Below are 115,343 nucleotides of genomic sequence, written 5' to 3'. Positions count from 1 at the left end.
GGCCGGATCCCGGTGCAGGACAATCCGGACGGATCTCGTAGACCGGAGTCAGCGCCAGGGCCGGGGCGGCCCCGGGCCAGCCGGTTGCCGGCACTGGCCGGCCGGCCGGGGCTGCTCGCCGTACTGACCTGGCTGGTGGCCACACCGGTGGCGGTCGTGCTGCCGTCGGTGGCGCGCGCCGACCCCTTCACGGTGGCCGGTCGGGCGCTGCCGGTCGCCAGTGGCCTGCTCCTGGTCTGCCTCGGCGGACTGGCCGCTGCCGCCGTCCAGCGATGGCAGCCCACCGCGATGCCGGCGCTGGCCGGGGTCAGCGCCGGCCTGGCCTCGGCCTGGCTGGCGCTGATCCTGCGGGCCGCGCTGTACGGCACCCCGTTCGGCTTCGGTGGCCTGTCCGGGGACATGCTGCGGATGACCGCCACCGCCACCCGGTACACGGTCACCGTGGCCAGCGCGGACACCACGGTGCCCGGGCTGCCGTCGGAGTACCCGCCGCTGTACGCCTGGTTGGTCGGCCGGGCGGCGGTGCTGCTCGACCAGCCGGCCTGGCGGTTGCTCGGCGCCGCCGAGGTGCTGTTCGTCTCGGCGTCGGTGCTGGTCGGTTTCCTGCTGTGGCGCCGCCAGGTGGGTCCCTGGGCGGCGCTGGCGATCTCCTGCGTGGGGGTGCTGGCCTGGTCCGACCCGCGGAAGGCGTACGAGGTCCTCGCCTTGATGGTCTTCATCCCGTGGGTGCTGGAGACCTTCACCCGTCCGCCTCGCAGCCGGCTGCACTGGCTGGCCTGCGGGCTGCTCGGGGGTCTGCTGGTGGTGCTCTACCAGGCCTGGCTGGTCTACGGGGCGCTCGGCCTCGCGGTGATCGTCGGGTTGGCCTGGCGGGCCGAGCCGGACCGGTGGGCGTACCTGCGGCGGCTGCTGCTGGTCGCCGCGGTCGCCGCCGTCTCGTCGGCGTGGTACGTGCTGCCGTACCTGTGGGCGTTGACCACCGGCGGCGGCGGACAGCTGGTTTCCGACCTGTTCGTGTCGCCGTACTACCTCGACAATCTGCTGCCGTTTCTGGAGCGGGGCGACCTGCCGCTGCGTGGCCTGCAGCTGGCCGGCCTGGTGGGCTCGGTGTGGCTGATCCGGTCGACCTGGTGGGCCCGGCCGCTGCTGCTGATCGCCGCCGGTGCGTTCGCCTACCGGCTGCTGTCGCTGGTGCGGTTCGTGCTGACCGGGCACACCGCCTTCGCGCATTACACGGCCCGGCTGTACGGCGTCGTACTGGCTGTCGCCGGGGTGCTGACCCTGGTGCACGCGGTGCCGCTGCTGCTGCGCCGGCTGCGGATCAGTCCGCCGGTCGGGCTGGCCGGCGTGCCGCTGGCGGTGCTGCTGGCCTGGGCGGTGCCGGTCTACTCCACGAACTGGATGCCGGGCACCGACGGTTCCGGTTCGGGGTACGCGGCGGCGGCGCACGCCGAGCCGCTGCCCGGCGGCGGCTATCCCCGGTACGCGCCCGACACCGGCCGCGCTGACTGGTTCCCGGTCGAGCCGGTTCGTCGAGCGGTTGAGCAGGTCATCGGGCCGGACCCGGACCGGGTCACCCTCAGCGTCGACGAACGGCTTTTCTCGTACCTGCCGTGGCCCGGCTACCTGAGCAACGACCGGACCGCGGCGGGCACCCTGTCCCGGTGGGACGAACGCCGGGCCGAGCTGCGCGATCTGGCCGACCAGGAGGACCCGGCGGCGTTCGCCGCCGAGTCTGCGGCGACCGCGTTCGGGCCGATCGACATCTTCGTCCTGACCCGCGACGGCGACGAGCTGGTCTGGCGGGACCTGCAATTCCATCGCGACCAGTTCGACCCGCGCTACTGGGTGGTCCGCGACGACCTGCCGGGACAGGTCGTGGTCTCGATCCGTCGGTGACGGGTCGTCAGCGGTCCCTGATGGCGGGCGCTAGCCGGGGACGGGGCGGTCAGTACGACGTAGCGAGGTTGCGGTCCTCGTTTGGCATCACGATCCACAGCGCCAGGTAAATGATCACCTGGGTGCCGGGCAGCAGCAGGGAGAGCAGGAAGATCAACCGCACCATTCCCGCTGAGATGCCGAACCGTTGGCCGAGCCCGGCGCAGACGCCGGCAATCATCCTTCCGTTGCGGGGACGTACCAGTTTGCGGCTCATCGGACGCTCCTTCGGGTGTCGTTTGCTGGCCGGTCTGCCACGTTCCACGGTAGGTACGCCGGGAGGCGGCGACCTCGGTCCACGGACCGATTCGCGGCGTGGCCCCCGTACGGCGCTACCCTGACTGATTCAAGATCATTCAGGGAGCCATGCCGAGGTGGCGTCATCTCACGGACGTGCGAGCTACCCGCTTTGTTCACCGACTGCTAATCTTGCCGGCGTTGCCCACGCCGACGGTGCCCCTACTCGCGTCGGTGCGCTCGGGCGACGCCACCCCTCTGAGCGCCTCGCGCGCTCGTCTAGACGGAAGCGCGCGAATGTGACACTGGCGATCCTCATTTCGGCGGACCGGGCTTCTGCTACCCCGGCCAGCGTTGATTCCGGAGAGTTGCGTACGGTAAGTGGATCGTCGCTCAATGGGCATCTCCGGGAGCAGCTCGTGGCTGCCGGCGCCGACGAGGTGTGGCCGACGGAAGCAGCCGGCGTCGCCGACCTTGTTGAGCAGGCCATTGGACCGGTCCTGCTGTGCGCCACCGACGTGGTCGCCCACACCGAGGCGATTCGACTGCTCGCCGTGGCGCCGGCCGAGACGACCCGGGCGATGCTGCTGCCCGCTGTGGACGGCTCCGGCGGTGGTCGGGTCGCCGCAGCCAGCGCGCTGCGTGGTCGTATCGTCGCCGTCACCCCCGATCCGGCCACCACCGACCGGCTTCCGCTCTTCGGCGGCGTACTGCGGGTCGGCGTCGGTGACCTGCCCGCGTTGGCCACGGCGGCCCGGGCCGCCGCCACCCGGCGACTGCCTCCGGGTACCCACCCGCTGGACGCGATCCTCGCCGAGTTCGTTGCCGGCGGCGCCGCCGTCGGGGCGTACCCGCTGCGTCACCTGGTGGCCCGGCGGGTCGCCGATCAGGTCGAGCTGTCCAACGCCGAGGCCCGGATCCGTGCTGTCGACCCCGATCAAGCCCGACTGCGCCTCGCGGTCAAGGAACAGGACGACCTGTTCGCCACCTATTTCGTGAGCAGCTGGTCACCAAGGGTTGTGAAGCTTGCGGCGTGGATCGGGTTGAGCCCGACCGGGGTCACCGCCATCTCGGTCGCGTTCGCCGCCGCCGCCGCGCTGTTGTTCGCCGTCGGTGACCGGCCGCTGCTGCTGCTCGGTGCGGTTCTGCTCTATCTCGGCTTCGTGCTCGACTGCGTCGACGGCCAACTGGCCCGCTACACCGGCCGGTTCAGCGCGTTCGGCGGTTGGCTGGACACCATCGCCGACCGGGGCAAGGAGTACCTGGTCTACGCGGGGCTCGGCGTCGGTGTACACCAGGCGGGACTGGCCGGTGGGTGGGCGGCCGACGGATGGGTGCTGGCCACCGCAGCGATCGTGTTGCAGACCGTCCGGCACATGACCGACGCCTGGTACGGGGCGCTGCACGACGAAGCCGCCCACCGGACGCCGAGCCGACCGGCCACCGGCGCGTCGGCGGGCGGGGTCGGCGGTCGGCTCAGCCAGGTCTCCGATCGCGTGCTCGCCGGGCCGCGCTCGCCGATCTACTGGGCGAAACGGACCATCGTCTTTCCGATCGGCGAGCGGTGGGCACTGATCGCCGTCACCGTGGTGCTGTTCGGCCCGCTGGTCAGCCTGTGGGCCGTACTCGGCTGGGGGATGCTCGCGGCCATCTGGACGGCGGGCCTGCGGACCCTGCGGGCCCGGTCGATGCGGGTCCCGGTACTGGCGGCGGTGGACACCGCGAATCACCGTGACGACGGTTTCCTGGCCGGTCGGATCGCCAATCTGCGGACCGGCCGGTCCCCCGCCGGGCAGTTGCCCCTCGCGGTGGCCGCCGCCGGGACAGCCGCGATCCTGTTGGCCCTGACCACGACCGGTGTGCTGTCCGGTGCCGGCGCTGTCCTCGTCGGCGCGGCGGCCCTGCTGGCGGCCGGCTCGGCCAGCGCGGCCCGGCCGGCCACCGGCGCGCTCGACTGGCTGGTGCCGGCGGCGCTGCGGGCGGCCGAACTTCTCTTCGTCGTCGCGGCCGGCGTGGTCGCCGGCGTACCGGCCGCGGTCACCTACGGACTGCTGCTGATCCTCGCCCTGCACCACTACGATTTGACCGCCCGGCTGGAGAAACGGCTCGACGGACCACCGCTGCGCCGGTGGAGCCTCGGCTGGGACGGCCGAGTACTGCTGCTCGCCGTCGCCGCTGCCGGACCGGCGCTGGTCGCCGCCGGGCTGCCCACGACGGTCACCCCGGTCGCGGTGACCACCGGTGTGGTTGCCGCGTTCGCCGGCTACCTGATGCTGCACTTCCTCGTGACCGCGGTCGTCGACCACCGACCGTCGGCACCGGGTCGAGCAGCGGACCACCGCCCGCCGGGCGCCGTCGCCCGGGTCCCGGCACCCCGCCGGCCGCCGGCCATGCCGGCCGGTCCGGCTCCCTCCCTCCGCCCCGCCGGCCGCTCCGCCGGCACGATCGCAGGTGATGACCGATGACGTTGATCAGTATCGTTGTGCCGGTGTACAAGGTGCAGGGCTACCTGCGGGAGTGCCTTGACTCCATCCTCGGGCAGTCGTTCACCGACGTCGAGGTGATCGCGGTCGACGACTGCTCGCCGGACACCTCCGGGCAGATCCTCGCCGAGTACGCCGCCCGCGACCCCCGGCTGACCGTACTGTCGCTGCCGGCCAACGTCGGTTTGGGCAAGGCCCGAAACGCCGGCCTGGACGCGGCGACCGGCGAGTACGTCTGGTTCCTGGACAGCGACGACTGGCTGACCGACGGTGCGCTGCGGGCGGTCGCCAACCGGCTCCGCGACACCACGCCCGACGTGCTGATCGTCGACCACGTGCGGGTCTTCTGGAACAACTACCAGGCGGGTAGCGCGCTGCGCCAGGCGTTCCCGACCTCGCCCGGTGCCGAGGTGTTCAACGTACGGACCCGGCCAGAGACGCTCAAGGTCCTGCACACCGCCTGGAACAAGGTCACCCGTCGGGAATTCCTGGTCGATCTCGGGCTGCGGTTCGAGGCGGGCTGGTACGAGGACGTGTCGTTCACCTTCCCGCTGCTGGTCGCGGCCGAGCGGGTCACCATACTCGACCGGGCGTGCGTCAACTACCGGCAGCGCCGCACCGGGGCGATCACCCGGACCCGCAGCGCCCGGCACTTCGAGATGTTCGACCACTGGGGCAACACCTTCGACTGGTTGGATGCCCGCGGCCCGCAGGCCGACCCGGTCCGGCCCGAGCTGTTCGGTCTGATGATCTCCCACTATCTGATGGTGCTGGGACACGGCGGTCGGCTGCCCCGCGAGCTGCACCGGGAGTTCTTCGCCCGGGCCCACGCCGACTACCAGCGGCGGCTGCCGGCCGGCGGTTACCCCGAGCCGGACGGCGTGGAAGGGCTGAAGCGGCGGCTGCTGGCCGCCAACCGGTGGCGTACCTTCGCCGCGTTGCGGGCCGGCCAGCAGGTCCGCAAGAAGCTGCCCTCGGTCAGCCGACGGTTCGGCCGGCCGGTCAAACGGCGGCTGATCAACCTGGCCCGGGCCGGCCGGCGGGTGTTGCTGCGTGGCTACTACCGGCTGCAGCTGCGGCTGCCGATGGACCAGTCGCTGGCGCTGTACGCGGCGTACTGGTATCGGGGCTACAGCTGCAACCCGGCGGCGATCCACGCCAAGGCGGCGCAGATCGCCCCGCAGATCAAGAGCGTCTGGGTGGTCCGTCGGGACCGGGCCTCGAGCATGCCGCCCGGGGTGCCGTACGTCATCGCCGGCACCTGGCGCTACTACCGGGCCCTTGCCCGGTCGAAGTGGCTGATCAACAACGTGAACTTTCCCGACTACGTGCGCAAGCGGTCCGGTTCGGTGCACGTGCAGACCCACCACGGCACGCCGGTCAAGGTGATGGGCCTGGACCAGCAGCGGCACCCGATCGGTGCCACCTCGATGAACTTCTCCCTGCTGCTGCGCCGGGTGGACCGGTGGGACTACAGCGTCAGCGCCAACCACTTCTCCACCCAGATGTGGGAGCGCGCCTACCCGGCCGGCTTCGAGTCGCTCGACACCGGCTATCCGCGCAACGACCGGCTGGCACTGGCCACCGACGCGGAGGTGGCCGCGGCCCGGGAGGCGCTCGGCATCGCTCCCGGTGAGCGGGTGGTGCTCTACCTGCCGACCCACCGCGAACACCAGCCCGGCTGGCGGCCCGACTTCGACGCCGACGCGTTCGCCGAGGTCCTCGGCCCGGACGCCTGGTTGCTGATCCGCAGCCACTACTTCCACGACCGGCAGCGGACCGGCCAGGCACCCAACGCGCCGGCCAGCGGTCGGGTCCGGGACGTGTCGGCGCACCCGGTGGTCGAGGACCTGTACCTCGCCGCCGACGTGCTGATCACGGACTACTCGTCGGCGATGTTCGACTACGCGATCCTGGACCGCCCGATTGTGATCTACGCGCCGGACGCCGCGGCGTACGCGATGACGCGGGGCGTCTACTTCGACATCACCGCGGAACCCCCGGGAGCGGTCGCCACCACCTTCGGGCACCTGCTGGACGTGTTCCGTACCGGGGCGGTCGACGACGACGCCGCGGCCAAGGCCCGGACCCAGTTCCGGGGGCGGTTCTGCCACCTCGACGACGGGCACGCCGCCGAGCGGGTGGTCCGCCGCGCGCTGCTCGGCGAACCGGCACCGCCGGCGGCCAGCTGATGCCGGGTGGGGGCGGGCGACCGGCGGTGCCGGTTAACTGTCGGTGCGGCGGGAGGTCAGCCGCCGCTGCCCGGTCCGTGCCGTCTGCCATGCCCGGCGGAGCAGGTTCCGGCTCTGCCGGGCACCCATCTCGGACAGCCACTGCGGGCTGCGGGCCAGGGTGCCGGTGGTTCCGTCGGTGACGACAAGCGTCGGCCCGGCGGCGCCCGGCGTCAGCCAGAGCACCCGGGTGCCGACCCGGGTCGGTCGGGTGCCGAGGGTGCCTCGGCCGCCGCGCTCCGGCCCCGGCGGTACGGCGTACTCGCGGCCGCTGTCCCGGACGACCAGCCGGACCGGGTACCGGCCGGAGGCCAGTTCGCCGACAGTCAGCCGGCAGGACCAGCGCAGGTCGTTGCCCTTGCGGTACTCGACGGTGACCGGTTGGCGGAGCAGCCCGTCCCCGATCTCCAGCAGCAGGTCGGAGCGGACCTGACCGGGTTCGCCGTCGATGCCGGCACAGCGCACCGTGCCCTGAACGGTGACCGTCGGACCGGTACCCGGCCCGCTGCCGCGCAGGCCCTGCACACTGACCGTCACCTCAGAGACCCGCAGCAGGTCGCGGTAGGTGTCGAAGTCGGGGTGCCCGAGGTACGGCTGGCCGGCGTGCACCCGCAGCGGTCGGCTGGAACGCGGCCGGCGTACTGTCGCGGCGTCCTGCTCGTAGATCGCGACGGCGCGCAACCCGGCCCCGGCGTTGCCGACGAACTCGCTGGCCACATCGATCGGGAGGTCCTTGAAGAGGCTGTGCATCCGGGCGGTGAACTCGGCGAGCTGATCGTCGTCGCAGCCGGCCGCCGCCCGCCACGCGTAGTGCAGCTGCATGTAGGCGATCCACCGGTACACCGCTTCGCGGTCGTCGGAGCGCAGGTCACGCACCTCGTCGGCGAGCCGCTCGATGATGGTCAGATGCTGCATGATCCGGGCCGGCTGGCTGCGGGAATCCATCAGCGAGGAATTGTCCCCCCGCTGCCGGTAGAGGTAGCTCAGCCGGGGAGTGAGGATCGTCCGGGGCGACCTGGCCAGCAACGGAATGGTGAACAGCACGTCCTCGAACGCGGTGCCCTCGGTGAACTTGACGCCGACCGCGTCGACCAGATCCCGGCGGAAGATCTTGTTGCAGGCCGACGGGTTGCCGACCAGGTCCGGGGCGTGCGCGATGTGCTCGACGACCCGTTCACCGATGAGCAGTTCACGACGCCAGGCGGGGTTCGGCCGGGGCGGCAGCCCTTGCATGTCGCCGACGGCGATCGCCGCCTCGTGGTGGTCGGCGAGCCCGGTCAGGTGACTGAGCGCGCCGTCCGGGTAGATGTCGTCCGAGTCGAGAAATGCCAGGTAGCGGCCGGTGGCGAGGCGCACGCCATGATTGCGGGCCGCGCCGAGCCCGGCGTTGTCCTGCCGGACGTAGCGCACCGCGGTGGCCTGACCGGCGTACCGCTGGGCGATCTCGGCTGATCCGTCAGTCGAGCCGTCGTCGACCACGACGACCTCGATCAGGTCCCGACCAGGCTGGCGTTCGATGGATCCGAGCGCTTCCGCGAGCCATTTCTCTGTGTTGTAGACCGGCACGACGATGCTGACCGTCGGGGATGGCACCGCGTTCACCTCACGTCACGACTGGGTAATCTGGATCGGTGACCCTGATTCGTAGAGTACGTCGCGTGCTGCGCCCGGCACGGCGGATGGTTGGTCGGCTACAGCGCATGGCCGGCCGGCCAGCGGCGCAACTCTACAGCCCGAACGTTACCGCGAGCGACGTTCGTCTTCTCGTCGGCGTCGCCGAGCGCAAGGGTGATCGTCAGGGCGTAACGGCGGCCCTGCTCCGGCTGGTGCAGCGCGGGGCGGCGAACGAGACCGAGCAGCGGCGGGTCCGGTCCGTCGGCGTCGGCGCTCCGGCCCCGGTCGCCGACCCGCCGCCCGCGGGTCGACCGGGCGGCGACGCCGTCCGGCTCACCCTGCACCGACCCGATCCGGCAGCCCCGATCGAGGCCACCGTCACCGGCCGAGCCGCACCGCTTTCGTACTGGCGTCCTGCCTGGGCAGGGCTGCCGTCCGACCTGCGAGACCAGCTCACCGCCAGTGTCCTCACCCGACTCGCCGCGACCGGCGGCGTCACCGAGGTGCGCGCCGACGACCCGGCCAGCACATCCGTCGCCCGAGCGGTCGCCGCCGGCACCGGCGCACGATACGGTGGGCAGCCGTGATCGTTCCCTGGCGCCGTGGCACCTCGGCCGGACACCTGCTTGACGACGCGCTGAGCGCGCTGGCCGCCGCCGACTGGTCCGACACCGACCGCCCCCCGGTCGCCTGGCTGCACTGGCCGGTCGACACGGCCAATCCGTACCAATCGTTGCTGTACAGCCGGTTCTCCCAGCACAACCTGACGCCGATGCGGGTCCGCCGGCTCGACCAGCTGGACAAGCTGCTGCCCGCACTGCCCGACGGCATCGGCCGGGTGCTGCATGTGCACTGGCTCTACGACGTCACCTCCGGTTGCACCACCACCGGCCAGGCCGAAGCTGCGGTCGATGCCTTCGCCAAGCGGCTGGACACCCTGCGCGACCAGGGCGTACGGCTGGTCTGGACGGTGCACAACCTGCTTCCGCACGAGACCGTGCACCGGGCGACCGAAACCCGGCTGCGCCAGGTGATGCTCGCCGCCGCCGACGTGGTGCACCTGATGCACGACAGCCACCTCGACATCCTGCGGGACACTTTCGGAGCCGAGCCCCGACGCGTGGTGTTCGCCCCGCACCCCACCTTCGCCGGCGCCTATCCGGACTGGGTGGACCGGCCCGCCGCCCGCAGCCATCTCGGCATTCCGCTCGGCGCCCGGGTGCTGGTTACCTTCGGGCAGGTCCGGCCGTACAAGGGGCACGGCGACTTCCTTGACGCGCTCGACGTCGCGGTCCGGCACGACCCGCGGCTGCGCTGGCTGGTCGCCGGCAAGGTACGCGAGGAGGCCGGCGGCCCCGAGTTCATGCGCCGGGCCGCCGAGCACCCGGCGGTGATCTTCCATCCCGGCTTCGCGCCCGACACCGACGTGCAGTACTTCCTGCGGGCGGCCGACGCCGCCGTCTACCCGTACCGGTCGTCGCTGAACTCCGGCGCGCTGGCGCTGACCGCCGGATTCGGCCTGCCGGCGTACGTGTCGACCGGCACTACCGTCGGTGGTCTGCTGCCGGACGCCGCGCTGCGCCGGTTCGACCTGTCCGACCCGGACAAGACCGCCGAGACGATCACCGAGTCCGGTGGGGCCTGGGACCGTGCCGAGCCGGTCCGCGCGGCGGTCCGTGACCACGTCGAAGCCCTGTCTCCGGCGAAGGTCAGCGCCCGGTTCGCGGCCGAGTTGCGGCGGCACCTCGACCCGCTGGCGTGACAGGGCGCCCAGTGACCGGCGACCCTGCCGACTGGTCGCGCCGCCGGACTCAGCCGGCGCTGTACGCGTACCGGGCGGCCCGTTCGGCCAACCACAGCCACCGGCGCTGCACCGCCCCGCTGGTAGCGGCGACCATGCCGAGCGCGTCGGTGCGCACCCGGTCCAGCGCGACGGCGTCAGCCGCCGGGGCGTCGAGCAGCCCGGCGCCGTCGCGAAACGCCTCCGCCTCGGCCTCGCCACCGAAGCGGGGAGCGACCTCGTCGCGCCAGAAGTCCGCCCAGTCCAGCTCCGGGTTCCAGCTGAACCGGGCGTACGCCAGATAGCCGATCTCGTTCGTCGGGTGGTAGGCACCCGCCTCGCCGAAGATGGTCAGCCCCCGCATGCCGGCCACGCCGACCCGGGCCGCCATGTCGGCGTACAGCTGCGGCACCCAGGAGTGCCGCTGCCGGTTCCACTGCGATCCGGCGTGGGTACGCAGCACGTTCGTCGAGTGCGGTAGCGCTTCGACGTGCGCGGCGGTCAGCCGGTCCCGGTTGTCGTACCAGAATCCCCGGTTGACGCAGTACTGGTAGGCCACGTCGTCGGGCAGGTCGGCCAGCGGACGCTGTGCCGGCAGGTCGAAGATGTTGTCCCAGTAGACCTCGACCAGGTGCCGCAGCGGCACCCCGGCGGGCCCGGTACGCCGGGCCGTGTCCAGCAGCGTCGGGTAGACCGACCGCATCGCCTCGTACGACCAGGAGGTGCGTTCACCGCCGGTGCGCCGGGTGCACCGAGCGCAGGCGCAACTGCCGTAGTCGCCGGTCTCGAAGTTGATCCCGCCCACCGGGATCGTCTCCAGCAGCCAGTCGACGGCGTCGCGATTCCAGGCCAGATTGTCCGGCTGCGACGGGCAGGCGGCCATCATGTACTCGCTGGCCGGGAAGTGCAGATCGCCGAACTCATCGATGTCAAAGCCAACCTTCTTCGGCAGCTCGGCGGCCAGCTCGGGGCGTTGCCGCAGCCAGGTCGCCAGGTTGTAGCGGTGCCGGCCGTCGAAGTAGATGCCGCCGTAGGCGTTGACCCCGATCCCGGCGATGATCCGCACGCCCCGCTCGTTGGCGTACCCGCACAGGTCGCGGGCCGCGTCGACACCGCCGTGCGCGTCGCGCAGCAGCCCGTACACGACGATCCCGCCGATCCGTTCCCGGCTGCAGAAGTCGACCAGTCGCCGGTAGTCGGCGCCGAACGCGTCGGCTGACTTGGCGTACGGGTTGAGCGCGCCGATCTCCTGTAGGCCGAGCTGGCGCAGATCCCAGTTGGTCGAGTGGTCCCAGGTCCACAGGGTGCGCAGTGCCAGCCCGGGTGCCTGCTCCCGTACCCCCACCGGGACCTGGCGTTCGGTGGCCAGCTCGGTCAGCTCCCGGGCGGCGTAGATCAGGCCGGCGAACGGGTCGCCGGTCAGCCGGACTCCACCGTCACCGGTCGCGTCCGCACCCGGCCCGCCACCGGCCGGAACTTCGATCCGGTAGGTGCCCTCCGGCAGCGCCGGGTCGGCGTCGAGGTGCACCGGCACCCCGTCGGTGGAGCTGCCGAAGGTCTCGGCGAGCAGCCGGGCGGCGTACGGCGCGGATTCGGCACCGCGTACCTGGACTCCGGCGATCCGGCGTAACTGCGACATGTCTACCTCCCGAGGGATTGCGGTGTGGCGGCCAGGTACTCGGCCACCTCGATGGCCGTCCACACCCCGTGCCGCCAGTACGGATCGGCCTCGCACACCGCGCGGGCGGCGTCAGCGTCGGCGGCCCGCACGATGAGCACCGACGCGCTCAGATCGGCGTACGCGCCGGCGACCAGCGCGGTGCCGTCGGCGAGCAGGGTGGCGACCCGGTCCAGGTGGGCGGATCGGTGCGGCCCGCGCCGCTGCGCCGCGTCGGCGGCGTACCTGACGGTGACCAGGTAGGTCGGCTCGAATCTCACGCGTCACCGCCGATCGCTTCGAACAGCCGCTGCATCGCCACCCGGTAGACCGTCTGCGGGCGACCGGCTCCGGTGCTGACGTGCACTCCGACCTCGTCGGCGTAGCCGGCGGCGCGCAGCGAGTTGAGCAGCCGGCGTGCCGAGCGGGCCTCCACCCCGTACGCATCGGCCAGGCTGCGGGCGGTGACCTCGTTGGGGTCCAGCTGATGCAGCGCCTCCAGCAGGCGTCGGGTGGACAGCGGGCCGAGTTTGAGCTGCTCGGAGACGCGCAGGATGCCGGGCGCGGTCTCCCGCAGGCGCTGCTTGACCGGGCTCACCCGGGTGGAGTGGATCTCCCCGTCAGGGAAGACGACGTGGGTGTCGCCGCTGCCCCGGCTCAACGCGAGGGCCTTGCGGGCGTTGTCCTCGGCGGCGGCGATCGTCGTGCCGGCACCGAAGCCGACGGTGTGGCCGCCGTCGACGCCGCGCAGGGTGAGCAGGGAGGCGTGGCCGGCCCGGTGACGGGCGAGGGCGCTGTCCACGGTGCCCCGGGTGGTGGTGATCACCATCGTCCGGTCGTCGATCATGCTGAGCCGCCCGCGCATCCGTTCGGCGTGTTCCAGCAGCGCCTCGCGCAGCCGCAGCCGCTGCCGTTCCACCTCGTACGGGTCGTGCCGGCGGCTGGCCGGCTCGGCGAACTCGATCATCATCACGGCGATCTGGGTGGCCCGGGACTGCCGGATCTCGGCGGCCAGCCAGGCGCGGCGCAGCGCGTCGCGCACCGACGCGCGGGTGTGCTCGACCCGCCAGACCGGCACGCCCGCCTCGCGCAGGTCGCGGTGCACCGCACCGAGGCAGGTCAGGCAGGCTTCGACGGCACCGGTGGCGTACCGGTCGCGGTGGTAGGCGGTGACGTCGTCGAGGGTGGCGTAGAGCAGTCCGGTCGAGTCGGCGATCGGCAGGATCTCGGTCGGTGCGGGCACCTCGATGTCGTGGTACGTCTCCCGTACCACCCCGGCCTCGATGGTGTCGACGCTGACCGTCGGCAGCTGCCCGCCGGTCGCCAGCAGCATCCGGGACAGGGTGCGGTAAAGGTCGATGCCGCCATGGCGGATGTAGTCGACCTCGGCGCGCAGGTCACCGGCGGCGGTGGCGAGCGCGTGCGGGATCCGGCCGGTGAACAGCAGTACCTGGCAGAGCTCGTCGAGCTCGCGGGCCAGTTCCGGGGCCTGCTCCGGCCGGGCGTACGCGCGGCTGGTGAGTTCGCCGGCCCGCCCTTCGCCGGCGGCGACCTCCTGGACCAGCCGGATGGAGTCCTCCGGCCCGATGATGCCGATCATGTGTTGCTTGCCTCCACGTCGTCGCCGGCTTGCGGGCGGGCTGCTCAGCCAGGCCGTTCAACCGGTGTAGACGGTGCCGGTGATGCTGGCCGACAGTGGTGCCGCGAGCAGCACCAACGCCGACGCCACATCTTCCGGCCGGCCCAGGTCGGCTTCGATGTCGGCGACCCGGCCGGCATCGACCCCGTTGGTCCGCGCCTCGTCCAGCGAGCGGCGCATCAACGGCGTGTCGATGTCGCCGGGGCAGAGCGCATGCACTCTGACCCCCCGTGGGCGAAGCTGGCGGTCCAGGGTCAGTGCCAGGCCGTGCAACCCTCCCTTGCTCGCGCCGTAGGCTACCGACCCGGAGCCGGTGAGCACGCCCGCCTTGGAGCCGACCAGCACCAGCACCCCGGTGCCGGCGGCCAGGTGCGGGACGGCGTGCTTGGCGACCAGGAACGGCCCGGTCAGGTTGACCGAGAGCACCCGGTGCCACAGCTCGATCGGCACACCGGTCACATCCAGGCCCTGGCCCTGCATGATCCCGGCGACATGCAGCACCGCGTCGATGCCGCCCCAGGCGGCGGCGACGCCGCCGAACGCGTCGGCCACCTCAATCTCGACCGTGACGTCGACCTGACGGGAGTAGGCCGTGACACCGAGGTGGCGAACCTGTTCGGCGGCGCGGGCCGCGCCGGCTCCGTCCGCGTCGATGACGGCGACCGCGGCGGCGCCGGCCGTGGCGGCGGCCCGGACGGTGGCCAGCCCAATGCCGGAGGCGCCGCCGAGCACCACGACCCGCCGTCCGGCCAGCACGGGCGCCGTACCGCTGGCCGGTGTGGCCGCCGCCGGATCCTCCGCCGGCGGGGTGTCCCGGGCGTCGCTGGTCACGCGCCGACCGTCCGGCGCACGGCGGCGGCCACGTCGGCGGCCTCCGGCACGACGGCGGCCTGCAACGCCGGTGCGGCCGGCATCGGCACATCCGGGCAGGCGACCCGGGCGATGGGGGCACGCAGGTCGGCGAAGCACTCGGCGGCGGCACGGGCGGCGATCTCCGCGCCGAAGCCGCCAGTCAGGTTGGCCTCGTGGGCCACGACGAGCCGGCCGGTACGGGCCACCGACGCCGCGACGGTGTCGAAGTCGAGCGGATTGAGCCAGCGCAGGTCGATCACCTCGGCGTCGATGCCGTCGTCGGCGTGCAGCTGCCCGGCGGCGTCCAGCGACGCGGACACCATTCGGGACCAGGCGACCACGGTGACGTCCGCGCCGGGGCGGACCACCCGCGCGCCGCCGACCGGCTCCACCGCCGCGTCGGTGCGGACCTCGCCCCGAGTCGGGTACAGCATCCGGGCCTCGCCGACGACCACCGGGTCGTCGCTGGCCACGGCGGTACGCAGCATCTGGAACGCGTCGTCCGGAGTGGCCGGTAGAGCCAGCCGCAGCCCGGGGGTGTGCGCGAAGTACGCCTCCGGGGAGTGCGAGTGCTGGGCGCAGGCACCGGGGGAGTAGCCCTGCTGCATCCGGATCACCAACGGCACCCGCCACCGGCCGTTGCTGGCGTAGTGGATCGTCGGGATCTGGTTGACGAACTGGTCCATCGCGACGAACGAGAAGTCGGCGTACATGATCTCGGCGATCGGCCGCAGGCCGGTCATGGCCGCGCCGAGCGCCATGCCGAGGAAGCCGGACTCGGAAATCGGGGTGTCGAAGATCCGTGCCGAGCCGAACCGCTTGTGCAGCCCCTTCGTCGCGCCGAACGGTCCGCCGGGCAGGGCGACGTCCTCGCCGAAGTAGATGGTGTCGTCCCGGCTGTCCAACGCCCAGGTGAGGGCGGCGTTGACAGCCTGGATGTAGCGCAGGGACTCAGGCATGGACATGCTCCTTGACGGTCGCCGGGTCGGGCAGCGGCGTGGTGCGGGCGGCGGCGACGGCGGCTTCGATCTCGGCGTCCACCTCGGCGTCGATCGCGTCCAGGGCGGCGGTCAGCGCCGCGTCGGCGGCCTGCCGGATACGGGCGAGGGGTTCACGCTGACGGGCGGCGGCGATCTCGCCGGCCGGCCGGTAGTGCTGGGCGTCGCCGCTGTAGTGCCCGACCAGGCGTTCGGTCATCGTCTCCACGATGGATGGGCCGGAGCCCTCGCGGGCGCGGGCCACCGCCTCGTCGACGGCGGCCGCGACCGCGTCCGGGTCGTTGCCGTCGACGACCCGACCGGGTACGCCGTAGCCGGGTGCCCGCTCGGTGAGCTGGCGTACTCGCACCATGTCGGAGATGCGCGACATCTCCGAGTAGACGTTGTTCTCCACGACGACGACCAGCGGCAGGTCCAGCACGGCGGCCATGTTGATCGCCTCGTGCACGTTGCCCTGGTTCATGGCGCCGTCGCCGATGCTCACCACCGACACCGCGCCGGAGCCAGTGCGCTGCGCGGTCAGCGCCGCCCCGGTGGCCACCGGCACCCCGGCGCCGACGATGGAGTTCTCGCCGACGAACCAGCGGCTCGGGTCCGACAGGTACGGCGAGGCGGCCCGGCCGCCGCACAGCGCGCTGTCGCGGCCCATCATCTCGGCGAACAGTCCGGCGAGGTCGACGCCGCGAGCAATCGCCCAGCCGTGGCCACGGTAGGTGGCAGTCACGTAGTCGCCGTCACGCAGCGTACGGCAGGCACCGACCGGGATCGCCTCCTGGCCGTCGCACAGGTGGATCGACCCCGGGATCTCGCCGCCGTCCTTGAGGGCGGTCAGTCGCTCCTCGAACCGGCGGATCCGGGTCATCGACCGGTAGTCGTCCGGCAGCCCCATCACACCCCCAACGCTCATTAGTCCCTTATTGAGGCTCGTTGAGAATGGAGCCTAGACCAGGGGCATCATGCTATGGAAGAGTGAGGTGGCAAGTTTCTGGCCGTTATAGGTCTCAAATTTTCTGGGGGCAGCTATGGAGATCGTCGCCGTCGACTCGGTGGTGCTCGGCGACGCGCACTTCGTCCAGGTGCACACCGCCGACGGGCTGACCGGCGTCGGCCAGTCCGCCTGCTGGGGCTACCCCGCGGCGGTGCACGCCGTGGTCGAAGCCTTCCGCCCGTACCTGCTCGGCGCCGACCCGCGGCGGATCGAGCACCACTGGCACCACCTGTACCGGATGGGGCCGTTCCGCGGCTCGGTGCTCACCGCCGCCGTCTCCGCGATCGACATCGCGCTGTGGGACGTGCTCGGCAAGCAACTCGGCGTGCCCGTCTGGCAGCTGCTCGGCGGCCAGGTCCGGGACCGGATCCGGCTGCACCTGCTGCTGGGCGGCACCGGTGCCGACGACCTGGCCGCCCAGGCGGCGGCCGCCGTCGCCGACGGGTTCACCGCCGTCAAGTTCGACCCGCTGCCGGCCGACTACGCGAACCTGTCGGTGGCCCGGCTGGTCGCGCAGACCGACGCCACCACCGCAGCCGTGCGCGACACCGTCGGGCCCGACGTCGACCTGCTGATCGAACTGCACCGCAAACTCACCCCGCTACAGGCCGAATCGGTCGTACCCGTACTGGCCCGGCACCTGCCGCTGCTGGTCGAGGACCCGATCCAGATCGACAGCGTCAGCAGCCAGGCCGACGTGGCGCGTCGGGCGGCCGGCGTACCGATGGCCAACGGCGAACGACTGCACACCATCTGGGAGTTCAAGGAGTTGCTCGCCCAGGGCGGTGCCCAGTACGTGCGCCCCGACGTCGGCCTGGCCGGCGGACTCAGTCACGCCCGTAAGATCGCCGCCCTGGCCGAGGCGCACCACGCCGCCGTGGTCACCCACAACTGCCTCGGCCCGCTGCTGACCATGGCGTCGGTGCACCTCGACGCGGCGATCCCGAACTTCGTCGTGCAGGAGTACTCGCCACTGGACGACACCCTCGCCGCCGGCCCCGCCCGCCCGGCGGTCCGCCGTGACGGCGGCTTCCTGCCGGTGCCCGACCAACCGGGCCTCGGCGTCACCCTCGACCTGACCGACGCCGCACCACTGGACCTCACCGGCCGGCCACTGACCCGGATTCCGCGCCGCGCCGACGGCTCCGTCGCCTACGCCGTCTGAGCCGGATCCTTCCGGCCTGCCCGACCCCTCCGGCGTACTGTGTCACTCCAATTCCGACAGGTCGGACGAGCGAGGGGTCGATACGCTTGTCGGCATGTCGCAACCGACGCCCGAGACCCGTTCGGACCGGCAACTGGTCTTCGCCTCCGACGAGGTGATGGGCCGGATCGCGCAGCAGGTCCAGCCGCAGATCCAACAACCTGCGTCGCGCCGTCGGCGACCAGCGGGGCCAGCGTCGCGGCGACCGCGCTGTGGGCCCTGCAGTTCGCCACGCTGATCGCGATCTTGGCGGTCGTCACCACCCTGGTCCGGCGGCGCGCCACCCCGGCTGAGCAGGGTGGTGACACCCCGCCCAGCCAAATCCTGTTGCGTGCCGTGCGCGGCGCGCTGTTCACCGTCGTCTGCGCGGCACTGGTGCTGGCGTGGCAAGGGCTGTCGGTCGGTCAGATCGCGGTGCTCGCCGGGACGATCGCCGCCCTCCTGCATCTGGCACCGATGTTCATCGCCCGGCTACTACTGCGCCGCCGACAGCGCGGCGACGCAGCAGCCCGGTGACTCGCCCCGTGACCCGGTGACCTCAGGCCGGTTCGACCGGTAGCCACAACTCACAGGTCGCGGTGCTGAAATCGGCAGCGCGGTCGAGCACCGCGACCATCGACGGACCTGGCCGCAGCCGCCACGGATTCGACGGGAACCAGTCGGCCGCCGTCGCCGCCCAAGCCGACTGCAGGGCCTGCGGGTACGGCCCGGCGACGCGGAAGACCGCCCACCTGCCGGCCGGTGCCGTCACGGCGTCCAGGTCGGCGGGCGTGGCCGTCTCCGCCGCGACCGCGACCCCGTGCAGGTAGGTCAGCTCGCTGCCTTCGGTGGCGTCCGGGTCGAGGTCGGCGAAGACCTGCAACAGGCCGGCCGGATCGGTGCCACACAGGTCTTTCAGCCGCCCATGCTCCTGGGCCGGCAGCGCGGCGATGTGCTGCTGGATGTGCGGGTTGACGCCGTGGTGGATCAGCGGGACCCGGGTCGCGTGTCCAACGAGCCGAAACTCGGGCCGGTCGACGATACGGGTGTCCATCGGGATGCTCCCTTCGACGGTCAGGCGGAACCTGAGCTGTAACTGGCTGCGAAGGGGGCCTCCATCGCGGCGCACGTCACTCGGGCCGACACCGTGGACCGCCCGGAACGCCCGCCCGAACGCCTCGGTCGAGCCGTACCCGTGCCGGACGGCGATGCTCAGCAGATCGTCGTCGCCGCGCACCAGCTCGGCGGCGGCAACCGTCATCCGGCGTCGGCGCACGTACTCCGACAGCGGCATCCCGGCCAGCGACGAGAACATCCGCCGCAGGTGGTACTGGGTCGTGCCGAGCGTCCTGGCCAGCGCGTCCATGTCGAGCTCCTCGGTCAGGTGCTCTTCGACGAGGTGGACCAGCCGGTTGAGTGCCGAGATCACGTAGGCCTCCCTTCGACGTCCAGCCTGGCCGAGCGCACCCTGGCGGTGCCCGACCGTCGTGGCCCGATCCGATCATCCGGCCGCCCGACCCGGTTTGGGCGCCGATCAGACGTCAGTCGACGATCGGGCTGCGGCGCTCGAGCAGCACCACGTCGCGCCAGCGGCCGTGATGGCAGCCGACGCGCTCACGGGTGCCGATGGTGCGGAAACCACAGCTGTGGTGCAGGACGAGGCTGGCGGTGTTCTCGGGGAACACCCCGGCCTGGATCGTCCAGATGCCGGCCTGCTCGGTCGAGGCGATCAACTGCCGGAGCAGCAGCCGGCCCACGGCGCGCCCACGGGCGTCCGGGTGGACGTAGACGGAATGCTCGACGACTCCGGCGTAGACGCACCGGTCGGAGACCGGGGTGCACGCGGTCCAGCCGAGGACGGTGAGGTGAGCGGCATCGGCGTCAACGGCGACCCAGCGGTGGTCCGGCAATCGGGTGGCCGTGAAGCTGTCCCAGCCGGGCGGTTCGGTCTCGAAGGTGGCGTTGCCGGTGGCGATGCCGAGCCGGTAGATGTCGAGCACGACGTCGCGGTGCACGTCGGTCATCGGGATGAGCGTCACCGGCGGTGCCGCGCCGGTGTCGGTCACCGCGCGGCTCCGGCGGTGGTGGCGACGTCGAGGAGCCGGGACAGGGCGGCGAGCCGGGTCGGGACGATCCAGTAGTACACCCAGGTGCCCCGGCGCTCGCAGTCGATCAGGCCGGCTTCGCGCAGCACCTTCAGGTGGTGGGAGATGGTCGGCCCGGTCAGGGTGAACGCCTCGGTCAGGTCGCAGACGCACACCTCGCCGTCGGCCTGGGACGCGATCAGCGACAGCAGCCGCAGGCGTACCGGGTCGCCGAGGGCCTTGAAGCCGGGGGCCAGGCCCGTCGCCGCCCCGTCGGTGAGCGCCTGGTCGGTCAACGGGGCGCAGCAGGTCGACGGGTCCGGCACGACCGGCAACTCTTGTCTTGACACACGTCTAGTTTGACAATCATCAAGTCGGTGCGCAAGCTTGCTGTATAGATATCCGTCTAAGCGGTGATCGAGGTGCGGGACGTTCCGTTGCCAAAAGCGGTCCGCTGTCAGGCGGGCGGCGGTGGGTGGCCCGGATGGTCGAAGACCGGGTACGCCCAGAGCGGCTCGCCGTCGGCGTCGGCGACCTCGGCGAACAGGTGTGCCAGCGAACGGGTCCACCGGGCCTGCACCTGCGACGCGGCGGTGACCCGGCTGGCGTTACCGAAGCCGTTGCGGGTCCGCAGCACGCAGATCAGCATTAGCCCGTACCGGTAGATGCGGTAGTCGTAGATGCCGGCCTCGTCGATCAGCGCTGACAACTCCGGCCAGACCTCGGCGTGCCGCCGCTCGTACTCCTGCTCGGCGCCGGGGCGCAGCCGGTACACGTGACACAGCTGCGCGCCCGGCGTCTCGCTGTCGGCGGGTGCGCTCACTTGCCGGAGCCCGCGAGCGCGCCGGAGACCAGTTGCCGCTGGAACACCAGGTAGACGATCAGCACCGGCAGCAGCGCCACGATCAGGCCGGCGCTGACCAGCGGCACCGACACGTCGTACTGGCCGGACAGCAGCGACACCCCGACCATCAGGGTCTTGGAGTCCGACCCGCCCATGATGACCAGCGGCAGCAGCAGGTCGTTCCACATCCACACGAAGTTGAAGATGGCCAGCGCGGCCAGAGCCGGGGTGGCGATCGGCACCAGGAGCCGGAACAGGATGGTGAAGTGCCCGGCACCGTCCATCCGGGCGGCTTCGATCAGCTCGTCGGGCACCTGCTGGAAGTAGCCGGCCAGCTGGTAGGTGCCCAGCGGCAGGCCGAACGCCGCGTACGCCAGGATCAGCCCCTGGTATTCGCCGGACATGCCCAGGTCGAGCACGGTCTGGTAGAGCGGGTAGATGATCGCCTGGCTGGGGATGGTCAGCGTGATGATGATCAGCAGGAAGACGGCCTTGCCGCCGCGGAAACGCAGCTTCGTCACCGCGTACGCGACGAGCAGCGCGGCCAGCACCGACAGCACCAGCCCGCCCGCGGTGGTGATCAGCGAGTTGAGCAGCAGCCGGGGCATGTCCATCCGGCGGAACGCCTCGGCGTAGTTTTCCAGGGTCACCCCGGTGGTCGGCAGCCCGAGCGGGTCCTCGGCGAAGCCGTACTGCGTCTTCAGTGAGCTGATCACGGTGAACAGCAGCGGGTAGATCGCCGCGACCGCGACGACGACCAGCGCGAACGTCAGCAGGTAGCGCCCGAGTCGGGCGGTGGTCCGTCGGCTCATCGCGGCTTGCGGGTCCCCTCTTTGAACATGTGCCGCACGGAGAAGATCGACAGCACGGCGACGAAGACGAACAGGGCGATGCCGATCGCGGACCCGTAACCGCGGTCGAGGAAGGTGAAGGTGGTCAGGAAGACCAGGTACTCCGGCAGCATGGTGGCGTCACCGGGGCCGCCCTGGGTCAGCGCGTAGATCAGCGGGAACAGCCAGATCAGCACCCCGGAGGCGCACAGCACACTCCAGTACGCCACGGTCGGGCGCAGCATCGGCACCACGATCGAGAACAGCCGTCGCCAGAAACCGGCCCCGTCGAGGTACGCCGCTTCGAGCATCTCGTCGGGAATGGTGGCCAGCCCGGCCAGGTAGGTCATCACCCCGAGCCCGAAGAAGCTCCACAACGCGACGGCGACCAGCGAGAAGAGCGCGCTGTAGCGGCCGTTGAGCCAGGCGACCGCCAACGGGTCGAGCCCGATCGTGCGCAGGCCGGCGTTGATCGGGCCGTCGGGCGCGAGGATCTGGCGGAACATGATGCCGACGACGATCGGCGCGATCGTGTACGGGACGAAGTAGACGGCCCGGAAGAACTTCCAGCCGGGGGCCCGCTGGTGGATCAGCACCGCCAGCACCAGCGGCAGCACCACCCACACCGGCAGGGTGGCGACCACCATCAGCGCGTTGCGGAAGCTGGTGATGACCATCGGGTCGTCGAGCATCCGCAGGTAGTTGTCGGCGCCGGCGAACGTGGCGCCGCCGAAGCCGGCCGACGACTCCATGCTGGTGATCACACCCCGTACCAGCGGCACCAGTTTGAACGCCACGGCCAGCGCCAACGCCGGGGTCACCAGCAGCGCGGCCAGCCACCACTCGCGGGCGTGCCGGTGGCGGCGGGCCGGCCGGCGGGCGGATACGGGCGTCCGGTCGGCGGACGTCGGCTCCGGTGCCGGCGCGGTGGAGATCGTCATCGCGGTGTCCTTAGCCTGGCAGGGGTGCCGTCGATGGGCAGGCGGTGCCATGCCTGCCCACCGACGCGGCGGTCAGTTCTGCTGCTTGGTCGGGCTGCGTTCCAGGGCCTGCTGCATCTGTTCGGCCCACGCGTCAACGGTGAGCTGGCCGAGCGTGACCTGCTGCCAGCCGCGGGCCAGCGCGTCGGCCTCCGGGCCGGAGAGCATCACGCCGGCGTGCAGGGTCGGGTCGGCGACCAGTTCCTGGATCTTGAGGAACGCCGGTGAGTCGGGCAGCAGTGCGGAGTCCACGTTCCTGTTCAGCGGCTGCCCCTTCGCGTACTCCACCCACAGCTCGCCGTTCTCCTTGCTGGCCAGCCAGGAGATAAAGGTCAGACCGGCGTCCTTCTTGTCGCTCCACTGGGTGACGCCGTAGACGGCGCCTTCGATGCCGGAGAACTTCTGCGCCAGCGGCGCGTCCGGGTTGATCACCGGCCATCGGGTGACGCCGAGGGTCTCGTCGCCGAGGGCCTCGCCGAACGCCTGCCAGTTGACCGCGTCGGAGATGATCGTGCCGGCGAAGGCGGCGTCACCGCGCTGGAAGATGTCCGCGCCATCGGGCAGCATGGTGATCGACGGAGCGTTGTCGTTGGCCCAACCGCTGGTGGTGATCTCCGCTAGCTTTTCCAGCGTGGACACCAGCTTCGGGTCGGTCCAGGAGATGGTGCCGGCCAGCAGGGCGCGGATGTCGTCCTCGGTCAGGTAGTTGCGGGCAATCTCCGGGAAGTCCCAGTACGCCGGGAAGGTGCCGGACAGCCCGAGCGCCAGGCAGGTCTTGCCGGTGGCGGCGACCGCCTCGCAGGCCGCGCCGAACTCGTCCCAGGTGGCCGGCGGCTGTTCCGGGTCGAGCCCGGCGGCGGCCAGCACGTCCTTGTTGTAGTAGAGGACGTTGCCCTGGTAGGAGAACGGCACGCCGTAGCAGTTCTTGCTGGTGTCGAAGTCCTCGCAGGTGCCGCTGTAGGACACCAGGTCCTTGTTGATCTCGGCCGCCTGCTCGCCGAGCGGCACGTACGCGTTGCGCCGATCGAACAGCTCCAGCCCGGCGTTGTTGGCCATCACGTCCGGCCCGGACTGGGAGGTGATGTACGGTCCCTGTACCTCGGGGTACTTGTCGAACGGGACCGATTCCATCTCCAGCTTGATGTCCGGGTGGCTGGCCTCAAAACGGCTCTTGACCTGCTGCCAGTATTCGGCACCACCCGGCTCCCAGGTCAGCACCTTGAGGGTGACCGGTCCGTCGGCGGTGCCGTCGTCACCGCCGCAGCCGGTGAGCAGCACGGCGGCTGCCGTCCCAGCGGCGGCGAGGCCGGCAAGGGTACGTCGTCGATTCATCCGGTGAAGCTCCTAATCAGCGAGAGGTGTGGCGGATCCGGTGGGTAGCGCCACCGGCGGCGGCGCTGTCGGCGATGGCGGCGGCGACCTCGACCACGTGCAGGCCGTCGGCAAGCGGTACGACCGGACTGTGGTCGCTGCCGTCGACGCGGTGCAGGAAGTGCCGCAGTTCGGTGGCGAGCGCACCGCCGCCGTCGGCGGGCGACACCTGCCAGTCCGGCGCTTCGGTCTGTTCGGCCTGCACCAGCAGGGTGGGGTGGGCGAGGTCGACGTGACCGACCCCGTCGGTGCCGTACACCTCGACGAGGTCGCTGGTGTGGTTGGGCGAGTGTTCGGGCAGCAGGTAGCTGTTGCGGATCGACGACACGACGTCGTTGGCGTGTCGCAGCTCCGCCCAGACCAGGACCGGCGTGGCCGATCCGGGTCGGGTCCGGGCCGTGGCGCGCACCTCGACCACCGGCGCCTGCGCGTACCACAGGGCGAGGTCGATGTCGTGCACCGCGGTGAGCAGCGCGGGATGCTCGTGCGGGAAGAGTCGGCTCAACGTGCGCGGCCGGTCCCGGCGCGACGAGACGGCCAGCACCCGGCCGAGTCGGCCGGCGCGTACGGCGTCGTACAGTGCCCGGTGCGCAGGACTGAACCGCAGGATGTGGCCGGGCTGGCAGAGCACGTCGTGCGCCTGGGCGGCCGCGACGATGGCAGCGGCGTCGTCGACCGTCGTGGCCAGCGGCTTTTCCAGCAGTACGGGTACACCGGCGGCGAGCAGCGCGACGGCGACCGCCCGGTGGACCGGGCCGGGTACGCAGACCGAGGCGGCGTCGGGCCGGGCCACGGCGAGCAGTTCGGTGACGGTGCTGAAGGTGCGGCCGATGCCGTACTGCCGGGCGACGTGTTCCCGGGCGACCGGGTCGGGGTCGACGACGGCGTCGACGGTGACACCGAGTGATCGGTAGGCGGCCACATGCCGGGTGCCGAACGCGCCGGCTCCGAGCACGGCGACCCGCGGTTCGGAGTTCATCGGTCCGCCGCCCCGGTGACCCGTCCCGGTTCGGCTCGTGCGGACGGCTGTGCCGGGATCGTGGTGCCGGGCTGGGCGAGCCCGCCGGCGAGGACGGCCCGGGTCAGCCGTTCCAGCACCGTCACCCCGACGCCGATGCACCGTTCGTCGACGTCGAACGAGCCGGAGTGCAGTGGCGCACCGCCGACTGTGCCGTTCGACACGCCGAGTTTGACGTACAGGCTGGGGCCGAGAGCGCCGAGCAGTGCGAAGTCGTCGGTGGTCAGCGGTGGGACCGACAAGGGGTGCAGGTCGACCAGACCGGGCAGTACGGCGTCGGCAAGGGCGACGAGCTGGTCCGCGTTGCGTACCGGGGGCATCTCGTTGGCCCAGGTGAAGCGTAGGTCGAGGTCGAGAGCGTCGGCCTGCCCGACGGCGACCCGTTCGATCGCCTGTTTGAGCCGGGCCCGGGCGGCCGGATCGTGGGTGCGCAGCGTGCCGGTCGCTTCGGCGCGTTCGGCGACCTGGCTCTGGCTGGCGCCGCCGGTGATCGTGCCGATGTTGAAGGCGACCAGATCGTCGGGGTTCTGTGCGCGGGCGACGGCGGCGTGCAGGGCGGTCACGGTGGTGGCGAGACCGAGGATGGCGTCGCGGCCGCTGGCCGGGGTGGCGGCGTGTGCGGCCCGGCCGACCAACTCGACGCGGAAGGCGTCCTTGGCGGCCATCGCGGTGGTCCGGTCGACACCGAGGGCTCCGGCGGGTAGTCCTGGCCAGCAGTGCAGCCCGAGTACGGCGTCGAAGCGCCGGTCGGCGAGTGCCGGGTCGGCGAGCACGGCGGCGGCCCCTGAGTCGGCGCCGAACGGGATCTCCTCTGCGGGCTGGAAGAGCACGGTGACGCTGCCGGCCGGTGGCGGGTCGCCGGCGATCCGGGCGGCGACCCCGTACGCGACGGTCATGTGTACGTCGTGCCCGCAGGCGTGGCAGACGCCCGGGGTACGGGAGGCGTAAGGCACCTCCTTGGCATCCGACACCGGGTACGCATCCATATCGGCCCGAATAAGTACGGCTGGTCCAGGAGCGGCGGAGTTGAGCTCCAGAAGCAGTCCGGTGCCGGCTATGCCAGTGTGTAGCCGGCCCAGTGGTCCCAGCAGTCTCTGCAGTGTCGCTGCCGTCTGCTGCTCCTCGAAACGCAGCTCAGGGTGCTGGTGAAGTTGGCGCCGCAACTGCGTCAGCGCTTCGACCTCGCTGCCTGCCAGCGTCACCTAGCTTCACCTCACGTGTGACATAAATCCGGACCTAATAGAGACAGAACTTAGGTCAGCGGGTGCGTCGCGTCAATGGGCTGGTCGGATCCGGGTTAGGGTCCGGCCATGGAACGGGCCGACGCACACCTGCACCTGTTCGCCGACGGCTATCCGGGCCGGTACGGCAGATCCCCGTCAGGCGGGCAAGAAATATCTATATACCAGGACATACGGCGAGAACACGTGATCAGCCGTGCTCTCGTCGTCGGCTACGAGGGCGAGCCCCGCTTCGCCGGCAACAACCACTACCTGGCGAGCCTCGCCGCCGTACACGACTGGCTGGCCCCGGTCGCCTACCTGCACCCCGGCGGAACGAAACCCGGCGACGAGAACGGCGGTCGGCGGAGCCAGACCGGCGACACCGCACCCGGCCACTGGCTGGCCGCCGGGTTCGTCGGCTTCGCCGCCTACCTGGGCGACCGGGACAGCGCCGACTGGTTCGCCGACTGGTTGACTCGGCACACCGCCACCGTCAACCGGGCGCACTGCCTACTCAGCTTGAACGCCGTACCGGCCGCTGTCGCCCGGCTCGGCCCGGCGCTCGCCGCGGTCGGCGACTGCACCGTGCTGTTCAGCCACCTCGGTCTGCCTGGCCGGCAACCCGCACCGCCGGCACCGTCGACGGCAGCCACCATCCTCGCCCCGCTGGGTGGGCTGGCCAGGCTGCCCCACGTCGGGGTGAAGGTCTCCGGTCTGTACGCGGTCAGCGACCCCCCGTACGACCACCCGCACGCGGCCGCCCGGCCCTTCGTCGAGCAGCTGATCGAGTGGTACGGGCCACAACGGCTCTACTGGGGCTCCGATTTCCCGCCCTGTCTGGACCACGTCTCGTTCGCCCAGACACTCGATCCGGTCGGCCTGGTCGGCCTGAGTGCCGACGAATATGCGGACGTGGCCGGCCGGAACCTGCTAAGGACTCTCGGCGACAACAGGTAGCGGATGGTCAACGATCGTTCACCCGGGGTCGGGGCTCGCGCCACATCGGCCAGATCGGCGGGCCGTCGGGCAGCCGGACCGGTCCGTGCGGTCGGTAGCCGTGCCGGAGGTAGAGATCCCGGTTGCGGGGCGTGGTCGCCTCCAGGTAGCCGGGGGTGCCGTAGCCGTCCAGATGCCGGTGGTGGTGCCGCAGCAGCGCACTGCCCAATCCACTGCCCTGCCGCCATGGCACCACCGCCAGGTAGGCCAGATGCCAGTGCGGCTGCCACGGATGGTGCGCCGCCAGGATCCGGCCCAACGCGGCGAAGCGGGGTTGCCACCGTCCGGTCGCGGTTAGCAGTTGCAGCTCGTGGTCGCTGACCGCCTCCGGCTCGGTGGGCGTACGTCGCCCGCGCGGGTGCCAGACCGCGACCCCGCTGAACTGGCCGGCGACGTGCACCGTACCGCCGGCCCGGATGGCGTGATCGAGCTCGATGGTGAACAGCGTCCGGAAGATCTCCGCCCGTGCCTCCAGGTCACTGATCAGCCACTGCGACACCGGCGCGATCAGAAACGCCTCGGTGAGCAGGGTGGCGGCCTGCGGGAGGTCGTCCACTCCGGCGGTACGGATCGTCACTGCGGCTGGGTGGATCGCGGTCATCAGCGGCCTCCTGCCGGTCGGCGTATCTGCGCGACGGGTTGGCCCAGCCGGTGGGCCGGGCAATGCAGGTGACGCCCGTGGTGCCGGGCCGGATGGCGTAGCGGCAGGTCAGATGCCCGACACTCGTACTGTCGGTGGTGGATGCTGCAATACCCCGACCGGCGTCGGTGTGACGACCGGTGTCGCGGCAGAAGCGGAGGCTCGGTGGCGACGTTCGTGCTGATCCCCGGCGGTGGGACCGATCCGTGGTACTGGCACCGGCTGGTCGACGAGTTGCGGGTCCGTGGGCATGAGGCGATCCCGGTCGACCTGCCGTGCGAGGACGACGCCGCAGGGCTCGACGAGTACGCCGACACCGTGGTCGCCGCGATCGGCGGTCGGGCGGACGCCGTACTGGTCGCGCACTCGCTCGGCGGCTTCACCGGGCCACTGGTGGCCGCCCGGGTGCCGGTGCGGATGCTGGTGCTGCTCAGCGCGATGATTCCGGTGCCGGGCGAGACCGCCGGGGACTGGTGGGCGAACACCGGTCACGCGGCCGCCCTGGCCGGGCAGCCCGAGTCGGACGTGCTCGCGCTGTTCACCCACGGGATGCCGGACGACCTTGCGGCGGAGGTGCTGCGGCACGACCGAGACCAGTCCGGCACGCCGTTCGGACAGCCCTGGCCGCTGCCGGCCTGGCCGGATGTGCCGACCCGGTTCGTCGTCTGCCGCGACGACCGCTTCTTTCCCGCCGACTTCATCCGCGGCCTGGTCGCGCAGCGGCTCGGCTTCACGCCTGACGAGATCGGCGGCGGCCATCTGGCGGCGCTCACCCACCAACGGGAGTTGGCCGACCAGTTGGAGGCGTACCTCCTCGACTGACGCGACCAGGTGCCCGCCGCGCGTGCAACCGGCGCGCACCGGACCGGGGGGCGCCGCAGGTCCGCGGCGCCCCCCGGGCTCGGTGCACTGTCTCGCCGGGCCCGGTCAGGGTCGACCCGACCGGGCCCGGGACAGGATCACAGCTCGAGCGACCAGGTGTTGATGTAGCCGGTGTCGCCGCTGAAGATGTCGCGGACCCGCAGCTGCCAGGTCCCGTTGGCGGTCTCCGACGACAGGTTCACCGGGTACGTCTCGATCACGTTGTCGGCTCCGTCGAAGAACGCCCAGCTCTTCAACCGGTAGGAGGAGCCGTCCGGGGCGATCAGGTCGACGATCAGGTCACCCCGGTAGGTGTGCTGGATGTTGACGTCCACCGTCGACGACGACGAGGGGGTGCTGCTGCAGCCGCTGATCGAGATGCTGCTGCTCACCCACGATCCGCTGTCCGGGATCGCCACGTCGGTGCCGTTGGTGCCGGTGCAGCTGCCGCCCGGACCGATCACCGTCAGGGTGAACGTCGCGGTACGGGTCGCCGAGCTGCCGGTGCCGGTGACGGTGACCGGGTAGCTGCCGCCCGGAGTGCTCGCCGAGGTGCTGACGGTCAGGGCGGCCGAGCCGCCCGAGGTGACGCTCGACGGGCTGAAGCTGGCGGTCGCGCCACTCGGCAGACCGCTGGCCGAGAAGCTGACCGACTGGGCCGATCCGGACGTGGTGGCGGTGGAGACGGTCGCCGTCACCGAACCACCCGGGGTGGTCGAGCCGGACGTCGGGCTGACCGACATGGAGAAGTTGTCCGCCGGCGGGGTGCCGTCGTTGACTACGTACAGCAGGCGGTTGGGCGAGCCGCTGCCCGGGTTGCCCACCGCGCCCACCGTCGCGTTGTCGTACAGGTAGTCGCGGACCTCCTGCGGGCTCCAGCCGGGGTTGGTCGAGGCGACCAGGGCAGCCGCGCCGGCCACGTGCGGCGCGGCCATCGAGGTGCCGCTGATGGTGTTCGTCGCGGTGTCGCTGGTGTGCCAGGCCGAAGTGATCGACGACCCGGGGGCGAACACGTCAAGGCAGGTGCCGTAGTTGGAGAAGCTGGACCGGCCGTCGTTGCTGGTGGTGGAGCCGACGGTGATGGCTTCGGTGACCCGGGCCGGGGAGGTGTTGCAGGCGTTGGCGTTGCTGTTGCCCGCCGCCAGGCTGTAGGTCACACCGGCCGCGATCGAGTTGCGCACCGCGGTGTCCAGCGAGGTGTTGGCGCCGCCGCCGAGGCTCATGTTGGCCACCGCCGGCAGTTCGGCGTTGTCGGTCACCCAGTCCACCCCGGCGATGACCCCGGCGGTGGTGCCGCTGCCGGAGCAGTTCAGCACCCGGACGCCGACCAGGGTGACGTCCTTGGCGACGCCGTACGCGGTGCCGCCGACGGTGCCGGCGACGTGCGTACCGTGGCCGTTGCAGTCGTCTGCGGACCCGCCGTCGACGGCGTCGAAGCCGCTGACTGCCCGGCCGCCGAAGTCGTTGTGACCGAACCGGATCCCGGTGTCGATGATGTACGCGTGCACGTTGGACGCGGTGTTCGGGTAGGTGTACGAGTCGTCCAGCGGCAGATCGCGCTGGTCGATCCGGTCCAGCCCCCATGACGGCGGGTTCGGCTGCGTGCCGCTGATCCGTACGGTGTGGTTCTGCTCGACGTACTCGACCGCTGGGTGGGCGGCGATCCGGGCCGCCTGCTTGGCGTTGGCGGAGATCTCGAAGCCGCGCAGCGCGGCGGCGTAGGTGCGGGCGACCGTCCGACCGTGCTGGCTGGCCAGGTTGCGGGCGGTCGCGGCGACCTGTCCCCGGGTGACCGCGCTCTTCTTGAAGACCACGATGTAGCTGTCCGGTACGGCGGTCGGTCCACCAGCGTGCCGGATCGTCCCCTCCGGTTCGGCGGCGGTGACCGGTCCGGTGACTGCCGCCACCATGGCCAGTGCGGTGGCACCGACGATGATGATCCTGCGGGGGAGATTCATCTCCCGTCCTCCCATCAGATCGGCAGGGCGTCAGTCCGCTGACGGTGACAGCGGATCAGTGAACGCCGATCTTGCTGAGAGTAATCTGAGCGGACACTGGCAAGTTATATTCCGGAACGTCTATACCACTGGTGCGATGGAACCGACGGGATCATCGCCCACCTGCAATGCCGTGCCCGAACAGCGGGTAGTGCCGGGTGGTCCGAAACAAGGAATTTTCGTGATCGCCCCTTGGTGGGGGGCGGGTGATCGAGGCTCAGCGGGAGACCAGCCGACGGCGTACCCCGCGGGCGTACTTGCGGGCGACGAAAACGGTCGCCCGGCCGAGGCTGCGTGCTCCACCGACGGTGACCGTCTGCCCGGCCCGTCGGCCGCCGCGCGGTCCGGCCGTAGCCGAGCCGCCCGCCGCGCCCGACCCGGCTGGGGTCAGGTCGACCACGTCGTACTCGCTGCCGGTCTCCCACCGTTGCCCGTGGCTGGCGGCAACCGCCTCGACCAGCGCGCCGTCGGCGGTACCGGCGTGCAGCGCCCGGCTGCGGGCCGCGGTGGACCACAACTCGACGGCGTGGGTCGGGGCACCGGCACCGGCCGGCAGCACCCGGAGCAGCCCGCACCGCCACTTCTCCATCGCCTCGACCAGCGAGCGGACGGTCCGCGGACCGACGCCCAGCCGGGCCGGCACCCGGAGCAGGTACGGCGCGGGGAAAGCGGTCACCGGAGCGCTGCTGACCATGCGTACCCGTGGTTCGCTGCGGTACTCGGCGGCCAGCAGCCGCAGGTCGGCTCGGCTGCTGTCGGTCCCGCTGCTGTCGGTCCCGGCCACGGCCCAGTCGCCGACCAGGGCCACGTGCAGGTCGCGCTCGTCTCCGCCGAGCAGCCGGTCGACGCAGGACCGGACCACCTGGTACGGCTGGTCGACCGGTATCACGACGGTCACCAGTGGCACCTGCCAGACCCGGCCGGGCCGGTTGCGACGCTCGCGGGGGAACGGCACCAGGTCGGTCAGCTCGGCATCGGCCCGCTCCCCGGCGGTGACCGAATCCGCCGGGGCGGCCGTCCACAGCGTCGCCGCCGGCTCCGGCACGAACACCGCCCCAGCCTGCGCCAGCCGGTAGGCGACCTCGACGTCAGCGCCCTGGAACCGGTCGGAGCCGGCCTGGTAACGGTCCCGCTGGAAGGCGTAACCGGTGCCGGCGGCGGCCAGGAAAACGAGATGGTCGGCGGTGCGGAGCTGATGCGTGGTGTCGATCAGCCGGGCCAGCCCGGGTTCGACCGTACTGCCCGGGAAGAGCTGGCCGAGGGTGCCGGCGCTGGCATGGGCCACGATCACGTCCGGGTCCGGGGCCCGGCCGGAGAAGATCATCGGTACGGCGACACTGACCGCCGCCGGACTGGCCTGCTGCCAGCGGGTGAGCGCCGAGACCAGGTCCGGTGCCGGGACCGCACCGGCCGGAATCCGGACGATGATCTCGCCCTTCGCGGTACCGACCTGGTCGGCGAAGTCGCTGTCGGCGGTGACGGTGACGATCTGCAACAGCCGGTCCGGGTACCGCTGCTGGCGCAGTGCGGCGACGGTACGGGCGGCGCCCGCCGGGTCGCCACCGTCGCCGACCACCAGCACGCTCACCTGGGCGGTGGGCGCCGGGTGACCGGGCTCCACGGGGGCGATCAGGGTCCAGTCGTTGTGTGGTGACGGAGCGGCGGACACGGCACCAGGCAGGGACACGCGTGCAGCGTACCGGAAGCCTGGCCGGTAGCCTCTGCCGTGATGTGGGTCGGTGTCGCGTGCCTCGACCCGACGTGGTGCTCCGAGCCGGAACGACAAGGTGGCGCAGGGTGGCGGAGAATGCGGTGGGCGGCGTCGTGCGCGGCGGGAGCCCCGAGCACCGGCGCTGGTGGTGGCGGGTCCGATTGCCTGATCGACCGGACGGCCGTCCAGTGTCCGGGCCGACCACCGGGGCGGCCCGCCGCGCGCTGGTGGACGCCGACTCGGTGGCGGCGCTGCGCCGCCTGCTGGCTGAGCCGGCCGCGGCTACGCCGACCCGCCAGCTGGTGGTCCGGGTACGCCGTTGGCGTCCGCCGACCGCCGGCTGGTCCGGCCGGCTGGGCCCGGTACCGGGCCTGCGGCGGCACCGGGTGCGGCTGCCGCGCGGTGGCGGCAACGCACGGCTGAGCGTGGACCTGGCCGAGCCGGTCCCGCTGCACGATCTGCTCACCGCCGCGCTGGCGGTGCTGGCGCCGGTCCGGCCGTTGCCGCGACCGGCCAGCGCCGACGTCGCGGCGGTCGGGGTGGCGCCCGGCTGGCTGCCGGTCGACGCCAACCACTCGGTGACCGGGGGGCTGACGACGAACCCCGAGATTCGCGGGTACGACGTGGTGCTCGCCCCGGACGCGGCGACGCTGGCCGCGCCGTCGGACCTGGTCGGGGTGGCGGTGACCGCCGGTGGCACCGGCGCCCGGGTGGCCAACCGGCAGCCGCTGGTGCTGATCGATTCGGCGGTGGCGAACCCGGTCGGCCGGGGTCGCTGGTACGGGCCGACGGAGCCGACCGGAGTGTTGGAGTTCCTGCCCGGCGACCCGGTGTCGGGCTGGCAGGTGCGGCCGGCTGAGTCCGATCCGGCACCGGCGAATTCGGCACCGGTCGGGGTGGATTCCCCAGCAGCCGATGCGATGCCGGTGGCACGCGGCGGGTTGGTCGGCGCGCCGCTGTCCGGCGACCAGCTGGCGGCGATCCGCCGGTTCACCCACCTGACCTGCCCCGACGTGCCGGCGGTCGCGCCGGCGGCGGAGGCGACGCTGCTCGCCCAGCTGGCGGCGACCGGTGCCGTGCTGCGGGTGCCGCAACTGCCGCCGGCGGTAGCGGACCGGCTGGCCGAGCCGTTGCTGGCGGTGCTGCGCACCGACCTGCCCGGGGTCGGCGCGGATCCGTTGGAGTGGGAGATCCGCAGCGTACGGCAGCGGTCGGCGGCGTTGCGTGGGCACGCCGCCGCGTTCGCCGCCGGTGACGTCACCGGCGACACCTTTCCGGCGCTGGCGGCACCGCCGTCGGTGAGCGCGGTGCTGGTCACTCGGCGTCCCGAGTACCTGCCGGATGTGGTCCGGCAGCTGGCCGGGCAAACCTACCCCGAACTGGAGATCGTGCTCTGCCTGCACGGTATCGAGTTGACGGCGGACCTGCGGGCGCGGCTCGGTGAGTGTGGCCGGCCGATCCAGATCTTCACCGCGCCGGCCGGGTTCAGCTTCGGGGAGGTGATGGGCGCGGCGACCGCTCGGGCGCGGGGCAGCCTGGTCACCAAGGTCGACGACGACGACCTGTACGGCCCGGAACACATCTGGGACCTGGTACTGGCCCGGGAGTACTCGGGCGCGATGCTGGTGGGCAAGGCGGCCGAGTTCGTGGTGCTGCAGATGCTCGGGGTCACGGTCCGTCGGGCGGCGGTGCCGCCGGAGGCGTACGGCGCCCCGGTGGCCGGCGGCACGATGTTGATGGCGCGCGGGGACCTGGAGGCGGTCGGTGGTTGGCGGCCGGTGCCCCGGTCGGTGGACCGTGGCCTGATGGACCGGGTGCTGCGCGCCGGCGGGCTGATCTACCGCACCCATCCGCTCGGCTACCTGTACGAACGACGGGCGGCCGGGCACACCTGGGACGCCGGTCTCGACTACTTCCTGCGTCGAGGTGGCCAGCAGTGGGACGGGGTACCCCGGCACCCGGAGTTTGGTACATCGTTGGCCGGGTTACCCGAAGTAACCGCTCGGTAGCTAGCTCGACCCTCCCGGTAATCGGGCTGTCACAGTATGAACATGGCACGTTTACCCGATGTGCCAGGGCGATGGCGCTCGTCACAGTCATTCGGGGGCCGGCAACCGATGGCTGGGGAGGTGGCGGTGACCACCGTCGCGCTCAAGGATGTATCCAAGGTCTTTGTTGACGGAACCGTCGCCGTCGACAAGGTCAACCTCGACGTCAACGACGGTGAGTTCATGGTGCTCCTCGGCCCGTCCGGCTGCGGCAAGTCGACCGTGCTGCGGATGATCGCCGGGCTGGAGGATCCGAGCAGCGGTGCGGTGCTGCTCGACGGCGAGCTGGCCAACGACATTCCGCCCCGGGACCGCCGGGTCGCGATGGTCTTCCAGGACTTCGCCCTCTACCCGCACATGTCGGTGGGGGACAACATCGCCTTCCCGCTGCGCCTGTCCGGAGTGGAGACGGCGTCCCGGCAGGAGCGGGTGGCGGACGTCGCCAGCGCGTTGGGCATCGGCGACGTGCTCGCCCGCAAGCCCAGTCAGCTATCCGGTGGCCAGCGGCAACGGGTGGCGATGGGGCGGGCCATCGTCCGCCGTCCCGGCTTGTTCCTGATGGACGAGCCACTGTCTAACCTGGACAGCGGGCTGCGGGCCGAGCTGCGGGCGGAGATCTCCGGGCTGGTCCGCGAGCTCGGCGTCAGCACCGTCTACGTCACCCACGACCAGGCCGAGGCGCTCACCATGGCCGACCGGGTGGCAATCATGCGCAAGGGCGTGCTGCAGGACGTCGGCACCCCGACCGAGGTGTACGGCCGGCCGGCCACCCTCTACGTCGCCGCGTTCCTCGGCAGCCCCCGGATGAACCTGCTGGAGGCCTCGGTCTACGTCCATCTCGACCGCTACGTCGCGCTCAACCTGGGCGAACAGACCCTCTACCTGCCCTGGACCGATCTGCGCGCCCGGGCCGTGTCGCACTACCACGGGGAACGCATCGTGGTCGGCCTGCGGGCCGAGGCCCTGACCCCGGTGGCCCCCGGCAGCTCGGACGACGTGCTGCAGGGCCGGATCCGGTTCCTCGAACACCACGGCCACGAGTCGTTGGCCTACCTCGACATCGGGGCCACCGCGATCGTGGTCGACGACCTCGCCGGCACGGCGGTGGAGCCGGCCGGCACCGGCAGCCGGCTGCGCCGGTTCGGCGGCGTGATGCAGCGCCTCACCGGTCGGTCCGTCGGGCGGGCGGGCGTCGCCGACCAATCGGCCGAGTCCGGCCCGGACCGGGAGAGCGTGCTCAGCGACCCGGGGCGGCACCACCGCCGGCCGGCCGAGCTGGCCGTGCGACTGGCTCCGTACCCGGCGGTCACCACCGGCCATCCACTGGCCGTCTCGGTCCGGATGGACGCCCTGCACTTCTTCGACGAACGGGGTGACCGGATCGACGTCGGCTGGCGATGAGTGGGCAGATGGCGATGAGTGACTAACCGGTCACCATGGGCTGGCGCGCTGGTGGAAACCGAGCCGGCCGACCGGAGATCAGGTTAGATTGGCTGCGTGCTCGGTCTACCCGCTCATGTGACCGCCTGCCTGTTCGACCTCGATGGGGTGTTGACTCAGACCGCGAAAGTACACAACGCGGCGTGGGAAGAAACTTTCAACAACTTCCTCCGCGCCCGAGCCGACGAGACCGGCCATCCGTTCCAGCCATTCGATCCGGGCGCCGACTACAGCCGGTACGTCGACGGTCGGCCACGGTCCGACGGGGTGCGTTCCTTCCTCGCCTCGCGAGGCGTTGAGCTTCCCGAGGGGTCGGCGGACGACCCCCCGGAGGCCGACACCGTGTACGGCATCGGCACCCGGAAGAACGAGGTGCTGCTGCGACGCATCGCCGAGGACGGGGTGCAGGTCTACGACGGTTCGCTGGCCTACCTTCATGCTGCCCGCTGGGTCGGGCTGCACCGGGCCGTCGTCTCGGCCAGCGCCAACTGCCGGGACATGCTGATCGCGGCGGGGATTGAGGAGTTGGTCGAGGTGCGGGTAGACGGGGTGATCGCGCGCGAAAAGGGCCTGCGGGGCAAGCCGGAACCGGACACGTTCCTGGCCGCTGCCGCGCAGCTCGGCGTCGAGCCGGGCAACGCTGCGGTGTTCGAGGACGCGCTGGCCGGCGTGACGGCGGCGCGTGCGGGGGAGTTCGGCTGTGTCATCGGTGTCGACCGAGTCGGCATCGGTGACGAACTGCTCGCCAACGGTGCCGACATCGTAGTGAGCGATCTGGGGGAGTTGCTGGTCGGAGCCGAACGGTGATCCGCGAGCGGGCCTACCCCGTGGAGCCGTGGCACGTGCGGGAGATTCGGCTCGACTTCGACATCCTGGCCCAGTCGGAGTCGGTCTTCGCCCTCGCGAACGGGCACGTCGGATTCCGCGGCAACCTGGACGAGGGCGAACCGCACGGCCTGCCCGGCACCTACCTGAACTCGTTCTACGAGTTGCGGCCGCTGCCGTACGCCGAAGCCGGCTACGGCTTCCCCGAGTCCGGCCAGACGCTGGTCAACGTCACCAACGGCAAACCGATCCGGCTGCTGATCGACGACGAGCCGTTCGACGTGCGCTACGGCGACCTGCTCTCCCACGAGCGGGTGCTCGACCTGCGGGCCGGTCTGCTGGACCGCCGGCTGGAGTGGCGCTCGCCGGCCGGGCGTACCGCCCGGGTCCGCAGCACCCGGCTGGTGTCGTTCACCCAACGGGCGGTCGCGGCGATCTGCTTCGAGGTGGAGGCGGTCGACGAACCGTTGCGCATCATCGTGCAGTCCGAGCTGGTCGCCAATGAGGAGCTGCCGGCACAGAGCAAGGACCCGCGCGTCGCGGCGGTGCTGGAGACGCCGCTGCAGGCCGAGGAGCGGCTGGTGCAGCCCGACGGCGGGCTGCTCATTCACCGGACCAAGGCCAGCGGGCTGCGGATGGCGGCGGCGATGGGGCACGATATCGACGGCCCCGGCGAGGTGTCGGTCAGCACCGAGGGTTTCGACGACTGGGTCCGGACCACCGTCTCCTGTCTGCTGGAGCCGGGGCAGCGGCTGCGGATGGTGAAGCTGCTGACGTACGGTTGGTCCAGTCAGCGCTCGTTGCCGGCGCTGCGCGACCAGGTCGGCGCGGCGTTGGCCGGCGCCCGGATCTCCGGCTGGGAAGGGCTCTGCGCCGAGCAGCGCAAGTACCTCGACGACTTCTGGGGCCACTCGGACGTGCGGGTGGACGGCGACCCGGAGATCCAGCAGGCGGTCCGGTTCGGGCTGTTCCACGTGCTGCAGGCCGGTGCCCGAGCCGAGCAGCGGCCGATCGCGGCGAAGGGCCTGACCGGACCGGGATACGACGGGCACGCCTTCTGGGACACCGAGATGTTCGTGCTGCCGGTACTGACCTATACCCAGCCAGGGGCGGTCGCCTCGGTGCTGCGCTGGCGGCACTCGACCCTGGACCAGGCGCGGGAGCGGGCCCGAATGCTCGGGCTCAACGGGGCGGCGTTCCCGTGGCGGACCATCCGTGGCCAGGAGTGCTCGGCGTACTGGCCGGCCGGCACGGCCGCGTTCCACGTGGCGGCGGACATCGCCGACGCGGTCCGACGGTACGTGCACGCTACCGGGGACGTCGAGTTCGAGCGGGAGATCGGCCTCGAACTGCTGGTGGAGACCGCCCGGTTGTGGCGTTCGCTGGGCCACCACGACCGGCACGGCCGGTTCCACATCGACGGGGTGACCGGGCCGGACGAGTACACCGCCGTGGTCGACGACAACATCTACACCAACCTGATGGCGCAGCGGAACCTGCTGACCGCCGCCGACTGCGCGCTGCGCTACGCCGACCGGGCCTGGGTGCTCGGCGTCGACGACGAGGAGACCGCGGCCTGGCGGGACGCGGCGCTGTCGATGCACGTCCCGTACGACGACGAGCTGGGCGTGCACCCGCAGTCGGCCGGGTTCACCCGGCACCAGGAGTGGGACTTCGCCGGCACCCCGCAGGACCACTATCCGCTGCTGCTGCACTACCCGTACTTCGATCTGTACCGCAAGCAGGTAGTCAAGCAGGCCGACCTGGCGCTGGCGATGCACTGGCGGGGCGACGCGTTCACCGAGCAGGAGAAGGCCCGCAACTTCGCCTACTACGAGCGGCGTACGGTGCGGGACTCGTCGTTGTCGGCGTGCACTCAGTCGGTGATAGCCGCGGAGACCGGCCATCTGGAGCTCGCCCACGACTACATGGGTGAGGCCGCGTTGATGGACCTGCACGACATCAACCGCAACACCCGCGACGGCATCCACGTGGCCGCCCTGGCCGGGGCGTGGCTCGCGCTGGTCGCCGGCTTCGGGGGGATGCGTGACCACGGCGGGGAGCTGACCTTCGCTCCCCGGCTGCCGCAGCGGATCAACCGGCTGGAGTTCGCCATGATGTGGCGGGGCCTGCGGCTGCGGGTGGCGGTCCAGCATGACGAGGTGACCTATTCGCTGCGTGACGTCGACCCGAACGCCACCGTTGACCTTACCCATCACGGCGAGCCGATCACGGTGGCTGCGGACAAGCCGGTCACCCGGGCGATCCCGCCGGCCAATCCGGTCGGTCCGCCGCCGCAGCAGCCGACCGGCCGGTCACCGGTACGCCGGTCGGCGCGTACCGACTGACCACCTCCTCGTGCGGTGCCGGGCCGACCCGGCACCGCACGAGGAGAGGAGGTCAGGTCACAGCAGGGACAGATGTACGTGGTTGGTGTGGTCGCTGTTGGGATCGCCGTTGGCGCCGCTGTACGAACTCCAACCGGTGGTCGGTGACCAGAACTGGCGGTACCAGATGACGTAGAGGATGCCGAGCTTGTCGGCGTTGCGGACCAGGAAGGCGGTCAGGTTGTTGCCGTACAGCCGGTCGTCGCCGAAGGCGTCGCCGCCGAACCCCTGCTGCTGGGCGGAGAAGTCGCAGGCCCGCCCCTTGGGGTGCTCGAACGGCCCACCGGGGCGGAAGCAGGAGACGAAGCGGGTGAAGCCGGCCTTTTTCGCTTCGTTCAGCGCGTGCATGGTGCGCGGAGTGATGCAGCCGCTCGTGGTGGGGTCGTCCAGACTGCACGACTGGGACGGCCAGGAACCGTCCGAGTTACGCGGCGCCTGGGCGGCGACCGGCGAGGTGGCCGAGACGAACCCGTTGGTGGCGACCGCGCCGACCAGTTGCAGGGCCTTTTCGGCCTCTTCCTTCTGCCGGGCCATTGCCTCGAGTTGCTGTTCCTCGCGGGCCACTTCGGCGTCGATCGCGGCGACTGCCCGAGCTGCCTGTTCGCGTGCCTCGTTGAGCTCCCGAATCCGCTTGTTGTCGTGCATGGCGATCATGTCCAGGCCTTCGGCGCGTTCCAGCAACTCGTCCGGGTCCGCGCTGTTGAGCAGGACCATCACCGGGGTGATCCGGCCGAGACGGTACGAGTTGGAGGCGACCTGGCCGATCTGTGGGGTCAGCGCGGAAATCCGTTCCTCGACCTTTTCCAACTCGAGGTTGAGCTTCAACTGGCGTTTGCGGGACTCGTCGACCGCCGCCTTGGCTTCGACGAAGCCCCGGCCGGTCGATTCGAGCACTTCGCTGAGCAGTGGCGGGGCGCCTTCGTCATCCGGATCCTGAGCGGCGGCTGGCGACACTACGACGAACCCAGCGAGCAGGGCGGCGACGGCGGCGAGGGCCGCGGCCGTCGGAATCCGCCGGCGGAGGGGTGCGGTCATCCTGTTCCTTTCCTTGGCCGCCGACCGAGTTAGCTGACGGGTTCGGGACGGAACGATCCCTACCGCTGGCGCGGATTCACCCCGGTGGAGACGTGGTTCCCCGGCTCACCCCGGAGGGCGATTGGGCGGCGGTCACCGCCGGCACCGGTGGGCGCCGCCTGGCGAAGACCGCCGGCAAGCTTACCGGATTGGTCACCGGCATCAACACCTCGACAATCCTGACTGAGCTGGAAAAATCCGTTACCAGCCAACGACTTTCGGTGATGTCCACTTTCTGCGTTCGACGGCGTACGACAAGTCGTCAGGGGTCGGTATCGCTGCGCCGAGGTTAGCGGCTGACTACAGTGCGTATGAGGAAAAGCGGGAAAGTCGTAGCGTCGGACGGATCTTCGGTGAGAGATGACGATTCCCCGGTCGGGCCGCCGGACGCCGACAGCGTGGTGGTGATCGGCCTCGGCCGGTTCGGTGGCCAGGTCGCCCAGTCTCTGCTCCGCCTCGGCCACGACGTGCTGGGCATCGACGAGCATCCCAAACGGGTGCATCGCTGGTCCGAGCGGCTGCCGAGGGTGGTCGAGGCGGATTCAACCGATGACCAGGCGTTGCGCCAGTGTGGCGTCGCCGACTACTCCCGCGCGGTGGTCGGCATCGGCTCGGACGTCGAGGCCAGCATCCTCACCGTGGTGGCGCTGACCGAGCTGGATGTCCCGGAGGTCTGGGCGAAGGCGGTCACCGCCAAGCACGGCCGGATCCTCGCCTCGGTCGGCGCGCACCATGTGATCCTTCCGGAGGCGGCGATGGGTGACCGGGTAGCCCGCCTGCTGGCCAGTCGGATGCTCGACTTCATCGAGTTCGACGACGGGTTCGCCATCGCCAAGGTCTGCGCCCCGCCGGACGCCGCCGGCCGGACGTTGGCCGAGTGCCGGCTACGTCAGCGGTACGGCATCACGGTGGTCGGGATCAAGGAGCGGGACCGGCAGCTGAGGTACGCGGGACCTGAGACGTTGATCCCGCCGGATGCGCTGCTGATCGTCGCCGGGGCAACCACGGCGGTTCAGCAGTTCGGCCGGTGAACATGGGCGTGAACGCCTCATCACACCTTCATTTCGTGAGCTGATCAGCCGCCGGACTTTCGCAAACTCGTGACTCAGGCTACAGTCCCTGCATGGGAGCGCTTCCATCGATGGATGTGCCCCCGTTGAAGTAGTCGACGCGTGGCGCGGCGATGGCGACATCACCGTGTCAACCGCACAGCTCCCGAGGCTGGCGGCGGGCCAAGCCCGGACTCCGCCGCCAGCCCGCGCACCACCTGTCGAGAGGAGGTGGAACCAGAGCCACTCGCGTGGCCCGGCTCCCGCGCGTCACGCACGACCCGGACGCCAGACCGCTCGTGCGTGTTCAGCAACTGATGGTGGGGACGGGGGTTGCCCTCCCCGTCCCCACGCTAGTCCTCGATTGTTACGGCGGGGAATCGCCAACAAGTCAGGACCGCGACGCCGATCTGTCCGACAGCGCTGCCCGGCCTGTCGATGCATCGGCAGGCTTCGTTGTGTATTGGGGCCTGGGCAGTGGCTGGGTTGCCGCGCCCGATCTGCGGCGACGGTCGGGCCGGGCCCTTACCGGTCGACCTGGTCCCGCCGGACATCACCGTCACCAACACGCCGTGGAACAGCCGGATCCCGGCCGGCGGCAGCGTACAGCTCGGTTTCGTGGTCAGGCACTCGGCGAGCAACCCGCCGCCGACGGACTTCCTGCTCAACGGCGACCGGTGCGCGTCCTCGGGCTGACCCTCGTCGAAGACGCGCTGGTGACGGCGGCTTGCTAGCCTCGCCCGCATGCGGGTGCTGGTGGTCGAGGACGACCCCGAGGTACGCAGTGCCGTCGTCACCGCGCTGCGCTCCGGCGGATTCGCCGTCGACCAGGCGGCCGACTGGAGCCAGGCCGACCTGAGCATGAGCATCAACGACTACGACTGCCTGGTGCTCGACCGGATCCTTCCGGAAGGCGACTCACTGCACCAGCTCGGCCACCGACGGCGGGCCGGGCTCACCACACCGGCCCTGGTGCTCACCGCGCTGGACAGCGCCGGGGACCGGATCGCCGGGTTTCAGGCCGGCGTCGACGACTACGTGGTGAAGCCCTTCGTCACCGCCGAACTGGTGCTGCGGGTCCGGGCGCTCTGCCGACGCCGTGGCGCCACCACCCCACCGCTGCTGCGGGTGGCGGATCTGGAGGTCGACGCCGCCCGCCGGGAGGTGCGCCGCGCCGGCGTCCTGCTGACGCTCACCCGCAAGGAGTTCGCCGTACTTGAAATGCTGCTGGTCCGGCGCCCGGCGGTGGCCAGCCGCAGCGACCTGTTCGAACACTGTTGGGACGAGCTCGCCGACCCCAGCTCGAACGTGGTGGACGCGGTGGTCGCCCAGCTGCGCCGCAAGCTCGGCGAGCCGCAGTTGATTCACACCGTACGCGGGGTCGGCTACCGGGTTGGCGGGGCGCCGTCGTGACCGCCGGCCGAATTGGCGGGGTGCCGTCGTGAACCGCCGCGTTCGGCGGGGTGGCAAGCCGCTGCAGACCGCCGACCGGCTGCGTAACCTGCGGATCCGGATCACGCTGCTGGTGATGGCGATCAACGTGGTCGGCCTGGCCGGGATGGGTGCCGTCGCGTTGCTGGTCGACGGGCGGCAGCGCGACGAGGTGGTCGCCGCCGAGCTGCGGCGTACCGCCAGCACCGCCGCCGCCCTGCTCTACTACGAGTCCGGGGCGCTGCAGCTCGACAAACTGTTCGACAACGCGGTCGCCAACGGCACCACCGCCGTCTACGTCTACGAGGCCGGCCGGGCCGACCTCAGCCTGGTCTTCGCGTATCCGGCCCGGCTGCCGGTCGTACCGCCGGACAACCTGCTGGCGCCGGCCCGGACGGTCTGGACCTCCGGCACCGAGCTCGCCGGCGGGGTCGGCGACACCGCCGAAACCTCCACCCCACTGCTCGCCGTACCGTTCGAGCACGCCGTCACCGGGGCGGTTGCCGGCGCCGTCGTCGTGCTCGGTGACACCGGGCCGGCCGAGACCGCCAACCGGCGGCTGGCCCTGGCCCTGGTCGCTGGCGGCGTCAGCTTCACCGCGCTGGCCTGCGCCGGCGGTTACCTGCTCGCCCGCCGCGGCACCGAGCCCATCGCCGACGCGCTCAACCAGCAGGAACGGTTCGTCGCCGACGCCGCGCACGAGCTACGCACCCCGTTGACCGTGATCCGTGCCGTCTCCGAGACCGCGCTGGCCGAGCCGCAGCGCCGCCCGGCGGCGCTGCGCCAGGTGGTGCGCTCCGCCGACCGGCTCGCCGACTCGGTCTCGGTCCTGCTCACCCGGGCCCAGCTCGTCGCCGGCCTGCGCGACCTGCGCCGCGAGCTGTTTCGCCTGGACCAACTGGCCGAGGAGGTGCTGACCGACACCGTCGTCGCGCCGCACCGCGCGGTGCCGGTCACCGAGGCGGTGGTGGCGTACGGCGACCCGGCGCTGGTCCGGATCGCGCTGCGCAACCTGATTCAGAACGCGGTCCAGCACGGTCGGGCCGCCGACCAGCCGGCCGAGATCCGGCTCGAGGTCACCCCTGGACCGCCGACGGTACGGGTACGCGACCGTGGCACCGGGCTCAGCGAAGCCGTCGCCGCCGCGCCCGAGCAGCGGTTCCGCAGCGGCACCGAGGACGGCACCGGGCTCGGGCTGGCCATCGCCAGCTGGGTGGCGCAACTGCACGGCGGACAGCTGCGGCTGGTCAACGCCGAAGGCGGCGGTGCCGAGGCCCGGCTGCGGCTGCCCGGCGGTCAGGGCGGGTAGGGCGGTATGCCCGAGCGGACAGGCCAGCGTGCCGGGAGCACCCGATCAGGGCACGTAGACCGCGTTGCCGCCGTCAGGGCGGATCGCGAACCAGCTGCCCGACTGGCCGTGACCGTTCGCGTCGCCGGGCATCCGGTCACCGGCGTACCCGTACAGCGGCCAGCCGGCCAGGCTCAGCTGCCGGGTTCCGTCGGACCGGTCGAAGCAGCCGACCAGCTGCCGGTCGATCCCCTCCACCCGTACCTCGCCCTCGCAGGGGGCCGGAAGCCAGGATTGCCGGCACTGTCCCTCGCAGGCGGACCAGGTCGGTGCCGCGGTGTCCCGGTCGGACCGGTACAGCACGAACCCCTGCGCGTCGATGACGATTTCGTCCAGCGTCCGGGAGTCGACCGCGTACAACGCGGTGCCGGTCGCGGTGGACGACGGCGCGGCGGAGACACCCGCCGGGGTCCCGGCCCCGGGGTCACTGCACCCGGTGAGGACCAACCCGGTGAGGGTCAGCACCGCGCCCGAGATCAACCGTCTCATCAAAATCTCACGCTCCTACCAGCAGGATAGGCGGGTCCGACCGGGTCCAGGAGGTGGACGTGCGCACGTTGCTGCGGCCGACGGCGGTGCTCGGCCTGCTGTCGGTGCTGACCGGATGCGTCGCTGCCGGCGGCGGCGAGCAGACGGCACCGGCCAGCGCCTGCGGCAGCCGCATCGCGGTCCTCGGCCCGCTCTCCGGCGACTCGGCCGATCTCGGCGGCAACGTCCGCGACGGAGCCCGCCTGGCCTTCGACCAGTACCGGGCGGAGCATCCGGACTGCCCGGTGGAGCTGGTCGAGTTCGATTCGCAGGGCGACCCGAAGCAGGCCCCCGCGCTGGCCCAGCAGATCGTCAACGACGCGCGCATCATCGGGGTGGTCGGTCCGGGTTTCTCCGGCGAGGCCGAAGCGGCACTGCCGATCTTCGACCAGGGTGGCGTCGCCACCATCACCACCTCGGCGACCCGTACCGAACTGAGCGAACGCGGCTGGTCCACCTTCCACCGGCTGGTCGGCAACGACGCCGCGCAGGGGCGTGCCGTCGGTCGGTACATCGACCAGGCGCTGGGCGGCACGGCGGTGTTCGTCGTCGACGACGGCGGGGCGTACGGCCAGGGGCTGGCCGACCAGGTGGCCGCCGGACTCGGCGCCAAGGTGGTGCAGCGGGCGACGGTCGCCGCCGGCGCGACCGACTTCAGTGCGGTCGTCGGGCAGATCCGTTCGGCCGACGCCGACGTGGTCTTCTACGGCGGCTACTACGCGGAAGCCGGTCGGCTGCGCCGCCAGCTCCGCGCGGCCGACATCCCGGCGACCTTCGTCGCCGGTGACGGGGCGAAGGCGGACGGCTTTCTCCGCGAGGCCGGCGACGACGCCGAGACCGGGGTGGTGATCACCTGCCCCTGCCTGCCGCCGGAGCGGGCCGGGGCCGAGTTCCCGCAGCGCTACCGGGAACGCTTCGGGGTGGAGCCGGGCACCAACTCCGCCGAGTCGTACGACGCGGCGACGGTGTTTCTCGCCGGAATCCAGGCCGGACATGGTGACCGGGCCGCGATGGCGGCGTTCGTCGACGACTACGACGCGCCCGGGGTCACCACCCGGATCGCCTGGACCGGCACCGGTGAGCTGGTGGCGTCGTCGGTGGTGGTCTGGGCGTTCCGCGTCCAGCAGGGCCGGTTCGTGGCGGAGCGGTCCATCCCGGCAAGTTGACCTGTGCGCCCCTGGCGGGCGCGTCCGTGAACGTGGCAGAGGAGTTCAGTCATGACCCTACCGACCACGGCTGGCAGTGGCGGTGCCGGCGACGCCTGCCCCGGGGCGGGTAACCGGCCCGGTGGTGGCACCGAGAAGGTGCTGCGCGCCGTCGCGGCCGGCCCGCTCGGCGCGTACCCGTTGCTGGAGGCCGCGTTCTGCTGGAACGAACGGCGGCCGGTCGGCTGGCGTCGGCTGGGGGCGGCGCCGGCCACCGCGGACCGGCAGCTACCGGTGGCGCAGACCGAGCAGCCGGCAGCGGCGGCCCGGACCGCTCGCCTGCTGTCCACGATCACCTGGTCGGTGACCAGCCCGGTCGGTGCAGCCACGTCGCTGACCAGGGTCGAGGTGTCCTCGGACGGGTACCACCGGGTGTTGCGGGCGTTGGCCGGCGCGTGGCGCGACGGGCGGCGGATGCTCGGCAGTCCCGGACTGGCGGCCGCGCACTACCCCGCTGCGCTGGCCGTCTGGCGGATGGCCGCGCTACTGGCTCCGGCGGACCGGACCGCCGGGGTGCTCGCCATCTCGGTGAGCACCCCGGCGGCGGCGCTGCTGCGAAGTGCCGCGCCGGCGTTGGCGCTGCCGCACACGGTCGTCGAGCGCAGTGGGCGCAGCACCGTGATCCGGGTGGACCGCCCGACGCTGTTCCGCCGGCTGCTGACCGAGATCGACCCGGCCGCCGCCGGTGCGGGTGACGGTAGGCCCGCCGGACGGCCGGTGGTGGCGGTCGGACGCCGGCTGCCGGCCGAACCGATGCGCCGGCTGGCGGCCGCCGGCTGACCGTGCCGTCGGCCGGGCCGACCGAGTCCACCGGCTGGGCCGCCGGAGCCCGCAACCGGTCAGCAGGTCAGCCGGCTGCGGCGGGGCCGGTCCGGCGACGCGGCCGGCGGGTCAGCCCGAAGCCGACCACGCCACCGACGGCGGCCAGTACACCACCGGCCACCGTCCAGATCCACCGACTCGTCAGGCCGGGCAACCAGCCGCTGAACCAGCCGACGACGCCCTCCCACCAGGACTCATCGCTGACCTGTCCGGCGGCGACCGGGTCGCCGGCAACGGCATCGCTGGCGAGCACCGCCCCCTGCCGTACGGTCGGCGTCAGCGGCGCCGCCAGCCGGCCGCCCTCCGGGCTGGTGTCGCCCGACACGTCGGCGCTCACCTGCAGCTCGACCTGCACCGGCAGACCGAGGTCCTGCTCCGGCAGGTCGGTGACGGAGAGCCGGACGTAGTAGGTGCCGGGTAGTGGATCGGCGGACCACGGCTCCGCCCAGGCCCGGACCTGCCGCAGTACGCAGCCCGCCCGTACCTGCCGGTCGGTGGCGGAGCCGACGGGTGCCTGCATGCCCGCGGTGCACGGCTGGCGGCGGCGCAGCCCGTCGAACACGTCGATGGTCCAGGTCGACGCGCCGCTGCGCGTCGCCGGGTCGGCGAGGGTCACGGTTGCCGCGATCGAGCTGGTCTGGCCGGCCTGGGCCGGGAACGACCAGTACAGGTACTCGCCGGTCGCGGCGGAGACCCGGACCGGCTGGTCGATGTGGACCGCCGCGGCGGTGAGGAACGACGTACCGGCCTTGGTGAGAGTGGCCTCCGCCGGTGCCGGGGTGGGGCCGTCGGCCGCCGCCGGGGTCGCGACGAGAAGGACGGCGGCGCCAGCGGCACCGACGGCCAGGCCGGTGCGGGTCAGCCGGAATGTACGGCGGGTCAACTCAGCTCTCCTTCCAGACAGTGGTCCACCAGCGGGTCAGCCAGCCGGCGAGGACTCCGGTGACCAGCCCCGCGAGGCTGAGCACGATCAGCAGCAGCCAGCCGCGGCCCAGGCCCGGGCTTTCCGGGGTGGGGGAGGCGGCGACCAGATCGACGGTGAGCTCGATCGGCATGCCCGGGGCGTCACCGGCCCCGCCGACGGCGGCGAACGAGTTGCTGACCACCAGGCAGACCTCGGAGGGCGGTGGCTCCACGCCGGCGGCCGTCGGCGCGGCGGCGGACGGAGTACCGGCCAGGTCAGCAGTTCCATCGGGGTCGTCGGCCCGGTCGGCGTCGGCCCGGTCGGTGCCGTCGGCCTGGTCGGTGCCGTCGGCCTGGTCGGTGTCGTCCGCCCGGTCGTCTTCCGGGCCGGCGGACCAGCGCAGGCCGGTGGACAGTACGTCGGTCCGGCCGCTGCCGGCGTCGGTACCCCGGACCAGTTCACGGCCGTTGGGATGGACCGCGCGGAGCAGGATCCCGTAGTCCCGGTTCACCGGTCGGTCCAGCGCGATGCTCACCGAGGCGCGCAACTCCTGGTCCGCTCGGATCGGTACGCGGTACCAGCGGTGCTCCTCGAAGCGTTCCCGGTCGGTGTAGACACCTGCCGCGAGCAGCGGTGCCGCCGTGCAGTCGGTGCTGCCGGTGACCAGCTCCGGGGTCTGGGTGTAGGTGTCCTGGGCCCGGTCGACCAGCTGGTTGATCCGGTCGGCGAGCTGGTCGGCGCTCTGCGCGGTGGTGTACGTGCCGCCGGTGGCCCCGGCGATGCAGACCAGTTGCTGACGGACCTTGTCGTCGAGGGTGAGGCCGAGCGTGTCGACGATCAGCCGGGTGCCCTGGGCGGCGAGTTCCCGGGCTACGTCGCACGGGTCGGGCGGGGCGCAGGTGTCCTCGCCGTCGGTGATCAGGACGATGCGGCGGGCGGTCTCACCGGAGCCGAGATCCTTGGCCGCCTCCCGCAGCGCCAGCCCGATCGGGGTGAAGCCGGTGGGCCGCAGACTGGCGATCGCGGCCTTCGCCTGGTCACGGTCGACCGGCTCGACCGGCACGATCTGCTGGGTGTCCTGGCAGCCGAGTGCCTTGTCGTCGCCGGGGTAGGTGGCACCGAGGACGCGGATGCCCAGGTCGGTGCCGGCCGGCACGGCGTCGACGACCTCGTTGAACGCGCGTTGGGCGACGGCCATCCGGGTCTGGCCGTTCATGTCGGGCTCCCGCATCGAGCCGCTGACGTCCAGGACCAGCTGCATCCGCAGGTTCTCGGTGGTCTCGTCGGCGCCGGCGGGCGGGGTTCCAGGCAGGATGATTACGCCCAGTAGTCCGATCAGGACAACCTGGGCGGTACGTCGGATTATCACCGGTCGATCGTAGTAATCATCCTATGTGCCCTCCACATTGGTAGGCAGCCCAGTGCACGGGCGGTCGCCAAGGCCACCGGCTCAGTCGAGGGGTGGGGCCTCGAACAGTTCGGTGACCATCTTGGCGTAGTCACGGGCCATGTCGCCGAACTGGTAGCTGCGGGCGGCGGCCCGGGCCGCCAGTTCCACGTGTCTGCCGCGCAGATTGGTCGAGGCCAGCAGGGCGTCGGTCAGCCCGTCGCGGGCCGCCGGATCGAAGCCGATGGTGTACGCCGGATCGAGCAGTGCGGTCAACGCGCCCACCCGGGGCGCCACCACCGGGCGGCCGAACGAGACCGCCAGATGGAAGCTGCCCGAGTTGAGCACCGTGCGGTACGGCAGCACCACTGTGTCCGAGGCCTTGAAGTAGAACTGGACCTCGTCGTCCGGGACCGGATCGAACATCGCGGTGATCCGGGGGTCACCGTCGCAGCGTTCGGCCAGCCCGTCGCGCGGGTCGAGCCGTTTCGGCGCCCCCGCGACGACCAGCCGCAACCGGGGATCCTGCTCACCGGCCGCGTTGAACGCGTCGAGCAGTTCGCTGACCCCCTTGTACGGTCGGATCCCACCGAAGAACAGCAGGACGTGGTCGTCTGCGGCGTACCCGAACCGGCGACGGGCCGCGAGTCGACTCACCGAGTCGGGATACACCCCGAGGTAGCTGCTGTGCCGCACGATCCGGACCTTCTCCGGCGGCAACGGATAGTGTGGCGCGGTCGCCGCCACCGTCTCCGGGCAGAGCAGGTGCACGACATCGGCCTCGGCAGCGAGGTACCGGGCCAGTTCCTTCTCCACCTCCGGGAACTTCCACTCGTGCGGAAAGACGTTGTGGATGGTCCAGATCAGCCGGCCGCCCCGACGCCGTAGGTCGGCGATCCGGTTCTTGAACTCGGCCAGCCGCGCCGCCGCCTGCTGGGCGTCGGTGGCCGGGTGCACGATCGGGTCGGTCCAGTGCACGTGCAGCACGTAGTTGTCCAGCCGACCGGCGGCCAGGTGCGGGGCGGCGGAGACCCGGACGGCGTCGGCGACCGGGAACCACCGCACCCCGACGTCGCGTAGACCCGACATCAGCAGCTGCTGGTACGGATTGTCCAGGTAGTAGGGGTACGTGCCGACGAACCGGCTGTTGGCCCGGCGCGGCTGCGGGTCCAGGCCGCCGATCACCGCGTGCAGGTCCGCCGCCCGGCGGGCGAACGAGTGCCGCTCGCGTACCACTGCGGACAGCTGGCCGGCCAGCGCGACGGTGCCGGCGGGGTCGCCGGTCAGCCGGGCGATCAGGTCGCCGAGGCCGGCCGCGTCGCTGTACGTGGGCAGCTCCGCCAGCCCGAGTTCGGCAAGTCCGATCCGGCAGTTCGTCAGGGGCAGCGCGCCCGCCGCCAGGCTCTCCAGCAGCCGGGAGTTGACGTTGCCGTACGGCCGGGTGGTGTGGTTGAGGTCGTCGAGCACCAGCAGCGCCCGCCGGTACAGGCCCGGCAGGTTGAAATAGCTGGTCGGGCCGCCGGCGTACCGGGAGAAGTACGGATTCAGCCCGCGCTGCTCGCCGAAGACGACGAACGGGAAGGTGATGTCCACCCCGCGCAGGCACTGGTACAGGTGCCGCTCCCGGCCCCACGAGTTGACCGTCGTCACCGCGCCACCGCGGACCTGGTCGGCACCGGGCAGGGTGAACAGCTCAGTGTCCACCCCGAGCGGCAGCAACCCGACCGGCCCGTCGTAGTGCTCGCGCAGCCGGCTGACCGAAGCGGACGAGGAGGCGACCACCGTGTCGAACAGGGCGAGGTGCGGATGCTCCCGCCAGCGGTCGGTCTCGTTGCGGACCCAGGCGACGATCCGGCAGCGGTCCGGTACGGTCAGCGGGTCGAACGTCGGGATCATGGCGACCGCCACGTCGGTCTCCGGCGGCAGGTCCGTCCAGCGCTCCGCCGGCAGGTACGCGACCTCGTAGCCGTGTCGCTGCAGGTAGCGGCCGATTCCGACGGCGACGTAGAGGTCGCCACGGCCGGCGTCCAGGTCGACGGTGGAGACGCAGAACACCACCTTCGCCGCGTCCGAGCGGTGGAACCGGTCCTGCCCGCAGGCCCGCCGGTAGGCGTCGCACAGCACCGGATCAGCGGTCAGCCCCCGAAACTGGGCCGGCACGTTGGTGGCCGGCGCCCTGCGGCCCTCCGAGCTGTCGGCACCGGCACCGGTGCCGGCCGTGGCGCGTCGGTTGGTCGACCGGCTCCGTCGGCGTTTGACGGCCCGCAGGCCCTCGTTCGGCCGGAACACGTACCGGACCATCTTTGCGGCCCGGTACGTGTTGCTGTTGGTCATCTTGTTGATCCGGGTCTGCAGCCTGGTGGCCGTCTCCTGCAGTTCCTTGACCTTCTGCTGCGAGTCCTTCAGCTTTGCCTGGAACTGCGTCCGTTCCTGCTCGGCCCGGCGCAGCGTCTCACGGGCCTGCAGCGCGTCGAGTCGTTCCTGGCCGACCAGGTCCTGGGCGAGGCGGAACTGCTCGTCCAGCTGCCGGTGCCGGTGCTGCAGGTCGTCGAGTTGCGCGGCCAGCCGCTCGTTGACGGCCAGCGCGTCGAGGTGGGCCGAATGCTCGGCGGTGAGCCGCTGCTCGGTCAGGCTGATCCGGACCGCTTCGGTGGACGGCCGGCACTCCACGACGTATTGGTAGGTCTCGGCCTCCGCTCCGAGCTGGGCCACCACCCGGCGCAGCTCGGCGCTGATCTCGAAGGCGCGGGCCCGGTGCGGAGTCTGCTCGGCGGACCGGATCGTCCGGTGTGTCGCGCTGACCAGGAACCCGTTCGACTCGAGCAGCGTCTGCATGCTGGTCCGGGTGAAGAAGCGCAGGTGGGTCGAGTCCAGCAGGCCCGTCCTGGTGTACTCGAAGTTGCCGGTCATCAACTGGATGATGATCGACTCGTGCGCCATGTTCGGGAAGCTGACGACCAGGAGGCCGTCCGGAGCGAGGATCTTGTCGTCCCGCAGCGTGCGCAGCACGGCACCCGGCTCGATCAGGTGCTCCAGTACGTCGGCGAGGATCACCACGTCGTACTCGCGGCCGGCCAGCACGCCGGGCCAGTCCGGTTCCCGCAGGTCGACGACCACCGTCTCCTGTACGCCGCCGGCCCGGGCCTCGGCGAGCGCCTCGGTGTCGACGTCGGCGCAGGTGACGGTGCGCCCCGCGACGGTGGCGAGCATGCCGGAGACGACGCCCGGCCCCGAACCGAGGTCGAGTACCCGGGGGCCACCGCTCGCCGCCAGCCGGTAGACGGCGGCGGCGGTGTTGTTGGTGTCCTCCGGCTCGAAGCTGTAGGAGTATCTGCTCAAGTCCGTCTCCGCGGGTGCGCCGTGGGCCTCGTCGGCCGGGCGGTGCGTAGTCGGGGCTCAGGGGGTGGCTGAACAGCAACTTTACTGGATCAACGGGGTGATCGGCGGCGAAGCGACAGCAACCGCGTCAAATCTGGTTGGCGAGCCGTCGGGCCCGGCGCGGCTGGCGATCCGCTCGTCTCCGGCTGGTGATCGGGCTCGTCGTCTCCGGCTAGCCGCAGACGAGTGCGTCGATGTCGTCGCGGCGGCCGAGGCGACCGTCCCGGCCGTCGGCGAGAGCCAGTTCGACGAGCTTCTCGTAGCCGACGCGCAACTGCGGGGCATGGGTGGCGACCTGCTGGAGCCAACAGGTGGCAAACGCCTCGAGCTCCGACTCGATCTCGCTCAGCGAGGCGGTGAAGAACCGCTTGCTGAAGTGCAACCGGTTCCGGCACATGTAGTAGACGTAGTACGGCGGCGGGTACCTGCCGGCCGACCGCTTGTAGTGCCAGACCCGGGCGTAGGGCGCGAGGACGGTGCGCCAGCCGGCCTGCTGGGCACGCAGGCAGTAGTCGGTCTCCTCGTAGTAGAGAAAGTAGTCCTCGGAGAGCAGACCGATCTGGCGTAGCGTCTCCCGCCGGATCAGGAAACACGCGCCGGTGACGTAGTCGACGTCGCGTACCGTCCCGTCCGGCGCGGCCGGATCGAACACCCCGGCGTCGGCGTGGTACGTGGACCCGTGGCCCTTGATCACGCCGCCGTTGAACAGAATGCGGGCCGGGTGTCCGCCGTCGAGGATGCGGCTGCCGACGATCCCTGCGTCCGGGTGCTCCTCGGCGGTCTGCAGCAGGCGCGTCAACGTCTCCGCGCTGACGACCGCATCCGGGTTGAGCAGCCAGACGAACTCGGCGGACGACGTCAGAGCGGCCCGGATCCCGATGTTGCAGCCGGCGGCGAAGCCGACGTTGTCACCGGCCGAGACGACCTCCACGGCCGGATCCAGCAGGTCGGTGAGATCGGGCCCGTGGTGCTCCTGTTCGGTGTTGTCGACGACGATCACCCGCTGGTCGGCGGTGTCACTGGCCTGCAGCGAGGTGAGGCAACGAACAGTGTCGTCGTAGTGCCGGTAGTTGACTACGACGGTTGCTACCCGCGGCCCGATTCGCACCGGTGACCTCCCGAACGGCAGGCGTCCGCAGCCGGTCCGTCCACCTGGGCCGAGGCTATCAGCTCGGCCACCGGGTGTACGGCGGACCGCGCGGAGCCGGTCCGCCGTACACCGCTTGGTCATCGCCAGGTGTCGGTGAGGGTCGTCGCGTCGCCGGCCGGGGTGGCACTGCGGTTGCCGCCCGACTCCCAGTCGACGGTGCCGTCCGGTGCCCGCTTGACGTACTTGTACTCGAAGGACTCACCGGCCGGCAGCGTGACGCTGCCCGACCAGACCGGGTAGTCGTCCGCAGCGAGGGCGACCGCCCGGGTCGGGTCCCACGAGCCCAGCGCCGGGACCGAGCCGACGACCAGGACGTCCTGGCCGTACCAGGTGGTCGCGGTGACGTCAAAGGTGACCGCGACGGTGCCCGGCTGCTCTCCGCCGGAGCCGGGCTGGCCCCAGATGGCGGTGAGCGGGGTGCCGCCGACGCCGGTGCGGTTCGCGCCCGCTTCCCACTCGACCGCGCCGTTCGACGCCACCTTGACCAGTTTCCACTCGAACGCCGTACCGTCCGGGACGTCGACGGAGCCGGTCCAGGTCGGGTAGCTGGCCGCGTCGGTGTTCAGTGGCGCCGCGCCGGCCGGGTCCCAGGAGCCGAGTTCGGGCAGTGAGCCGACCACCCGTACTTGCTGGCCGGGTGTGGTCTGCACGGTGGCGGTGACCGGGGTGCCGTCGCCCGGGGGCGGGTCGACCGGGCCGCAGCCGGCCGGGTCGGTGCAGTCGAGCCGCGCCGCGACGTGCAGTGCCACCGCCCGGTTCGCCGGGATGTCGGCGTGGAAGCCGCCGTCGGTGATGGCGATCGTGCCACCGGTGCAGGTGCCACTGTCCGCCCGGTAGGTGCCCCGGGCCACGTTGCAGTACCGGCCGTCCGGCAGGCCGGTGGCGAAGCTGCGGCTCCAGGTGCTGCCGGTCGCGTTGAACGCGGCGTACCCGCGGTCGGCGCGGGCGAAGCCGAATCGGCCGTTGCCGTCGGTGACGACGCCGCCGATGCCGGCGCCGCCGATGCCGGCGCCGGCGGTGGCGTTGCGGAAACCGACCATTCCGGCGACCTGTTCGTCGCGGTGCTCGCAGATCCACTCGGCGCTGGCGCAGTCGGTCGGCAGCGTGGTGCCGTCGCCGGTGCTGGGCGGGCCCTGGGCGACCACCGGGCCGAAAGCGTAGCTGGACATCAACTGCGGGGTCCCGTACGGGTGGGCCAGCATGAACGCGTCGGCCAGGTAGTAGCGGTCGCCGTCCTGGTAGGTGAGCGTCGGGGTGGCTCGCTGGGTGTCGTGGTTGTCGATGAAGACGACAGCCTGGTCGCCGGTCAGCCCGCCGTAGTCCGGCAGGCTGGCCAGCTGGGCGATGTTGCCGTCGCGGAAGGCCGCGGCGACCGCCCGCTGGTAGTCGAAGTTGGTGACCTTGCCGTACGGTGCGTACGCGGTGTACGGAATGGTGGCGTCGCCGTACACCTCGTGGAACAGGTCGGGCCGGCCGCCGAAGCCGGGCACGTCGTCCAGCCGGGAGATGATGTCCGCCAGGTGGGCTTCCTGGACGTGCTTGGCGGCGTCCACCCGGAACCCGGCTACGCCGAGGGCGATCACCGAGTTCATGTACTTGGCGATCTTGCGGCGTACCTCCGGGTCGGCGGTGTTGAGGTCGGCCAGGTCGAGCAGCTCGCAGTCCTGCACCTCGGTCTTGCTGCCCCAGTTGCTGATGGTGCGGTAGCAGGGGCCGAAGTCGGCGTAGCCGTAGCTGTCTCCGGAGCCGTCGCCGAACAGGTCGGGATAGCCGTACTTGCGGTAGACGGTGCCGGCGCTGCCCGGCCCGCTGCCGACCGATCCGGTGCCGCTCATGTGGTTGAGCACCATGTCGACGTAGATCTTGACGCCCTGGTCCCGGCAGCGTTCGACCATGTCGACGAAGTCGGCCCGGTCGCCGCGCCGGGTCTGGTCGATCCGGTACGAGACCGGCTGGTAGTCCTGCCACCACGGGTAGCTGGCGCCCTCCGCGCTGGGCAGCACCACATGCTCCTGCGGTGGGGAGACCTGGACCCCACCCCAGCCGTCCGGGCCGAGTGTTGTCTCGCACTCCTCGGCGATGGAGTTCCACCGCCACTGGAACAGGTGCACGATCGCGTCGCCGTTGCCGACAGCGGTGGCGGTCGTCTCGGCGGTCGCGGCCGGGGCCGCTGCGCGGGGCGTTGCGGTGGCGGTGGCGGGCGCGGTCAGGGTGACGGCCAACGGGATCCCGAGGACGGCCGCCACGGCGGTGGCCACCGGTCTGGACACGGTCGATCCGGGCACGGACATCAGCGCTCCAATGCTGGTGATGGCTTGCCTGCGAGGAGGCAGGCAGCAGGGCCTGGCCCTGAAAGATCCTGCAAGGTTCGCAAGCACTTCCAGGCGTGTGGTGAGGGTAACAATCAGATGTCTCGCTGTGAACAGCTTGTTTCGGCCGGGAGCTTAGGGTTTCAGATGGCGGTCCCGGATCGGGCTGCAAGATCTGGTCTCAGCTTGCAGCAAGATCCGTCGAACTGCGGTCCGGCCTGGGGTCAGCCGGCGGTACGCGGAGTCCGCCCCCGACCGCCGACGGCCGGCCGACCGGCGGCCCCGACCGCCTCACTGACCGCCGTCGCCACCGCCGGATCGGCGTCCGGACGGGACAGCAGGATGAACTCCACCTCGCCCAGCGGCGGCAGATCGGCCGGGGCCACCGGGGTCAGGCCGACCGGCACCAGCCGGGCCGAGTGCGGCAGCAGGCCGAGACCGGCGCGGGCGGCGGCCACCAGCCCGCCGAGACTGCCGCTGGTGCAGGCGATCCGCCACGGCTGACCGGCCGACGAGAGCGCGGCGAGCGCCTGCGCCCGGGAGATGCTCGGTGGCGGGTAGACCACCAGCGGCACCGGTTCCCCGACGGCCCGCCGCGGCGGCGTCGGCTGGTCCGCCGCGCCCAGCCAGACCAGCCGGTCACGCCAGACCAGGGTGCCCCGGGACTGGCCCGTCAGACGTTTGGCGAAGACCAGGTCGAGTGCCCGGGCGTCCAGCAACTGGTGCAGTGTGCCGCTCAGCGCCACGGTCAGCTCGACGTCGACCAGCGGGTTGCGGCGGCGGAAGGTCTGCAGCACGTCCGGCAGATAGCTGGAGATCAGGTCCTCGGAGACGCCGAGCCGCAGCTTGCCGCGTACCACCGTGGTGCTGAAATGCCGGCGGGCCCGGTCGTGCGCGTCGAGAATGTCCCGGGCGAAGCTGATCATCGCTTCGCCGTCCACCGTCAGCTGCACGGTGTGCGTGTCGCGCAGCAGCAGCGGCCGCCCGGCCGTCTCCTCCAACCGCCGTACGTGCGCGCTGACCGTGGACTGCCGCAGACCGAGCCGCTCGGCGGCCCGGGTGAAGCTCAGCAACTGGCTCACCGCCAGGAAGCTGCGCAGCTGGACGGGCTCGTACACGACCTGCATGTTATCGCGTTACGCGATGACAGTCAGTGCGTTGATCAGCTTTCCCGCTGATCGGCAGCCGCTCAGAATGGGTGGACCGCCCCCTGTTCACCTGGAGCACCCGGATGCGCTGGCCCCGCTGGCTGATCATCGACCCGTTCATCGCGATGCTGTTCGCCGTCGTGGCGCTCGCCGCGCTGCTCCCGGTCCGCGGCGCCGCCGCCTCGGTCGCCGGTGTCGTCGCCAGCGTCGGCATCGCCCTGCTGTTCTTTTTGCACGGGGCCAGGATCGCCCCGGCGGCGGCCCTCGCCGGCGCCCGGCACTGGCGCCTGCACACCGTGGTGCTGAGCACCACCTTCGTGGTCTTCCCGCTGCTCGGCCTGGCCGTCGCGGTGATCAGCCCGCAACTGCTGCCGGCCGACCTCTACCAGGGGGTCCTCTTCCTCTGCGTGGTCCCCTCGACGGTGCAGTCGTCGATCGCGTTCACCTCGATCGCCCGGGGCAACGTGCCGGCCGCCGTGTTCAGCGCGTCGTTCTCCAACATCGTCGGGGTCGCTCTCACCCCGCTGCTCGCCGTGCTGCTCATGCAGAACACCGGTGACCTGCGGCTGACCGCCGGTTCGATCGGATCGATCGTCGGGCAGCTGCTGCTGCCGTTCGTCGCCGGTCAGTTGTCCCGACGGTGGACCGCCGACTGGATCGGCCGGCACAAGAGCCTGACCTCGGTGGTCGACCGGGGCTCGATCCTGCTGGTGGTCTACACCGCGTTCAGCGCCGGTGTGGTCGCCGGGATCTGGCAGCAGATCGCCGTCAGCCAGCTGCTGGTTCTCGGCGCCACCGTCGGTGCCCTGCTGGCGGTGGTGATGGGGATGTTGTTCGGAGTCACCCGGCTGCTCGGCTTCGACCACGCCGACCGGGCCGCGACGGTCTTCTGCGGCGCCAAGAAGAGCCTGGCCACCGGGTTGCCGATGGCGGCCGTGCTGTTCAGCCCGCAACTGCTCGGCATGCTGGTCCTACCGCTGATGATCTTCCACCAGATCCAGCTGATCGTCTGCGCGGCCCTGGCCCGGTGGTGGTCGAACCGGGCACCAGCGGCCCGTCCGTCAGGCGAGACGACCCGGGTGTAGGTGGGTTCGGCCGACGGTGGGTCGGTCCGGTCAACGGACGACCGAGTCGAGCTGCTCGGCGCCGTACCGCTCGATGTACCGCTCCAAGGTGTCGTCGCGCACCGCGGTCCAGAAGCCGACACCCTGATAAGGGTCCAGCCACATCACCCACTGGTCGCCGACGTACCCGGTGTCCGCCACCGGGGCGGTGACGAACCGGACGTCGTTGCGGATCTTGCGCAGGTCGAAGGCGAGCTGCCGGAGTTTGTCGTTGGTCAGGCCGTCGTCGACGGTGACGGTCGCGGTGATCGCGTCGAGCAGCGCGCCGAGCTGTCGCGGGCTGGTCAGGGTGTCCCGGTCGAGGGTCTCGTCGAGCAGCGCGCGCAGGTAGTTCTGGTGGCGGCGCATCCGGTCGAAGTCGCCCTCCGGCAGGCCGTGGCGCTGGCGAACGTACTGGACGGCCTGCTCGCCGTTGAGCCGTTGCAGCCCTGCGGGCCAGGTCGACTGCAGGCTCGGTCCGGGCGTCCCGGCCGGGATATCCACGGTCACCCCACCGACCGCGTCGGTCAGGTCCTGCAGCCCGACGAGGTCGATCAGGGCGACGTGGTCGATGCGCAGCCCGGTCACGTTCTCGACCGTCTGTACGGCGAGGCTGGCACCACCGAGCGCGTACGCAGAATTGATCTTGAGGTTGCCGTGCCCGGGGACCGGCACCCACGAGTCGCGGGGGATGGAGACGACGTACGCCCGCTCCCGGTCGGCGGTGATCCGGACCACCATCAGCGAGTCGGTCCGGCCGTACGGCCCGGCGGGGGAGTCCGCGCCGGTGGCGCTGGAGGCGAGGCTGTCGATGCCGGCGAGCAGCACGGTCAGCCCTTCCGGCGTCGGTGCCGGCCGCTGGTCGGCCGGGATCGTGGCGAACGGGTCGGGGATCCGCTTGATCTCGCCGAGGTAGTAGTGACTGACGACGGCCACCCCGGCCACCCCGGCGAGGGCGGCGACCACCAGGCCGGTGATGCCGAGCAGGGCGATGCGGCGCAGCCGGCGACGACCGTGCCGGGCCGGTGGCCGCCGGTGCTGGCCAACGCCGGCGCCCGATCGGGCCAACGTCACCGGGCTGGTCGCTGAGACCCCCGGCTGCCGGTCGGACCACTGCGGCTGGTCCGCCGACCACTGCGGCTGGTCCGCCGACCACTGCGGCTGGTCGGCGGTCGTGGCCCACTGGCCGTACGCCTGGTCGGTCGTGGCCCATTGGTCGTGCTGCTGGTCGATGGTCCACTGGTGTGACTCGGCCCAGTCGTCGTCCGCCGTGGCGGGGCGGTGCTGGCTCTGGTCGTGCGCGGGCAGGTCAACCCAGTTCTCCCGGGCGGGTTCCGGATTGTCCTGATCGTCAGGTCGCCCGGTCATGTGGTCACCTCTGGCTCTCGATCGCGATCGCTGAGAGACCCAGGCTAACCAGACATTAGGGATCTATAACTCCAATCGGCGAAATCTAGACGAGACGCGGGCTGAACGGCGTCGTCGGGTGAGCCGGATCGACAACTCGGCACCCGGCGCAGCCAACCGGGTTAGCGTCACAATATGTCAGCAATAGTCGGTATTGTCGGTGATGTGGGTGGCCGCCAAGAGGGCGTCGACCAACTCGCCCTGGCCTGCACCCCGCACGACCTTCAGCAGACCGGTCGCTACCTGGACGACCGAGCGGCGATCGTCGCCCGCTGGTCCGACGGCGACCGGGCGGCGAGCCGGTCGCCGTACTCCGCGGGTCGGTCGCCGTACTCCGCGGGTCGGTCGCCGTACTACGCGGGTCGGTCGCCGTACTACGCGGCCACGACGGACGCGGTCGCGGTCAGCTGCACCGCCCAACACGACCTGCTCGACCTGTACCAGCGGCACGGTACGGCGGCCGTCACCCAGCTGACCGGCGAATTCGCGATCGCGGTCTGGGACCGCGACCGGAACCAGCTGCTGCTGGCGGCCGACCGGACCGGCGAGCGGACGCTGTACTGGCGGCTCAGTGGCGACCGGCTGACCTTCGCCTCGCAGCTGCGGGCGTTGCTGGCCGATCCGCATGCCAGCCAGGAGCTCGACCAGGTCGCACTGCACCACTACCTGACCTACCGGTACGTCCCCGCGCCATGGACGATCTACGCCGGCATCCGCAAGCTTCCCCCGGGCACGTCGCTGACCTGGGCGGACGGGCGGGTCACCACCCGTCGCTACTGGACACTCGACGCCGCTGCCGGGCCGTCGGCACCGGGCATCGACCAGGCCGCCGAGCAGCTACGCGAACGGCTGGTCGACGCCGTGCGTTCCCGGCTGCCGGCTACCGGGCCGCCGCAGGTGCTGCTCTCCGGCGGGATCAGCGCCACGCTGGTCGCGGCCGCCGTGACCCGCAGCACCAGCGTCAGGGCGCACACCTGCTCCGTCGGGTTCGGCGAACCCCGGCTCGACCAGCGGGCGGCGGCGCGAGCCGTCGCCCGGGCGCTCGGCACCGAGCACCAGGAGTATCTGGTGACCGGGCTCGATCCGGCCGTACCGCAGCAGATCGCCGGCCTGTTCGATGAACCGTTCGCCAGCCCGGCCGCGATCCCGGCCTACCTGGTCGCCAGGTACGCCGGGGTGCGACGGGCGGAGGCATTCTGCGGCCTCGGCGGTGCCCTGCTGTACGGCGGGTTCCCGCACCACCTGCTGCTCGGCTGGCTCAACGGCTGGCCGCAGCGGCCGGCCGGACTGCCGGGGTTGCAGCGGGCCGGGGCCGCGCTGGTGCGGCGGAGCACGGCCGGGACCCCGGTGCGTCGGCTCGGCCGGCTGCTGGAGGTCGCCGGCTGCCCACCGCCGACCCGGTACGCACGGATCGTCGCCGAGTGCAGCGCCGAGCAGAAGAACGCCCTCTACCCGGCGCGGCTGCGCGCCGAACTCGCCAACGTGGACAGCGGCCTGCTGGCTGAGGCGGCCTACCTCGCCTCGTCGGGGGACTCCCAGGCGGTCCGGATGACCGGTGCGGATCTACTCGGATACCTGCCCGGCGACGTACTCGCCCGGTGGTCGACGGTGTCGGCCGGCGCGGGACTACGGCTGCAGGCACCGTTGCTCGACCACCGACTGCTCGAGTGGGTGGCCGGCCTGCCGGCATCGTGGAAGGTGCCGGGGCGGCGGCGGAACCTGGCGCGGCGGGCGGCGGCCGGCTGGTTGCCGGGCCGGGTGGTCACCTCCGATTCGGTGGACGCCAGGCCACCGCTGGCCAGCTGGCTGCGGGCCGAGCTGCGCGAACTCGCCGGGGACCTGCTCACCGACCGGACCTTCCAGGACCGTGGTCTGTTCCAGCCGGCAGCGGTCCGCCGGCTGCTCGACGAGCACCAGGCCGGGCTGGACCACGCTGGCGAGATCTACACATTGCTTCAACTCGAACTCTGGCTGCGGCACCGGCCGGGGCCGGTGAGAGACCCCGCACTTGCTGGTCAGCGCGACATGACCTTGGAAGAATCGGGGTACGGCACAACCGGTGCCGGAGGTTGTCCGGCGGCGGCATCGCCAACCGGAGACCTTCGGTAACCGTGCCGGAACGGATAGTGTGATCATCATCGACGCGCCGGTCAACCAGGACCGGCGTCGCTGTACCTGCTGCATGTACGTGGAGGTGGAGTTCTCTACATGACCGACCCGACCCCCACCAAGGCCTCCGGATCCGGCGACAAGTCCGGATCGAGCCAAAAGTCGGACTCAACCAGGCCGCCGGAGTCCCGGCGTCCGTTCCAGCTCTCCTCCTGGGCGGAAGCCAAGTTCATCGGCGACGTGCTCCGCACCGAGACCGTCGGCGGCGGGCTGCTGCTGCTCGGCGCGGTCATCGCGCTGATCTGGGCCAACTCACCGTGGGGTGACGCCTACACCGACCTGGGCCAGTTCGTGCCCTGGCCCGGCGGGGCACCGCTGCACCTGGACGTCGACCTGGCGCACTGGGCGGCGGACGGCCTGTTGGCGATCTTTTTCTTCGTGGTCGGTCTGGAGCTCAAACGCGAGTTCGTCGCCGGTGAACTGCGCAGCCCACGCCGGGCCGCGCTACCGGTGATCGCCGCGATCGGCGGCATGGCCATGCCGGCGCTCATCTACGTACTGATCAACCTGAACACCGGCGACAGCGCGCTGCGCGGCTGGGCGATCCCCACCGCCACCGACATCGCGTTCGCCCTCGCCGTGCTCGCCGTCATCGGCTCCCACCTGCCGCAGGGCCTGCGCGCCTTCCTGCTCACCCTGGCCGTCGTCGACGACCTGCTGGCGATCACCATCATCGCGTTCTTCTACACCGAACAGGTCAACTTCCTGGCACTGGCCGGTTCCCTGCTACCGCTGCTCGCCTTCGCGCTGCTGCTGCGGTTCGGCAGGACCTGGTGGTGGGCGCTGATCCCGCTGGCCGCGATCACCTGGACGCTGATGCACGCCTCCGGCGTACACGCCACCATCGCCGGCGTACTGCTCGGCTTCATGGTGCCGGTGCTGCCCCGCAAGGGCGAGCAGCACGGCATGGCCGAGCACTTCGAACACCGGTGGCGGCCGGTCTCCGCCGGCTTCGCCGTGCCGGTCTTCGCCTTCTTCGCCGCCGGGGTGTCGCTGCGTGACGGCGGCATCGGCTCGGTGCTGACCGATCCGGTGGCGATCGGCGTGATCGCCGGTCTGGTCCTCGGCAAGACGATCGGCATTCTGGGCGCCACCGGGCTGATGACCCGCTTCACCCGCGCCGACCTGGGCGGGCTGAAATGGGTCGACCTGCTCGGGGTGTCCCTGCTGGCCGGTATCGGGTTCACCGTCTCGCTGCTGATCGGCGAGTTGGCGTTCGGCGCCGGCAGTGAACGCGACGCCCATGTCAAGGCGGCCGTCCTGATCGGCTCGCTGACCGCGGCGCTGCTCGCCGCCATCGTCCTCAGCCGGCGAAACAAGGTCTACCGGCGGATCTCCGAACAGGAACGGCAGGACCGCGACGGCGACGGAATCCCGGACATCTACCAGCAACTGCCGCAACCGACACCGGACGACGACCGACGCTGAGCCGGACTGCCGCTGGCAACCGCCGCTGACCCGGATTGATCGGCAGCGGCCCCGCAACCCGGTCGTACCCCCTGGTCCTGCCCCTAGTCGAGGGACAGGTCCAGCATCGACCGGAACGCGGGGCCGCCGCCGCCCAGCGTGATCCGCCGGGTCACCCGCACCGACTCCAACATCCGCCGGTCGTGCGTGACCAGCAGCAACGTGCCGGTGAACGACGCCAGCGCCGACTCCAACTGCTCGATTGCCGGCAGATCCAGATGGTTCGTCGGCTCGTCGAGGACCAGCAGGTTCACCCCGCGCGCCTGCAGCAACGCCAACGCCGTACGGGTCCGCTCGCCCGGCGACAGGGTGGCCGCCGGCCGCAGCACATGGTCGGCCCGCAGCCCGAACTTCGCCAGCACCGTACGGGCCTCGGCGGGGGCCAGGTCGGCCGCCGCCCGGAACGCGTCCAACACCGGCTCGTCGCGCAGGAACAGTTGGCGGGCCTGGTCGATCTCGCCGACCACCACCCCGGGGCCGAGCCACGACTCGCCCGAGTCCAGCGGCAGCTGCCCCAGCAACGCACCGAGCAGCGTCGACTTGCCGGACCCGTTCGGCCCGGTGATCGCCACCCGGTCCGCCCAGTCGATCTGCAGATCCACCGGGCCGAGGGTGAACCCGCCCCGGCGTACCACCGCTTCGCGCAGCACCGCGACCACCGCGCCGGACCGGGGCGCGGCGGCGATCTCCATCCGCAGCTCCCACTCCTTGCGCGGCTCCTCGACGGCCTCCAGCCGCTCGATCATCCGCTCGGTCTGCCGCGCCTTCGCCGCCTGCTTCTCCGCGGCCTCGGTCCGGGCGTTGGTGGTCAACTTGTCGCTGTCGCTGGCCTTGCGCCGGGCGTTGCGTACGCCCTTGTCCGTCCAGGCCCGCTGGGTGCGGGCGCGGGCCTGCAGCCCGGCCCGGGTGTCGGCGTACTCCTCGTACGCCTCCCGGGCGTGCCGGCGGGCCGCCTCCCGTTCGGCCAGGTACGCCTCGTACCCGCCGCCGTAGTGGTTGACCTGCTGCTGGGCCAGATCCAGCTCGACCACCCGGTGCACCGTACGGGCCAGGAACTCCCGGTCGTGCGACACCAGTACGGCTCCGGCGCGCAGCCCGGTGACGAACTGCTCCAGCCGGGCCAGCCCGGCCAGGTCCAGGTCGTTGGTCGGCTCGTCGAGCAGCACCACGTCGTAGCGGCTGAGCAGCAGCGACGCGAGCTGGGCGCGGGCCGCCTGGCCGCCGGAGAGCGCCGTCGTCGGCTGATCCAACGTCACCGTCAGGCCCAGGTCCGCGACCACCTGCTCGGCGCGTTCGGCCAGGTCGGCACCGCCGAGATCCAGCCAGCGTTCCAGCGCCACCGCGTAGGTGTCGTCGGCGCCGCGCTGCCCGGCGGCCAGCGCCTGCGTCGACGCGTCCATCGCCTGCTGCGCCGCCGCCACCCCGGTCCGGCGGGCCAGGTAGTCGCGCACCGACTCGCCCGGTCGGCGCTGCGGCTCCTGCGGCAGCAGCCCGACGGTGGCGGTCGGCGGGTTGCGGGTGACCGTGCCCGACTCGGGCGCGGCGGTGCCGGCGAGGATCCGCAGCAGCGTCGACTTGCCGGCACCGTTCGCGCCGACCAGCCCGATCACGTCGCCGGGCGCGACGACGAGGTCCAGCCCGGTGAAGAGCTGCCGGTCACCGTGCCCGGCGGACAGGTCCCTGGCGATCAACGTGGCGCTCATGGCCCGGCGATCGTAGCCGCCGACCGGCAGACTGTGCTGATGATTTCGACGCTGGCGATCGACTGCGGCGGCGGCGGCATCAAGGCGTCCGTACTCGATGAGGCCGGCACCATGCGGGCCCGGCCGCTGCGGGTGCCGACCCCGTACCCGCTGCCGCCGATACGCTTCGTCGACACCCTGCGCGGGTTGCGTGACCAACTGCCGGCGGCAGACCGGGTCACCGTCGGGATGCCCGGCATGATCCGCCACGGTGTCGTGGTCGCCACCCCGCACTACGTGACCAAGGCCGGTCCGCGGACCAGGGTCGACCCGGGGCTGCTCGCCGAATGGTCCGGCTTCGACGCCCGTACGGCGCTCGGCGCCGCCTTCGACCTGCCGGTGCTGGTGCTCAACGACGCCGAGGTGCACGGCGCCGGGGTGGTCGCCGGCACCGGCTGCGAACTGGTCCTGACCCTTGGCACCGGGCTCGGCTGCGCGCTGTTCGACGGCGGCCGGCTCGCCCCGCACCTGGAGCTGTCCCAGGCGCCGGTGCGCTGGGGGCAGAGCTACGACACCTACGTCGGCGAGCACGAACGCCGCCGGCTCGGCGACGCGTTCTGGTCCCGGCGGGTACGCGGTGTCGTCGACGGTCTGCGACCGGTGTTCTGCTGGGACCGGCTCTACCTCGGCGGCGGCAACTCGCGGCTGATCCGTCCCGAGCAGGTGGCCCGGATGGGTGACGACGTGGTGGTGGTGCCGAACACGGCCGGCATCGTCGGCGGCGTACGGGCCTGGACGCTGATCCGACCCTGAGAACCGATCCGACCCTGACTGGTCTGTGCCGGATCGTCCCGAAGCTGACTGGGTGACCGGCGGATGTCCGGTACGGGAACAGTCGCATTCCGCCGGTGGTTGTGCCAGCGTCAAGGGTGACGGTGATCGCGACCGGGAAGGTGGGGCGGCCATGGATCTGTTGGAGGAGTACCGCCGGGCGAACCTGTACTTCGAGTCCGGCGACCCGTCCGGGGCGGCCCGGCTGCTGGAGCCGATCATCGCCGCCGAGCCCGACAACTCGGCGGTCCGCCAACTGCTGGCCCGCTCCTACTTCAAGTCGGCGCAGCTCGGCCGGGCCGAGGAGCAGTTGCGCGAGCTGATCGACCGCGACCCGAGCGACCACTACGCCCATCACGTGCTGGGCCGTACCCTGGAACGGCTCGGCCGGCCGTCGCAGGCGCTGCGGCACCTGCGGCTCGCCGCCGCCATGCGCTCCGAGCATTCGGACTACCTGGCCGCGCTGCGCCGGGTCGAGGCGAAGGTCAACGGAAGGGCGTCGTGAAGATCAAACTGGACCTGCACGACATCTACAACCGTGGCCAGGACATCGACCGGGCGCTGCGGGGCGTCATCGACGAGGCGGTGGCCAAGAAGGCCACCCTCGTCGAGATCATCCCCGGTAAGGGATCCGGCCAGCTGAAGAAGCGGGTGCTGCGCTTCCTCGACCAGAAGGACGTCAAGCAGCTCTACCACCGGGTGGAGAAGGACTCGAAGAACTTCGGCCGGCTGTTCGTCCATTTCAGATGGAAGTGACTCCGATCGGAGTTACTCGGCCGCCTATCGTGGGCTGAGGGCCGCCATCGCCCGGTCGACGTAGTCGGCGAGTGAGTCCTCGGTCGTGGACGCCAGCCAGGCGTGCTGCGCCGCGACCAGGCAGCCGAAGGCGGCGGCGGCGAGCGCCCCAGGCGTCGGATCGTCGGCGGCGTACGAGGCACCGGCCGCCGTGGCGCGCTCCCGTAGCACCGCGACGACGGCGTGCTGCATGCTCTGCAGCTTGCGCAGGTAGACGGCGAGCAGCGCAGGAGTCTCCAGGATCACCCGCTGGACGGGCTTGCTGACCTGCTGCTGGCCTGACGTGTCTGCTGAGGCGTCCACGATGTCGAACAGCCGGCGCAGCGACGTCCAGACGGGTTCGCCGGCGGGGCGCTCGCGCAGGTTGTCGAGCATGTCGTCGGCGCCGAGGTCGAACTTGCCGACGACGATGTCCTCCTTCGTGGCGAAGTAGCGGAAGACGCTGCGTTGGGACATGCCGACGGCCGCCGCGATGTCGTCGATGGTGGTGGCGTCGTAGCCCCGGGACACGAAGAGCTGCAGCGCCGCGTCGGCGATGTCGCGCTGCACCGCCCGACGGGTGCGTTCGCGCAGGGTTGGCTGCTTTCCAGTCATGATGTGGCCAGCTTAGCACTGGCCGTCGCAGTTGACAGTGACTGACAGTTTCGTCGTACAGTGTCGTCATGACCAAGGTGATCGTCATTACCGGATCCAGCGACGGCATCGGGGCCGCAGCCGCCCGTCAGCTGCACAGCGCCGGCCACCGGGTGGTCGTCGTCGGGCGCTCCCCGCGCAAGACCGAGGCCGTCGCCCGCGAGATCGGCGCGGAGCACTTCCTCGCCGACTTCGCCCGCCTCGACGAGGTACGCAAGCTCGCCGCCGAACTGGACGCCGCGTACCCGCGCATCGACGTGCTCGCCAACAACGCCGGCGGCGTCTTCGGTGACCCCACCAAAACCACCGACGGCTTCGAGCTGACCTTCCAGATCAACCACCTGGCACCGTTCCTGCTGACCCGGCTGCTCATCGACAAGCTGACCGCGTCGCGGGCCACCGTGATCCAGACGTCGAGCGTCGGCGCACGGCTGGCCGGCAAGCTCGACGTCGACGACCTCAACCTCGACCGCAACTTCGACCCGGTACGCGCCTACAGCGCCGCCAAGCTGGAGAACATCCTGTTCACCACGGAACTGCACCGCCGCTACCACGCCGAAGGCATCGCCGCCGCCGCCTTCCACCCGGGCAACGTCGCGACCAGCTTCGGCACCCGGTCGGCGAGCCGGCTGATGCGGTTCATCACCACCAACCCGGTCACCCGGGCCATGCTGACCACCCCGGAGAAGGGCGCCGACCAGCTGGTCTGGCTGGCCACCAGCCGGCCCGGCGTCGACTGGGAGCCCGGCCGCTACTACGAGAAGCGCCGGCCCGCCAGGCGCGTCAACTCCCAGGCGTACGACCCTGATCTCGCCCGCCGGCTGTGGGAGCGTTCGGAGCAGCTGCTCGGCTGACCGGCGTCGCCGCAGCAGACCGCGTCGCGGCATCCCGGCCGGTCGCGGCCTGCCGGGTCGACCAGGCCGACAGTGCGGCGACCGGGTCGTCGGCGAAGAACCGGATCGTCCGTACGTGTGCGATGCGGCCCAACGGGCGGACCACCCGCAGCGGCTCGGCCAGCTCGACCACCAGGTTGGTCTGCGCGATCGCCGACACGATGAGCACGTCACCGTCGACCCGGATGGTGCCCTGCTCGTTGTAGTTGCGGACCAGCCGGACCTCGGTGACCAGCCGACGGGGCACCCGGACGTCCAGGAACGCGGCGTTGCGGACCCGGATCCCGTCGGGCCCGACCACGTGCGGTCGGGTCACGGTCGCGGCGATCACCGCCAGAGCGATCAGTACGCCGTACGCGTCGATCAGCAGGATCGCGTGCCGCAGCGGGTCCGGGGCACCGATCGCCCGCAGCAGGATCTCCACCGCGACCAGCTCCACGATCGACACCACCAGGAACATCACCATCGTCGACGCCACCGCCCCGGCGTAGGGCACCGCCGTCGCCGACTCCGGTACGCCGTGGCGGCGACGGCGTACCCACAGCCAGAGGCTGACCAGGCCGGCACCCTCGAAGCCGACCAGCCGGCGCAGCACCACCCCGACCCGACGCGCGGTCATCGGTGACCTCGCAGCCGGGCGAGGATCAGCCGGAACACCTCGGCCTGGGCGGGGGAGAACTCACCGGTGATGGCGGCCAGCCACTGGACGCCTGCCGCGTCGCCCGCGTTCGTGACGATGGCGTCGGTCATCTCGGCGGGCAGGAAGCCCTCCAGGTCGGCGGCGAGCGACGCCACCCGCGCGTCTGCCGGGTCGGCGTCGGCGATCTCGTCGAGCCGTCGGTAGAACTCCTGCGTACGGGCCAGCATCGCAGGCTCGGTCAGCGGCTGGAACAGCGCGCTGAACTCACCCCGCTGCTCCGGCCCGACCCCGGTGTCCAGCAGCGCCAGCATCTCCCGGTCCAGGGCGGCGAACGCCGAGCCGTCGGTCGGCAGTTGACGCAGCACCACTGCCATCTCCTCGGACACCGTGGCATCGGCGTCCAGCTCGTCGATGGACTCGCCGGCGGCCAGCAGCACAGCGAGCCGCCGCCGCCTGCTGGCGATCGCGGCCTGCTGGCGGGCCAGGTCGGCGTCCAGTTCGGTGAGCACCTCGCGCAGCTCCCGGCCCCGGTCGTCGGCGAGCACGTCCCGGATCTCGTCGAGGGAGAGTCCGAGTTCGCTCAGCCGGCGTACCCGGGCCAGCGCGACCGCGTCCCGCAGCCGGTACTCCCGGTAGCCGTTGGACAGCCGCTCCGGTTCGGGCAGCAGCCCCAGGCGGTGGTAGTGGCGCACGGTCCGGGTGGAGACCCCGACCAGCGCGGCAAGCTCGCCGATCCGCATGCCACCAGTAGAAACGTTGCCGCTACGGCAAGGTCAAGCTTGCCGTAGCGGCCTCACAGACTGTCAGGCGTCTTGGAGTTCTCGGAGGTGGTGGTCGGTTGCCTGGAACCGTGGCCAGTCCGGCGTGTGACAGCCGACCGCGTGCAGCGCGGTACGGATGTCCATCAGCAGCCTGCTGGCAGCGAACTCGAAGCTGGTGGCCTCGGTCGACGTGGCGATGTCCACGATCCGGTCAGCGAGCTTCGCGGCGATCTGGACCTCGACGTCCAGAGAATCCAATTGCTCCTGGACCGCATCGATGAATTCTTCGAACTGCTCATCGGTGCCATGGGGGGTGCTGACGAAGGTCATCTGGACCGCGAGACGGAACTCTTTCACGTTGCCTCCCAGCACGTCGCCCGACGAAGCTGAGCCCTCATGTCTCGCAAGTAGTTCGGGTTCGAGGGCGTTGTTGACATCGTCTTCATGCACTTACAGGGATTCGGGCACTTCAACTTGAAGTGCTTGTTCCCTCCTCCGGTGACGGACCAGCCATCCTTCTCGACCTCCTTGAGGAGTTCCTCGTACTCGCCGCCGAGCCTGTGACGAGGTCGTGACACCGTGAGTTCTCCTCGTGTTCGAGGGTACCTTGGATTGCTGCCGCTACGGCAGAGGTCTTTCGTGGGTCGATCCTCTCGTCAGTATCGATGTTCAGGGCGCAGGCCGGGTCGGACATATAACTCATTTGGCGCACTGTCGGTTATGAGACAGTCACTGAAAGCTACTTTTGGCGGATGTTGCCGGCCGATCGGCTACGGCCACCAGTGCAGTGTCGACGAACATGACGACGGGGGTGTGGCGTCGTTGCCGCCGCGACAAGGTCAAGCAGCGATCGTCAACGCGATGGCCCCCGTGCGGCGGCGCTGTCGAGGGCGACGGTGACGACCTTACGCACCGCCGGTTCGTCCGGCGGGTCGCTCTCCCGGTCAGCGAAGAGCAGATGTCCGGTTCCTGCCAGTATCGGCGCGAGCGTGTCGATGTCGGCGTCGACCGCGATCCGGCCGAGGTCGCGCTCGGCGGCCAGGTAGGACGCGATCATGGTCGTGGCGTCCGAGAGGATCGGCAGTCGGGGGTCCGGTCTGGTGCGCCGCAACCGGCTGCGTAGCTCGTCGCGGGAGACGATGAGACTGATCAGGGCGAGGGTCACCGATCCGAACAGCTCGGTGAGCAGCCCGGTCAGGTTGCCGGCGACGGTGCCGGTCCCGGCTGCCTGCTGCAGGGCAGCGGCCTGGGTGTCGATCCGGGCCATCCGGTCCAGCACGAACTCGGTGACGAAGGTGTCGAAGTCGGCGAAGTAGCGGTGCAGGACGCCCTTGGCGACCCCCGCCTCGGTGGTGACCGCCCGGCTGGTCAGACCACTTGGCCCAGCTTGGAGAAGGACGCGTTCGGCGGCGTCGAACAACTGCTCGCGCGCGTCGTGGATGGCCACACCGGTTGGCACTGTGCGCTCCTCCGCTCGCCTGTCGGGCCGCCGCAATGGGCGATTGCCCACTAGAGTGGGCGCATGCCCACTTCATCGTCCGGGCGTCCACCGGATCCTCATCTTGCCAGGGGCGTCGCCGAATCGTTCGGCGTCGACGCACCGCGCTACGACCGGGCCAGACCTCGCTACCCCGACGCGCTGGTACGGCGGATCGTCGCCGCCAGTCCCGGATCCGAGGTGTTGAACGTCGGCTGCGGCACCGGCATCGAAGCCCGACAGTTCCAGCAGGCCGGCTGCACGGTGCTCGGGGTCGAACCCGACCCGCGAATGGCGGATTTCGCGCGGCGCGCCGGCACCGAGGTCGAAGTGGCGACATTCGAGAAGTGGCAGGCCGCCGGACGGACCTTCGACGCCGTCATCGCCGGAACGGCCTGGCACTGGGTCGACCCGGTCGCCGGGGCGACCAAAGCCGCCCGGGTCCTGCGCACCGGTGGTCTGCTGGCACCCTTCTGGCACGTGTTCCAGCTCCCGCCCCTCGTGGCGGAAGCCTTCACCGCCGCCTACCGGCGGGTGGTGCCCGACTCGCCGGTCACCTTCGAGCCGGACAAGCAAGGTGTCGACGCGTACCAGCCGCTGTTGACCAGAGCCGCCGACGGCATGCACGAGGTCGGCGGGTTCAGCACCCCCGAGCAGCTGCGCTTCGACTGGACGCAGCCGTACACCCGCGACGAGCTGTTCGATCTCATGCTGACCCAGGGCCTCCTCACCCGGCTGGCACCGGACGAACAGGCGGCGATGTTGGACGGCGTCGGACCCGCTGTCGACAAGGCCGGTGGCAGCGTGACGATGTCCGGCACGACCGTTGCCGTCGTCGCGGTGCGTACCCGCAGGGCCGCCGCAACAGCGGTCACGCCGGCAGAGTGAGCCGGGCGGTCGGTCGGGGTGCGGGCGGCCAGCAACGCGTTGGTGCCGCGCCAGACGGCCACCGCGTAGTCGGCCTCGGGCACCTGGCACAGCGGCCTGCCAGCGGGCGTGCTCAACCGCAGACCATGACGGCGGGTACGGCGTACGGCGAAACTCCAGCCGCCGCCGGCACCGGCCAACACGTACCTGGCGTCCGGGTGCGCCAACAGGGTTACGACGCCGTTGAGCATGTCTGCGGCGGCGAGATACACCATCGACAATCCGCGCGATCCGAGGTGGCGGGAACTGTAGGCCCCGCATCAACGGGTGCGTCGAACTGTACGGCGATCACACAACATGATCACGGTGTCCCGCCGTAGCTGACCCCACCGGCGTGCTCGCCAAGGACGAAGACCCGGTCGCCCTGCTCACCACACTCACCTCGATCGGCCGCTGCCGACGCGACGACAGGCCGGGTTCGGCCAGGACAAGCCAGCAACGTCATGCCCTTCCGATGCATGGCGGCGAGGACTGCCTGACCCCGGAGGGACCGGCGGTGGTCAACAAATCGGCTCGGTGACCGCGGTTGGAGTGGTAGGCACTCGGAGGGATACCAGAGCGATGACGTTCGAGGATTATGTGGTGGCGCGTGGTCCAGCGCTGGTTCGCCTGGCGCGGCTGCTCACCGGTGACTCCCATCGCGCAGAGGACCTGGTACAGGAAGCCCTCGGCCGAGCGTACGCCCGATGGCGGTCGATCAGCCGGATGGACCGGCCGGACATCTATGTACGGCGCATCCTGGTGAACGTCAACTCGTCCTGGTGGCGACGCCGGTCCAGTCACGAAACACCGGTGACGTCGGAGCTGATGACCGCCGCGCTCGACCACTCGGCTGCGTGCCGGGTAAGCGGCGACATGGGCACCGCTGCCGCGAATCGTGTTGCCGTTCCAACTCGGCAACCTGCCGGACGGCACCCGGATGGTCCGCGCATCGGTGGGCTTCATCGACGGCCGGTACGCCGACGGAGGGGTCGTGCTGGAACGGGAAGGGAACGATCGGATGGAGGTGCAAGCTCAGTACGCGCTGGTCCGGTCGGGTAATGCTCGGCAGGCCAATCACGTGGTCGGTGAACGGCAGGCATTCCTGTACCCGGGCCGAGACGAGATGGAGTTGCTCGGTCTGCCGAACCTGGATCTCAGCGCCCGCATCGGCAAGGGCAACTACCAGGGCTTCAGCATCCAGGATGCCGACCTGATCCTTGATTCGGTGCAGGTGGCAACCAACGTGGGCAACCTCTCGACCTGGCCGCAGACCCTGATGCGCTGACGCCATGCCCCCTAGTGTGTACGCAATGTAACCCCAGGGATCGGAGGTACAGGTGCATCTTGATGCCAGAGGTGCATCAAGATGCACCTCTGGCATCAGGTCGGCGGAGACACCCTGCTCCCGGAGCAACCCGAGCGGCCAGGTCGGCCCAGGTCAGCCGGAGCGACCGGAGCAACGGTTCAGTCTTCGCTTTATTCATCAGCTGATGTACTGTCGCGGTCGTGGAGACGCTAACCTACGGGCAGGTGCTGGCGCGCTTCGGGCACGCCCTGTCCGACCCGGTCCGAGCCCGGCTGCTGCTGGCACTGCGCGACGGCCCGGGCTATCCCGCCGAGCTGGCCGACCTGCTCGGCACCAGCCGGCAGAACCTCTCCAACCACCTGGCCTGCCTGCGTGGCTGCGGCCTGGTCGTGGCGGTGCCCGAAGGCCGGCGGTCCCGCTACGAGCTGGCCGACCCCCGGCTCGCCCACGCCCTGGGCGACCTGCTCGGCCTGGTGCTGACCGTCGACCCGGCGGCCTGCCCGACCGCTGACACCGACGGCTGCTGCTGATGTCCGCCCAGCTGCCGCTCATCCCGATCGGCCCAACCCGACCGTCCGAACAGAACCAGCTGACCGGGCATGCCGGCCCGACCCGGCCGTCCGCCGCCCGGCAGGCGACGCTCGCCCGGCGAATCCGATGGTTCGTCGCCGCCACCATCGCCTACAACGTGATCGAGGCGATCGTCGCGATCAGCGCCGGCACCGTCGCCTCCTCCACCGCGCTCATCGGGTTCGGCCTCGACTCGGTGGTCGAGGTGGCCTCCGCCGCCGCGGTCGCCTGGCAGTTCACCGGCGCCGACCACAAACGCCGCGAACGCCGGGAACGCGCCGCGCTGCGGGTCATCGCCGTATCGTTCTTCGCCCTCGCCGGCTACGTCGGTGTCGAATCGGTACGGGCACTACTGGGCGCACACCGCCCGGACCACTCCACGGTCGGGCTGGTCCTCGCCGCGCTCTCCCTGGCGGTCATGCCGGTGCTCTCCACCGCGCAGCGTCGCGCCGGCCGGGAGCTCGGCTCGGCGTCGGCTGTCGCCGACTCGAAACAGACCCTGCTCTGCACCTATCTGTCCGCCGTCCTGCTCGTCGGGCTGGCGGTCAACTCGCTGTTCGGCTGGTGGTGGGCCGACCCGGCAGCCGCCCTCGTCATCGCCGCCGTCGCCGTCAAGGAAGGCCGGGAGGCCTGGCGCGGCGACACCTGCTGCTGCACGTCCTAACGGAGGAACAGTGATCGCCGGCTTCGCTCTCGTCCTCTACCTGGCCGCACTCGCCATCGCGTTCGGCTGGCGTAGCGTCGTCCAATGGCGGCGCACCGGTGACACCGGGCTGCGCCTGGACGCGGGACGGCCCGGCTCGCTGCGCTGGTGGGCGAAGCTGATGTTCGTCGTGGCACTGCTGCTCGCGGCCGCCGGCTCGGTCGCCGCCCTGGCCGGGCTCCCGCCGCTGACTCCGCTCGACCAGACCTGGATCCGGCTGGCCGGGACGGCCCTGGCCGTCGCGGGTGCCGGGCTGACCCTCGCCGCCCAGCACCAGATGGGGGCGTCATGGCGGGTCGGGGTCGACCCGGGTGAACTGACCGCTCTGGTCACCCACGGCCTGTTCGGGATCGTCCGCAACCCGATCTTCACCGCGATGGCGGCCAGCGTCGTCGGCCTCGCCGCCATGGTGCCGAACGCTGTCAGCCTCACCGCGGCCGCTGTACTGATCGTCTCGGTCCAGGTCCAGGTGCGGGCCGTCGAGGAGCCCTATCTGGTCGGTGTGCACGGCGAGGCGTGGACCCGGTACGCGGCCCGGGTCGGCCGGTTCCTGCCCGGCGTCGGCGCCTGGCGACTGCACTCGGGCTGAGCGCACCGTCGGACCGCGGTCGACCGGGTGGCTACCATCGCCGGGTGAATGAGGCAGCCGATGAGCGCAGGGCCGACCAGGGCGACACGGGCGGGCCGGGTGAGCAGCGGCGCGGCACGCTGTCGGTGGTGCCGACGCCGATCGGCAACCCGCGCGACATCACGCTGCGGGCGCTGGACGTGCTGCGTACCGCCGGGTTGGTCGCCGCCGAGGACACCCGGCGGGCCAGGCGGCTGCTCGACGCGCACGACATCGACGTCCGGGTGGTCAGCTGTTACGACCACAACGAGCAGGCCCGTACTGCCGAGTTGATCTCCGTGCTGAACGCCGGCACCGACGTCGCGTTGATCTCCGACGCCGGTACGCCGTTGGTCAACGACCCCGGCTACCTGGTGGTCGGGGCGGCGCTGGCCGACGGGCTGCGGGTCGACCCGCTACCCGGGGCGAGCGCCGCGCTGAGCGCCCTGGTCGGCTCCGGGCTGCCGGCCAACCGATTCCTGTACGTCGGGTTCCTGCCCCGCAAGTCGGCGGCGCGGCGCACCGCGTTGACCGAGCTCGCCCCGTTGTCCGCCACGTTGATCTTCTTCGAAGCGCCGCACCGGGTGGTGGAGATGCTCGCCGACGTACGCGAGGTGCTCGGCGACCGGCCAGCCGCGCTGGTGCGCAACCTGACCAAGTCGCGCGAGGAGTGGCTGCGCGGCCCGCTGTCCCAGGTGCACGCCGACCTGGCCGGCCGCGACGAGGTCAAGGGCGAGATCACCGTGGTGGTGGAGGGCATCCGGCGGCGTGAGTCGACCAACGGCGGCGGGGTCGGGGCCGGCGGCCTCGACCCGGACCGGGTGATCGAGTTGTTGCTCGGTGCGGGGCTGGACACCCGGACGGTACGGTCGTTGACCGGTCAGTTGACCGGGCTGGCCCGCAACGAGGTCTACGACCGGGTGTCGGCGTTGCGCCCGCGCTGAAGGCACCTGCATAGATCTATTGACATGCTCGAAACACGTTGAGAACATTCGAGTACTGCGGGTGGGAGCGCTCCCACCCGCTGCTTTCGATGCACGACCGCTGACGCGGCGCGCCGGGCAGAGAGCCTCGCCCGCGCCGCACGACCATCGGAAGGACCCGGCGTGTCGATACTCTCCCGACGGCGGACCGTTCCGCTCGCCGTCACCGCAGTGACGGCGCTGACCGCCACCGCACTCACCGCCGCTGTTCCTGCACACGCGCAGGACGAGGCACCCGAACAGATTGTCAACGGCACCTTCGACGACGGCCACGCCCCCTGGTGGGGCACCCCCAACATCACCCTCGACTCCAGCAGCCAGCAGCTCTGCGCCGACATCCCAGGTGGCACCGTCAACCCGTGGGACGTCATCATCGGCCAGGACAACGTCCCGCTGGTCGCCGGTGAGACGTACGAATACAAGTTCTTCGCCACGGCCACCCCAAACAAGGTGATCCGGGCGCTGATCCAACTGCCGGTCGACCCGTGGACCCAGTTCATGGCGGCCAACCCCGAGGTCAGCGTCTCCGGCAACAATTACACGTACACGTTCACCGCACCGACCGACCTGCCCGACGCCCAGGTCGCCTTCCAGGTCGGCGGCAGCGCCGACCCGTGGCGGCTGTGCCTCGACGACGTGTCGCTGCGCGGCGGCGCCGAACCGGAGGAGTACGTGCCGGACACCGGACCCCGGGTGCGGGTCAACCAGGTCGGCTACCTGCCGAAGGGGCCGAAGAACGCCACCCTCGTCACCGACGCCACCGACCCGCTGCCGTGGAAACTGTACGACTCAGGCGGCAAGGTCGTCGTCAACGGCAAGACCAAGCCGCACGGGCTGGACGAGTCCTCCGGGCAGAATGTCCACTCGATCACGTTCAGCCGCTTCGTCCGGCCCGGCACTGGTTACACCCTGGTCGCCGACGGCGAAACCAGCTTCCCGTTCGAGATCGGCACCAGCTTCTACACGCAGCTGCGCGCCGATGCGCTGAAGTTCTACTACACCCAGCGCAGCGGCATCGAGATCTCCGACGAGCTGCGCCCCGGGTACGGCCGCCCGGCCGGGCACGTCGGCGTCGCACCCAACCAGGGTGACCTGGCGGTGCCGTGCCAGCCCGGCGTCTGTGACTACACCCTGGACGTCTCCGGCGGCTGGTACGACGCCGGCGACCACGGCAAGTACGTGGTCAACGGTGGCATCTCCGTCTACCAGCTGATGAACGAGTACGAGCGGGCCCTGCGGGTGCACCGGGGCAAGCCGTGGCTGCAGCGCGACGGCGTGCTCGACCTGCCGGAGAGCGGCAACAAGCTGCCGGACATCCTCGACGAGGTGCGCTGGCAGCAGGAATTCCTGCTCAAGATGCAGGTCCCGGCCGGGCAGCCGCTGGCCGGCATGGCCCACCACAAGATCCACGACGCGGCGTGGACCGGCCTGCCGCTGCTGCCGCACCTCGACTCCCAGCTGCGCGAGCTGCACCCGCCGTCGACCGCCGCCACGCTCAACCTGGCGGCCACCGCCGCCCAGGCGGCGCGGGTGTTCAAGCCGTACGACGAGGCCTTCGCCGGCCGCAACCTGGACGCGGCCCGCACCGCGTGGGCGGCGGCCAAGGCCAACCCGCAGATGTACGCCGACCCGGCCGACGCCATCGGCGGCGGCCCCTACGACGACACCGACGTCACCGACGAGTTCTACTGGGCGGCGGCCGAGCTGTACCTGACCACCGGGGAGCGCGAGTTCCGCGACTTCGTGCTCGCCTCGCCGCACCACACCGGTGACATCTTCCAGGAGGGCGCCTTCGGCTGGCAGTGGACCGCTCCGCTGGGCCGGATGGCGCTGGCCACGACCCCGAACAGCCTGCCGGGCTGGTGGCAGGTGCGGGCGTCGGTGATCGAGGCGGCCGACCGCTACCTGGCCACGCTCGATGCCCACCCGTACGGTATCCCGTACGCCCCGGTCGGCAACCTCTACGACTGGGGTTCGAACAGCGTCATCGTCAACAACGCGATCGTGATCGCCACCGCGTACGACCTGACCGGTAAGGAGAAGTACCGCGACGGGGTGCTGCAGACGATGGACTACATCTTCGGCCGCAACGCGCTGAACATCTCCTACGTCACCGGCTACGGCACGGTCTCGTCGCAGAACCAGCACTCCCGCTGGTACGCCCGCCAGCTCAACCCCGAGCTGCCGAACCCGCCGCGCGGCACGCTCGCCGGTGGTCCGAACTCGTCGATCCAGGACCCGGTGGCGCAGCGGCTGCTGACCGGCTGCGCGCCGCAGTTCTGCTACGTCGACGACATCGAGTCCTGGGCCACCAACGAGCTGACCATCAACTGGAACGCCCCGCTGTCCTGGATCGCGGCCTTCATCGCCGACCAGGGCCGCGGCTGACCGCCACCGCCCCGGCGCCGTACGGGTTGGCGCCGGGGCGGTGGCGGTCAGAACATGTAGGTCCGGGCGACGGTCACCAGTTCGCTGGTGTGTGAACCGGCCACCCCGACCCCGGTCGGCCGGGGGGTGAAGCCGGGCAGGTCCGCCAGGCCGTCGCTGCCGTCGGCCACCCGCACCCGGACCGGGCCGGTGGCGGCGTTCGCGCCGTCGCCGGCCCGCAGCACCAGCACGACCTCCAGCCCCTGCGGCGGCGGGGCGTGGAACACCGTCCCGAAGCTCCAGCCGTCACCGGACGAGGTGCCGGTCGACTCGACCGGCACCTCCCGGCCGGCGACCGTCGCCGACACCACCTCGGGCCCGCCGGCCGCCACGTGCAGCCCCACCAGCCGGACCGGCCGCTGCTGCAGCAGGCGCAACCGCAGGGTCCGCCGCCCGTCGGCGGCCACCCCGCTGTCGTCGAGCAGGTCCAGCGCCGGCGCCGGCAGGTCCGCCGCCTCGGCCGGCCCGGTACCCAGTGGATGGTCGCCGATCAGCGGAAACTCGTCCGCCACCGACGCGGTCCGGTCGACGTACCCGGCGGTCCACGGCTGCGGTCGGGTTTCCCAGCTCAACCAGCGGGCCTCGCCGGTGTCGGTGTCCAACGCGTACATCAGCTGGGTCGGCACCGGATGGTCGGTGTCGAACCGGTCCACGGCGAGGCCGACCACGGCCAGCACCAGCGCGGCGAGCCCGGCGGCGACCGCCGGCACCGGACCGGCCCGACGGGCCCGGACGGCGGCGACGCCGCGCTGCCCGCCGGCCTGTGGCAGCAGCAGGTCCAGCACCGGCAGCCCGGCCAGCGCCAGCAGCGTCGCGACGAACGCGGCGGCCGCGGCCAGGCCCATGCCCAGCGCCGGGAAGAGCAGTACCACCGTCGGTGCCAGCAACAGCACGCCGACCGTCGCCCCGGCGGCCAGCGCCACCACCGGCCACGGGCCGGTGATCCGCAGCGACAGGGCGACCAGGCAGCCGGCCGTGCCGGCCAGGGCCGGCAGCGTCGCCAGGTAGGACCCGCCGGGGGCGAGGGCGGCGAGCAGCAGACCGAGCAGGGCAAGCCAGGCCAGCCCGCCGACGGCCAGCGCCGCCGGACCGACCCGCCGGCGCAGCAGCGCGTACCAGGTGAGAATCACCGCCGCGGTCAGCGCCAGCACCGCCAGCCGGTACGGCACCGGCCGGTACGGGTCGAGCAGGTCGGCGTACTCCGGCCGAAGCCGGACCACGACGGTCCACAGCAGCTGCGCGGCGACCGGCGCGGCGACCAGCGGGATCGCCGCCAACCCGAACCCGGCGGCGAGCCTCGGCCAGTCGGCCCGGCCGCGTCGCCGGGTCGCCCAGGCCAGTACGCCGACCGCGACGGCGGCCAGCACCGCCAACGGCCAGGTGAGCGCGCCGGGGTAGCGGGCCAGCCCGAGCGGGGTGGGAAAGTAGGTGGCGTCGGAGTCGGCGGACAGCGCCGGGATGTCCGCCACGCCGAATCCGCGGGCCAGCCCGAGGGTGTTGTCGCCGTGGTGCTGCAGGCTGGCCAGGTCCATCGACGCGGGGGTGTCCTGCGGGGTGTGGTAGATGGCCGATCCGTCGATGTACGCCGAGTTCAGCCCGGCGAAGCCGGCGTCCAGGAACGGGGTGAAGTCGGTGTCGTTGGGCAGCAGCCGGTAGACCTCGACGGCGAACGACGTGCCGATCGGGTGCGGGGCGGCGCGGCCGAACACGTCGACCAGGGCGGCGTTGTCGCGGGACGTCTCGAAGGTGACCACCGGCCCGCCGCTGCCCCGCGCCTCCAGGTTGAGCACCACGGTGTCGTCGGCGTCGGCCAGCGGATGCCCGGCGACGAACGCCGCCGCCCCGCACAGGCATGCCTCCTCGGCGTCGGTGAACAGCAGCACGACGTCGTTGCGCGGCCGGTCACCTTCGGTGATGGCGCGGGCCACTTCCAGCAGGGTGCCGACGCCGGCGCCGTCGTCGTTTGCACCCGGACTGACCTGGACCGAGTCGTAGTGGGTGACCAGCACGATCCGTCCGGTCGGGTCGGTCCCCGGGATCTGGGCGACCACGTTGCGTACCCGGGCCAGGGTTGCGCCGCTGGCCGCGCCGCTGAGCTGCCCGGCCTCGGCGCCGATCGCGTCCTGCGTCTGCGGGGCCAGCCCCAGCCCGGTCAGCGTGTCGACCAGGTAGTCGCGGACCTCGTCGTTGGCGGCGCTGCCGGTCGGGTGGGGCCGCTGGGCGATCCGTTCGATGTGCCGGTGGGCCCGGTCGGCGCTGAACTCGGTGGCCGGCGCGTCGACGCCGCGCGGCGCGGGTGGGCGCAGGTCGACCAGCGCGGCGGCGGCCACCAGGCCGAGGGCGGCCAGCGCGGCGAGCGCGGCGGCCGGCCGGCGTCGGGGCCGGGCGAACGCCCGGTGGGCGGCGGCGAGAGGTACGCCCATGGTGCTCTCCTGCGCTGGGTGGGTAAGGGTGGCTACATCCTGCCCAATCTGGGCCGGGCGGGTCACCGGGCATCGGCCGGGTGGCCTAGTTTGTGCAAGTGCTTGCTGTTGTGTGCCTTGTTCGGCTGGGAGACGATCAGCGGGTCATCGAGAAGGAGCTCACCATCGACACTCACCTGGCGCGGCGGCGGACCGGCAGCAGGCCGACATGACCGGTTCGTCACTCGTTCCGCCCCGTTCCGATCCTCGGCCCGAGCCGGGCCCGCCGGTGGCTGTCGCATCGACGGAGCGGCTGCGGGTGCTGCTGGTCGAGGACGACGAGGGCGACGCGTTCCTGGTCGGCGAGTTGCTGGCGGAGGCGCAGGCGGCGGTTGACCTGGTGGTGGCGAACAGCCTGAACCAGGCCCGGGAGCGGATTGCCGGGGTCGACTGCGTCCTGCTCGATCTGGGGCTGCCGGACGCGCAGGGGCTGGACGGTCTGCGCCGGGTGCTCGGCGTGGCCGGCCGGGCGGCGGTCTGCGTGCTCACCGGCCGTCAGGATGAGCACCTCGGCATCGGCGCGGTCGGCGAAGGCGCCCAGGACTACCTGGTCAAGGGTCAGGTCGACGGGGTACTTCTGAGCCGGGCACTGCGGTACGCCGTGGAGCGTAAGCGGGCCGACGAAAACGCCCGCCGGCTGCGTGAGGTCGAGCTGCGGCAGGCCGAGTCGGCCCGGCTGGAGCGCGGTCTGCTGCCGCAGCCGCTGATGGACACCGACGAGGTGTCGGTGCACACCTTCTACCGGCCGGGTCGGCACGCCGCGCTGATCGGCGGGGACTTCTTCGACGTGGTGCAGACCACCCCGGAGCGGATCGACCTGATCGTCGGCGATGTCTGCGGGCACGGCGCCGACGAGGCCGCGCTCGGCGTCGAGCTGCGGGTCGCCTGGCGGGCGCTGGTGCTCGCCGGGGTGGCCGACGACGCGGTGCTGCCGGCGCTGGAGCAGGTGCTGATGAGCGAGCGCCGGCTGCGGGAGATCTTCGCGACGGTGGCCGCCGTCCGGCTGGACCTGGTTGCGAACCGAGCAACTGTACGGTTGGCGGGACATCCGCCGCCGCTGCTGTTCCGCCACGGTCAGGTCGCGCCGGTACCCGCCCCGGGCGGTCTGCTGCTCGGCGTCCACCCCCGCCCGCCCCGCGCCTTCGATGTGGAGTTCGACGCCGATGAGTGGTCCCTGTTGATGTACACCGACGGTCTGATCGAGGGGCGGCTCGGTGACTCCGACGAACGGCTGGACGTGGCCGGGCTGCAGCGGTTGATGGCCGAGCCGGCGGCCCGGGACGTCCCGCTGCCGGCGCTGCCCGGCTGGCTGGTCGGCCGAGCCGAGGAGATCAACGGCGGCCCGCTCGCCGACGACGTGGCGATGCTGCTGGTCAGCCGGGGCGGTGGCCGGTGACCGCTGCTGCGGCTCAGGCCGGGATGTCCCCGGCCAGCCGGCTGACGCTACGCACCCGGGTGACGCTGCTCTGTGTCGTGGTGGGCGGACTGCTGGCGGCCCTGGCCGGCGGCGCGGCGCTGGTCGCCCGGGCCAACCAGGATCACATCGACACCATGCTCACCAAGATCGGCCCGCTGCGGACCGACGCGGAGAGCCTGTTGACCGTGCTGGTCGACCAGGAGACCGGGGTACGTGGCTACGCGGTGTCCGGTGATCCGGCCGATCTCGCACCGTACCGGCAGGGGGCGGCGCAGGAACGGCAGCTGATCGACCACATGCTGAGTCTGATCGCCGAGGACGATCCGCTGCGCGGCCAGATCGAGGCCATCGCCGACCAGGCACGGCAGTGGCGTGACCTGGTCGCCGAGCCGGCGATCGCTGCGGTCGAGTCCGACGGGACCGACGCCGGGCAGGCGCTGCTCGGCGACGCCGCCCGGGAACGGTTCGACGAGCTACGGGCCGACGTCGACCAACTGCAGGCGGACATCCTGACGGTCCGGGACCGGGTCGCGGCGAACGCCCGGAGCACCAGTCGGACCCTGGCCGGCTTGCTGGCCGTGGCGGCGGCGGTGGTGGTCCTGGCCGGGGTGGTCCTGCTGATGTCGCTGAACCGCCTGGTGATCGGCCCGGTCACCGGTCTCGCCGCGCAGGTGCGGCAGGTGGCCAACGGCGAGTACCACCGGGACATCGCCAACATCGGTCCACCGGAGCTGGCCGCGCTGGCCAGCGACGTGGACGGCATGCGACGCAAGATCGCCGCCGATCTGGCCGAGGTGCGGCAGGCCCGGGAGCAGGTCGAGCAGGTGAACGGCCAGCTGCAGAAGCAGGCCGAGGAGCTGGTCCGGTCCAACCGTGACCTGGAGCAGTTCGCCTACGTGGCGTCGCACGACCTGCAGGAGCCGTTGCGCAAGGTGGCCAGCTTCTGCCAGTTGCTGCAGCGCCGGTACGCCGGTCAGTTGGACGCCCGCGCTGACCAGTACATCGCGTTCGCGGTCGACGGCGCGCAACGCATGCAGCGGCTGATCAACGATCTGCTGGCGTTCTCCCGGATCGGCCGGGTGACCTCCGGTTTCACCGACGTCGACCTGAACAAGGTGATGACCGAGGTGGCCGGTCAGACGGAGGCGAGCCGGGAGTACGCCGACGGCGAGCTGACCTGGTCGCAGCTGCCGGTGATCTCCGGCGAAGAGCCGCTGCTGACGAACCTGCTGGTCAACCTGGTGAGCAACGCGTTCAAGTTCCGTCAGCCGCAGGTACCGCCCCGGGTGGAGATCTCCGCCCGTGAGCTGGCCGGCGAGTGGGAGATCACCTGCCGGGACAACGGCATCGGGATCGAGCCCGAGTTCGCCGACAAGATTTTCGTGATCTTCCAGCGGCTGCACTCCAAGGACGCCTACCCGGGCACCGGGATCGGGCTGGCGATCGGCAAGAAGATCGTCGAGTACCACGGCGGCCGAATCTGGGTGGACACCCAGGTCGACCAGGGTGCGGCGATTCGTTTTACGCTTCCGGTGACCGCCCGCCCGGACCCGGTGTCCGCCGCGTCGGCCGACGGCGGCAACGAGAAGGAGGCGAGCGTGTGATGACCGAACCGGACGGCAAGAGCCCGATAGAGGTGCTGCTGGTCGAGGACGATCCGGGTGACGTGCTGATGACCCAGGAGGCGTTCGAGGAGCACAAGGTCCGTAACCGGCTGACCGTCGTCTCGGATGGTGCCGAGGCCCTGGCCTATCTGCGTAGGGAGGGCAAGCACGCCGACGCGGTGCTGCCCGACCTGATCCTGCTCGACCTGAATCTGCCCCGACGGGACGGCCGTGAGGTCCTCGAGGAGATAAAGAAGGACGAGGAGCTGTGCCGGATCCCGGTGGTGGTGCTCACCACCTCGCAGGCCGACGAGGACATCCTGCGTTCCTACCAGCTGCACGCGAACGCGTACGTGACAAAGCCGGTGGACTTCGAGCGGTTCATCGCGGTGATTCGGCAGATCGACGAGTTCTTCGTCAGCGTGGTGAAGCTGCCCCCGCGCGGCTGACACATGATCGACGAGGTGGGTGAGCTGCTGCGGGAGGCGGCGGCGCGGGCGGTGCTGCCCTGGTTCAACCGGCTGTCCGCCGAGCACATCGCCGAGAAGGCCCCAGGTGATCTGGTCACCGTGGCCGACCAGCAGGCCGAGGAGGTCATCGCGGCCGGGCTGCGTCGGCTGGCGCCGGGTTCGGTGGTGGTCGGTGAGGAGGCGGTCGCCGTCGATCCGCGGCTGCTGCGTCGGCTGGGTGACGCCGGCCGGGTCTGGCTGGTCGACCCGATCGACGGTACGGCGAACTACGCGGCCGGTCGTCGGCCGTTCGTGATGATGGTGGCTCTGCTCGCCGGGGGTGAGCCGGTGGCGAGCTGGATTCTCGATCCGGTGGCCGGGTCGCTGGTGTCCGCCGAGCGTGGGTCCGGTTGCTGGGTGGACGGGGTGCGGCTGGCACCGCCGTCGACCATGCCGCCGGTGGGCCGGCTGCGTGGGGCGGTGCCGCTGGAGTATCTGCCGGTGCCCGTGCGGGCCGCTGTGGAGGCCGGCGGTGACCGGGTGGGTGCGGTGCTACCGGGGCAGCGCTGCGCCGGTCGGGAGCACTGGGACATCGCCGCCGGGGAGCAGGACTTCGCGGTGTTCTGGCGGACCCTGCCGTGGGATCACGTGCCGGGCACGTTGCTGGTGCGGGAGACCGGTGGGGTGGCGATGCGGCTGGATGGCAGCCCGTACGACTTCACCGACGACCGGTCGGGGCTGCTGGTGGCCCGGACCGACGCGGCCTGGCAGGAGGTACGGGCGGCGCTGCTGCCGGCCGGGTGATCAGCTGCCCCTGGTTGGATGCTCCGGGGCGGTCGGCTGGTCCGGGTCAGCCGGCTGCCAGTCGACGGCGAGGCTCTCCCGGGCGCCGGCGCGTTCCAGATGCTCGCCGACGAGGTACTCCACTCGGGCGAGCCCGATATCGTCGTCGCTGTCGGCGTGCAGCCGGAGACTTTCGTCGGCGGCGTCGATTCGGCAGGTGCCGAAGCCGAAGTCGATCAGCCCCTGGTCGGCGGTCCATTTGACCGGTACGGCCGTCGCGAAGTGTTCGCACAGCCGGGTCAGGTGGCGCCGCGACCGTGGGGTCCGGACGTGAGCCTCGGAACGTGGCACCAGAATCCTCACAGAAACTGTGGATAAGGTTAGGCTAGCTTAATTCATTGCACCCTGCGGCACCGCCGGGATGACTGTGCGACACGCCAACTGTCACGATCCGTGATCGTGCTGATTTTGCGTGATGAGTTCATTGCTGGCGGTAATAGTTGAGACTCGACTGCGCTCCATCTGCATGATGTGGTAATGCACTCGACGCGCCGGTGTCCCAGTGGTGACGGTGAAATCCGGTAAGCTGTGCCCGGTTTACGGACCGCGACCCGACAAAGTGATCCAGGAGGACGCGACTGTGGTCGGCACGACGGAATTCCGACGGCGCTCTGGTGTGGCGACGTCACTCGTTGCGCTGGTCACCGCGATCGCGCTGGTGATCGGCGCGCCGGTCGCCTCGGCCGCGCCCGACGCGCCGGACGAAGGCGACAACAAGAGCCTGCGCGAGGTCCTGGAAGCCGCTTCCAAGGGGCACATCGAGGCGAAGGCCAAGCTGGACAACTCCAAGAAACGCCAGAAGGAGCTGACCGCCCAGTACGACGCCGTACAGGAGCGGCTCGTCTCGCTCACCGACGAGGTCGGGCTGATGGCGGCCGAGTCCTACCGGGTGGGGCGACTGACCTCGGTCACCATGTTGCTGAACAGCGCCTCCCCGGCCGACATGCTGGACCGCGCCGCCGGGCTGGAGGTGATGGCCCAGCGGGAGGGCCGCAACCTGCGGGCCCTCACCGAAGCTCACGAGCAGGCCGCCCGGGCCAAGGCCGCGATCGACAACGAGGTACGGGAGCAGGAAAAGCAGGTCGCCATCATGGCCCGCAAGAAGCAGGACGCCGAGCGCGCCCTGGCGGCCGTCGGCGGCCAGTCCAGCGGCGGATTCGTCAGCACCACCTCGGCCGCCGCCAAACCCGCGCCCCGCAACTCCGACGGCTCCTGGCCCTCCGAGTCCTGCAACGTCGACGACCCGACCACCTCCGGCTGCATCACCCCGCGCACCCTGCACGCCTTGAACCAGGCGAAGTCCGCCGGTTTCACCCGGTACGTCTCCTGCTTCCGCAACGGTGGCAGCGGCGAGCACCCCAAGGGCCGGGCCTGCGACTTCTCCGCCGAAACCGGCGGCTTCCAGAACCGCGCCGCCACCGGTGGCAACCGCACGTACGGCAACAATCTCGCCAGCTACTACATCAACAACGCCGACCGGCTCGGTGTGCTCTACGTCATCTGGTACCGGCAGATCTGGATGCCCGGCACCGGTTGGCGGTCGTACAACGGCGGCGGCAGCCCGGCCGGCGACCACACCAACCACGTGCATCTGTCGATGCTCTGAACCAACCACGCACATCTGTCGATGCTCTGAAGCACCCGCCCTGCATCCCGCTCGACCGCCCGTCGGGCGGCGGGCGGGGTGCGTACCATCACAGCGATGGACTCGCCACCACCGGCCACGCCGCTGCGGCCCGGCCTGGCCGCCGCGCTGGTCTTCGTCTCCAGCGGCGCTGTACTGGTGCTGGAGATCGTCGCGCTGCGGCTGGTCGGGCCGTACATCGGGGTGACTCTGCAGACCAACAGCGCGGTGATCGGCGTCGCGCTGGCCGCGATCGCCTACGGCACCTGGATCGGTGGCCGGATCGCCGACCGGCGCGACCCCCGCCCGCTGCTGCCGGCCGCGCTGGTCCTCGCCGGGATCACCACCGCGATTACCCTCCCGCTGGTGCGGTACGCCGGTGAACTGCTGCGCGGCAGCGCCGTGGTGGGCATCCTGCTGCTCACCATGGTGGCCATCGTGCTGCCGGCCGCGCTGCTGTCGGCGGTCACCCCACTGGTGATCAAACTGCAGCTCGGCGACCTGAACCGCACCGGCGAGGTGGTCGGCAAGCTGTCCAGCATCGGTACGCTCGGCGCGATCACCGCCACCCTCGGCACCGGCTTCTTCCTGGTCGCCACGCTACCCAGCAGCGTGATCATGATGGCGCTGGCGCTGCTGCTCGGCGGCAGCGGTATCGCCCTCGGGGTGTATCTGCACCGCACCCGGCCACCCACCGCCACCGCCACCGCCACCGCCACCACCGCCACCGGCGGCGGCGCGGACGGCGGCGCAGCGCCCGGCGGCCGGGCCGGCACCGCCACGCGGTCCGCCGTCGCCGTGATCGGGCTGCTCGCCGTCGGCCTCGCCGTTGCCGCACCCGACCCGTGCGACGTGGAAACCGAGTACCACTGCGCCACCGTCCAGGCCGACCCGGACCGCGACTCCGGCCGGCTGCTGCTGCTCAACTCGGCCCGCCACTCGTACGTGGACCTCGACGACCCCACCCACCTGGAGTTCGCCTACACCAAGTGGATCGGCGCCGCTCTCGACGTGACCGCCCCACCCGGGGAACCGCTCGACGCGCTGCACCTCGGCGGCGGCGGCTTCACCATGCCCCGGTACCTCGCCGCCACCCGGCCGGGCACCCGCAACACCGTCTACGAGATCGACGGTGGACTGGTCGACCTGGGCGTGCGGGAGCTCGACGTACAGCCGGGTCCCGACCTGGCCGTGGTGGTCGGCGACGCCCGGATCCTGGTCACCGACCTGCCCACGGACAGCGTCGACGTGGTCGTCGGGGACGCGTTCGGGCACCTGGTCGTGCCCTGGCACCTGGCCACCCGGGAGATGGCCGCCGAGATTCGCCGGGTGATCCGACCGGGCGGCAGCTACCTGCAGAACGTGATCGACTACCCGCCGCTGCGGTTCATCCAGGCCGAGGTGGCCACCGTCGCGGCCGAGTTCCCCGAGGTGGCGCTGATCACCCGGCCGGGGGCGCCGACCCGGCTCAGCGGGAGCAACTTCGTCATCCTCGCCGCCGACCGGCCGCTGCCGTTGGACGAGGTACGGGCCCGGTTGACCGCTTCGGTCGGCGCCGAGTTCGATCTGCTCGCCGGGGACGAGCTGACCGATTTCGTGGCCGGCGCGCAGCCGCTCACCGACGACTATGCCCCGGTCGACCAGCTGCTCGTCGCCCCCTGACGCGTTTCCGCAGGTGTAGGTCGGGCCAGATCGGGCAACTCGGGAGTCATGGGTGGGGTGGCGAACGACTGCGGGCAACTGCTCGGTGACCGGTACCGGCTGATCGAACGGCTCGGCACCGGCGGGACCTCGGTGGTCTGGCGCGGCTACGACGAGATCCTCGACCGGCAGGTCGCGATCAAGGTCCTCGCCCCGCAGTACGCCCCGGACCAGGTGTTCCGCCACCGGATCCGGGTGGAGGCGCAGGCCGCCGCCCGACTGTGCCACCCGCACATCACCAACGTCTACGACTACGGCGAAGCCGTCCGGGACGAAGCCACCCTGCCGTACGTGGTGATGGAACTGGTCGACGGCGAGTCGCTGGCGACCCGGCTGCGCCGGGAACACATCCTGTCCTGGCGGGACGCGGTGGTGGCCTGCGCCGAGGTCGCCTCGGCGCTGGCCGCCGCGCACGCCACCGGCGTCGTCCACCGCGACGTCACCCCGGCCAACGTCATGCTGACCAGCACCGGAGCAAAGGTCGTCGACTTCGGCATCTCCGCGTTGGCCGGCGAGAGCGACGTCGGCCCGGACGGCAACCTGCTCGGCACCCCGGCATACCTGGCGCCGGAGCGCCTCAACAGCGGCCAGGTCTCCCCGGCCACCGACGTGTACGCCGTCGGCCTGCTGCTCTACCGCTCACTCACCGGCCGGCTGCCCTGGCAGGCCGCGAGCGTGACCCAGATGCTGCGGGCACACCTGCACACCGTGCCCGACCCGATGCCGCCGGTCGCCGGACTGCCGGCGGAGGTGGTCGACCTCACCCTGCGGTGCCTGGCCAAATGTCCGGCGGACCGGCCGACCAGCGAGGAGGTGGCGAAGACGTTGGCGGCAGCCGTCGGGGTCGCCGCCGGGCTGTCGCCGTCGATGGTGACGCCGCTGCCGAACCGGCCGGGCTCCGCCACCGACGGCGCCACCGACGGCGGCCCGTCACCCGTCGGCGTCGACGTCACCTGCGGGCTGGAGGTCACCGGGCTGGATCTGCCGGTCGCGACCGGCATCGGCCGGCGGCGCCGGCTGCGGACCTCGTGGGTGCAGCGCCGGGCGGAAGCCGTGGTGATCGGGGTCGGCCTGATGATGCTCACCGCCCTGGTCTGGGCCGGAGCCGGTGCCACGCCCGCCACCGACCGATTCCGCGAGGCGGTGGCCGCGCCGCCGGACTTCGGGCTCGCCGCCCAGTCCTCGGCGCCCTGCCGGGTCGAATACACGGTGCGCGGCGACTCCGGGCGGGAGTTCGTCGCTGCGGCCACCGTCACCAACACCGGGTCCGCCGAGCTGACCGACTGGTCGCTGCGCTTCACCTTCCCCGGCACCCAGCGGCTCACCGCGGTGCGGGGCGGACAGTGGGAGCAGCAGGGCGACGACGTACGGCTGCGGCCCGCGGCCCACGCCGCCACCCTGGCCCCGGGGGCGACCACGCAGCTCCAGCTGGCCGGTGACTACGACGGGGTCAACACGCTGCCGCTGGAATTCCACCTCGACGAGCTGATCTGCGACGTGTCTGTCGCGGCGGTCGCCGGACAGGCGGCGGGCACGACGACCGAGCTGCTGGAAACGGCGACCGGTCAGCCCGCCACCGACCCGTCCCCGGCGCGGTCGGCCACCGGTGGGCGGTAGGGATCGGGTGACGGGGTACGGGTTCAGGTGGCGGCGGCGAACCGCTGCACCTGTTCGGTGGTGCCGGAGACGATCAGCAGAGCACCTTCGCGCAGTTCGGTCTCCCGGTCGGCGTAGGTGAACCGTTCCCCCGGCAGCTTCACTCCGATCACCGTAACCCCGTACCGCGACCGCAGGTCGGTCTCGCCGAGCCGCCGGCCCGCCGTACCGCTCGGCAGCCGGGTCTCGGCGATCGAGAAGCCGTCGTCGAACTCGATGAAGTCAAGCATCTTGCTGGTGATCAGGTGCGCCACCCGGTCGCCCATCGCGGCCTCCGGGTAGATGACGTGCCGGGCGCCGACGGAACGCAGGATCTTGCCGTGCTTGCCGGAGACCGCCTTGGCCCACACCTCGGTGACGCCGATCTCGGCGAGGCTGAGCACGGTCAACACGCTGGCCTCGACATCCGAGCCGATGCCGACCACCACCCGCTGGAAGTCCCGCAGACCCAGCTGACGCAGTGCCTCGGTATCGGTCGAGTCGGCCTGCACCACGTACGCCAGGCGGTCCGCCCACTGCTGGACCACCGCCGGGCTGGAGTCGACGCCGAGCACGTCGAGACCCATGCGCAGCATCGAGTCGGCGACCTGGCCGCCGAACCGGCCGAGCCCGATGATGACTACGGTCCTGGTGGACCTGGTGCCGGTGCGGTCAGCCAACGATGGGTCGCTCCTCTGGATAGTGGAACCGTCTCCGCTGGGTGTTCAACGCGATCGCCGAACCCAACGTGACGCTGCCGATCCGGCCGACGAACATCAGCACGACGAGCAGCACCTGGGCGGGATCGGACAGGTCACCGGTGATCCCGGTGGACAGCCCGGTCGTGCCGAACGCCGACGTCGCCTCGTACAACGCCTGTTCCCCGCCGATGTCGTCGGTCACGCTGATCAGCGCCAAGGTGCCGGCTCCGACCAGCGCCACCCCGATCAGCGCGACGGTCAGCGCCTGGCGTTGGCTGGCCGCGGCGATTCGGCGCCGGCCGATCACCACGTCGTGCTCGCCGCGCAGTTCGGACCAGATGACGAAGGCGAGCAAAAAGAAGGTGGTCACCTTGATGCCGCCGGCGGTGCTGGCGCTGCCACCGCCGATGAACATCATCCCGATGGAGACCGCCGTCGTCTCCGGGTTGAACTCTCCCGGGTGGACCGTGTTGAACCCGCCGGACCGGGTCATCACGTCCTGGAACAGCGCGGCCAGCAGCTTCTCCGGCAGGTCGAGCGGGCCCAGGGTACGCGGGTTGGCCCACTCGAAGGTGAGCATGCTGGCGAAGCCGGTGCCGATCAGCGCCAGCGTGCCCCATACGGTCAGCCGGGTGTGCACCGACCAGCGCCGCGGCCGGCTGCGCTCGCGGGCCAGCTCGAACAGGGCCGGGAAGCCGAGCCCGCCGACCACCACGCCGACGATCAGCGGCAGGCAAATCCACCAGTCGCCGACGAACTGGACCAGCCCGTCGGAGTAGAGGACGAAGCCGCCGTTGTTGAACGCCTGGACGGCGTGGAACAGCCCGTACCACAGGGCCCGGGGCGGCGGGTAGTCGTAGTGCAGCCACAGCCGGGCGGCCAGGACCAGAGCGATCGCCGTTTCGGCACCGAGCATCGTCGCCGCGATCCGCAGCAGCACCCGCCGGATGTCGGACAACGCGAGGCTGTTGGTCTCCGCCTGCGCGGTGAGCCGGCTGCGCAGCCCCAGCCGGCGCGACACCAGCAGGCCGAGCAGGGTGGCCAGCGACATGATCCCGAAGCCGCCGAGCTGGGTGAGCGCGGTGATCAGCACCAGGCCGAGCGGCGTCCAGTAGGCCGGGGTGTCGGTGACGGCCAGCCCGGTCACGCAGACCGCAGAGGTGGCGGTGAACAGGGCCGTGACGAAGGGCGCCGCGTCGGGTCCCTGGCGGCTGGCCGGCACCATCATCAGTACGGTGCCCACGGCGATCGCCCCGAGGAACGCGATCGGCACGATCCGGGCGGGGTCTCGCAGCGGCCGGCGCATCAATGCTGTCATACCATCGCAAAACCGAAGAACACCAAATATTTATTGACATTCATGTGATGGTCGACCGGTCACCGCCCGCCCGTCGCCCACCGGTCTCCCGCCCGTCGCCCACCGGTCTCCCGCCCGTCGCCTCGGGCGTCCTCACTGCCGCCCGACCGTGCCCGGGGAACCCCTGTGCGGAGACGACGTTGTCGCGTACCCTGCCGATCATGCTGCTCGCCGGCACCCTGTTGGCCACCATGGCGATCCCCACCGCCACCACCACCGACCCGGCAACCCGCGGCAAGCCGCAGGCCGAGTCGAAACCACTGGTCATCGCGCACCGAGGGGCCAGCGGCTACCGGCCGGAGCACACCCTGGAGGCGTACCGGCTGGCGATCCGTCAAGGCGCCGACTACATCGAGCCCGACCTGGTGTCGACCGCCGACGGGGTGCTGGTCGCCCGGCACGAGAACGAGATCTCCGGCGCCACCGACGTCGCCGATCGCGCCGAGTTCGCCGACCGGCGGGCCACCAAGACCATCGACGGGCGATCCGTCACCGGCTGGTTCACCGAGGACTTCACCCTGGCCGAGCTGCGTACCCTGCGGGCCGTGGAGCGACTGCCGCAGGTCCGGCCGACCAACACGGCGTTCGACGGTGAGTTCGCGGTGCCGACCCTGCAGGAGGTCATCGACCTGGCCCGGTCGGAGAGCCGGCGGCTGGGCCGGACCATCGGCATCTACCCGGAGACCAAGCACCCCACCTACTTCCAGTCGATCGGGCTGCCGCTGGAGGAGCCGCTGGTCGACACGCTGCGACGCAACAAGCTGACCCGGCGAACCGACACGGTGTTCATCCAGTCCTTCGAGACCGCCAACCTGCGCAAGCTGAGCCGGATGACCGACGTACGGCTGGTGCAGTTGCTCGGCGGCAGCGGCCGGCCGTACGACTTCGTCGTGGCCGGTGACCCGCGCGGCTACGCCGACCTGGCCACCCCGGACGGGCTCGCCTGGATCAGCCGGTACGCCGACGCCATCGGGCCGACCAAGGATCTGATCGTGCCGCGCGACGCCGACGGCGCGCTGCTGGCCCCGACCTCGCTGATCCGCGACGCCCACCGGGCCCGGCTGGCGGTGCACGCCTGGACGTTCCGGGCGGAGAACCAGTTCCTGCCGACCGACCATCGCATCGGTGCCGACCCGGCCGCCCGGGGCGACATCACCGCAGAGTACGAGCTGTTCTACGGACTCGGGTTGGACGGACTGTTCGCCGACCATCCGGACACCGCCGTGGCGGTCCGTGCCGCCACCCGCTGAGCCCGGCCCGGGGCCGCCGGTCGGTCGGTTCCGCCAGTCCTTGTACGGTCCAACCATGACCGTTACGCCGGACCGGGCCGAGTTGCGCGACCGCGCCGAGCAGACGCTGCACCGGCTGGCCGGGCCGGGCGCGACGTTGCGCGACGACCAGTGGCGGGCCATCGAGGCGCTGGTCGTGGACCGGCGGCGGGTGCTCTGCGTACAGCGCACCGGGTGGGGCAAGTCGGCGGTCTACTTCATCGCCACCGCGCTGCTGCGCGCCGGCCGGGCCGACGGTGATCGTCTCGCCGCTGCTGGCCCTGATGCGCAACCAGGTGGCCGCCGCGGAACGGGCCGGCATCCAGGCCCGCACGATCAACTCCGCCAACCTCGACGAATGGGACACCGTCAGCGCGGAGATCCGGGCCGGCACGGTCGACGTACTGCTGATCAGCCCGGAGCGGCTGAACAACCCGGACTTCCGGGACAACGTGCTGCCCAGCCTGGCCGCCACCACCGGCCTGCTGGTCATCGACGAGGCGCACTGCGTGTCGGACTGGGGGCACGACTTCCGCCCCGACTACCGGCGGATCCGGACCTTCCTGCGCGAGCTGCGCCCCGGGACGCCGGTGCTGGCCACCACCGCGACCGCAAACGCCCGGGTTACCGACGACGTCGCCGAACAGCTCGGCGACACCAGCGCCACCAGCGAGGGCGGGGCCGGCAGGCTCGGCGACACGCTGGTGCTGCGCGGTCCGCTGGACCGCCGGTCGCTGCGGCTGGCCGTGCTCGACCTGCCCGGCACCGCGCACCGGCTCGGCTGGCTCGCCGACCACCTCGACACGCTGCCCGGCTCCGGCATCGTCTACACGCTCACTGTCGCGGCCGCCGCCGAGACCGCCGAGTTCCTGCGCTCCCGGGGCTACGCCGTCGCCGCGTACAGCGGTCAGTCCGACGACGCGCAACGCCGCGCCGCCGAACAGGATCTGCTGGACAACAAGATCAAAGCCCTGGTGGCGACGTCCGCGCTCGGCATGGGCTTCGACAAGCCGGACCTCGGTTTCGTGGTGCACCTCGGCGCGCCGCCGTCGCCGATCGCCTACTACCAGCAGGTGGGCCGGGCCGGCCGAGCCCTGGACGGCGACCGGTACGCCGACGTGGTGCTGCTGCCCGGCCCCGAGGACCAGGCGATCTGGCGGTACTTCGCGTCACTGGCCTTCCCCCGGGAGGAACAGGTGCGCTCGGTGCTCGCCGCCCTCGAAAACGCCGGTCGTCCGCTCTCCACCCAGGCTCTGGAGCCGATCGTCGATCTGCGGCGCACCCGGCTCGAACTGATGCTCAAGGTGCTCGACGTGGACGGCGCGGTGCGCCGAGTGCGCGGCGGCTGGGTCGCCACCGGCGAGCCGTGGCACTACGACACCGCCCGGCTGCACCGGGTGGCCCAGGCGCGCACCGCCGAACAGCAGATCATGCAGGAGTACGCGGTACCGGCCGACACTGCCCCGCCGGCTGGCCGACCCGGCTGCCGGATGGAGTTTCTCCGCCACTGCCTGGACGACCCGCAGGCCCAGCCGTGCGGGCGCTGCGACCGCTGCGCCGGCGGGTGGCTGCCGTCCGAGGTGAGCCCGGACGCGCTGCGCGCCGCCGAGACCTTTCTCGGCCGCGCCGGAGTGGAGATCCCCCCGAAGAAGCTCTGGCCGACCGGGCTGGAGGCGGTCGGCGTACCGCTGCGCGGCAAGCTCGGCTCCGACGAGCAGGCACTGCCCGGCCGGGCCGTCGGGCGGCTGTCCGACCTGGGCTGGGGTAGCCGGCTGCGGGACCTGCTCGCCGCTGGCCGGCCGGACACCGCGCTGCCGGCTGACGTCGCCGGTGCGGTGATCGACGTGCTGCGCGAGTGGGCGCGCGGCGCCCAGCCCTGGCCGGCCCGACCGGTCGGGGTGGTGGCGGTCGCCTCCCGGACCCGCCCGGAGCTGGTGGCCAGCACCGCCCGCCGGATCGCCGAGGTCGGTCGGCTGCCGCTGCTCGGCTCGGTCGAGCCGGCCTGGGCCGAGCCGCCATCGGCTCAGGGCCGGGGCAACAGCGCCCAACGGGTCCGTACCGTGCACGACGCGTTCGCCGCACCGCCGGAGCTGGCCGCAGCGCTGTCCGGGCTGACCGGCCCGGTGCTGCTGGTCGACGACCTGGTCGACACCGGTTGGACGTTGACCGCCGTGGCCCGGCTGCTGCGGCGCTCCGGTGCCCCGGCGGTGCTGCCGTTCGCCCTCGCCACCACGAACTGACCCGGTCCGAGCGAGACGGGGTCGCCCAACCCCGGTCAGCCCGGCCGGCCGTAGCCCTTGATCGGCATCCGGTCGATCCGGTCGACGCGGACCACTTCACCGTGCCGCGGCGCGTGGATCATCTGGTCGGCCCCGATGTAGATCCCGACGTGCTGCACGTTGCGGTAAAAGAAGATCAGGTCACCGGGGCGGAGCTGGGCGCGGCCGAGCCGGGTGACGGTGCCGAACTGCCGGCGGGCGTTGTGCGGCAACTGCACCCCGGCCTTCGCCCAGGCCGCCGAGGTCAGCCCGGAGCAGTCGTACGAGTGCGGCCCGGCCGACCCCCACCGGTACGGTTTGCCGAGCTGGGCGTGGGCGAAGGCGACGACGCTGGCCGCGCGGCCGGTCGCCGCCTCGGGCAGTGGGTCGGCCGGGCTGCGGTCGGCGGCGGCGGCGCCGGACCGGTTCAGCAGCGCCTGCTGGCGGTCCCGCAGCTCGGTCAGCGCCCGGATGTCCGACTCGATCTGCCGCTGCGTGGCGGACAGCTGCCCCTGCTGCAGCAACTGCTGCTCGATCAGCGTGTTCGCCGCCCGGCGGGCCGCTTCGCTGCGGTCCCGGGTGTCGCGCAGCCCGGCGATCGTCCGCTCGTTGTCGCGGTTGATCACATCGGCGATGAGCAGTTGGTCGACGAAGTGTTCCGCCGACGCGGTGGACAGCAGGGTAGCGACGGGTCGGGCACCGTTCACCCGGTAGTTGCTGGCCGCGAGTTGGCCGACCTGATCGTGTCGGGCCGCGAGCTGCCGGTCCAGTTCGATGATCGTCTCGCTGAGTCCAGCAGCGCGTTCCTGGTTGTGGCGCAGGTCCAGCCGGATCTCGTTGTACTGCTCGACCACCGTCTCCAACTGGTGGGCCGCCTGGTCAATCCGCCGGTCCAACTCGGCGATCGAGGCCTGCGCCTGGGCCGGAGCCGGCAGCAACGTGGCGGTTACAGCGGTGACGAGGGCGGCTGCCCTACTTGCCAAGCTATTAACGGTCACAGATGGTACAACGACGGTACGTTGCGGAAGCCACGCCTGACGACACAGCCGAAGACCAGCCGACGACCCGACCGAGGCGTTGCCGGCCAGTAGCGACTACCGTCGGCGAGGTGGGAGAAACAGTGACCGGTGCCGGCGATCCGGCGGGGCCGACAGAGCCGCCGGGGCCGGGGACGTCGACCGTGCGGTTGGCGACCGGGGTGGCTGCCGTCGTGCTCGCGATGCTCGCCGGGTTCGCCCTGGGCCGGGCGGTGACCGCCCCGACCAGCATCGGCACCCAGTACGCGGCCGACGCGGCCGACGCGGCCGACCACACCCACCCGCCCGGGACCGCACCGCACGTGCACGGCGGCACCGACGGCGGTGACCAGATCTCCGGCCTGTCGGTCAGTGCCGGCGGCTACACCCTGGTGCCGGTGCGGCGACAACTGCCGATCGGCGACCAGGTCGACCTGCGCTTCCAGATCATCGACGCCGATCAGCGGCCGGTCACCGCCTTCGACGTGGTGCACGACAAGCCGATGCACCTGATCATCGCCCGCCGGGATCTGACCGGTTACCAGCACCTGCACCCGACGATGGCACCGAACGGCACCTGGAGCGTCCCGGTCCGGCTGGCCGCCGCCGGCATCTGGCGGCTCTACACCGACTTCACCCTGCGCGACTCCGGCGGTTCGCCGGTCGCGTTGACGCTCGGCGTCGACCTCGTGGTGGCCGGCGAGTATCTGCCGGCCGACCTGCCGGCCGCCGCCGACACCGCCGAGGTGGACGACTTCACCGTACGAATGCGTGGGGTCGCACAGCGCGGGGTGGTGACGCCGCTGCTGTTCGAGGTGAGCCGGGCCGGCCAGGCCCCGACGCTGGAGCCCTATCTCGGCGCGTACGGGCATCTGGTCGCGCTGCGCGACGGCGACCTCGGCTATCTGCACGTGCATCCGGAGGCCGAGCTGGTCGACGGCGCGGTGAAGTTCTGGCTGACCGCCCCGAGCTCCGGTGACTACCGGCTGTTCATGGACTTTCAGGTGGCCGGCGAGGTGCACACCGCCGAGTTCACCGTCACGGTCGACTGATCACGGTCGCCCCGCCGGCGTCCGGCACCGGCGGCAGCAGGGTCTGCAGCCGGGGGGTCACCGCCCACTGGTCGACCAGCGCCCGGTAGGCCCGGTGCTGCTCGCGCCGGTCCGGTACGCCGCCGCGCCGGGCCCGCAGCAGCAGGTTGCGCGGTGTGTGCTGGGAGTCGATGAACTCGACCACGTCCACCCGGTAGCCGTACGCCCGGAGCAGGGTCGCCCGCAGCGTGTCGGTGAGCACGTCGGCGAACCGTTCCCGCAGGATGCCGGCGGAGACCAGCGGCCCGTACGGCTGCGGTGCCGGCTGCCGGCGCAGCTGGGCGGCGATGTCGTGGTGGCAGCAGGGCGCGGCCAGCACCCACCGGGCCTGCCAGTCGACGGCGCGGGCCAACGCTTCGTCGGTGGCGGTGTCGCAGGCGTGCAACGCCAGCACCAGGTCCGGTGCCGGCTCGACCGGTGCCTGCCGGATCGTGCCGGCGACGAACCGGACCTGCCCGGCGCAGCCGAGCTGATCGGCCAGCGCGGTGTTGCGCCGCCGCTGGTCCTCGCGGACATCGACGCCGGTCACCACCGGCTGCGCACCGCGGGCCACCAGGTAGCGGTAGGCCGCGAAGGTCAGGTAGGCGTTGCCGCAGCCCAGGTCGACGACGTGCAGCGGCCTGGCGGGCAGTGGGTCGGGCAGGCTGGCGGCGAGTGCTCGTAGGAACGCGTCGACCTGGCGTCGTTTCGCGGCGTTGGCGCCGATCGCGGCGAACAGCGGGTCGTCCGGATCCAGCAGGTATCGCTTGGCCCGGTCGTGGTCGCCGGGGCCGGTGTCGGCCCGGTCGGCGGTCGACCGGTGCACCTGCGCCGTGCCCTTCTTGGTCACCCGCAGCTGCAGGGTGCTGGTGCTGGTCTCGACGTGCCAGTTGCCGAACGGCTCGGCGAGCAGCTGGTCGACCGCTGCTTCGGCGGGAGCACCCGGCGGCAGGTTACGGGTCACCGGCCGGGTGCCGTCGTTGGTGACGATCTGCAGATGGGTACCGGCCCGCAGGGCGACCGGTCGGAGCTCAGCCCGAACGACCGACGGGGCGGCGTTGCGCCGACGCCCGGCGGCGACCGCCCGGGTGAGCTGCGGGCTGAGCAGCAGCGCCCGGACGTCGTTGAGAGCGTCGGCGAGGGAGCGGGTCAGTTTTCGCCGCCGCTGCCCTGGTCGGTTCGGCCGGCTCCGCCGACCTGGTCGGCCCGGCCGGCTCCGCCTGAGCCACCCCGGCGGCGCCGACGGCGGCGCGTCGAACCGCCCGAGCCGCCGTCCGACGTGGCGGCGGCCGTGATCTCCGTACCGCCGGTGGACGCCGCACCGGAGTCGGTGCCGGCGCCGCCGTCGACGAGTTGGCCGCCGCGCCGCCGCCGCCGCGGCCGGCGGCTGACCGGGGCACCGTCCTCGCCGGCGGTCGTCGCGGTGGCGGCGGACCGGTCGGTGTCGTCCGGCGCGACGGAACGGCGCGACCGCGATGACCGGCGGGCGCGGCCGTCACCGCGCGCGCCGCGCTCGGCGCGGCCGTCGCCGTCTCCGCGCCGCCGTCGACCGGCGCTGCGTCCGCCGAGGTCCTCCTCGACCTCGGCGGACAGCCCGGCGCGGGTCCGATCGGCGCTGGGTAGCGTGCCGGAGACGTCGCGAGAGATGTCCAGGTCTGCGTAGAGGTGCTCAGAGGTGTGGTACGTCTCCGGCGGCTCGGGCATCTCCAGCCCGAGGGTCTTGTCGATGATCCGCCACCGGGTCATGTCCTCCCAGTCGACGAAGGTCACCGCCACCCCGGTCGCGCCGGCCCGGCCGGTGCGACCGATCCGGTGGGTGTAGGTGTCCTGGTCCTCCGGGCAGTCGTAGTTGATCACGTGGGTGACGCCGGAGACGTCCAGACCGCGGGCGGCGACGTCGGTGGCCACCAGGATGTCGATCTTTCCGGTACGGAAGGCGCGCAGCGCCCGTTCCCGGGCACCCTGGCCGAGGTCGCCGTGCACGGCGGCCACCGCGAAGCCACGGAAGTCCAGGTCCTCGGCGACCCGGTCGGCCGCCCGCTTGGTACGCGTGAAGATCATCGTCAGCCCGCGCTCCTCGGCCTGCAGGATCCGGGCGACGATCTCGATCTTGTTCATCGGGTGGGTGCGGTAGACCACCTGACGGGTCAGCGGCGGAACGCCCGCCTCCGTGGTGTGCCCGGCGTGGATGGTCACCGGGTGGCGCAGGAACCGCCGGGACAGAGCCACGATCGGGTCGGGCATGGTGGCCGAGAACAGCATCGTCTGCCGGTCCTCCGGCAGCATCGCCAGGATCCGCTCGACGTCGTCGAGGAAGCCCAGATCGAGCATCCGGTCGGCCTCGTCCAGCACCAGCGCCCGAATCCGGTCCAGCCGCAGCTTTTTCTGCTTGGCCAGGTCCATCAACCGACCCGGCGTACCGACCAGGATCTCCACGCCGGAGCGCAGCGTCTCGATCTGCGGCTCGTACGCGACGCCACCGTAGATCGGCAGCACCCGCACGCCCCGAGTGCTGCCGGCGGCGGCCAGGTCCTTGGCGACCTGCAGGCCGAGCTCGCGGGTCGGGACGACGACGAGTGCCTGCGGCACGCCGTCACCGCCCTCGGCCGGCGCGAGCACCCGGTCGATGAGCGGTACGCCGAAGCCGAGCGTCTTACCGGTCCCGGTCGGTGCCTGGCCGATCAGGTCGCTGCCGCGCAGCGCGATCGGCAGGGCGTACTCCTGGATGGCGAAGGCGTGGACGATGCCGACCTCGGCGAGAGCGGCCACCGTCTCCGGGCGGGCACCCAGGTCGGCGAAGGTGGGGCTGTCCGGCCGTGCCGGTGGGCGTTTCGCCGGCTCGTCACCGGCGTTGTGATTGAGAATGTCAGTCATCAGGTGTCGGGGGTGCCTCTCGTGGTGCGCCCCGCCTGTTCCTGAGGGCGCGTGTCGGATGCGGCGCCGCGATGGCGCCGGTTGTGTGGTGCGCACGGTGCGCGCCGGTTGTCGCCGGTGCCGGAAGGGCTCCGGTTGGGTGACGCGCCGAGCCGGCGCGTCCGATGATCGTCGGCACCGACGTCGGGTCGGTGCGGTGCGGGTGCTGCGACGTGCCGTCGCGATGCCGGGGCGACGCGTTGTCTGCGGCGTGTCGCAGTGCGTCAATTGACGGCGCTGGCCACACGCGATCAACAGATCGCGGGCCGCACGCGCGCCGCGAACCCCGCTCGAGCATCCTCGACGGCCGCAGCATTGCTGACCATGGTAGCTGACGGTCCGCGTCGACGTGCAGATCCTCGGCGACGGTGGCCGGACCGACGACTCAGCTGTGGTTCTTGTCACGCCGCCGGGGTGGTGCAGGCGCAGCGGCAGTGACGAAGGGCACGGTCGGCGGCGATGTCGGCCGGACAGCTTCGCGGCCAAGTCGAAGTCGCGACCGGAGCGGCGATCTGGCGGGTGATCTGGGCGGACCGATCCGGATCAGGGTGAACCGATCCGGATCGGTGCGGTCGGTGGCCGGCAGTCGGCAGTCGGTGGCCGGCAGCCGGGAGCTGGCTTGGCGGCTTCGGGGCCGGTCCGGCCAGGTCAGCGGACGGTGAAGCCGACCGAGCGGGGAGCGGCCTCGGCGATCTCCACGTACGCGATCTTGCTGACCGGGACGATGACCCGGCGGCCGCGCTCGTCGGTGAGTGACAGAGTCCCCTCGGTCGTGATTGCCTGGGTCACGATCTGCTCGATCTCAGCCGGTGACTGGGCACTGTCCAGGACGAGCTCGCGCGGCGCGTACTGCACGCCGATCTTGACCTCCACGGGTCCTCCTTGAGGTGGGCGAAAACAACGCCAACGCGAAGGTTAGCCGATGCGGACGCGCTGTGGTCAGGATGCCTCACCCTGCAGCGGGAACCCGGCGATGCCCCGCCAGGAGAGTGCGGCGAGCAACGACTCGGCTTCGTCCTTTGGCACCTGTCGACCACCGGCCAGCCAGAACTGGGCGGCGGTCTCGGCCGCGCCGACCAGCCCGGAGGCGAGCAGTTCGGCCCGGGATCGACTCACTCCGGTGTCCGAGATGATGGTGTCGGTGATCGACGCGATGCACTCGCGTTCGACGCGTTCCACCCGTGCCCGTACCAGCGGTTCGTTGCGCAGGTCGGAGTCGAAGACCAGCCGGAAGGCGCCGCTCTCCTCGTCGACGAAGTCGAAGTAGGCCTGCACCGCCCCGCTGACCCGCTCCTTGTTGTCGGTGGTCGCGGCCATCGCGGCGGCGACCTTCGCGATGATCGCGTCGCAGTGCGTGTCGAGCAGTGCCAGGTACAACTCCAGTTTGCCCGGAAAATGTTGATAAAGCACTGGCTTCGACACACCGGCCCGCTCCGCGATGTCATCCATCGCCGCCGCGTGGTAACCCTGTGCGACGAACACCTCCTGGGCGGCGGCGAGTAGCTGCTTGCGGCGGGCGGACCGTGGCATCCGGGCCGGTCGGCCGCTTGTCTGTGCGTCGCTCGACGCAGCGGTCATGTCGAACCTCCGAGTCCGGTCGCGGCCATCTGGTCGGCGAAGATACGAAACGATCAGTGCATTTCACCTGGCCGGTCAATTGGCCCGACGTTGCAACTTATCGCCACTGTCAGCACACGGTAGCCTCAGCGGGGGCGACCGAGGAGCGCACGGTGGACGAATCAGGTGAACCCCGCGGGGGCGCACCGGGACCAGAGGACGGCGGAGCGGATCCGCGAGACCGTCGTGACCAGGGCATGGGCGGTTGGACGGGGTCGCCGACCCGGTGGTCGGACGGCTCCGGTGTCGGGCCGGACACCGACCATGCCGATGCCGGCTGGGCCGCCCGCGACGAACCGGTGAGCGGCCCGCACTGGGATGACCCGCCGTCCCGGTACGCCGAGGTGCTGCCGTTCACCCGTACTCCACGCGGCGGCTCAGCCGCCCGCGGCTCCCGCAGCGCCGACAACGGCCGCGCCGCAGCCGTCAACGGCCGGCCGGTCACCGGGCCGGCCGAGACCGTCGTACCGACCCCACGCCCCGCGCCGGCCGGTGAGTCGATCCAGCCGGGCGGCGCGGACACCGGACGCGCCGACGACGAGCCGGCCGGCCGGGTGGCCGGTGGACCTGCGCACGACCCACCCGCAGCTGGCCGCCCGGCCGAGCGCCGGGGCGGTGACAACCCACGCCCGACCCCGACGCCGGTCAACCCGCCGCCCCGCTGGCAGGAGACGGCCCGGGTGGTGCCGACCGCGCCGCTGCGCGCGGTGCCGGTGGCCTCGGCGGCACCGGTGTCGCCCGCCCGGCGAGCCCGCCCCGGCACCCCACCGGGCTTCCAACCACCGACGACCAGTCGGCCAGGCGGGCAACGATCCGAGCCCGAAAACCGCTCGGTCGAACCCGACCGGCAGCGCACCGCGCAGTCCGACCTCCCGCCCGACCGGCCCGGGATGTCGTCCGACCGGCCCGGTTCCCCGGGCGCGCGGGCCGACCGGTCTGCTGGCGGCCCCGCCAGCCGTACGGCGGACGCAGCTGGACCCGACGACCCTGCCCGACGTGACGATCCTGCCGGACGCGACGACCCTGCCCGACCCGATGACCTTGCCGGACGCGACGACCCTGCCCGACCCGATGACTTCGCCCCGGCACCGCCGCAGCCTGCTGGGCAGCCGTCCAACGCCGGTCTGCTCCGGCAGCCGACCGGCGAATGGCCCGGTCCAGATGCTGGCGGGCCGTGGTCCCGGCAGGTGACCGGCGAATGGGCCTGGCCCGGTGCCACCGACGAGCGGCGACGGCCGGTCCCGACCAGCGCCGCACCGGTCGCCGACCAGTGGCATCGACAGAGCGCCACCGGCGAATGGCCGCGACCGACCAGCTCCGCAGCCTGGGACCGGCCCTCCGGCGACGAGGCGGGCCAGCGGATCCAGCGTGGTCAGGGGTCGCCCTCCGGGCCCCCGGCCGGCGATCCGGACCGGCCGTACGGGCAGCACTGGTCGGCGTCGGAGCCGGGCTGGACGGACGGGCCGACCGATTCGAGCTGGGCGGCCGCGGAATCCGGCGGTCAGGTGTGGGCGGCCGAGGCCGCCGGTGGGCCGGACGACCCGGCGCAACGGGACGACCCCGAGTCGTCGGCCTGGTCCGACGATCGGACCGCCACGGCTGACAGCGGCTGGTCCGGTCCGCCGCCACCGAGCTGGGGCGGCGACGACCGCAGCGGCTGGCCGGGCGCGGCGGGCGGCGAGTCGGGCTGGGCGATGCCAGATCCGCCGACCGTGCCGGAGGAGATGCCGTGGCGCCCCGACCGCCCGGCCGACCTGGGTCAGGCCGCCGGATACCGGCCGGCCAGTGGCCAGCCCCGGTACGAACCGACGGCTCCCACCGGCGGGCAGTACGAACCGACGGCTCCCGCCGGGCAGTACGGACCGGGGCGGGCCGGCCAGGGCGACAGCGGCGGGGATGCCGACGACCTGATGCCCCGCCGCCGGGCGGTTTCCCGCCGCGCGGACGACGAACTGGGCGAGGCGACGTCGTCCGGGCCGGCTGGCGCGTCGGTCCCTGTGGAGCCGCCTGGGGCACCGGTCACTGCCGAGCCGGCCGGTGGCGCGCTGCCGCCGGTCGAACATCCGGCGAATCTGTCCACCACCCCCATCGCGGCCGCCGCGCTGGACGCGTTGCCGCAGCGGGTTCCCGCTGACCCGGACGTGCCGACCGTGCCACAGCAGTTGCCGCCGGTCGAACACGCGGCGGAGACGCCGGAACTCGCGCGGATCGCGTCCCACCTGCGCCGAGGCGACGTCGTCGACCAGCCGCAGGAGCGGCCGGAAGGCTTCGACGTCGGAGCGATCCTGGCAGCGGTACGCGGCGTCGGCGGAGTTCGGGACGCCTCGCTGCGGACCACCGACGCCGGTGCCCACAGCCTCCGGCTCGACCTGGCCGAGGGTGCTGACCCGGCCGAGGTGAGCCGCCTGGTGGCGCGGCTGCTCCAGGAACGGATGGGCCTGGCGGCGGCCCCGCAGAACCTGCCGGGTGTCGAACCCGACCACGGGCTGCCGGCGTTGCCCGGCCGCGCCGATCTGCCGGCGCCGAGTCGGCCGCCGGGCCTGACGGCACCGCCGCCGACGGCGCCGGGCGGCATTCCCGGCTGGGTCGCCCCGGAACCGGCGGACGTACCGCGCCGCCGCCGACAGCCGTTGGGTCCCCGCCCCGGCCAGGACGACCCGCCGCCCCGGCACGCGGGTGCGGCCGCCGCTACATCCGCTGTGCCGTGCCCGGAGCCGGCCGGTACCGCGCCGGAGAGCGGGCCGCCCCGGCCGCTGAACCCGGGTGGCCGGCCCGGCCCCCGGGTCGTGCTGGACCACGTCCAGGTCAGCACGTTCGGCGTGGACGCCACCGTCGAGGTGCGACTGACCGCCGGCCAGCGGACCACGTCAGGAGTGGCGACCGGGCCGGCGGTCGACGGGTACGTGCTGCGGTTGTGCGCGGCGGCCGCCGCCTCGGCGATCGAGAAGCTGTTGGCCGGCCCGGCCGGCGCGGCGGACCGGGGACGGTGCATCGTCGAGCACGCGGCCGTGGTGCCGATGGGCGGCTGCGAGGTGGCGGTGGTCGTCGTACTGCTCGCCTGCGGTGGCTGGGTGGAACAGCTGGCCGGTTCGGCGGTCGTCTCGGGGGACCCGCGGCAGGCTGTGGTGCGAGCCACACTCGCCGCCGTCAACCGGCGACTGGACGCTCTGCTGGCCTGATCGGCACGCGCCTGCGGCCTGATCCGCAGGGGTCCGGCGGCCTGCCCGGTCGCTCAGAGGCCCGGTCGGCGCTCCGGGGTGCTCGGACCGACGCGCCGGTCCGGGGTGCCCGGACCGACGTTGGCTGTGGCACGCTGGTCAGCGATGTCCGACCGCCGTACCCGCCCGACGCGCCGTGGCCACCCGACCGGGGCACGGAGTCGGTCGGCGCACCGCCGGCAGCGGGGGGACGCGTCGCGTACCCGCCGACGGCAGCTGCGGTGGCCGGTGCTGGCGGCGGTGCTGGTGACCGTGCTCGGGCTGGCGGCGATCGGGTTCGCGTTGCCCCGGGTCGGAGTGGGCGGCGACCGGGACGCGGTGGCCGCGCCACCCGGCGGCACCACTGCGGCGACGCCCAGCGTCGAACCGCCCCCGACGACCGGTCCGCCCCCGACGACCGCGCCGCCCGCGCCGGTGCTGCGGCTGTCCGGCACGGCACCGTCGACCGGCAGCGGCGAGTTCGACTTCAGCTCGAAGCAGGGGAAGATCGCCGGTCGGTCCGGCACCCTGCGCCGCTACCGGGTGGCCGTGGAGATCGGGTCCGAGGAGGACGTCGAGGCGTTCGGTGACGCGGTGGAGAAGTTGCTCTCCGACGACCGGAGCTGGATCGGCGGCGGTCAACTGCGCCTGCAGCGGGTGCCGGACCAGGCCGGCCACGACTTCACGGTCTACCTGGCCACGGCGCAGACCGCCGCCCGGATGTGCCAGGCCGGCTGGGTGGACATCCGGATCGACGGCAAGCCGTACACCTCGTGTCGGGCGCAGGGCCAGGCGATCATCAACCTGGACCGCTGGCGGTTCTCGGTCGACCACTACGTCAGCGGCGAGGTCCCGCTCGACGTCTACCGGGCGTACGTGATCAATCATGAGGTCGGCCACGAGCTGGGCTACGGCCACGAGCGCTGCCCGGGGGAGGGCGAACCGGCCCCGGTGATGATGCAGCAGACCCTGTTCCTCAAGGGATGTGTGGCCAACCCGTGGCCGTTCCTGGCCGGTGAGCGGTACGCCGGTCCCCCACTGTGATCGGTCCGCTCGGCGGATCGTCGGAGGATACGGGGCGTACGGTCGGATTGAGTCCCTGAACCGATGGTCCCCGCGCGTCGTTCGGGCCTTACCGACATGACGTGACAATCTGGGCAGGTCAGGCCAGGGATTCGCGCCGGTTCGCCCCCTGCCGTGCACCAGTCCGACCGGCGCGGGTGGCGAAGCACGCCATGAGGGGCGGGCCACGATGCACGACCGACGACGAGTCACCGAGGAGCCGGACCACCGGCCGAGCAACGGGCCGGACCGCCAGGGGACGGACCGCCAGCGGGATCACCGGACAGAGCGTCGACGGGCGGCGCGTCGCCGACGCCGCCGGGCCGGGGCACTCGTCCTGGTAACGATGGCGGCGGCGCTGATCGTCACCGACGTCCTACGAGCCGGTTCCGGCACCACCGGGCTGCTGGCGGCCGCGGTACGCGAGCCCGGCCCCGGCGGCGGGGCGGCGCCCGCCGGCAGCGCACCGTCGGACGGCGCCGGCCTGCCGCCGACCTCATCGCCGGCCCCGTCGCCGGCCAGCTACCCGCAGACCGGGCCAGGCACCTTCGGTTACCTCACCGGGACCGGCCGGCTGCTCGGCTGGGCCGGGGACCTCCGCCGGTTCCGGGTCGCCGTCGAGGACGGGACCGGTCAGCTGGCCGACGAGTTCGCGGCGATCGTCGACGCGACGCTCGGCGACGAACGCAGTTGGATCGCCTCCCGGCAGTTCCGGCTGCAGCGGGTGTCCCGGGTCGACGCCGCCGAGTTCACCATCTACCTGGCCACCCCGGGCACCTCGGAGCAGATGTGCGCGCTCGGTGGGCTGTCCACCGAGAAGTACACCTCGTGCCGACTGCCCGGCCAGGTGATCATCAATCTGGCGCGCTGGCTGGAGGCGGTGCCGCACTACGACGGAACGCTCGCCGAGTACCGCGCCTACGTGATCAACCACGAGGTCGGTCACCAGTTCGGCATGGGACACGAACTCTGCCCGGCACCCGGCCGGCCCGCTCCGGTGATGCAGCAGCAGACGTACGGAATGCAGGGCTGTGTGGCCAACGGCTGGCCCTACCTGGACGGCAGGCGGTACGCCGGCCCACCGATGACCTGACCGATGACCATGACCGTGACCGGGCGACAGCGCCGTCGGCTATTCCCGGATCCCGGATGGCGGGCGGTGTCGCTACTCATGGCCGAGTCGGCGCGAAGCGAGCAACAATAGCGCAGCCAGCATTGCCGATCCCGGGGAGTTCACCGTGTCGTTGCCCCCGCTCGTCGAACCCGCCGCCGAGCTGACCGTCGATGAGATTCGCCGCTACTCGCGGCACCTCATCATCCCGGATGTCGGGGTCGACGGCCAGAAACGCCTCAAGAACGCCAAGGTGCTCTGCGTGGGCGCCGGTGGGCTCGGCTCGCCCGCCCTGATGTACCTGGCCGCGGCCGGTGTCGGGACGCTGGGCATCATCGACTTCGACACCGTCGACGAGTCGAACCTGCAGCGCCAGATCATCCACGGCCAGTCGGACATCGGCCGGTCCAAGGCCGAGTCGGCCGCCTCGTCGGTGCGGGAGATCAACCCGTACGTCAACATCCAGATCCACGACGTGTCGCTGGACAACGACAACGTCTTCGACATCTTCGGTCAGTACGACCTGATCCTCGACGGCACCGACAACTTTGCCACCCGCTACCTGGTCAACGACGCCTGCGTGCTGCTCGGCAAGCCGTACGTGTGGGGGTCGATCTACCGGTTCGACGGTCAGGTCAGCGTCTTCTGGGACCAGCACGGCCCGAACTACCGGGACCTCTACCCGGAGCCGCCGCCGCCCGGCATGGTGCCGTCCTGCGCCGAGGGCGGCGTGCTCGGGGTGCTCTGCGCCTCGATCGGGTCGATCATGGTCACCGAGGCGATCAAGCTGATCACCGGCATCGGTGACCCGCTGCTCGGCCGGCTGATGGTCTACGACGCCCTGGAGATGACCTACCGGGTCATCAAGATCCGCAAGGACCCGAACGGCGAGCCGATCACCGGGCTGATCGACTACGACGATTTCTGCGGCGCCGTGTCGGCCGAGGCCGAGGAGGCGGTCGTCGACTCCACCATCACCGCCCGCGAGCTGAAGGACTGGCAGGACGTTGGCAAGGACTTCTTCCTGGTCGACGTCCGGGAGCCGGCCGAGTACGAGATCGTCAAGATCCCCGGCTCGACGCTGATCCCCAAGGGCGAGTTCCTCAACGGCGAAGCCCTGGCGAAGCTGCCGCAGGGCCGGCAGATCGTGCTGCACTGCAAGTCCGGCGTACGGTCGGCCGAAGCCCTCGCCGCGGTCAAGGCCGCCGGTTTCACCGACGCCGTGCACGTCCAGGGCGGGGTGCTCTCCTGGGTCAAGCAGGTCGACCCGTCGTTGCCCAGCTACTGATCCAGCCCGCCGGCCACCACCCGCTGTGCCGCTGACGACGGCGCCGCCGGGGATCTGGTCCGTCCAGGTCCCCGGCCGGCTAGTTGACCTTGACTGGGTTACCGAGGCGGACCGCCGGACCCGCCGGTAGCCTGTCGTCCGTGGTCGATCTGGATGCTGCCATCGGGTTCGTAGTCGCGCACGGCGACACTGTGGACCGGGCCCGGCTGTCCTGGTTGCGGACCGGGGCCGCCCCGCAGCCCGACGCACTCACCAGCGCCGAGGTCGGGCAGGCCCCGGACGGCGGCTGGCCCGCCTTCTGGGCCGGCGACGTCGCCTCGGTCGACGCCACCTGCTTCCGGCTCGCCGAGCTGGACGACCTCGGTGCGCTCGACCGGCCACCGGCCCGCAAAGCGCTCGACTGGCTGGCCAGCCGGCAACGGGCCGACGGCAGCTGGGAAGAGGACGAGAGCCTGGCCGCCGAGGCACCCGACTGGGCGCGGCCCGGCGACCCGGAAGCCACCTACTACCTGACCGCCAACGCCGGCTACTGGCTGAGCGTCGCCGGTGCCGACGGTGCCGGCGGTGCCGGCGACCCCGGTCACCGCGCCGCCGCGCAGCGCGCCGCCCAGTACCTCGGTGCCCAGATGCGCCCGGACGGCACCTGGCCGTCGTACCTGCTGGCCGGCTGGCTGGCCGCCGCCACCCTCTACCGGCAGACCATGTTCTACGAGTCGGCCCGGATGCAGGTGGTGCTCAACGACCGGCTCGCCACCATGGCCCCCGGCGACGTCGCCCAGCTGGCCGCCGCGCTGCGCCGGGCCGGCCTGGCCGACGACGACTGGCTGCTGACCAACGCCCGCCGCCGACTGGCCACCACCCAGCGCAGCGACGGCGGCTGGGACAGCGACGCAGGCGACGCGTTCGAGGTGCACGTCGTCCTGGCCGCGATCCGCGCCTGCCGCTGACCGGGCTGCCGGCGCGCGCCCCGCCGCTGACCGGGTTACCCGCGCAGGTGGCCGTCGCCGGTGACCACGTACTTCGTCGAGGTCAGCTCCGGCAGCCCCATCGGCCCGCGGGCGTGCAGCTTCTGGGTGGAGATGCCGATCTCCGCGCCGAAGCCGAACTGCCCGCCGTCGGTGAACCGGGTCGACGCGTTCACCATCACCGCCGCCGCGTCGACCCGGGCGGTGAACTCCCGGGCGGCGCTCGCCGAGTCGGTGACGATCGCCTCGGTGTGCCCGGTGCCGTACCGCTTGATGTGCGTTACCGCCGCGTCGAGTGAGTCGACGATGGCGACTGAGATGTCCGCCGACAGGTACTCGGTGGCGAAGTCGTCGTCGGTGGCCGGCACCACGTCGGCCGAGAACGCCGCGACCTCCGGGGTGCCGTGCACGGTCACATTCGCGTTCCGCAGTTCCTTCAGCATTTTCGGCAGGAACGCCGCCGCCACGTCCACGTGCACCAGCAGCGACTCGGCGGTGTTGCAGGTCGACAGCCGCTGTGTCTTCGAGTTGACCGCCACGGCGAGGGCCTTGTCCAGGTCGGCGGCGGCGTCGACGTACACGTGGCAGTTGCCGACACCGGTCTCGATCACCGGCACCGTCGACTCCTCGACCACGGTGCGGATCAGGTCCGCCCCGCCGCGCGGGATCAGCACGTCGACCAGGCCGCGCGCCCGCATCAGCTCCTTGACCGAGTCGCGCGACGAGGCGTCCAGCAGCTGCACCGCGTCGGCCGGCAGTCCGACGCCGGCCAGTGCGTCCCGCAGCACCTCGACGAGGATCGCGTTGGAGTGCGCCGCCGACGACGAGCCGCGCAGCAGCGCCGCGTTGCCCGACTTCAGGCAGATCCCGGCGGCGTCGACGGTCACGTTCGGCCGCGCCTCGTAGATGATGCCGACCACCCCGAACGGCACCCGCACCTGGCGCAGCTCCAGACCGTTGGGCAGGGTCGAGCCGCGTACCACCTCGCCGACCGGGTCGGCCAGGCCGGCCATCTCCCGCAGCGCCTGCGCCATGTCCTCAATGCGCTTCTCGTTGAGCGCGAGGCGGTCCAGGATCGCCGTCGACAGGCTGTTGGCCCGTCCGGCGTCGAGGTCGGCCGCGTTCGCGGCCACGATCTCGGCGGTACGGGCGACGAGCGCATCGGCCATCGCCAGCAACCCGGCGTCCTTGGCCGCCCGGGTCGCGGTGACCAGCTCGTCGGCGGCCACCCGCGCCTGCTTGGCCTGCTCGGTCACGCTCACGCTCGCGCTCATTGTCGTCGTCTCCTCACATGTTCCGCTACAGCAGTACCAGGTCGTCGCGGTGCACGACCTCCCGCTCATATCCTGGCCCCAGTGCCGCGGCCAACTCACCGGTGGACCGGCCGAGCAGCGTCGGCAACTCCACCGCGTCGTAGTTGACCAGCCCACGGGCCACCGGCGCACCCGCCGCGTCGACCAGGTCGACCGGGTCGCCGGCGGTGAACGTGCCGTCAACGGCGGTGATCCCGGCCGGCAGCAGCGACTTTCGGCGGGCCACCACCGCCTGCACCGCGCCGGGGTCCAGGTGCAGCCGGCCCCGGGGTGCGGTGGCGTGTGCCAGCCAGAACAGCCGGGCGGCGGGCCGGCGCTCCACCCGGTGGAACAGGGTGCCGACGGTGTCACCGCGCAACGCTTCGGCGGCGAGCGGGGCGGCGGTCAGCACCACCGGGATACCGAATCCGGTGGCGATCCGGGCCGCCTCCACCTTGGTGACCATGCCGCCGGTGCCGACCCCGGCCCGTCCGGCCCTGCCGATCGCCACCCCGGCCAGGTCGGCGGCGTCGCGTACCTCGGTGATCCGTTCGCTGGCCGGCTTCGCCGGGTCGCCGGTGTAGAGGGCGTCGACGTCGGAGAGCAGCACCAGCAGGTCGGCGTGGACCAGGGCGGCGACCAGGGCGGCCAGCCGGTCGTTGTCGCCGAACCGGATCTCGTCGGTGGCGACGGTGTCGTTCTCGTTGACGATCGGGACCGCGCCGAGGTCGAGCAGCTTGCGCAACGTCCGGTACGCGTTGCGATAGTGCACCCGCCTCGTCACGTCGTCGACGGTGAGCAGCACCTGGCCCGTCGTCAGCCCGTGCCGGGCCAGGCTGGCGGCGTACCGGCCGATCAGCAGCCCCTGCCCGACGCTGGCCGCCGCCTGCTGGGTGGCCAGTTCATTTGGGCGTCGGGTCAGCCCGAGCGGCGCGAGCCCGGCCGCGATCGCCCCGGAGGAGACGAGCACGACCTCCCTGCCCTGCGTCGTGAGGGAGGCGAGGACGTCGGCCAGGGCGTCGACCCGGTCGCCGTCCAGGCCGCCGCCCGCTGTGGTGAGGGAGGATGAGCCGATCTTGACGACGACCCGCTTTGCCTGGGTAACTGCGGCACGCACGATCCCCATTCTGCTTCCCTGCCCGGCGACGCCTGGCCCGAGATCTCATATCGTGGCGTGCGTGACCCCGCAGGAGTACGTGGAGGAAGTGCTGGCGCTCGTCGAACGCATCCCGCCTGGGAAGGTCATGTCGTACGGGGCGGTCGCCGACGCGCTTTCTGAACGCAGTCGTCGTTGTTCGGCCCGCCTGGTCGGCAGCATCATGGCCCGGCACGGCGGCGGCGTCCCCTGGCACCGGGTGGTGACGTCGGCCGGCCGGCTGCCACCGGGACATGAGGAGCGGGCTCGGGCTTTGTTGCGTGCCGAAGGCTGCCCGTTGCGCGGTGACGGTGTCGACATGAAGGCCGCCGCCTGGTACCCATGACGGCATGGCCGTCCAGCAGCGGGTGAGCCTCGGGTACGCGTCCGGTTCGCTGGTCACCGGGGCGTTCGGCACCGTACCCGCGTCTCCCCGGCCGTCCACAGCCCGGTGAACACCATCCTGGTGGCGGTGCCGGTGCTGCTGCTGCGCGGCTACAACCTGACCGAGGAGAAGCTTGCCCAGGTCACGGCGTCAGGGTAACGGGGATGACGCTAGCAGGACCGCCGTCGCGCTGAGCTAGCGTGACCGCCACGGCGGAGGCGTTGCCGGTCGACGGCGTACCAGGTGATCAGGTGCTGGACGAGATCCGGGCGTTGCGGGCCGGTGACGCGCCCACGCACGGCGGACGGCTGTTCGCCTACGTCTACGATCCGGCGGTCGCCGGGCTCGACGAGTTGGCGCACGCCGCGTACGGGCTGTCGGCGCACGTCAACGGGCTGGACCCGACGGCGTTCCCGTCGCTGCTGGCGATGGATAGCGCCCTGGTCGGCGCGGCAGCAGCCCTGCTCGGCGGCGGCCCGGTCGGCGGCGGCTCGGCCTCCGGCGGTGCTGAGTCCGGTGCGCCGGAGGTCGTCGGCAGTGTCACCAGCGGCGGCACCGAGTCGCTGATCCTGGCGGTCAAGGCGGCCCGGGACGCCCGGCCGGAGGTGACCCAGCCACGCATGGTGGTGCCCGCCGCGCGCATGCCGCGTTCGCCAAGGCCGCCCACTACCTCGGCGTACGGGTGGACACCGTGCCGGTGTCGCCGGTCACGTTGCGCCCGGATCCGGCGGATGTCGGGGTGGCGATCGGCCCGGACACGGTGCTGGTGGCGTGCTCGGCCCCGTCGTACGCGCACGGGGTGATCGACCCGGTGGAGCAGATAGCGTCATTGGCGGCGGAGGCCGGGGTGCGCTGCCATGTGGACGCCTGCTTCGGCGGCTCGTCGCTGCCGTGGCTGCGGCGGCTGGGCCGGCCGGTGCCGGCGTTCGACTTCACCGTGCCCGGGGTGACGTCGATCTCGGTTGACCTGCACAAGTACGCGTACACGCCGAAGGGGGTGTCGGTGCTGCTGCACCGGGATCCGTCGCTGCGCCGCCCGCAGTACTTCGCGTACGCCGACTGGCCCGGCTACACGATGATCAACCCAGGGGTGTCGTCCACCCGTTCCGGTGGGCCGATCGCCGCCGCGTACGCCGTCCTGCGCCACTTGGGTGAGGCCGGTTACCTGGCCCTGGCGGAACGCACCATGGCCGCCGTCGACGTGCTGGCGTACGCGGTCCGGGCGACGGACGGCGTACGGCTGCTCGCCGAGCCAGAGTCCACGGTCGTCTGCTTCACCGCTGACACCGGGGGCGGTGCAGGCGACACTTCCGGCGTTGTCGACGTGTTCGTCTTGGCCGACGAGTTGGCGGCGCGCGGCTGGCACACCCAACCCCAAATGTCGTACGGCGACATCCCGGCCAGCATCCATTTGAGCGTCGCTGCGTCAGTGGCGGAGGAAGCACCGCCCTTCGCTCCTGCCTTGGCTGATGCCGTTTCTGCCGCGCAGGCCCATGGCCTGGTGACGGTGCCGCCTGAGCTGGCCACCATGCTCGCCGCACTGGCGTCGCCGGGATCGCCTGGCTCGTCAGGGTCGTCGGCGTCACCTGGGACGGTCCCTACTCCGGACGTCGTCGGCGCACTCGCCGGCCAACTCGGCTTGGGTGGCCCTGCTGGGCCTCCTTTGCCGGAGCGGATGGCGGTGGTCAACACCGTGCTGGATCTCGCTCCACCGGGGGTGCGGGAGCAGCTGCTCATCGAGTTCCTCAGCCTGCTGCAGCGCCCCAGCTACTGATCCATCCGGCACGGTCGCCACCTCGATGTGAGGCTTAAGACACCCATCCCGAGCGAGGCGACGTTGCTCAGCCTCACATCGATGGCCTCTGCGCCGGTGGTCGATGCGTCAGCGCACCAGGGTCTGAGGCCAGGTCGAGATGTCGTCCACGTCGGTTGCCACCTGCACCGAAGCAAGGATCAGGTCGACATCCTGGATGCTGAACCCCTGGTGGTTGTCCTTGCCGATGCGGGCGCTGAGATTCAGGTTCGGCAGACCGAGCAACTCCACCTCGTCTCGGCCCGGGTACAGGAATGCCTGCCGGCCACCGACCACATGATTGGCCCGTCCGGCATTGCCCGACCGACCCGGCGCGTACTGAGCTTGCACCTCCATCCGGTCGGCCCTCTCCCGTTCCAGCACGACCCCTCCGTCGGCGTACCGGCCGTCGATGAAGCCCACCGATGCGCGGACTATCCGGGTTCCGTCCGGCAGGGTGCCGAGTTGGAACGGCAATACGATCCGCTGTGCCCGGTTGAGATCGAGAGCGGCGATCACCTGCCGAGCGTATGTGTCGTCCGGGGCCTGCACCCGAAGCCAGAGACCCTGCACTGGCTGCTCTCGGATGACGACGCCCAGGTCATTCTGGCGCTCGATACTGTCCAGGACGGCCATGTCGTGTCCGATCGCGGCGTAGACCAGATCCTGCTCGCCTACGCCTACCTCCAATTGCTCGTACCCGTCGCCGCTGGTCCAGTCGAAGTGGCGCGCGGCGGTGATGAGTTCCGGCGCGTCGAAGTGGACCAGATTGGCGTCGGCACCGACGCGGGTCGGGTCGGTCCGCGCACCGGGTTCACCAGTCGCCTCGGGCAGTGCGCTGATGACTCCGGCCCCGGGTGCGAAGGTGTCGCCGCCGACCGGCCAGCGAGCTATCCCGGCGGACACGCCAGCGACGACGATCGCCGTGACCGTGGCGAGCCCCGTTCCGACCAGGAAACGGCGCCGACGCCGGTAGGCGCGACCACGCGAGCTGGCCCGCTCCAGCAGAGCAGTGCCGTCCACCTCGCCGGCGGCGCGGCTTCGCAGACTTTCGGTGAGAAGTTCCTCAACGTCATTCATGGGTTCGGCCTTCCTCGTCATTTGTTGACCGGATGCTGCGTGCGCAGCGCCGCCAACGCCCGCATCGTGTGGGTCCGGACCGTGGTCTTAGCCTCGATCCACCGATGAAGGTTGGACCGGCAGGACCCCGGATGTAGAAAGTGCCCTCTG

96 protein-coding genes, 3 pseudogenes and 1 riboswitch are annotated in these 115,343 nt (G+C 71.6%); of the genes and pseudogenes, 52 read left to right on the top strand and 47 right to left on the bottom strand.

All coding sequences use genetic code 11. The features are described from left to right. The first annotated feature begins 12 nt into the window (after positions 1 to 12). Positions 13 to 1,899, top strand: a complete 1,887-nt coding sequence (locus ACFHWS_RS07045) for an arabinofuranosyltransferase (protein WP_416551142.1) — start codon at positions 13 to 15, stop codon at positions 1,897 to 1,899. Between the two features lie 49 nt (positions 1,900 to 1,948). Here ACFHWS_RS07045 and ACFHWS_RS07040 read toward each other — a convergent pair whose 3' ends face one another. Continuing rightward, positions 1,949 to 2,155, bottom strand: a complete 207-nt coding sequence (locus ACFHWS_RS07040) for a PspC domain-containing protein (RefSeq protein WP_123607371.1) — start codon at positions 2,153 to 2,155, stop codon at positions 1,949 to 1,951. Positions 2,156 to 2,594: 439 nt separating this feature from the next. Between ACFHWS_RS07040 and ACFHWS_RS07035 the strand changes: the two genes are divergently transcribed. Both ACFHWS_RS07035 and ACFHWS_RS07030 read left to right on the top strand, forming a co-directional pair. Then, positions 2,595 to 4,640: a DUF5941 domain-containing protein gene (locus ACFHWS_RS07035; protein ID WP_416551143.1), complete on the top strand. Its 2,046-nt coding sequence runs from the start codon at positions 2,595 to 2,597 to the stop codon at positions 4,638 to 4,640. Next, a complete protein-coding gene (locus tag ACFHWS_RS07030; RefSeq protein ID WP_416551144.1) occupies positions 4,637 to 6,850 on the top strand; it encodes a bifunctional glycosyltransferase/CDP-glycerol:glycerophosphate glycerophosphotransferase in 2,214 nt (737 codons plus the stop codon). The genes ACFHWS_RS07035 and ACFHWS_RS07030 overlap by 4 nt, the downstream gene beginning before the upstream one ends. 33 nt (positions 6,851 to 6,883) lie before the next feature. On the opposite strand, the gene ACFHWS_RS07025 is transcribed toward ACFHWS_RS07030, so the two are convergent. Beyond that, the gene (locus ACFHWS_RS07025; protein WP_416567847.1) at positions 6,884 to 8,482 is read right to left on the bottom strand and encodes a glycosyltransferase family 2 protein; all 1,599 of its coding nucleotides are present in this window, start codon (positions 8,480 to 8,482) and stop codon (positions 6,884 to 6,886) included. A gap of 65 nt (positions 8,483 to 8,547) precedes the next feature. Between ACFHWS_RS07025 and ACFHWS_RS07020 the strand changes: the two genes are divergently transcribed. Both ACFHWS_RS07020 and ACFHWS_RS07015 read left to right on the top strand, forming a co-directional pair. Then, entirely contained in the window at positions 8,548 to 9,090 is a 543-nt protein-coding gene (locus ACFHWS_RS07020; protein WP_416567846.1) for a hypothetical protein, read from the top strand. Beyond that, positions 9,087 to 10,265, top strand: a complete 1,179-nt coding sequence (locus tag ACFHWS_RS07015; RefSeq protein WP_416551147.1) for a glycosyltransferase — start codon at positions 9,087 to 9,089, stop codon at positions 10,263 to 10,265. The genes ACFHWS_RS07020 and ACFHWS_RS07015 overlap by 4 nt, the downstream gene beginning before the upstream one ends. Before the next feature lie 49 nt (positions 10,266 to 10,314). Here the strand turns inward: ACFHWS_RS07015 and ACFHWS_RS07010 are convergent, their stop codons facing one another. From ACFHWS_RS07010 to ACFHWS_RS06985, 6 genes are read right to left on the bottom strand one after another with little or no spacing between them, the layout of a single operon-like run. Continuing rightward, complete coding sequence (locus tag ACFHWS_RS07010; RefSeq protein ID WP_416567845.1) at positions 10,315 to 11,922, bottom strand: hypothetical protein; 1,608 nt, start codon at positions 11,920 to 11,922, stop codon at positions 10,315 to 10,317. Positions 11,923 to 11,924: 2 nt separating this feature from the next. Beyond that, positions 11,925 to 12,221 (bottom strand): YciI family protein, encoded by a 297-nt coding sequence (locus ACFHWS_RS07005; RefSeq protein ID WP_416551149.1) that lies wholly within the window; start codon positions 12,219 to 12,221, stop codon positions 11,925 to 11,927. After that, the gene (locus tag ACFHWS_RS07000; protein WP_416551150.1) at positions 12,218 to 13,540 is read right to left on the bottom strand and encodes a hypothetical protein; all 1,323 of its coding nucleotides are present in this window, start codon (positions 13,538 to 13,540) and stop codon (positions 12,218 to 12,220) included. Before ACFHWS_RS07000 ends, ACFHWS_RS07005 begins: the two co-directional genes overlap by 4 nt. Before the next feature lie 57 nt (positions 13,541 to 13,597). Beyond that, positions 13,598 to 14,410, bottom strand: coding sequence for an SDR family NAD(P)-dependent oxidoreductase (locus ACFHWS_RS06995; RefSeq protein WP_416551151.1), 813 nt, complete (start codon positions 14,408 to 14,410; stop codon positions 13,598 to 13,600). Continuing rightward, positions 14,407 to 15,390, bottom strand: coding sequence for an alpha-ketoacid dehydrogenase subunit beta (locus ACFHWS_RS06990; RefSeq protein ID WP_416551152.1), 984 nt, complete (start codon positions 15,388 to 15,390; stop codon positions 14,407 to 14,409). The genes ACFHWS_RS06995 and ACFHWS_RS06990 overlap by 4 nt, the downstream gene beginning before the upstream one ends. After that, on the bottom strand, positions 15,383 to 16,336 hold the full coding sequence (locus ACFHWS_RS06985) for a thiamine pyrophosphate-dependent dehydrogenase E1 component subunit alpha (RefSeq protein ID WP_416551153.1): 954 nt from the start codon (positions 16,334 to 16,336) through the stop codon (positions 15,383 to 15,385). Before ACFHWS_RS06985 ends, ACFHWS_RS06990 begins: the two co-directional genes overlap by 8 nt. A 115-nt stretch (positions 16,337 to 16,451) precedes the next feature. Here ACFHWS_RS06985 and ACFHWS_RS06980 point away from each other — a divergent pair, with 115 nt between their 5' ends. Continuing rightward, positions 16,452 to 17,582, top strand: coding sequence for a mandelate racemase/muconate lactonizing enzyme family protein (locus tag ACFHWS_RS06980; RefSeq protein WP_416551154.1), 1,131 nt, complete (start codon positions 16,452 to 16,454; stop codon positions 17,580 to 17,582). Between the two features lie 285 nt (positions 17,583 to 17,867). Continuing rightward, positions 17,868 to 18,137 carry a hypothetical protein gene (locus ACFHWS_RS06975; RefSeq protein WP_416551155.1) on the top strand — a complete coding sequence of 90 codons (270 nt, stop codon included), beginning with the start codon at positions 17,868 to 17,870 and terminating at the stop codon, positions 18,135 to 18,137. A gap of 22 nt (positions 18,138 to 18,159) precedes the next feature. Here the strand turns inward: ACFHWS_RS06975 and ACFHWS_RS06970 are convergent, their stop codons facing one another. The 9 genes from ACFHWS_RS06970 to ACFHWS_RS06930 form a co-directional block, all read right to left on the bottom strand. Beyond that, on the bottom strand, positions 18,160 to 19,029 hold the full coding sequence (locus ACFHWS_RS06970) for an AraC family transcriptional regulator (RefSeq protein WP_416551156.1): 870 nt from the start codon (positions 19,027 to 19,029) through the stop codon (positions 18,160 to 18,162). 112 nt (positions 19,030 to 19,141) lie between these two features. Then, a complete protein-coding gene (locus ACFHWS_RS06965) occupies positions 19,142 to 19,624 on the bottom strand; it encodes a GNAT family N-acetyltransferase (protein WP_416551397.1) in 483 nt (160 codons plus the stop codon). Positions 19,625 to 19,662: 38 nt separating this feature from the next. Beyond that, on the bottom strand, positions 19,663 to 20,034 hold the full coding sequence (locus tag ACFHWS_RS06960; RefSeq protein ID WP_416551157.1) for an ArsR/SmtB family transcription factor: 372 nt from the start codon (positions 20,032 to 20,034) through the stop codon (positions 19,663 to 19,665). Between the two features lie 107 nt (positions 20,035 to 20,141). Further along, positions 20,142 to 20,507, bottom strand: a complete 366-nt coding sequence (locus ACFHWS_RS06955) for an L-rhamnose mutarotase (protein WP_416551158.1) — start codon at positions 20,505 to 20,507, stop codon at positions 20,142 to 20,144. After that, positions 20,504 to 21,340 carry a carbohydrate ABC transporter permease gene (locus ACFHWS_RS06950; protein ID WP_282233411.1) on the bottom strand — a complete coding sequence of 279 codons (837 nt, stop codon included), beginning with the start codon at positions 21,338 to 21,340 and terminating at the stop codon, positions 20,504 to 20,506. Before ACFHWS_RS06950 ends, ACFHWS_RS06955 begins: the two co-directional genes overlap by 4 nt. Continuing rightward, positions 21,337 to 22,299: a carbohydrate ABC transporter permease gene (locus ACFHWS_RS06945; protein ID WP_416551159.1), complete on the bottom strand. Its 963-nt coding sequence runs from the start codon at positions 22,297 to 22,299 to the stop codon at positions 21,337 to 21,339. Before ACFHWS_RS06945 ends, ACFHWS_RS06950 begins: the two co-directional genes overlap by 4 nt. Positions 22,300 to 22,371: 72 nt before the next feature. After that, entirely contained in the window at positions 22,372 to 23,670 is a 1,299-nt protein-coding gene (locus ACFHWS_RS06940) for an ABC transporter substrate-binding protein (RefSeq protein WP_416551160.1), read from the bottom strand. A gap of 16 nt (positions 23,671 to 23,686) precedes the next feature. Beyond that, positions 23,687 to 24,688: a Gfo/Idh/MocA family protein gene (locus tag ACFHWS_RS06935; protein ID WP_416567844.1), complete on the bottom strand. Its 1,002-nt coding sequence runs from the start codon at positions 24,686 to 24,688 to the stop codon at positions 23,687 to 23,689. Continuing rightward, the gene (locus tag ACFHWS_RS06930; RefSeq protein ID WP_416551162.1) at positions 24,685 to 25,929 is read right to left on the bottom strand and encodes a M20 metallopeptidase family protein; all 1,245 of its coding nucleotides are present in this window, start codon (positions 25,927 to 25,929) and stop codon (positions 24,685 to 24,687) included. The genes ACFHWS_RS06935 and ACFHWS_RS06930 overlap by 4 nt, the downstream gene beginning before the upstream one ends. A gap of 108 nt (positions 25,930 to 26,037) precedes the next feature. On the opposite strand from ACFHWS_RS06930, the gene ACFHWS_RS06925 reads away from it, so the two are divergent. Continuing rightward, entirely contained in the window at positions 26,038 to 26,907 is an 870-nt protein-coding gene (locus ACFHWS_RS06925; protein WP_416551163.1) for an amidohydrolase family protein, read from the top strand. A gap of 7 nt (positions 26,908 to 26,914) precedes the next feature. Here the strand turns inward: ACFHWS_RS06925 and ACFHWS_RS06920 are convergent, their stop codons facing one another. Further along, the gene (locus ACFHWS_RS06920; RefSeq protein ID WP_416551164.1) at positions 26,915 to 27,547 is read right to left on the bottom strand and encodes a GNAT family N-acetyltransferase; all 633 of its coding nucleotides are present in this window, start codon (positions 27,545 to 27,547) and stop codon (positions 26,915 to 26,917) included. A 204-nt stretch (positions 27,548 to 27,751) separates the two neighbouring features. Between ACFHWS_RS06920 and ACFHWS_RS06915 the strand changes: the two genes are divergently transcribed. Continuing rightward, positions 27,752 to 28,408 carry an alpha/beta fold hydrolase gene (locus tag ACFHWS_RS06915; RefSeq protein WP_416551165.1) on the top strand — a complete coding sequence of 219 codons (657 nt, stop codon included), beginning with the start codon at positions 27,752 to 27,754 and terminating at the stop codon, positions 28,406 to 28,408. 137 nt (positions 28,409 to 28,545) lie between these two features. On the opposite strand, the gene ACFHWS_RS06910 is transcribed toward ACFHWS_RS06915, so the two are convergent. Beyond that, positions 28,546 to 30,405, bottom strand: a complete 1,860-nt coding sequence (locus ACFHWS_RS06910) for a S8 family peptidase (RefSeq protein ID WP_416551166.1) — start codon at positions 30,403 to 30,405, stop codon at positions 28,546 to 28,548. Positions 30,406 to 30,661: 256 nt separating this feature from the next. Continuing rightward, entirely contained in the window at positions 30,662 to 32,131 is a 1,470-nt protein-coding gene (locus ACFHWS_RS06905; protein ID WP_416551167.1) for a hypothetical protein, read from the bottom strand. A 110-nt stretch (positions 32,132 to 32,241) separates the two neighbouring features. On the opposite strand from ACFHWS_RS06905, the gene ACFHWS_RS06900 reads away from it, so the two are divergent. From ACFHWS_RS06900 to ACFHWS_RS06885, 4 genes are all read left to right on the top strand, one after another. Further along, positions 32,242 to 34,164 (top strand): hypothetical protein, encoded by a 1,923-nt coding sequence (locus ACFHWS_RS06900; RefSeq protein ID WP_416567843.1) that lies wholly within the window; start codon positions 32,242 to 32,244, stop codon positions 34,162 to 34,164. A gap of 126 nt (positions 34,165 to 34,290) precedes the next feature. Next, positions 34,291 to 35,604, top strand: coding sequence for an ABC transporter ATP-binding protein (locus ACFHWS_RS06895; RefSeq protein WP_416551169.1), 1,314 nt, complete (start codon positions 34,291 to 34,293; stop codon positions 35,602 to 35,604). Between the two features lie 96 nt (positions 35,605 to 35,700). Further along, the gene (locus tag ACFHWS_RS06890; protein ID WP_416567842.1) at positions 35,701 to 36,450 is read left to right on the top strand and encodes an HAD family hydrolase; all 750 of its coding nucleotides are present in this window, start codon (positions 35,701 to 35,703) and stop codon (positions 36,448 to 36,450) included. Next, a complete protein-coding gene (locus ACFHWS_RS06885; RefSeq protein WP_416551171.1) occupies positions 36,447 to 38,816 on the top strand; it encodes a glycoside hydrolase family 65 protein in 2,370 nt (789 codons plus the stop codon). The genes ACFHWS_RS06890 and ACFHWS_RS06885 overlap by 4 nt, the downstream gene beginning before the upstream one ends. Before the next feature lie 57 nt (positions 38,817 to 38,873). On the opposite strand, the gene ACFHWS_RS06880 is transcribed toward ACFHWS_RS06885, so the two are convergent. Further along, positions 38,874 to 39,890 (bottom strand): coiled-coil domain-containing protein, encoded by a 1,017-nt coding sequence (locus ACFHWS_RS06880; RefSeq protein ID WP_416567841.1) that lies wholly within the window; start codon positions 39,888 to 39,890, stop codon positions 38,874 to 38,876. 2 nt (positions 39,891 to 39,892) lie between these two features. Beyond that, positions 39,893 to 40,028: riboswitch (cyclic di-AMP (ydaO/yuaA leader) on the bottom strand. Positions 40,029 to 40,282: 254 nt separating this feature from the next. Between ACFHWS_RS06880 and ACFHWS_RS06875 the strand changes: the two genes are divergently transcribed. From ACFHWS_RS06875 to ACFHWS_RS06860, 4 genes are all read left to right on the top strand, one after another. Continuing rightward, the gene (locus ACFHWS_RS06875; RefSeq protein ID WP_416551173.1) at positions 40,283 to 40,960 is read left to right on the top strand and encodes a potassium channel family protein; all 678 of its coding nucleotides are present in this window, start codon (positions 40,283 to 40,285) and stop codon (positions 40,958 to 40,960) included. A 504-nt stretch (positions 40,961 to 41,464) separates the two neighbouring features. Next, entirely contained in the window at positions 41,465 to 41,674 is a 210-nt protein-coding gene (locus tag ACFHWS_RS06870; protein ID WP_416551174.1) for a cellulose binding domain-containing protein, read from the top strand. Between the two features lie 48 nt (positions 41,675 to 41,722). Continuing rightward, positions 41,723 to 42,391, top strand: coding sequence for a winged helix-turn-helix domain-containing protein (locus ACFHWS_RS06865; RefSeq protein ID WP_416551175.1), 669 nt, complete (start codon positions 41,723 to 41,725; stop codon positions 42,389 to 42,391). A gap of 28 nt (positions 42,392 to 42,419) precedes the next feature. Further along, entirely contained in the window at positions 42,420 to 43,718 is a 1,299-nt protein-coding gene (locus ACFHWS_RS06860; protein WP_416551176.1) for a sensor histidine kinase, read from the top strand. Positions 43,719 to 43,763: 45 nt separating this feature from the next. On the opposite strand, the gene ACFHWS_RS06855 is transcribed toward ACFHWS_RS06860, so the two are convergent. After that, positions 43,764 to 44,246, bottom strand: a complete 483-nt coding sequence (locus ACFHWS_RS06855; protein WP_416551177.1) for a hypothetical protein — start codon at positions 44,244 to 44,246, stop codon at positions 43,764 to 43,766. Positions 44,247 to 44,305: 59 nt separating this feature from the next. Between ACFHWS_RS06855 and ACFHWS_RS06850 the strand changes: the two genes are divergently transcribed. Then, entirely contained in the window at positions 44,306 to 45,451 is a 1,146-nt protein-coding gene (locus ACFHWS_RS06850; RefSeq protein ID WP_416567840.1) for a branched-chain amino acid ABC transporter substrate-binding protein, read from the top strand. 51 nt (positions 45,452 to 45,502) lie between these two features. Continuing rightward, complete coding sequence (locus ACFHWS_RS06845; protein ID WP_416551179.1) at positions 45,503 to 46,270, top strand: hypothetical protein; 768 nt, start codon at positions 45,503 to 45,505, stop codon at positions 46,268 to 46,270. 67 nt (positions 46,271 to 46,337) lie between these two features. On the opposite strand, the gene ACFHWS_RS06840 is transcribed toward ACFHWS_RS06845, so the two are convergent. The 6 genes from ACFHWS_RS06840 to ACFHWS_RS06815 form a co-directional block, all read right to left on the bottom strand. Beyond that, on the bottom strand, positions 46,338 to 47,195 hold the full coding sequence (locus ACFHWS_RS06840) for a peptidase (protein WP_416551180.1): 858 nt from the start codon (positions 47,193 to 47,195) through the stop codon (positions 46,338 to 46,340). Between the two features lies 1 nt (position 47,196). Next, positions 47,197 to 48,585, bottom strand: coding sequence for a VWA domain-containing protein (locus ACFHWS_RS06835; protein WP_416551181.1), 1,389 nt, complete (start codon positions 48,583 to 48,585; stop codon positions 47,197 to 47,199). An 81-nt stretch (positions 48,586 to 48,666) separates the two neighbouring features. Then, positions 48,667 to 51,942, bottom strand: a complete 3,276-nt coding sequence (locus ACFHWS_RS06830; protein ID WP_416551182.1) for a methyltransferase domain-containing protein — start codon at positions 51,940 to 51,942, stop codon at positions 48,667 to 48,669. 211 nt (positions 51,943 to 52,153) lie between these two features. Then, complete coding sequence (locus ACFHWS_RS06825; protein ID WP_416567839.1) at positions 52,154 to 53,089, bottom strand: glycosyltransferase family 2 protein; 936 nt, start codon at positions 53,087 to 53,089, stop codon at positions 52,154 to 52,156. A gap of 119 nt (positions 53,090 to 53,208) precedes the next feature. After that, complete coding sequence (locus tag ACFHWS_RS06820) at positions 53,209 to 55,401, bottom strand: carbohydrate-binding module family 20 domain-containing protein (RefSeq protein WP_416567838.1); 2,193 nt, start codon at positions 55,399 to 55,401, stop codon at positions 53,209 to 53,211. 263 nt (positions 55,402 to 55,664) lie between these two features. Beyond that, on the bottom strand, positions 55,665 to 56,558 hold the full coding sequence (locus ACFHWS_RS06815) for a LysR family transcriptional regulator (RefSeq protein WP_416551185.1): 894 nt from the start codon (positions 56,556 to 56,558) through the stop codon (positions 55,665 to 55,667). A gap of 80 nt (positions 56,559 to 56,638) precedes the next feature. On the opposite strand from ACFHWS_RS06815, the gene ACFHWS_RS06810 reads away from it, so the two are divergent. Further along, entirely contained in the window at positions 56,639 to 57,673 is a 1,035-nt protein-coding gene (locus tag ACFHWS_RS06810; RefSeq protein ID WP_416567837.1) for a bile acid:sodium symporter family protein, read from the top strand. Positions 57,674 to 57,703: 30 nt separating this feature from the next. Here ACFHWS_RS06810 and ACFHWS_RS06805 read toward each other — a convergent pair whose 3' ends face one another. Next, complete coding sequence (locus ACFHWS_RS06805; protein WP_416551187.1) at positions 57,704 to 59,059, bottom strand: LCP family protein; 1,356 nt, start codon at positions 59,057 to 59,059, stop codon at positions 57,704 to 57,706. 204 nt (positions 59,060 to 59,263) lie between these two features. Between ACFHWS_RS06805 and ACFHWS_RS06800 the strand changes: the two genes are divergently transcribed. Both ACFHWS_RS06800 and nhaA read left to right on the top strand, forming a co-directional pair. After that, positions 59,264 to 61,207, top strand: coding sequence for an asparagine synthetase B family protein (locus ACFHWS_RS06800; protein WP_416567836.1), 1,944 nt, complete (start codon positions 59,264 to 59,266; stop codon positions 61,205 to 61,207). 99 nt (positions 61,208 to 61,306) lie between these two features. Then, positions 61,307 to 62,695 (top strand): Na+/H+ antiporter NhaA, encoded by a 1,389-nt coding sequence (gene nhaA, locus ACFHWS_RS06795; RefSeq protein WP_416551189.1) that lies wholly within the window; start codon positions 61,307 to 61,309, stop codon positions 62,693 to 62,695. 83 nt (positions 62,696 to 62,778) lie between these two features. On the opposite strand, the gene ACFHWS_RS06790 is transcribed toward nhaA, so the two are convergent. After that, positions 62,779 to 64,437 carry an ABC-F family ATP-binding cassette domain-containing protein gene (locus ACFHWS_RS06790; RefSeq protein ID WP_416567835.1) on the bottom strand — a complete coding sequence of 553 codons (1,659 nt, stop codon included), beginning with the start codon at positions 64,435 to 64,437 and terminating at the stop codon, positions 62,779 to 62,781. Between the two features lie 39 nt (positions 64,438 to 64,476). Here ACFHWS_RS06790 and ACFHWS_RS06785 point away from each other — a divergent pair, with 39 nt between their 5' ends. The 3 genes from ACFHWS_RS06785 to ACFHWS_RS06775 all read left to right on the top strand — a co-directional run bounded on the left by ACFHWS_RS06785 (position 64,477) and on the right by ACFHWS_RS06775 (position 66,003). After that, positions 64,477 to 65,229: an ROK family protein gene (locus ACFHWS_RS06785; RefSeq protein ID WP_416567834.1), complete on the top strand. Its 753-nt coding sequence runs from the start codon at positions 64,477 to 64,479 to the stop codon at positions 65,227 to 65,229. Between the two features lie 151 nt (positions 65,230 to 65,380). Continuing rightward, positions 65,381 to 65,752, top strand: a complete 372-nt coding sequence (locus tag ACFHWS_RS06780; RefSeq protein WP_123607363.1) for a tetratricopeptide repeat protein — start codon at positions 65,381 to 65,383, stop codon at positions 65,750 to 65,752. Beyond that, positions 65,749 to 66,003, top strand: a complete 255-nt coding sequence (locus ACFHWS_RS06775; protein ID WP_123606272.1) for a Smr/MutS family protein — start codon at positions 65,749 to 65,751, stop codon at positions 66,001 to 66,003. Before ACFHWS_RS06780 ends, ACFHWS_RS06775 begins: the two co-directional genes overlap by 4 nt. A 24-nt stretch (positions 66,004 to 66,027) precedes the next feature. On the opposite strand, the gene ACFHWS_RS06770 is transcribed toward ACFHWS_RS06775, so the two are convergent. Next, on the bottom strand, positions 66,028 to 66,636 hold the full coding sequence (locus tag ACFHWS_RS06770) for a TetR/AcrR family transcriptional regulator (RefSeq protein ID WP_416567833.1): 609 nt from the start codon (positions 66,634 to 66,636) through the stop codon (positions 66,028 to 66,030). 68 nt (positions 66,637 to 66,704) lie between these two features. Here ACFHWS_RS06770 and ACFHWS_RS06765 point away from each other — a divergent pair, with 68 nt between their 5' ends. Further along, a complete protein-coding gene (locus tag ACFHWS_RS06765; protein ID WP_416551193.1) occupies positions 66,705 to 67,529 on the top strand; it encodes an SDR family NAD(P)-dependent oxidoreductase in 825 nt (274 codons plus the stop codon). Here ACFHWS_RS06765 and ACFHWS_RS06760 read toward each other — a convergent pair. The 4 genes from ACFHWS_RS06760 to ACFHWS_RS06745 all read right to left on the bottom strand — a co-directional run bounded on the left by ACFHWS_RS06760 (position 67,459) and on the right by ACFHWS_RS06745 (position 70,428). Next, on the bottom strand, positions 67,459 to 68,187 hold the full coding sequence (locus ACFHWS_RS06760) for a hypothetical protein (protein WP_416551194.1): 729 nt from the start codon (positions 68,185 to 68,187) through the stop codon (positions 67,459 to 67,461). The two genes, ACFHWS_RS06765 and ACFHWS_RS06760, sit on opposite strands and share 71 nt — an antisense overlap. Next, the gene (locus tag ACFHWS_RS06755) at positions 68,184 to 68,948 is read right to left on the bottom strand and encodes a MerR family transcriptional regulator (protein ID WP_416567832.1); all 765 of its coding nucleotides are present in this window, start codon (positions 68,946 to 68,948) and stop codon (positions 68,184 to 68,186) included. The genes ACFHWS_RS06760 and ACFHWS_RS06755 overlap by 4 nt, the downstream gene beginning before the upstream one ends. A gap of 63 nt (positions 68,949 to 69,011) precedes the next feature. Beyond that, on the bottom strand, positions 69,012 to 69,419 hold the full coding sequence (locus ACFHWS_RS06750; protein ID WP_416551196.1) for a hypothetical protein: 408 nt from the start codon (positions 69,417 to 69,419) through the stop codon (positions 69,012 to 69,014). 403 nt (positions 69,420 to 69,822) lie between these two features. Continuing rightward, the gene (locus ACFHWS_RS06745; protein WP_416551197.1) at positions 69,823 to 70,428 is read right to left on the bottom strand and encodes a TetR/AcrR family transcriptional regulator; all 606 of its coding nucleotides are present in this window, start codon (positions 70,426 to 70,428) and stop codon (positions 69,823 to 69,825) included. A 63-nt stretch (positions 70,429 to 70,491) separates the two neighbouring features. On the opposite strand from ACFHWS_RS06745, the gene ACFHWS_RS06740 reads away from it, so the two are divergent. The 9 genes and pseudogenes from ACFHWS_RS06740 (at position 70,492) to ACFHWS_RS06700 (ending at position 77,912) form a co-directional block, all read left to right on the top strand. Then, positions 70,492 to 71,334 (top strand): class I SAM-dependent methyltransferase, encoded by an 843-nt coding sequence (locus ACFHWS_RS06740; protein WP_416551198.1) that lies wholly within the window; start codon positions 70,492 to 70,494, stop codon positions 71,332 to 71,334. 373 nt (positions 71,335 to 71,707) lie between these two features. Then, the gene (locus tag ACFHWS_RS06735; protein WP_416551199.1) at positions 71,708 to 71,893 is read left to right on the top strand and encodes a hypothetical protein; all 186 of its coding nucleotides are present in this window, start codon (positions 71,708 to 71,710) and stop codon (positions 71,891 to 71,893) included. A gap of 41 nt (positions 71,894 to 71,934) precedes the next feature. Continuing rightward, positions 71,935 to 72,138: pseudogene (locus tag ACFHWS_RS06730) on the top strand (sigma factor); the annotation flags it as partial. A gap of 112 nt (positions 72,139 to 72,250) precedes the next feature. Next, the gene (locus ACFHWS_RS06725) at positions 72,251 to 72,640 is read left to right on the top strand and encodes a hypothetical protein (protein WP_416567864.1); all 390 of its coding nucleotides are present in this window, start codon (positions 72,251 to 72,253) and stop codon (positions 72,638 to 72,640) included. A 221-nt stretch (positions 72,641 to 72,861) separates the two neighbouring features. Then, the gene (locus ACFHWS_RS06720; RefSeq protein ID WP_278173557.1) at positions 72,862 to 73,191 is read left to right on the top strand and encodes an ArsR/SmtB family transcription factor; all 330 of its coding nucleotides are present in this window, start codon (positions 72,862 to 72,864) and stop codon (positions 73,189 to 73,191) included. Next, on the top strand, positions 73,191 to 73,895 hold the full coding sequence (locus ACFHWS_RS06715) for a cation transporter (RefSeq protein ID WP_416551201.1): 705 nt from the start codon (positions 73,191 to 73,193) through the stop codon (positions 73,893 to 73,895). The genes ACFHWS_RS06720 and ACFHWS_RS06715 overlap by 1 nt, the downstream gene beginning before the upstream one ends. A gap of 13 nt (positions 73,896 to 73,908) precedes the next feature. Then, a complete protein-coding gene (locus ACFHWS_RS06710) occupies positions 73,909 to 74,523 on the top strand; it encodes a methyltransferase family protein (RefSeq protein WP_416567863.1) in 615 nt (204 codons plus the stop codon). A gap of 44 nt (positions 74,524 to 74,567) precedes the next feature. Then, positions 74,568 to 75,485 carry a 16S rRNA (cytidine(1402)-2'-O)-methyltransferase gene (rsmI, locus tag ACFHWS_RS06705; RefSeq protein WP_416567831.1) on the top strand — a complete coding sequence of 306 codons (918 nt, stop codon included), beginning with the start codon at positions 74,568 to 74,570 and terminating at the stop codon, positions 75,483 to 75,485. A 162-nt stretch (positions 75,486 to 75,647) separates the two neighbouring features. Continuing rightward, positions 75,648 to 77,912 carry a glycoside hydrolase family 9 protein gene (locus ACFHWS_RS06700; RefSeq protein ID WP_416551205.1) on the top strand — a complete coding sequence of 755 codons (2,265 nt, stop codon included), beginning with the start codon at positions 75,648 to 75,650 and terminating at the stop codon, positions 77,910 to 77,912. Positions 77,913 to 77,959: 47 nt separating this feature from the next. Here the strand turns inward: ACFHWS_RS06700 and ACFHWS_RS06695 are convergent, their stop codons facing one another. Continuing rightward, entirely contained in the window at positions 77,960 to 80,374 is a 2,415-nt protein-coding gene (locus ACFHWS_RS06695) for a M28 family peptidase (RefSeq protein WP_416567830.1), read from the bottom strand. Between the two features lie 208 nt (positions 80,375 to 80,582). Here ACFHWS_RS06695 and ACFHWS_RS06690 point away from each other — a divergent pair, with 208 nt between their 5' ends. Genes ACFHWS_RS06690 through ACFHWS_RS06675 form a run of 4 tightly spaced genes read left to right on the top strand, consistent with a single transcriptional unit; the run spans position 80,583 to position 84,687 of the window. After that, positions 80,583 to 81,809 (top strand): PP2C family protein-serine/threonine phosphatase, encoded by a 1,227-nt coding sequence (locus ACFHWS_RS06690; RefSeq protein ID WP_416551207.1) that lies wholly within the window; start codon positions 80,583 to 80,585, stop codon positions 81,807 to 81,809. A 23-nt stretch (positions 81,810 to 81,832) separates the two neighbouring features. Further along, positions 81,833 to 83,434 (top strand): sensor histidine kinase, encoded by a 1,602-nt coding sequence (locus tag ACFHWS_RS06685; RefSeq protein WP_416551398.1) that lies wholly within the window; start codon positions 81,833 to 81,835, stop codon positions 83,432 to 83,434. Then, the gene (locus ACFHWS_RS06680; RefSeq protein ID WP_416551208.1) at positions 83,434 to 83,883 is read left to right on the top strand and encodes a response regulator; all 450 of its coding nucleotides are present in this window, start codon (positions 83,434 to 83,436) and stop codon (positions 83,881 to 83,883) included. The genes ACFHWS_RS06685 and ACFHWS_RS06680 overlap by 1 nt, the downstream gene beginning before the upstream one ends. 3 nt (positions 83,884 to 83,886) lie before the next feature. Beyond that, positions 83,887 to 84,687, top strand: a complete 801-nt coding sequence (locus tag ACFHWS_RS06675) for an inositol monophosphatase family protein (RefSeq protein WP_416551209.1) — start codon at positions 83,887 to 83,889, stop codon at positions 84,685 to 84,687. On the opposite strand, the gene ACFHWS_RS06670 is transcribed toward ACFHWS_RS06675, so the two are convergent. Continuing rightward, positions 84,688 to 85,017, bottom strand: a complete 330-nt coding sequence (locus ACFHWS_RS06670) for a DUF2218 domain-containing protein (protein WP_416551210.1) — start codon at positions 85,015 to 85,017, stop codon at positions 84,688 to 84,690. Between the two features lie 325 nt (positions 85,018 to 85,342). On the opposite strand from ACFHWS_RS06670, the gene ACFHWS_RS06665 reads away from it, so the two are divergent. The 3 genes from ACFHWS_RS06665 to ACFHWS_RS06655 all read left to right on the top strand — a co-directional run bounded on the left by ACFHWS_RS06665 (position 85,343) and on the right by ACFHWS_RS06655 (position 89,668). Next, the gene (locus ACFHWS_RS06665; protein ID WP_416551211.1) at positions 85,343 to 86,332 is read left to right on the top strand and encodes a coiled-coil domain-containing protein; all 990 of its coding nucleotides are present in this window, start codon (positions 85,343 to 85,345) and stop codon (positions 86,330 to 86,332) included. Between the two features lie 96 nt (positions 86,333 to 86,428). Then, the gene (locus ACFHWS_RS06660; protein WP_416567829.1) at positions 86,429 to 88,012 is read left to right on the top strand and encodes a fused MFS/spermidine synthase; all 1,584 of its coding nucleotides are present in this window, start codon (positions 86,429 to 86,431) and stop codon (positions 88,010 to 88,012) included. Positions 88,013 to 88,060: 48 nt separating this feature from the next. Next, positions 88,061 to 89,668, top strand: coding sequence for a protein kinase domain-containing protein (locus tag ACFHWS_RS06655; RefSeq protein WP_416551213.1), 1,608 nt, complete (start codon positions 88,061 to 88,063; stop codon positions 89,666 to 89,668). A gap of 23 nt (positions 89,669 to 89,691) precedes the next feature. Here the strand turns inward: ACFHWS_RS06655 and ACFHWS_RS06650 are convergent, their stop codons facing one another. Continuing rightward, positions 89,692 to 90,366 carry a potassium channel family protein gene (locus tag ACFHWS_RS06650; protein ID WP_416551214.1) on the bottom strand — a complete coding sequence of 225 codons (675 nt, stop codon included), beginning with the start codon at positions 90,364 to 90,366 and terminating at the stop codon, positions 89,692 to 89,694. Further along, entirely contained in the window at positions 90,359 to 91,693 is a 1,335-nt protein-coding gene (locus ACFHWS_RS06645) for a TrkH family potassium uptake protein (RefSeq protein WP_416567828.1), read from the bottom strand. The genes ACFHWS_RS06650 and ACFHWS_RS06645 overlap by 8 nt, the downstream gene beginning before the upstream one ends. A gap of 191 nt (positions 91,694 to 91,884) precedes the next feature. Here ACFHWS_RS06645 and ACFHWS_RS06640 point away from each other — a divergent pair, with 191 nt between their 5' ends. Both ACFHWS_RS06640 and ACFHWS_RS06635 read left to right on the top strand, forming a co-directional pair. Continuing rightward, positions 91,885 to 92,994 carry a glycerophosphodiester phosphodiesterase gene (locus tag ACFHWS_RS06640; RefSeq protein WP_416551216.1) on the top strand — a complete coding sequence of 370 codons (1,110 nt, stop codon included), beginning with the start codon at positions 91,885 to 91,887 and terminating at the stop codon, positions 92,992 to 92,994. A 55-nt stretch (positions 92,995 to 93,049) separates the two neighbouring features. Further along, positions 93,050 to 95,252, top strand: a pseudogene (locus tag ACFHWS_RS06635) (DEAD/DEAH box helicase). A gap of 35 nt (positions 95,253 to 95,287) precedes the next feature. Here ACFHWS_RS06635 and ACFHWS_RS06630 read toward each other — a convergent pair. Continuing rightward, positions 95,288 to 96,253 carry an NlpC/P60 family protein gene (locus tag ACFHWS_RS06630; protein WP_416551218.1) on the bottom strand — a complete coding sequence of 322 codons (966 nt, stop codon included), beginning with the start codon at positions 96,251 to 96,253 and terminating at the stop codon, positions 95,288 to 95,290. A 125-nt stretch (positions 96,254 to 96,378) separates the two neighbouring features. Here ACFHWS_RS06630 and ACFHWS_RS06625 point away from each other — a divergent pair, with 125 nt between their 5' ends. Beyond that, positions 96,379 to 97,338, top strand: a complete 960-nt coding sequence (locus tag ACFHWS_RS06625; protein ID WP_416551219.1) for a hypothetical protein — start codon at positions 96,379 to 96,381, stop codon at positions 97,336 to 97,338. On the opposite strand, the gene ACFHWS_RS06620 is transcribed toward ACFHWS_RS06625, so the two are convergent. From ACFHWS_RS06620 to ACFHWS_RS06605, 4 genes are all read right to left on the bottom strand, one after another. After that, positions 97,325 to 98,509: a class I SAM-dependent methyltransferase gene (locus ACFHWS_RS06620; protein WP_416551399.1), complete on the bottom strand. Its 1,185-nt coding sequence runs from the start codon at positions 98,507 to 98,509 to the stop codon at positions 97,325 to 97,327. The genes ACFHWS_RS06625 and ACFHWS_RS06620 overlap by 14 nt on opposite strands. Beyond that, complete coding sequence (locus tag ACFHWS_RS06615; RefSeq protein ID WP_416551220.1) at positions 98,506 to 100,230, bottom strand: DEAD/DEAH box helicase; 1,725 nt, start codon at positions 100,228 to 100,230, stop codon at positions 98,506 to 98,508. The genes ACFHWS_RS06620 and ACFHWS_RS06615 overlap by 4 nt, the downstream gene beginning before the upstream one ends. Positions 100,231 to 100,917: 687 nt before the next feature. Further along, positions 100,918 to 101,142: a DUF3107 domain-containing protein gene (locus ACFHWS_RS06610; RefSeq protein WP_278173586.1), complete on the bottom strand. Its 225-nt coding sequence runs from the start codon at positions 101,140 to 101,142 to the stop codon at positions 100,918 to 100,920. Between the two features lie 66 nt (positions 101,143 to 101,208). After that, positions 101,209 to 101,847, bottom strand: coding sequence for a TetR/AcrR family transcriptional regulator (locus ACFHWS_RS06605; protein WP_278173588.1), 639 nt, complete (start codon positions 101,845 to 101,847; stop codon positions 101,209 to 101,211). Positions 101,848 to 102,083: 236 nt separating this feature from the next. On the opposite strand from ACFHWS_RS06605, the gene ACFHWS_RS06600 reads away from it, so the two are divergent. From ACFHWS_RS06600 to ACFHWS_RS06580, 5 genes are all read left to right on the top strand, one after another. Further along, entirely contained in the window at positions 102,084 to 105,065 is a 2,982-nt protein-coding gene (locus ACFHWS_RS06600) for a hypothetical protein (protein ID WP_416551221.1), read from the top strand. A gap of 144 nt (positions 105,066 to 105,209) precedes the next feature. Further along, positions 105,210 to 106,127, top strand: coding sequence for a DUF3152 domain-containing protein (locus tag ACFHWS_RS06595; RefSeq protein ID WP_416551222.1), 918 nt, complete (start codon positions 105,210 to 105,212; stop codon positions 106,125 to 106,127). 364 nt (positions 106,128 to 106,491) lie between these two features. Then, on the top strand, positions 106,492 to 107,238 hold the full coding sequence (locus ACFHWS_RS06590; protein ID WP_416567827.1) for a DUF3152 domain-containing protein: 747 nt from the start codon (positions 106,492 to 106,494) through the stop codon (positions 107,236 to 107,238). A gap of 145 nt (positions 107,239 to 107,383) precedes the next feature. Beyond that, positions 107,384 to 108,544: an adenylyltransferase/sulfurtransferase MoeZ gene (gene moeZ / locus ACFHWS_RS06585; protein ID WP_416567826.1), complete on the top strand. Its 1,161-nt coding sequence runs from the start codon at positions 107,384 to 107,386 to the stop codon at positions 108,542 to 108,544. Between the two features lie 140 nt (positions 108,545 to 108,684). Beyond that, positions 108,685 to 109,491 carry a prenyltransferase/squalene oxidase repeat-containing protein gene (locus ACFHWS_RS06580; RefSeq protein WP_416551225.1) on the top strand — a complete coding sequence of 269 codons (807 nt, stop codon included), beginning with the start codon at positions 108,685 to 108,687 and terminating at the stop codon, positions 109,489 to 109,491. A gap of 35 nt (positions 109,492 to 109,526) precedes the next feature. Here ACFHWS_RS06580 and ACFHWS_RS06575 read toward each other — a convergent pair whose 3' ends face one another. Both ACFHWS_RS06575 and proB read right to left on the bottom strand, forming a co-directional pair. Further along, positions 109,527 to 110,771 (bottom strand): glutamate-5-semialdehyde dehydrogenase, encoded by a 1,245-nt coding sequence (locus ACFHWS_RS06575; protein WP_416567862.1) that lies wholly within the window; start codon positions 110,769 to 110,771, stop codon positions 109,527 to 109,529. 37 nt (positions 110,772 to 110,808) lie between these two features. Beyond that, complete coding sequence (proB, locus tag ACFHWS_RS06570) at positions 110,809 to 111,918, bottom strand: glutamate 5-kinase (RefSeq protein ID WP_416567825.1); 1,110 nt, start codon at positions 111,916 to 111,918, stop codon at positions 110,809 to 110,811. A 61-nt stretch (positions 111,919 to 111,979) separates the two neighbouring features. Between proB and ACFHWS_RS06565 the strand changes: the two genes are divergently transcribed. Both ACFHWS_RS06565 and ACFHWS_RS06560 read left to right on the top strand, forming a co-directional pair. Continuing rightward, complete coding sequence (locus tag ACFHWS_RS06565; protein ID WP_416567824.1) at positions 111,980 to 112,282, top strand: MGMT family protein; 303 nt, start codon at positions 111,980 to 111,982, stop codon at positions 112,280 to 112,282. 239 nt (positions 112,283 to 112,521) lie between these two features. Then, positions 112,522 to 114,095: pseudogene (locus tag ACFHWS_RS06560) on the top strand (pyridoxal phosphate-dependent decarboxylase family protein). A gap of 108 nt (positions 114,096 to 114,203) precedes the next feature. Here ACFHWS_RS06560 and ACFHWS_RS06555 read toward each other — a convergent pair. Then, positions 114,204 to 115,193, bottom strand: coding sequence for a hypothetical protein (locus ACFHWS_RS06555; RefSeq protein ID WP_416567823.1), 990 nt, complete (start codon positions 115,191 to 115,193; stop codon positions 114,204 to 114,206). Positions 115,194 to 115,343 lie beyond the last annotated feature (150 nt).

Source organism: Micromonospora sp. LOL_013 (genome assembly GCF_048060315.1).
Lineage (GTDB): Bacteria > Actinomycetota > Actinomycetes > Mycobacteriales > Micromonosporaceae > Micromonospora_E.
The sequence above is the reverse complement of the archived record's forward strand: the minus strand, read 5'-3'. Positions and strand labels throughout refer to the sequence as shown.

What these genes read in the sequence shown, in the direction of transcription:
- ACFHWS_RS07000 (WP_416551150.1), bottom strand. Translation starts at nt 13,540, where the DNA reads ATGATCGGCATCATCGGGCCGGAGGACTCCATCCGGCTGGTCCAGGAG.
- ACFHWS_RS06940 (WP_416551160.1), bottom strand. Translation starts at nt 23,670, where the DNA reads ATGAATCGACGACGTACCCTTGCCGGCCTCGCCGCCGCTGGGACGGCA.
- ACFHWS_RS06755 (WP_416567832.1), bottom strand. Translation starts at nt 68,948, where the DNA reads ATGCGGATCGGCGAGCTTGCCGCGCTGGTCGGGGTCTCCACCCGGACC.
- ACFHWS_RS06690 (WP_416551207.1), top strand. Translation starts at nt 80,583, where the DNA reads ATGACCGGTTCGTCACTCGTTCCGCCCCGTTCCGATCCTCGGCCCGAG.
- ACFHWS_RS06655 (WP_416551213.1), top strand. Translation starts at nt 88,061, where the DNA reads ATGGGTGGGGTGGCGAACGACTGCGGGCAACTGCTCGGTGACCGGTAC.
- ACFHWS_RS06980 (WP_416551154.1), top strand. Translation starts at nt 16,452, where the DNA reads ATGGAGATCGTCGCCGTCGACTCGGTGGTGCTCGGCGACGCGCACTTC.
- ACFHWS_RS06555 (WP_416567823.1), bottom strand. Translation starts at nt 115,193, where the DNA reads ATGAATGACGTTGAGGAACTTCTCACCGAAAGTCTGCGAAGCCGCGCC.
- ACFHWS_RS07010 (WP_416567845.1), bottom strand. Translation starts at nt 11,922, where the DNA reads ATGTCGCAGTTACGCCGGATCGCCGGAGTCCAGGTACGCGGTGCCGAA.
- ACFHWS_RS06615 (WP_416551220.1), bottom strand. Translation starts at nt 100,230, where the DNA reads ATGACTGACATTCTCAATCACAACGCCGGTGACGAGCCGGCGAAACGC.
- ACFHWS_RS06880 (WP_416567841.1), bottom strand. Translation starts at nt 39,890, where the DNA reads ATGACCGCACCCCTCCGCCGGCGGATTCCGACGGCCGCGGCCCTCGCC.
- ACFHWS_RS06605 (WP_278173588.1), bottom strand. Translation starts at nt 101,847, where the DNA reads ATGACCGCTGCGTCGAGCGACGCACAGACAAGCGGCCGACCGGCCCGG.
- ACFHWS_RS06685 (WP_416551398.1), top strand. Translation starts at nt 81,833, where the DNA reads ATGTCCCCGGCCAGCCGGCTGACGCTACGCACCCGGGTGACGCTGCTC.
- ACFHWS_RS06845 (WP_416551179.1), top strand. Translation starts at nt 45,503, where the DNA reads ATGACCCTACCGACCACGGCTGGCAGTGGCGGTGCCGGCGACGCCTGC.
- ACFHWS_RS06945 (WP_416551159.1), bottom strand. Translation starts at nt 22,299, where the DNA reads ATGACGATCTCCACCGCGCCGGCACCGGAGCCGACGTCCGCCGACCGG.
- ACFHWS_RS06660 (WP_416567829.1), top strand. Translation starts at nt 86,429, where the DNA reads ATGGACTCGCCACCACCGGCCACGCCGCTGCGGCCCGGCCTGGCCGCC.
- ACFHWS_RS06680 (WP_416551208.1), top strand. Translation starts at nt 83,434, where the DNA reads ATGACCGAACCGGACGGCAAGAGCCCGATAGAGGTGCTGCTGGTCGAG.
- ACFHWS_RS06595 (WP_416551222.1), top strand. Translation starts at nt 105,210, where the DNA reads ATGTCCGACCGCCGTACCCGCCCGACGCGCCGTGGCCACCCGACCGGG.
- ACFHWS_RS06910 (WP_416551166.1), bottom strand. Translation starts at nt 30,405, where the DNA reads ATGAATCTCCCCCGCAGGATCATCATCGTCGGTGCCACCGCACTGGCC.
- ACFHWS_RS07030 (WP_416551144.1), top strand. Translation starts at nt 4,637, where the DNA reads ATGACGTTGATCAGTATCGTTGTGCCGGTGTACAAGGTGCAGGGCTAC.
- nhaA (WP_416551189.1), top strand. Translation starts at nt 61,307, where the DNA reads ATGACCGACCCGACCCCCACCAAGGCCTCCGGATCCGGCGACAAGTCC.
- ACFHWS_RS07040 (WP_123607371.1), bottom strand. Translation starts at nt 2,155, where the DNA reads ATGAGCCGCAAACTGGTACGTCCCCGCAACGGAAGGATGATTGCCGGC.
- ACFHWS_RS06990 (WP_416551152.1), bottom strand. Translation starts at nt 15,390, where the DNA reads ATGCCTGAGTCCCTGCGCTACATCCAGGCTGTCAACGCCGCCCTCACC.
- ACFHWS_RS06785 (WP_416567834.1), top strand. Translation starts at nt 64,477, where the DNA reads ATGATTTCGACGCTGGCGATCGACTGCGGCGGCGGCGGCATCAAGGCG.
- ACFHWS_RS06790 (WP_416567835.1), bottom strand. Translation starts at nt 64,437, where the DNA reads ATGAGCGCCACGTTGATCGCCAGGGACCTGTCCGCCGGGCACGGTGAC.
- ACFHWS_RS06695 (WP_416567830.1), bottom strand. Translation starts at nt 80,374, where the DNA reads ATGGGCGTACCTCTCGCCGCCGCCCACCGGGCGTTCGCCCGGCCCCGA.
- ACFHWS_RS06950 (WP_282233411.1), bottom strand. Translation starts at nt 21,340, where the DNA reads ATGAGCCGACGGACCACCGCCCGACTCGGGCGCTACCTGCTGACGTTC.
- ACFHWS_RS06920 (WP_416551164.1), bottom strand. Translation starts at nt 27,547, where the DNA reads ATGACCGCGATCCACCCAGCCGCAGTGACGATCCGTACCGCCGGAGTG.
- ACFHWS_RS06805 (WP_416551187.1), bottom strand. Translation starts at nt 59,059, where the DNA reads ATGACCGGGCGACCTGACGATCAGGACAATCCGGAACCCGCCCGGGAG.
- ACFHWS_RS06855 (WP_416551177.1), bottom strand. Translation starts at nt 44,246, where the DNA reads ATGAGACGGTTGATCTCGGGCGCGGTGCTGACCCTCACCGGGTTGGTC.
- ACFHWS_RS06600 (WP_416551221.1), top strand. Translation starts at nt 102,084, where the DNA reads ATGGGCGGTTGGACGGGGTCGCCGACCCGGTGGTCGGACGGCTCCGGT.
- ACFHWS_RS06780 (WP_123607363.1), top strand. Translation starts at nt 65,381, where the DNA reads ATGGATCTGTTGGAGGAGTACCGCCGGGCGAACCTGTACTTCGAGTCC.
- ACFHWS_RS06985 (WP_416551153.1), bottom strand. Translation starts at nt 16,336, where the DNA reads ATGAGCGTTGGGGGTGTGATGGGGCTGCCGGACGACTACCGGTCGATG.
- ACFHWS_RS06765 (WP_416551193.1), top strand. Translation starts at nt 66,705, where the DNA reads ATGACCAAGGTGATCGTCATTACCGGATCCAGCGACGGCATCGGGGCC.
- ACFHWS_RS06740 (WP_416551198.1), top strand. Translation starts at nt 70,492, where the DNA reads ATGCCCACTTCATCGTCCGGGCGTCCACCGGATCCTCATCTTGCCAGG.
- ACFHWS_RS06935 (WP_416567844.1), bottom strand. Translation starts at nt 24,688, where the DNA reads ATGAACTCCGAACCGCGGGTCGCCGTGCTCGGAGCCGGCGCGTTCGGC.
- ACFHWS_RS06925 (WP_416551163.1), top strand. Translation starts at nt 26,038, where the DNA reads ATGGAACGGGCCGACGCACACCTGCACCTGTTCGCCGACGGCTATCCG.
- ACFHWS_RS06865 (WP_416551175.1), top strand. Translation starts at nt 41,723, where the DNA reads ATGCGGGTGCTGGTGGTCGAGGACGACCCCGAGGTACGCAGTGCCGTC.
- ACFHWS_RS06645 (WP_416567828.1), bottom strand. Translation starts at nt 91,693, where the DNA reads ATGCGCCGGCCGCTGCGAGACCCCGCCCGGATCGTGCCGATCGCGTTC.
- ACFHWS_RS06760 (WP_416551194.1), bottom strand. Translation starts at nt 68,187, where the DNA reads ATGACCGCGCGTCGGGTCGGGGTGGTGCTGCGCCGGCTGGTCGGCTTC.
- ACFHWS_RS06770 (WP_416567833.1), bottom strand. Translation starts at nt 66,636, where the DNA reads ATGACTGGAAAGCAGCCAACCCTGCGCGAACGCACCCGTCGGGCGGTG.
- ACFHWS_RS06675 (WP_416551209.1), top strand. Translation starts at nt 83,887, where the DNA reads ATGATCGACGAGGTGGGTGAGCTGCTGCGGGAGGCGGCGGCGCGGGCG.
- ACFHWS_RS06715 (WP_416551201.1), top strand. Translation starts at nt 73,191, where the DNA reads ATGTCCGCCCAGCTGCCGCTCATCCCGATCGGCCCAACCCGACCGTCC.
- ACFHWS_RS06590 (WP_416567827.1), top strand. Translation starts at nt 106,492, where the DNA reads ATGGCGGCGGCGCTGATCGTCACCGACGTCCTACGAGCCGGTTCCGGC.
- ACFHWS_RS06965 (WP_416551397.1), bottom strand. Translation starts at nt 19,624, where the DNA reads ATGACCGACGTGCACCGCGACGTCGTGCTCGACATCTACCGGCTCGGC.